This window comes from Pseudomonas sp. CFBP 8772 (genome assembly GCF_014841665.1).
Lineage (GTDB): Bacteria > Pseudomonadota > Gammaproteobacteria > Pseudomonadales > Pseudomonadaceae > Aquipseudomonas > Aquipseudomonas graminis_B.
This window is the reverse complement of the sequence record NZ_JACYUI010000005.1, coordinates 169,457-284,213: the sequence shown is the minus strand read 5'-3', so window position 1 is coordinate 284,213 and position 114,757 is coordinate 169,457. Positions and strand designations below refer to the sequence as shown.

General features: G+C 60.6%; 108 protein-coding genes, 1 other RNA gene and 2 pseudogenes (2 of these 111 cut by a window edge). 46 read left to right on the top strand and 65 right to left on the bottom strand.

Annotation, left to right across the window (positions count from 1 at the left end; translation table 11 throughout):
• Positions 1-81 carry the 5' end (the start) of a DUF481 domain-containing protein gene (locus IFT99_RS13295; RefSeq protein WP_065992174.1) on the bottom strand. 927 nt of this gene lie to the left of the window's left edge, so only the first 81 of its 1,008 coding nucleotides appear in the window; the start codon lies at positions 79-81; its stop codon lies beyond the left edge, outside the window.
• A 160-nt stretch (positions 82-241) separates the two neighbouring features.
• Here IFT99_RS13295 and IFT99_RS13290 point away from each other — a divergent pair, with 160 nt between their 5' ends.
• Positions 242-610, top strand: a complete 369-nt coding sequence (locus tag IFT99_RS13290) for an MGMT family protein (RefSeq protein ID WP_083233242.1) — start codon at positions 242-244, stop codon at positions 608-610.
• A gap of 42 nt (positions 611-652) precedes the next feature.
• Positions 653-2,209, top strand: a complete 1,557-nt coding sequence (locus IFT99_RS13285) for an AmpG family muropeptide MFS transporter (protein ID WP_192132763.1) — start codon at positions 653-655, stop codon at positions 2,207-2,209.
• Between the two features lie 257 nt (positions 2,210-2,466).
• Here the strand turns inward: IFT99_RS13285 and IFT99_RS13280 are convergent, their stop codons facing one another.
• Positions 2,467-3,315, bottom strand: a complete 849-nt coding sequence (locus IFT99_RS13280; RefSeq protein WP_065993168.1) for a mechanosensitive ion channel family protein — start codon at positions 3,313-3,315, stop codon at positions 2,467-2,469.
• A 150-nt stretch (positions 3,316-3,465) separates the two neighbouring features.
• Positions 3,466-3,951 carry a YajQ family cyclic di-GMP-binding protein gene (locus IFT99_RS13275; protein WP_065992166.1) on the bottom strand — a complete coding sequence of 162 codons (486 nt, stop codon included), beginning with the start codon at positions 3,949-3,951 and terminating at the stop codon, positions 3,466-3,468.
• A gap of 172 nt (positions 3,952-4,123) precedes the next feature.
• On the opposite strand from IFT99_RS13275, the gene IFT99_RS13270 reads away from it, so the two are divergent.
• From IFT99_RS13270 to IFT99_RS13260, 3 genes are all read left to right on the top strand, one after another.
• The gene (locus IFT99_RS13270; RefSeq protein WP_197985969.1) at positions 4,124-5,044 is read left to right on the top strand and encodes a putative 2-dehydropantoate 2-reductase; all 921 of its coding nucleotides are present in this window, start codon (positions 4,124-4,126) and stop codon (positions 5,042-5,044) included.
• A 62-nt stretch (positions 5,045-5,106) separates the two neighbouring features.
• On the top strand, positions 5,107-7,155 hold the full coding sequence (locus IFT99_RS13265; RefSeq protein ID WP_065992165.1) for a sensor histidine kinase: 2,049 nt from the start codon (positions 5,107-5,109) through the stop codon (positions 7,153-7,155).
• A 4-nt stretch (positions 7,156-7,159) separates the two neighbouring features.
• Positions 7,160-7,738 carry a cob(I)yrinic acid a,c-diamide adenosyltransferase gene (locus IFT99_RS13260; RefSeq protein ID WP_192132762.1) on the top strand — a complete coding sequence of 193 codons (579 nt, stop codon included), beginning with the start codon at positions 7,160-7,162 and terminating at the stop codon, positions 7,736-7,738.
• A gap of 251 nt (positions 7,739-7,989) precedes the next feature.
• On the opposite strand, the gene IFT99_RS13255 is transcribed toward IFT99_RS13260, so the two are convergent.
• The 4 genes from IFT99_RS13255 to secA form a co-directional block, all read right to left on the bottom strand.
• Entirely contained in the window at positions 7,990-8,934 is a 945-nt protein-coding gene (locus IFT99_RS13255; protein WP_192132761.1) for a Nudix family hydrolase, read from the bottom strand.
• Between the two features lie 2 nt (positions 8,935-8,936).
• Entirely contained in the window at positions 8,937-9,563 is a 627-nt protein-coding gene (locus IFT99_RS13250; RefSeq protein WP_065992163.1) for a glutathione S-transferase family protein, read from the bottom strand.
• A gap of 38 nt (positions 9,564-9,601) precedes the next feature.
• On the bottom strand, positions 9,602-10,819 hold the full coding sequence (gene argJ, locus IFT99_RS13245; protein WP_192132760.1) for a bifunctional glutamate N-acetyltransferase/amino-acid acetyltransferase ArgJ: 1,218 nt from the start codon (positions 10,817-10,819) through the stop codon (positions 9,602-9,604).
• A 135-nt stretch (positions 10,820-10,954) separates the two neighbouring features.
• Positions 10,955-13,705: a preprotein translocase subunit SecA gene (gene secA, locus IFT99_RS13240; RefSeq protein WP_192132759.1), complete on the bottom strand. Its 2,751-nt coding sequence runs from the start codon at positions 13,703-13,705 to the stop codon at positions 10,955-10,957.
• Positions 13,706-14,024: 319 nt separating this feature from the next.
• Between secA and IFT99_RS13235 the strand changes: the two genes are divergently transcribed.
• Positions 14,025-14,492: a DUF721 domain-containing protein gene (locus IFT99_RS13235; RefSeq protein WP_192132758.1), complete on the top strand. Its 468-nt coding sequence runs from the start codon at positions 14,025-14,027 to the stop codon at positions 14,490-14,492.
• A 501-nt stretch (positions 14,493-14,993) separates the two neighbouring features.
• Here the strand turns inward: IFT99_RS13235 and lpxC are convergent.
• From lpxC to rsmI, 18 genes are all read right to left on the bottom strand, one after another.
• Positions 14,994-15,905, bottom strand: coding sequence for a UDP-3-O-acyl-N-acetylglucosamine deacetylase (lpxC, locus tag IFT99_RS13230; protein ID WP_065992158.1), 912 nt, complete (start codon positions 15,903-15,905; stop codon positions 14,994-14,996).
• A 112-nt stretch (positions 15,906-16,017) separates the two neighbouring features.
• Entirely contained in the window at positions 16,018-17,208 is a 1,191-nt protein-coding gene (ftsZ, locus tag IFT99_RS13225) for a cell division protein FtsZ (protein ID WP_074884474.1), read from the bottom strand.
• Between the two features lie 63 nt (positions 17,209-17,271).
• Positions 17,272-18,531, bottom strand: coding sequence for a cell division protein FtsA (ftsA, locus tag IFT99_RS13220; RefSeq protein ID WP_037014678.1), 1,260 nt, complete (start codon positions 18,529-18,531; stop codon positions 17,272-17,274).
• 15 nt (positions 18,532-18,546) lie between these two features.
• Positions 18,547-19,419: a cell division protein FtsQ/DivIB gene (locus tag IFT99_RS13215; protein WP_192132757.1), complete on the bottom strand. Its 873-nt coding sequence runs from the start codon at positions 19,417-19,419 to the stop codon at positions 18,547-18,549.
• Positions 19,420-19,422: 3 nt separating this feature from the next.
• A complete protein-coding gene (locus tag IFT99_RS13210; RefSeq protein WP_192132755.1) occupies positions 19,423-20,382 on the bottom strand; it encodes a D-alanine--D-alanine ligase in 960 nt (319 codons plus the stop codon).
• The gene (gene murC, locus IFT99_RS13205) at positions 20,379-21,839 is read right to left on the bottom strand and encodes a UDP-N-acetylmuramate--L-alanine ligase (RefSeq protein ID WP_065992150.1); all 1,461 of its coding nucleotides are present in this window, start codon (positions 21,837-21,839) and stop codon (positions 20,379-20,381) included. Before murC ends, IFT99_RS13210 begins: the two co-directional genes overlap by 4 nt.
• Positions 21,832-22,905, bottom strand: a complete 1,074-nt coding sequence (gene murG, locus IFT99_RS13200; RefSeq protein WP_065992149.1) for an undecaprenyldiphospho-muramoylpentapeptide beta-N-acetylglucosaminyltransferase — start codon at positions 22,903-22,905, stop codon at positions 21,832-21,834. Before murG ends, murC begins: the two co-directional genes overlap by 8 nt.
• Positions 22,892-24,109, bottom strand: a complete 1,218-nt coding sequence (gene ftsW / locus IFT99_RS13195; RefSeq protein WP_065992148.1) for a putative lipid II flippase FtsW — start codon at positions 24,107-24,109, stop codon at positions 22,892-22,894. Before ftsW ends, murG begins: the two co-directional genes overlap by 14 nt.
• Positions 24,106-25,452 (bottom strand): UDP-N-acetylmuramoyl-L-alanine--D-glutamate ligase, encoded by a 1,347-nt coding sequence (murD, locus tag IFT99_RS13190; RefSeq protein WP_192132753.1) that lies wholly within the window; start codon positions 25,450-25,452, stop codon positions 24,106-24,108. The genes ftsW and murD overlap by 4 nt, the downstream gene beginning before the upstream one ends.
• Positions 25,453-25,457: 5 nt before the next feature.
• Positions 25,458-26,540 carry a phospho-N-acetylmuramoyl-pentapeptide-transferase gene (mraY, locus tag IFT99_RS13185; RefSeq protein WP_037014691.1) on the bottom strand — a complete coding sequence of 361 codons (1,083 nt, stop codon included), beginning with the start codon at positions 26,538-26,540 and terminating at the stop codon, positions 25,458-25,460.
• Positions 26,540-27,910 (bottom strand): UDP-N-acetylmuramoyl-tripeptide--D-alanyl-D-alanine ligase, encoded by a 1,371-nt coding sequence (locus IFT99_RS13180; RefSeq protein ID WP_192132751.1) that lies wholly within the window; start codon positions 27,908-27,910, stop codon positions 26,540-26,542. Before IFT99_RS13180 ends, mraY begins: the two co-directional genes overlap by 1 nt.
• Positions 27,903-29,366, bottom strand: coding sequence for a UDP-N-acetylmuramoyl-L-alanyl-D-glutamate--2,6-diaminopimelate ligase (locus IFT99_RS13175; RefSeq protein WP_192132749.1), 1,464 nt, complete (start codon positions 29,364-29,366; stop codon positions 27,903-27,905). The genes IFT99_RS13180 and IFT99_RS13175 overlap by 8 nt, the downstream gene beginning before the upstream one ends.
• Positions 29,366-31,111, bottom strand: coding sequence for a peptidoglycan D,D-transpeptidase FtsI family protein (locus IFT99_RS13170; protein WP_197985980.1), 1,746 nt, complete (start codon positions 31,109-31,111; stop codon positions 29,366-29,368). The genes IFT99_RS13175 and IFT99_RS13170 overlap by 1 nt, the downstream gene beginning before the upstream one ends.
• The gene (gene ftsL / locus IFT99_RS13165; protein WP_037014701.1) at positions 31,111-31,404 is read right to left on the bottom strand and encodes a cell division protein FtsL; all 294 of its coding nucleotides are present in this window, start codon (positions 31,402-31,404) and stop codon (positions 31,111-31,113) included. Before ftsL ends, IFT99_RS13170 begins: the two co-directional genes overlap by 1 nt.
• Complete coding sequence (rsmH, locus tag IFT99_RS13160) at positions 31,401-32,348, bottom strand: 16S rRNA (cytosine(1402)-N(4))-methyltransferase RsmH (protein WP_192132747.1); 948 nt, start codon at positions 32,346-32,348, stop codon at positions 31,401-31,403. Before rsmH ends, ftsL begins: the two co-directional genes overlap by 4 nt.
• Positions 32,345-32,800 (bottom strand): division/cell wall cluster transcriptional repressor MraZ, encoded by a 456-nt coding sequence (mraZ, locus tag IFT99_RS13155; RefSeq protein ID WP_037017349.1) that lies wholly within the window; start codon positions 32,798-32,800, stop codon positions 32,345-32,347. Before mraZ ends, rsmH begins: the two co-directional genes overlap by 4 nt.
• A 306-nt stretch (positions 32,801-33,106) precedes the next feature.
• An RNA gene (rnpB, locus tag IFT99_RS13150) (RNase P RNA component class A) lies at positions 33,107-33,464 on the bottom strand.
• A gap of 86 nt (positions 33,465-33,550) precedes the next feature.
• Positions 33,551-34,456, bottom strand: coding sequence for a 16S rRNA (cytidine(1402)-2'-O)-methyltransferase (rsmI, locus tag IFT99_RS13145; protein ID WP_192132745.1), 906 nt, complete (start codon positions 34,454-34,456; stop codon positions 33,551-33,553).
• 222 nt (positions 34,457-34,678) lie between these two features.
• On the opposite strand from rsmI, the gene IFT99_RS13140 reads away from it, so the two are divergent.
• The 4 genes from IFT99_RS13140 (at position 34,679) to IFT99_RS13125 (ending at position 38,299) form a co-directional block, all read left to right on the top strand.
• The gene (locus tag IFT99_RS13140; protein WP_192132743.1) at positions 34,679-36,493 is read left to right on the top strand and encodes a penicillin-binding protein activator; all 1,815 of its coding nucleotides are present in this window, start codon (positions 34,679-34,681) and stop codon (positions 36,491-36,493) included.
• Positions 36,490-36,864 carry a YraN family protein gene (locus IFT99_RS13135; RefSeq protein ID WP_192132741.1) on the top strand — a complete coding sequence of 125 codons (375 nt, stop codon included), beginning with the start codon at positions 36,490-36,492 and terminating at the stop codon, positions 36,862-36,864. The genes IFT99_RS13140 and IFT99_RS13135 overlap by 4 nt, the downstream gene beginning before the upstream one ends.
• Positions 36,865-37,130: 266 nt before the next feature.
• Positions 37,131-37,724: a phosphoheptose isomerase gene (locus IFT99_RS13130; protein WP_065992135.1), complete on the top strand. Its 594-nt coding sequence runs from the start codon at positions 37,131-37,133 to the stop codon at positions 37,722-37,724.
• On the top strand, positions 37,721-38,299 hold the full coding sequence (locus tag IFT99_RS13125) for a BON domain-containing protein (RefSeq protein ID WP_065992133.1): 579 nt from the start codon (positions 37,721-37,723) through the stop codon (positions 38,297-38,299). Before IFT99_RS13130 ends, IFT99_RS13125 begins: the two co-directional genes overlap by 4 nt.
• Positions 38,300-38,378: 79 nt before the next feature.
• On the opposite strand, the gene IFT99_RS13120 is transcribed toward IFT99_RS13125, so the two are convergent.
• The 7 genes from IFT99_RS13120 to rplM form a co-directional block, all read right to left on the bottom strand.
• Positions 38,379-38,792, bottom strand: coding sequence for a ClpXP protease specificity-enhancing factor (locus IFT99_RS13120; protein ID WP_065992131.1), 414 nt, complete (start codon positions 38,790-38,792; stop codon positions 38,379-38,381).
• 18 nt (positions 38,793-38,810) lie between these two features.
• Positions 38,811-39,428, bottom strand: coding sequence for a glutathione S-transferase N-terminal domain-containing protein (locus IFT99_RS13115; protein WP_065992129.1), 618 nt, complete (start codon positions 39,426-39,428; stop codon positions 38,811-38,813).
• 226 nt (positions 39,429-39,654) lie between these two features.
• Positions 39,655-40,431 carry a cytochrome c1 gene (locus IFT99_RS13110; protein ID WP_192132739.1) on the bottom strand — a complete coding sequence of 259 codons (777 nt, stop codon included), beginning with the start codon at positions 40,429-40,431 and terminating at the stop codon, positions 39,655-39,657.
• The gene (locus IFT99_RS13105) at positions 40,431-41,642 is read right to left on the bottom strand and encodes a cytochrome b (protein ID WP_192132737.1); all 1,212 of its coding nucleotides are present in this window, start codon (positions 41,640-41,642) and stop codon (positions 40,431-40,433) included. The genes IFT99_RS13110 and IFT99_RS13105 overlap by 1 nt, the downstream gene beginning before the upstream one ends.
• A complete protein-coding gene (petA, locus tag IFT99_RS13100) occupies positions 41,642-42,235 on the bottom strand; it encodes a ubiquinol-cytochrome c reductase iron-sulfur subunit (RefSeq protein WP_192132735.1) in 594 nt (197 codons plus the stop codon). The genes IFT99_RS13105 and petA overlap by 1 nt, the downstream gene beginning before the upstream one ends.
• A 136-nt stretch (positions 42,236-42,371) precedes the next feature.
• Positions 42,372-42,764 carry a 30S ribosomal protein S9 gene (gene rpsI, locus IFT99_RS13095; RefSeq protein ID WP_065992123.1) on the bottom strand — a complete coding sequence of 131 codons (393 nt, stop codon included), beginning with the start codon at positions 42,762-42,764 and terminating at the stop codon, positions 42,372-42,374.
• Positions 42,765-42,778: 14 nt separating this feature from the next.
• On the bottom strand, positions 42,779-43,207 hold the full coding sequence (gene rplM / locus IFT99_RS13090) for a 50S ribosomal protein L13 (protein ID WP_019693576.1): 429 nt from the start codon (positions 43,205-43,207) through the stop codon (positions 42,779-42,781).
• 240 nt (positions 43,208-43,447) lie between these two features.
• Here rplM and IFT99_RS13085 point away from each other — a divergent pair, with 240 nt between their 5' ends.
• Entirely contained in the window at positions 43,448-44,485 is a 1,038-nt protein-coding gene (locus IFT99_RS13085) for an NADP(H)-dependent aldo-keto reductase (protein WP_192132733.1), read from the top strand.
• Between the two features lie 204 nt (positions 44,486-44,689).
• On the opposite strand, the gene IFT99_RS13080 is transcribed toward IFT99_RS13085, so the two are convergent.
• A complete protein-coding gene (locus tag IFT99_RS13080) occupies positions 44,690-45,826 on the bottom strand; it encodes an acyl-CoA dehydrogenase family protein (RefSeq protein ID WP_065992116.1) in 1,137 nt (378 codons plus the stop codon).
• Positions 45,827-46,046: 220 nt separating this feature from the next.
• On the opposite strand from IFT99_RS13080, the gene IFT99_RS13075 reads away from it, so the two are divergent.
• Positions 46,047-46,967, top strand: coding sequence for a GlxA family transcriptional regulator (locus IFT99_RS13075; RefSeq protein WP_172612965.1), 921 nt, complete (start codon positions 46,047-46,049; stop codon positions 46,965-46,967).
• Positions 46,968-47,051: 84 nt separating this feature from the next.
• Here IFT99_RS13075 and zapE read toward each other — a convergent pair whose 3' ends face one another.
• The 3 genes from zapE to IFT99_RS13060 all read right to left on the bottom strand — a co-directional run bounded on the left by zapE (position 47,052) and on the right by IFT99_RS13060 (position 50,215).
• Positions 47,052-48,146: a cell division protein ZapE gene (gene zapE, locus IFT99_RS13070; protein ID WP_192132731.1), complete on the bottom strand. Its 1,095-nt coding sequence runs from the start codon at positions 48,144-48,146 to the stop codon at positions 47,052-47,054.
• Between the two features lie 61 nt (positions 48,147-48,207).
• The gene (locus IFT99_RS13065) at positions 48,208-49,557 is read right to left on the bottom strand and encodes a tryptophan--tRNA ligase (RefSeq protein WP_192132729.1); all 1,350 of its coding nucleotides are present in this window, start codon (positions 49,555-49,557) and stop codon (positions 48,208-48,210) included.
• Positions 49,558-49,585: 28 nt separating this feature from the next.
• Positions 49,586-50,215, bottom strand: coding sequence for an alpha/beta hydrolase (locus IFT99_RS13060; RefSeq protein WP_192132727.1), 630 nt, complete (start codon positions 50,213-50,215; stop codon positions 49,586-49,588).
• 145 nt (positions 50,216-50,360) lie between these two features.
• Here IFT99_RS13060 and IFT99_RS13055 point away from each other — a divergent pair.
• Positions 50,361-50,694 (top strand): annotated as a pseudogene (locus IFT99_RS13055) (YhcB family protein); the annotation flags it as partial.
• A gap of 196 nt (positions 50,695-50,890) precedes the next feature.
• Here the strand turns inward: IFT99_RS13055 and cysN are convergent.
• The 3 genes from cysN to IFT99_RS13040 form a co-directional block, all read right to left on the bottom strand.
• Positions 50,891-52,789 carry a sulfate adenylyltransferase subunit CysN gene (gene cysN, locus IFT99_RS13050; RefSeq protein WP_192132725.1) on the bottom strand — a complete coding sequence of 633 codons (1,899 nt, stop codon included), beginning with the start codon at positions 52,787-52,789 and terminating at the stop codon, positions 50,891-50,893.
• A 131-nt stretch (positions 52,790-52,920) separates the two neighbouring features.
• Positions 52,921-53,838: a sulfate adenylyltransferase subunit CysD gene (gene cysD / locus IFT99_RS13045; RefSeq protein ID WP_065992104.1), complete on the bottom strand. Its 918-nt coding sequence runs from the start codon at positions 53,836-53,838 to the stop codon at positions 52,921-52,923.
• Positions 53,839-53,984: 146 nt separating this feature from the next.
• Positions 53,985-54,743 carry a Nif3-like dinuclear metal center hexameric protein gene (locus IFT99_RS13040; protein WP_192132723.1) on the bottom strand — a complete coding sequence of 253 codons (759 nt, stop codon included), beginning with the start codon at positions 54,741-54,743 and terminating at the stop codon, positions 53,985-53,987.
• Between the two features lie 98 nt (positions 54,744-54,841).
• On the opposite strand from IFT99_RS13040, the gene algW reads away from it, so the two are divergent.
• On the top strand, positions 54,842-56,008 hold the full coding sequence (algW, locus tag IFT99_RS13035; protein ID WP_065992102.1) for a Do family serine endopeptidase AlgW: 1,167 nt from the start codon (positions 54,842-54,844) through the stop codon (positions 56,006-56,008).
• A gap of 26 nt (positions 56,009-56,034) precedes the next feature.
• Here the strand turns inward: algW and hisC are convergent, their stop codons facing one another.
• The 10 genes from hisC to IFT99_RS12985 all read right to left on the bottom strand — a co-directional run bounded on the left by hisC (position 56,035) and on the right by IFT99_RS12985 (position 64,067).
• The gene (gene hisC / locus IFT99_RS13030; protein ID WP_192132721.1) at positions 56,035-57,093 is read right to left on the bottom strand and encodes a histidinol-phosphate transaminase; all 1,059 of its coding nucleotides are present in this window, start codon (positions 57,091-57,093) and stop codon (positions 56,035-56,037) included.
• 2 nt (positions 57,094-57,095) lie between these two features.
• The gene (hisD, locus tag IFT99_RS13025) at positions 57,096-58,424 is read right to left on the bottom strand and encodes a histidinol dehydrogenase (RefSeq protein WP_192132719.1); all 1,329 of its coding nucleotides are present in this window, start codon (positions 58,422-58,424) and stop codon (positions 57,096-57,098) included.
• Positions 58,425-58,580: 156 nt separating this feature from the next.
• The gene (hisG, locus tag IFT99_RS13020; protein WP_065992096.1) at positions 58,581-59,216 is read right to left on the bottom strand and encodes an ATP phosphoribosyltransferase; all 636 of its coding nucleotides are present in this window, start codon (positions 59,214-59,216) and stop codon (positions 58,581-58,583) included.
• A gap of 164 nt (positions 59,217-59,380) precedes the next feature.
• A complete protein-coding gene (gene murA, locus IFT99_RS13015; RefSeq protein ID WP_065993161.1) occupies positions 59,381-60,646 on the bottom strand; it encodes a UDP-N-acetylglucosamine 1-carboxyvinyltransferase in 1,266 nt (421 codons plus the stop codon).
• Between the two features lie 23 nt (positions 60,647-60,669).
• The gene (locus IFT99_RS13010; protein WP_065992095.1) at positions 60,670-60,909 is read right to left on the bottom strand and encodes a BolA family protein; all 240 of its coding nucleotides are present in this window, start codon (positions 60,907-60,909) and stop codon (positions 60,670-60,672) included.
• Positions 60,910-61,023: 114 nt separating this feature from the next.
• Positions 61,024-61,329, bottom strand: a complete 306-nt coding sequence (locus IFT99_RS13005) for an STAS domain-containing protein (protein ID WP_065992094.1) — start codon at positions 61,327-61,329, stop codon at positions 61,024-61,026.
• Positions 61,326-61,982 carry an MlaC/ttg2D family ABC transporter substrate-binding protein gene (locus tag IFT99_RS13000; RefSeq protein WP_065992093.1) on the bottom strand — a complete coding sequence of 219 codons (657 nt, stop codon included), beginning with the start codon at positions 61,980-61,982 and terminating at the stop codon, positions 61,326-61,328. Before IFT99_RS13000 ends, IFT99_RS13005 begins: the two co-directional genes overlap by 4 nt.
• 11 nt (positions 61,983-61,993) lie before the next feature.
• A complete protein-coding gene (gene mlaD / locus IFT99_RS12995) occupies positions 61,994-62,461 on the bottom strand; it encodes an outer membrane lipid asymmetry maintenance protein MlaD (protein WP_065992091.1) in 468 nt (155 codons plus the stop codon).
• Complete coding sequence (mlaE, locus tag IFT99_RS12990; protein WP_192132717.1) at positions 62,461-63,258, bottom strand: lipid asymmetry maintenance ABC transporter permease subunit MlaE; 798 nt, start codon at positions 63,256-63,258, stop codon at positions 62,461-62,463. The genes mlaD and mlaE overlap by 1 nt, the downstream gene beginning before the upstream one ends.
• Positions 63,258-64,067: an ATP-binding cassette domain-containing protein gene (locus tag IFT99_RS12985; protein ID WP_065992087.1), complete on the bottom strand. Its 810-nt coding sequence runs from the start codon at positions 64,065-64,067 to the stop codon at positions 63,258-63,260. Before IFT99_RS12985 ends, mlaE begins: the two co-directional genes overlap by 1 nt.
• 308 nt (positions 64,068-64,375) lie before the next feature.
• Here IFT99_RS12985 and IFT99_RS12980 point away from each other — a divergent pair, with 308 nt between their 5' ends.
• From IFT99_RS12980 to IFT99_RS12930, 11 genes and pseudogenes are all read left to right on the top strand, one after another.
• Positions 64,376-65,350 (top strand): KpsF/GutQ family sugar-phosphate isomerase, encoded by a 975-nt coding sequence (locus tag IFT99_RS12980; RefSeq protein ID WP_192132715.1) that lies wholly within the window; start codon positions 64,376-64,378, stop codon positions 65,348-65,350.
• Positions 65,351-65,884, top strand: coding sequence for a 3-deoxy-manno-octulosonate-8-phosphatase KdsC (kdsC, locus tag IFT99_RS12975; protein WP_065992081.1), 534 nt, complete (start codon positions 65,351-65,353; stop codon positions 65,882-65,884).
• A 10-nt stretch (positions 65,885-65,894) separates the two neighbouring features.
• Positions 65,895-66,467 (top strand): LPS export ABC transporter periplasmic protein LptC, encoded by a 573-nt coding sequence (gene lptC / locus IFT99_RS12970; protein ID WP_192132713.1) that lies wholly within the window; start codon positions 65,895-65,897, stop codon positions 66,465-66,467.
• Complete coding sequence (gene lptA / locus IFT99_RS12965; protein ID WP_037014791.1) at positions 66,454-66,996, top strand: lipopolysaccharide transport periplasmic protein LptA; 543 nt, start codon at positions 66,454-66,456, stop codon at positions 66,994-66,996. The genes lptC and lptA overlap by 14 nt, the downstream gene beginning before the upstream one ends.
• A complete protein-coding gene (lptB, locus tag IFT99_RS12960) occupies positions 66,996-67,721 on the top strand; it encodes an LPS export ABC transporter ATP-binding protein (protein WP_065992079.1) in 726 nt (241 codons plus the stop codon). The genes lptA and lptB overlap by 1 nt, the downstream gene beginning before the upstream one ends.
• A gap of 189 nt (positions 67,722-67,910) precedes the next feature.
• Positions 67,911-69,404 (top strand): RNA polymerase factor sigma-54, encoded by a 1,494-nt coding sequence (locus IFT99_RS12955; protein WP_065992077.1) that lies wholly within the window; start codon positions 67,911-67,913, stop codon positions 69,402-69,404.
• Positions 69,405-69,480: 76 nt separating this feature from the next.
• Complete coding sequence (gene hpf, locus IFT99_RS12950) at positions 69,481-69,789, top strand: ribosome hibernation-promoting factor, HPF/YfiA family (protein ID WP_037014798.1); 309 nt, start codon at positions 69,481-69,483, stop codon at positions 69,787-69,789.
• A 12-nt stretch (positions 69,790-69,801) separates the two neighbouring features.
• Positions 69,802-70,266, top strand: a complete 465-nt coding sequence (ptsN, locus tag IFT99_RS12945) for a PTS IIA-like nitrogen regulatory protein PtsN (protein WP_065992075.1) — start codon at positions 69,802-69,804, stop codon at positions 70,264-70,266.
• A gap of 2 nt (positions 70,267-70,268) precedes the next feature.
• Positions 70,269-71,126, top strand: coding sequence for an RNase adapter RapZ (gene rapZ, locus IFT99_RS12940; protein WP_065992073.1), 858 nt, complete (start codon positions 70,269-70,271; stop codon positions 71,124-71,126).
• Positions 71,127-71,142: 16 nt separating this feature from the next.
• Complete coding sequence (locus tag IFT99_RS12935; protein WP_065992070.1) at positions 71,143-71,415, top strand: HPr family phosphocarrier protein; 273 nt, start codon at positions 71,143-71,145, stop codon at positions 71,413-71,415.
• Between the two features lie 103 nt (positions 71,416-71,518).
• Positions 71,519-72,990: pseudogene (locus IFT99_RS12930) on the top strand (diguanylate cyclase).
• A 42-nt stretch (positions 72,991-73,032) separates the two neighbouring features.
• Here IFT99_RS12930 and IFT99_RS12925 read toward each other — a convergent pair.
• Entirely contained in the window at positions 73,033-73,506 is a 474-nt protein-coding gene (locus tag IFT99_RS12925; RefSeq protein ID WP_192132711.1) for a PA2169 family four-helix-bundle protein, read from the bottom strand.
• Positions 73,507-73,738: 232 nt separating this feature from the next.
• Here IFT99_RS12925 and IFT99_RS12920 point away from each other — a divergent pair, with 232 nt between their 5' ends.
• Together IFT99_RS12920 and IFT99_RS12915 are read left to right on the top strand one after the other, a co-directional pair.
• Positions 73,739-74,002 (top strand): DUF3820 family protein, encoded by a 264-nt coding sequence (locus IFT99_RS12920; protein WP_192132709.1) that lies wholly within the window; start codon positions 73,739-73,741, stop codon positions 74,000-74,002.
• A gap of 28 nt (positions 74,003-74,030) precedes the next feature.
• Positions 74,031-75,236 (top strand): aminotransferase class V-fold PLP-dependent enzyme, encoded by a 1,206-nt coding sequence (locus IFT99_RS12915; RefSeq protein WP_192132708.1) that lies wholly within the window; start codon positions 74,031-74,033, stop codon positions 75,234-75,236.
• A 345-nt stretch (positions 75,237-75,581) separates the two neighbouring features.
• Here IFT99_RS12915 and IFT99_RS12910 read toward each other — a convergent pair whose 3' ends face one another.
• From IFT99_RS12910 to zwf, 3 genes are read right to left on the bottom strand one after another with little or no spacing between them, the layout of a single operon-like run.
• On the bottom strand, positions 75,582-76,256 hold the full coding sequence (locus IFT99_RS12910) for a bifunctional 4-hydroxy-2-oxoglutarate aldolase/2-dehydro-3-deoxy-phosphogluconate aldolase (protein ID WP_065992060.1): 675 nt from the start codon (positions 76,254-76,256) through the stop codon (positions 75,582-75,584).
• Between the two features lie 17 nt (positions 76,257-76,273).
• Positions 76,274-76,993: a 6-phosphogluconolactonase gene (pgl, locus tag IFT99_RS12905; RefSeq protein WP_192132706.1), complete on the bottom strand. Its 720-nt coding sequence runs from the start codon at positions 76,991-76,993 to the stop codon at positions 76,274-76,276.
• Positions 76,980-78,449, bottom strand: coding sequence for a glucose-6-phosphate dehydrogenase (gene zwf, locus IFT99_RS12900; RefSeq protein WP_192132704.1), 1,470 nt, complete (start codon positions 78,447-78,449; stop codon positions 76,980-76,982). Before zwf ends, pgl begins: the two co-directional genes overlap by 14 nt.
• 230 nt (positions 78,450-78,679) lie before the next feature.
• Here zwf and IFT99_RS12895 point away from each other — a divergent pair, with 230 nt between their 5' ends.
• On the top strand, positions 78,680-79,549 hold the full coding sequence (locus IFT99_RS12895; protein WP_065992054.1) for a MurR/RpiR family transcriptional regulator: 870 nt from the start codon (positions 78,680-78,682) through the stop codon (positions 79,547-79,549).
• Between the two features lie 40 nt (positions 79,550-79,589).
• On the opposite strand, the gene IFT99_RS12890 is transcribed toward IFT99_RS12895, so the two are convergent.
• From IFT99_RS12890 to edd, 10 genes are all read right to left on the bottom strand, one after another.
• On the bottom strand, positions 79,590-80,465 hold the full coding sequence (locus IFT99_RS12890; RefSeq protein ID WP_065992050.1) for an aldose epimerase family protein: 876 nt from the start codon (positions 80,463-80,465) through the stop codon (positions 79,590-79,592).
• Positions 80,466-80,633: 168 nt separating this feature from the next.
• Positions 80,634-81,989, bottom strand: coding sequence for a carbohydrate porin (locus IFT99_RS12885; RefSeq protein ID WP_065992048.1), 1,356 nt, complete (start codon positions 81,987-81,989; stop codon positions 80,634-80,636).
• Positions 81,990-82,126: 137 nt separating this feature from the next.
• Positions 82,127-83,290, bottom strand: a complete 1,164-nt coding sequence (locus tag IFT99_RS12880; RefSeq protein ID WP_192132702.1) for an ABC transporter ATP-binding protein — start codon at positions 83,288-83,290, stop codon at positions 82,127-82,129.
• A 2-nt stretch (positions 83,291-83,292) separates the two neighbouring features.
• Positions 83,293-84,138 (bottom strand): carbohydrate ABC transporter permease, encoded by an 846-nt coding sequence (locus IFT99_RS12875; RefSeq protein ID WP_192132700.1) that lies wholly within the window; start codon positions 84,136-84,138, stop codon positions 83,293-83,295.
• The gene (locus tag IFT99_RS12870; RefSeq protein WP_037014845.1) at positions 84,131-85,039 is read right to left on the bottom strand and encodes a carbohydrate ABC transporter permease; all 909 of its coding nucleotides are present in this window, start codon (positions 85,037-85,039) and stop codon (positions 84,131-84,133) included. Before IFT99_RS12870 ends, IFT99_RS12875 begins: the two co-directional genes overlap by 8 nt.
• A gap of 121 nt (positions 85,040-85,160) precedes the next feature.
• Positions 85,161-86,447 (bottom strand): ABC transporter substrate-binding protein, encoded by a 1,287-nt coding sequence (locus IFT99_RS12865; RefSeq protein ID WP_192132698.1) that lies wholly within the window; start codon positions 86,445-86,447, stop codon positions 85,161-85,163.
• Positions 86,448-86,585: 138 nt separating this feature from the next.
• On the bottom strand, positions 86,586-88,046 hold the full coding sequence (locus IFT99_RS12860; RefSeq protein ID WP_065993160.1) for an ATP-binding protein: 1,461 nt from the start codon (positions 88,044-88,046) through the stop codon (positions 86,586-86,588).
• 6 nt (positions 88,047-88,052) lie between these two features.
• Positions 88,053-88,790: a response regulator gene (locus IFT99_RS12855; RefSeq protein ID WP_065992040.1), complete on the bottom strand. Its 738-nt coding sequence runs from the start codon at positions 88,788-88,790 to the stop codon at positions 88,053-88,055.
• A 99-nt stretch (positions 88,791-88,889) separates the two neighbouring features.
• The gene (locus tag IFT99_RS12850) at positions 88,890-89,864 is read right to left on the bottom strand and encodes a glucokinase (RefSeq protein WP_192132696.1); all 975 of its coding nucleotides are present in this window, start codon (positions 89,862-89,864) and stop codon (positions 88,890-88,892) included.
• Positions 89,861-91,687, bottom strand: coding sequence for a phosphogluconate dehydratase (gene edd, locus IFT99_RS12845; protein ID WP_065992037.1), 1,827 nt, complete (start codon positions 91,685-91,687; stop codon positions 89,861-89,863). Before edd ends, IFT99_RS12850 begins: the two co-directional genes overlap by 4 nt.
• 234 nt (positions 91,688-91,921) lie before the next feature.
• On the opposite strand from edd, the gene gap reads away from it, so the two are divergent.
• From gap to IFT99_RS12775, 14 genes are all read left to right on the top strand, one after another.
• Positions 91,922-92,923, top strand: coding sequence for a type I glyceraldehyde-3-phosphate dehydrogenase (gene gap / locus IFT99_RS12840; RefSeq protein ID WP_065992035.1), 1,002 nt, complete (start codon positions 91,922-91,924; stop codon positions 92,921-92,923).
• Between the two features lie 220 nt (positions 92,924-93,143).
• Positions 93,144-93,659, top strand: a complete 516-nt coding sequence (locus tag IFT99_RS12835) for an RNA polymerase sigma factor (protein ID WP_065992034.1) — start codon at positions 93,144-93,146, stop codon at positions 93,657-93,659.
• Between the two features lie 137 nt (positions 93,660-93,796).
• Positions 93,797-93,982, top strand: a complete 186-nt coding sequence (locus tag IFT99_RS12830) for a FecR/PupR family sigma factor regulator (RefSeq protein WP_192132694.1) — start codon at positions 93,797-93,799, stop codon at positions 93,980-93,982.
• Positions 93,983-94,164: 182 nt separating this feature from the next.
• A complete protein-coding gene (locus IFT99_RS12825; RefSeq protein WP_192132692.1) occupies positions 94,165-96,504 on the top strand; it encodes a TonB-dependent hemoglobin/transferrin/lactoferrin family receptor in 2,340 nt (779 codons plus the stop codon).
• Positions 96,505-96,594: 90 nt separating this feature from the next.
• Positions 96,595-97,194, top strand: a complete 600-nt coding sequence (locus IFT99_RS12820) for a biliverdin-producing heme oxygenase (RefSeq protein WP_192132690.1) — start codon at positions 96,595-96,597, stop codon at positions 97,192-97,194.
• Between the two features lie 93 nt (positions 97,195-97,287).
• Entirely contained in the window at positions 97,288-97,692 is a 405-nt protein-coding gene (locus IFT99_RS12815; RefSeq protein WP_192132689.1) for a YbaN family protein, read from the top strand.
• Between the two features lie 184 nt (positions 97,693-97,876).
• Positions 97,877-98,227, top strand: coding sequence for a DUF5064 family protein (locus IFT99_RS12810; RefSeq protein ID WP_065992027.1), 351 nt, complete (start codon positions 97,877-97,879; stop codon positions 98,225-98,227).
• An 85-nt stretch (positions 98,228-98,312) separates the two neighbouring features.
• Entirely contained in the window at positions 98,313-99,821 is a 1,509-nt protein-coding gene (locus IFT99_RS12805) for a sigma-54-dependent transcriptional regulator (protein WP_192132687.1), read from the top strand.
• A 398-nt stretch (positions 99,822-100,219) separates the two neighbouring features.
• Positions 100,220-100,603, top strand: a complete 384-nt coding sequence (gene gcvH / locus IFT99_RS12800) for a glycine cleavage system protein GcvH (RefSeq protein ID WP_065992021.1) — start codon at positions 100,220-100,222, stop codon at positions 100,601-100,603.
• Positions 100,604-100,613: 10 nt separating this feature from the next.
• Positions 100,614-103,472, top strand: a complete 2,859-nt coding sequence (gene gcvP, locus IFT99_RS12795) for an aminomethyl-transferring glycine dehydrogenase (RefSeq protein WP_192132684.1) — start codon at positions 100,614-100,616, stop codon at positions 103,470-103,472.
• A 106-nt stretch (positions 103,473-103,578) separates the two neighbouring features.
• A complete protein-coding gene (locus tag IFT99_RS12790) occupies positions 103,579-104,955 on the top strand; it encodes an L-serine ammonia-lyase (RefSeq protein WP_192132683.1) in 1,377 nt (458 codons plus the stop codon).
• A 69-nt stretch (positions 104,956-105,024) separates the two neighbouring features.
• Complete coding sequence (gene gcvT, locus IFT99_RS12785; protein WP_192132681.1) at positions 105,025-106,146, top strand: glycine cleavage system aminomethyltransferase GcvT; 1,122 nt, start codon at positions 105,025-105,027, stop codon at positions 106,144-106,146.
• A 395-nt stretch (positions 106,147-106,541) separates the two neighbouring features.
• Positions 106,542-106,754 (top strand): cold-shock protein, encoded by a 213-nt coding sequence (locus tag IFT99_RS12780; RefSeq protein ID WP_003227496.1) that lies wholly within the window; start codon positions 106,542-106,544, stop codon positions 106,752-106,754.
• 96 nt (positions 106,755-106,850) lie between these two features.
• On the top strand, positions 106,851-107,339 hold the full coding sequence (locus IFT99_RS12775) for an RDD family protein (RefSeq protein ID WP_192132679.1): 489 nt from the start codon (positions 106,851-106,853) through the stop codon (positions 107,337-107,339).
• 62 nt (positions 107,340-107,401) lie between these two features.
• Here IFT99_RS12775 and lptG read toward each other — a convergent pair whose 3' ends face one another.
• Entirely contained in the window at positions 107,402-108,463 is a 1,062-nt protein-coding gene (lptG, locus tag IFT99_RS12770; protein ID WP_065992013.1) for an LPS export ABC transporter permease LptG, read from the bottom strand.
• Complete coding sequence (gene lptF / locus IFT99_RS12765) at positions 108,456-109,574, bottom strand: LPS export ABC transporter permease LptF (RefSeq protein WP_065992010.1); 1,119 nt, start codon at positions 109,572-109,574, stop codon at positions 108,456-108,458. The genes lptG and lptF overlap by 8 nt, the downstream gene beginning before the upstream one ends.
• Positions 109,575-109,879: 305 nt before the next feature.
• Between lptF and IFT99_RS12760 the strand changes: the two genes are divergently transcribed.
• The 4 genes from IFT99_RS12760 to IFT99_RS12745 form a co-directional block, all read left to right on the top strand.
• Positions 109,880-111,370 (top strand): leucyl aminopeptidase, encoded by a 1,491-nt coding sequence (locus tag IFT99_RS12760; RefSeq protein WP_065992008.1) that lies wholly within the window; start codon positions 109,880-109,882, stop codon positions 111,368-111,370.
• Positions 111,371-111,427: 57 nt separating this feature from the next.
• Positions 111,428-111,856 (top strand): DNA polymerase III subunit chi, encoded by a 429-nt coding sequence (locus IFT99_RS12755; protein WP_133772097.1) that lies wholly within the window; start codon positions 111,428-111,430, stop codon positions 111,854-111,856.
• Between the two features lie 7 nt (positions 111,857-111,863).
• Positions 111,864-112,304 carry a DNA polymerase III subunit chi gene (locus tag IFT99_RS12750; protein WP_192132677.1) on the top strand — a complete coding sequence of 147 codons (441 nt, stop codon included), beginning with the start codon at positions 111,864-111,866 and terminating at the stop codon, positions 112,302-112,304.
• Positions 112,305-112,480: 176 nt separating this feature from the next.
• Positions 112,481-114,757, top strand: partial view of a valine--tRNA ligase gene (locus tag IFT99_RS12745; RefSeq protein ID WP_192132675.1) — the 5' portion only. It continues 570 nt past the right edge of the window; only the first 2,277 of its 2,847 coding nucleotides appear in the window; the start codon lies at positions 112,481-112,483; its stop codon lies off the right edge, out of view.

Sequence of the window (114,757 nt, the reverse complement as noted above, 5' to 3'; positions counted from 1 at the left end):
GTTTTTCAACCAGACGGTGTCAGCGAGCAATGGGGTAGAAGCAGTGGCAACAGCAACGCACAACAGGGTTCTGGACAACATAAGCAACGACAAGGCTCTGGTTCGCGGAAAATCGGGCATTATCCGAATGGACAACGTCTTGGCAATCGGCGGACCGCCGACACAGGTATGACTGACCGTCTAAGGCTTCTATAGTTCCTTGTCGAAAATTCCCGTTCATCCCTTTTACAGGAACGAATGCGTGATCGAACAAACACCGGCGCACGACGACCCTACCGGTCTCTCGCCCGCAGAGGCACGGCGCACGGCGCTCTACCTCACCTTGCATCAAGTGCCGGAAGGCAAAGTGGTCAGTTACGGTCAGTTGGCGGAGCTGGCCGGTTTGGGACGAGCGGCACGCTTCGTCGGCAGGGCGTTGAGTCAGTTGCCGGACGGCAGCAGCCTGCCCTGGCACCGCGTGATCGCCGCCGGCGGGCGCATCAGCCTGGCGCCCGGAACGGTGTCGGGAGAGGAGCAACGCGCACGGCTGCGGGCCGAAGGCGTGACCATCCGTAACAATCGTGTGGATATGCAGCGTCATGGCTGGCGCCCGACAGAGCACAACGGTTAGAGTGCGCGCTTTGTTTACGTAACCTGAGGCAGATTCCAGCCCATGCCCCGCAAAACCTGGCGCGCCGCGCTCGCCGCATATGCCAGCCCCTCTACGTTTGTGCTCCTGTTGCTCGGCTTTGCCGCGGGCATGCCCTACATGTTGGTGTTCTCGACGCTGTCGGTCTGGCTCCGTGAAGCCGGCGTCGCGCGTGAAACCATTGGCTATGCCAGCCTGATCGGCCTGGCCTATGCCTTTAAGTGGGTCTGGTCGCCGTTGCTCGATCAATGGAGCCTGCCTTTGTTGGGCCGGCTCGGCCGACGTCGTTCGTGGCTGGTGCTTTCGCAGTCGCTGGTCACCCTGGGCCTGATCGGGATGGGGTTCTGTGATCCGCAGCAGCACCTCTCGTGGCTGATCGCGATTGCGGTGCTGGTCGCGTTTTCTTCCGCGACCCAAGACATCGCCATCGACGCCTACCGCCTCGAAATCGCCAGCGACAGCCAGCAAGCGACTCTTGCCGCCAGCTACATGGCCGGCTACCGCGTCGCCGCCCTCCTCGCCACCGCCGGCGCGCTGTACTTCGCCGAAGGCTTCGGTTCGACCGGCTTCGCCTACAAACACTCGGCCTGGGCCGGCACCTACGTACTGTTTGGCCTGCTTATGGTGCCGGCACTGATCACCAGCCTGATCATGCGTGAGCCATCGGTGCCGATCCGCACCCAGCTGTCGGCGGTGCGTTACGGCTTTGCTCATCAACTGGCCTCGGTGTTCGTGCTGATCATTCTGCTGGTTTCGGTGCCGGCGATGTTCACCCAGCTGTACAACACCGATTTCGCCAGCGTGCTGTTCCAGGGCACCACCTGGAAAGACCTGCTGATGGAAGACCGCGCCTTTCTGCGCGCGATTCTCTACACGCTGCTGACCGTGGCCTGCCTGTCGTCCATGGGCCGACGCGGCCTGGCGCCGGTGCTGACGCCGATCAACGACTTCATCCTGCGTTATCGCTGGCAGGCGTTTCTGCTGCTGGGGCTGATCGCCACGTATCGCATGTCCGACACGGTCATGGGCGTGATGGCGAACGTGTTCTACATCGACCAGGGCTTCACCAAGGATCAGATTGCCAGCGTCAGCAAGATTTTCGGGCTGGTGATGACCCTGGCCGGTGCGGCATTTGGCGGCCTGGCGATCGTGCGTTTCGGCATTCTGCCGATCCTCTTCATCGGCGGCGTGACCTCGGCAGCGACCAACCTGCTGTTCCTGATGCTGGCCGACATGGGCCCGAACCTGAAGATGCTGATCGTCACGATCTCGCTGGATAACTTCAGCTCGGGCCTCGCGACATCAGCGTTCGTGGCCTATCTGTCGAGCCTGACCAACCTCAAGTTTTCGGCCACTCAGTACGCGCTGCTCAGCTCGATCATGCTGCTGTTGCCGCGTCTGATCGGCGGCTATTCCGGGGTCATGGTGGAGAAGCTGGGGTATCACAACTTCTTCCTGGCGACCGCGCTGATGGGCGTGCCGACGCTGTTCATGATCGCCCTGCACTGGGCGCAGGAAGCACGCCGGGAAGCGCGGGAAGAAGCGGAAGAGCCGGCCAAGCCTGCGGATTCAATTCTGTAGGGCGCACCCGATTCTGTAGGAGCGTGGCTTGTCCCGCGATCTGGCGCGCAGCGGCAGTCAATACGGTGAGTGCGGTGCGTCAGCAACAAAGGCCGTCGCAAGGTTTACGACTGCTGCGCAGCCGATCGCGGGACAAGCCACGCTCCTACGCCCTTCGGGCAGAAACAGGCCTCAATCAGACAAAGGTGACGACGCCCACTCAACAAAAAGCCCCGCACTCTCACGAGTCGGGGCTTTTTGGTTTCTGCGATCGAGCGTTAGGCCTTCGTAGGCTGCTCGTCCTGCACCACACGAATCACCCGTTGCGGGAACGGGATGTCGATGTTGGCCGCGCGCAGGCGGTCGCGGATTTCAGCGTTGAAGCGGTTCGACACGTCACCGAAGTCACCGGTCTTGGTCCACACACGCAGGGACACGGTAATCGAGCTGTCGCCCAGTGCCGCGACCACCGCCTGTGGCGCCGGGTCCTGCAGGATGCGCGGGTCATCCGCCATGTCCATCAACACTTGCAGCGCCTGCTTGAGGTCGGCGTCGTAGTCGATGCCCACATCGAAGGTGATCTTGCGCGTCGGCTGACGGTTGGTGTTGGTGATGATGCCGTTGGACAGATTGCCGTTGGGCAGGATCACCGTCTTGTTGTCGCCGGTACGCAGCACAGTGTGGAAGATCTGAATCCCGTCCACGGTGCCGGATACACCCTGCGCTTCGATCCAGTCGCCAATGCGGAACGGACGGAACAGCAGAATCAACACGCCGCCGGCAAAGTTTGCCAGGCTGCCCTGCAACGCCAGGCCGATGGCCAGACCGGCCGCACCGATCGCGGCGACGAATGAGGTGGTTTCAACCCCGATCATCGAAGCCACGCTGACGATCAGCAGGATCTTCAGAATGATGTTGGTGATGCTGCTGATGAAACCCTGCAACGCCAGATCGACGTGGCGCAGCGCCAACAGTGCACCCACCCGGGAAGTCAGTCTATTGATCAGCCACCAGCCGACCAGCAGGACGACCACTGCCAGCAGCACCTTGCTGCCGTATTGCATGACCATCGGGATCCAGGCCTGAGACGCTTTCACCAGATGGTCTACCTGGCCGTTTAAATCCAAGTCCATCTATTTCTCCTCTGAGTCGCGCATGGAAGGCTGAAGCAACGGCGCCGAGTGGGCCCATTGTTTCAGCGAGACCTGCATTCGGACGCACAGGAACCCCTCGGGTTCCTGAGTCAACATGAAATCGCAGGGCAAATCGCGGGGTAATCAGTCGCGGAAGTTGTTGAATTGCAGCGGCATGCCGAACTCGTGGCCACGCAGCGCAGCGATCGCCTCTTGCAGGTCATCACGCTTCTTGCCGGTGACGCGCACTTGCTCGCCCTGAATCGCGGCCTGAACCTTGAGCTTGGCCTCCTTGATGTGAGCGACGATCTTCTTCGCCAGCTCCTTGTCGATGCCTTCCTTGAGCGTGGCTTCCTGCTTCATGACCTTGCCGGACGCGAAGGGATCTTTCAGTTCCAGGCATTGCACATCGATCTTGCGCTTGACCAGGGCCAGCTTGAGGATCTCGATCATGGCTTCAAGCTGAAAACCTTCTTCGGCCGTCATCTTGATCAGCAGGTCTTTTTCCGTGAACTCGAAGCTGCCCTTGCCTTTGAGGTCGTAGCGGCGGTCCAGCTCCTTGATAGCGTTGTCGACGGCATTCGTGACTTCGTGTTTATCCAGTTCGGACACTACGTCGAACGAGGGCATGTAGATTCTCCAATTGATACGGCGCGGCTCAACATGTGGATGGAGCACGCCTGACTTGACGGTATGAAAGCCCGGTCATTATAACGAGACTTTTCCCACGTTCATGTGAGCCTGCGATGTTGATTTCGTTTTCGCCGCGCACCGAGATCTTCGTCGTCGGGGGTCATTTCTTTTGAATTCCGTGTGCTGGCACGTTCTGGGCGCGGGCAGTCTGGGGAGTCTCTGGGCCACGCGACTGGCCCGGGCGGGTCTGCCGGTGCGGTTAATCTTGCGCGACGAGGCCCGACTGGCGGCCTACGACGCGCACGCCGGTCTGGCGCTTGACGAGAATGGCCAGCGTCAGACGTTTGCCATTGCGGCGCAGACGGTCAGCGCGGATGAACCGATCCGGCGTCTGTTGGTGGCGTGCAAGGCCTACGACGCTGAACGCGCCGTTGCAGCCGTCGCCCATCGCCTGACCGGTGCGGCTGATGTCTTGCTCCTGCAAAACGGTCTCGGCAGCCAGGACACCGTGGCCGCCATGATTCCTGAGGCACGCTGCATTTTTGTCTCCAGCACCGAAGGCGCCTACCGTGATGAAGACTGGAGCGTGGTATTTGCCGGACAGGGCTCCAACTGGCTGGGCGACACACCGCACGGCGCGGCGCCGGCCTGGCTGGAAGACCTCAAGCAGGCAGGCATCCCCCATCAATGGACCGCTGACATTGCCGAACGCCTCTGGCGCAAGCTCGCGCTCAATTGCGCGATCAACCCGCTCACCGTGTTGCATCAATGCCGCAACGGCGAGCTGCTGGCCCATGCAGAAGAAGTGACGGCGCTGTGTGCCGAGCTCGCCCGCGTGCTGCAACGCTGCGGTCAGCCCGGCGCGGCTGACGGTTTGCTGGAGCAAGTGCAACAGGTGATTGCCGCCACCGCCGGGAATTATTCCTCGATGTATCAGGATGTCGCCAATGCCCGTCGCACCGAGATCCGCTACCTGCTCGGGCATGTCTGCGCGACGGCGGACGCCCTCGATTGCCCGGCGCCGATGCTGAACCAGTTACGCCTGCGTCTGATCGAACACCTCAACGCCCGGGGCCTGCCCAGCGACTGACGGGTTTGCTCACGGGCGGAACAGCGCTAACCTGCCCGCTCCTCATTCCGGTGACCTGCCCCATGCCATTGCGCCAGCGCCTCGAAAACCTGCCGGTCGGTCAAAAGCTTCTGGCCGCCTTGCTGGTTTTGCTCACCACCGTGCTGGTGGTCGCCAACCTGACCTTCATCAGCGCCGCCTATTACATCTCCCAGGAAGCGATGGCGCCCCAGGCCTTGCAAACAATCGGTCGGCTGATCAGCAATCCCGGGCTTTCCGAGCAAGCCTTGTCCTCGACCTCTAACGCCCAGGCGCTGCTCAAGGAACTGAAAAACTACGGCCCATTACGGGCGGCAGCGGTGTACGACGGCAGCGGTACGCGTCTGGCGCAGATGCAGCAAGGCGACAAGCTGCGCATGCCCGACCACTACCGGGATCTGGAGAGCTGGCGCGTCACCGAGTTTCGCAACACTCAGGTCATCCCCATTCCCAAAGCGGGGCAAGCGCAGGGGCATCTGTTGCTGGTCGCCAGCAGTGAATTGCCGACGGCGTTCTACACCGGCACGCTGACCGCCAGCCTCGGCATCCTGATCTTCAGCATCCTGCTCTGGGCCGGCGTTGCCCGGCAGATTCGGCGCTTTATCACCGAACCGATCTACCAGCTGGAAGACCTGTCGCGGCGGGTCACCCGCGAGGAGAACTACGCGCTGCGGGCGACGCCCGGCAACAAAGACGAAATCGGTTCGCTGGCCGAGGCATTCAACACCATGCTCTCGCGCATGGAAGCCCGTGAGCAACAGCTCAGACGCGCCCGCGATGAATCCCAGGACGCCTACGATCAGGCGCAGGGGCTGGCGGAAGAAACCCGTCACACCAACCGCAAGCTTGAGCTTGAGGTTCAGGTGCGCAGCAAGATCGAGAAGAAGCTGACAGGGTTTCAGAATTACCTCAACAGCATCATCGACTCCATGCCGTCGGCGCTGATCGCCCTGGACGAGCAGCTGTATGTCACCCAGTGGAATCAGGAGGCCGGCGCTCTGTCCGGTACGCCGCTGGATGAGGCGCTCAACCAGCCGATTTACTCGGCCTTCCCGCCAATGCGGGCGTTTTTGCCGCAGATCAAACAGACCGTCGAACGACACACCGTCACCAAGATCGAGCGCGTCACCTGGGTCAAGGGCGAAGAGTCCCGCCATTACGCCCTCACCTTCTACCCCCTGACCGGCGATGCCGGGCGTGGCGCGGTGATCCGCATCGATGACATCACCCAGCGCCTGTCGCTGGAGGAAATGATGGTGCAGTCAGAGAAAATGCTTTCGGTGGGTGGTCTGGCCGCTGGCATGGCCCACGAGATCAACAACCCCCTCGGGGCGATCATGCACAACGTGCAGAACATCCGCCGTCGGTTGTCGCCCGATCTGCCGAAGAACCTGGAGCAGGCCGAGCAGGAAGGTATCCAGCTGGCGGCGGTGAACCAGTACCTGATCGCGCGCGAAGTGCCGCAGTTGCTCGACGGCATTCAGTCGGCCGGGGCGCGGGCGGCGAAGATCGTCAGCCATATGCTCAGCTTCAGCCGACGCAGCAACCGTCAGTTGGCGCCTTGTGATCTGCCGGCATTGATCGATCAGGCCGTAGAGATCGCCAGCAACGACTTCGACCTGACCATCGGTTTTGACTTCAAGGGCCAGAACATCATTCGCCAGTTCGACCCTGCTCTGGGCCCGGTGCCTGCGACGGCCAACGAACTGGAGCAAGTGCTGCTCAACCTGTTGAAGAACGCCGCTCAGGCCATTCACCAGCGCGACAACGCCAGCGAGCCGGGGCGCATCATCCTGCGTACCCGCCTGAACCCGCCGTGGGCGGAGATTCAGGTCGAGGACAACGGCATCGGCATGCCGGAAAGCGTGCGCAAGCGCACCTTTGAGCCGTTTTTCACCACCAAAGAAATCGGCCAGGGCACGGGCCTCGGGCTGTCGGTGTCGTATTTCATCATCACCAACAACCACAAGGGCCAGATGGAAGTGCATTCCACCCTCGGCCAAGGCACCTGTTTCACCTTGCGCCTGCCGCTGGTGGACAATTCGATAGATATGCCTGCACCACAGGTCATTGGTCAGAACGACCGGGAGTAGAGCCATGGGATTTCGCTTGTCGAAAATTTACACGCGCACGGGTGACACCGGCGAAACGGGCCTGGGCGATGGTCGCCGAGTGCCGAAGGATCATCCGCGGGTCGAGGCCATCGGGGAAGTCGACTCATTGAACAGCCAGGTGGGCGTATTGCTGGCCGGCCTTACGGCAGCAGTCGCGACTCATCCGGCGCTGCAGGAGGTCATCGACGTATTGGCGCCCTGTCAGCATCGGTTGTTCGACCTGGGTGGCGAGCTGGCGATGCCGGAATACAAGGCGCTGAATGCGGCGGAGATCGAGCGCCTGGAAACGGCCATCGATCACTGGAATGAAGAGCTGGGGCCGCTGGAGAATTTCATCTTGCCGGGCGGCTCTACGCTGATCGCCCAGGCCCACGTTTGCCGGAGCCTGGCGCGCACGGCGGAGCGGCGTTGTCAGCACCTCAACGCGGTCGAGCCACTGGCCGGCGTCGGGCTGGCGTACATCAATCGGCTGTCGGATCTGCTGTTTGTTGCGGCGCGGATCATTGCCCGACGTGAGGGCGTGGCAGAGATTTTGTGGGAGCCTGCGAAGAAACCGCAGTGATTTGGGAGACAGTGCTGCGGTGCTGAGGGGCTACTGTCCTGACGTGCTGCTGTCCTGATACACCGCAACTCAGCTGGCAAGCGCAAATCCTGTAGGAGTGAGCTTGCTCGCGAAGACTGCATTTCAACCATTAGAGATCTAATGGATTTACAAACCTCTTCGCGAGCAAGCTCACTCCCACAATGATCCCATTCGCCGCTGAATCTGCGGTGTAGCAACCTTAGATCTCGCGGCTCGGACTTCGACAGCTGTCAGCTTTGCGGCCAGAACGCGCGAATTCCGGCCACACCCTGCGCACCACATTCCCATGCTTGCTGGCGATCCGTCGGCCCTGCCCCGCCCAGCAGATAAACCGGCTTGCTGAAGCCCTCGATCAACTCGCGGGCCTTTTCCCAACCCAGCGGCTGGGCATCTGGATGGCTGTGGGTTGGCAGCACGGGCGAGAGCGTGACGAAATCCACGCCCATCTGCTCGGCCAGACTCAACTCTTCGACGTTGTGACACGAGGCCGCCAGCCAACGGTCTTCGGGAAACGGACGGCCCTTGCTGGCGTATTTGCGCAACTGTTCGCTGGTCAGGTGCCAGCCCGCTGCCGGAAAGTCACCGAGCCATTCGCGCGGTCCTTTGAGCATCAGCTGCGCCTTGCCCGCGCATAGCCCGACCGCGTCCACCGCCACGTCACGGTATTTCGGGTCGTACATGTTCGGCGCACGCAGTTGAACCAGCTTGATGCCGCCGGCCACTGCCGTGCGTATACCGCGCAACAGCTCCGGCGTGTCCAGATCGTCCGGGGTGATGAGGTACTCACCCGGCAAACGCGCAGCGGCCACGATCGGGCGATTCGCTGCCGGGAATTCATACTCGGCCAGCTCCCGCTGCGATACCCAGGCAAGCGGTTGCCCTTCAACACCGTGGGGCTCGCCGGTGAACGACGAGACTTCCCAGACATCCAGCAACACCTGCTTGTCCGGGTAGTCGTGCTTGATCTTGATCAGCGGACGCGCTGCAGTCACGACGATGCCCAGCTCTTCGTGCAGCTCGCGGGACAGCGCGGCTTCGACCGATTCATCAGGTTCGACCTTGCCGCCGGGAAACTCCCACAAGCCGCCTTGATGCTGTTTGTCGGCGCGTCGTGCGATGAGGATCTTGCCGTCGGTGCCACGGATCACCGCCGCGGCCACATGGATGCGTTTCACGTTCAACCTTCCTCCAGACCCGCCTGCTGCCAGCGCTTGAACTCAGGCCACTGATAAATCGTTTCGACGTAGGCTGCCGCGTCTGCGGGCAACTCGACGTGATAGGTACGAAAGCGCACGGCGACCGGTGCGAAGAACGCATCGACGATGCCCGGCGTGCCGAACAGGAAACCTTCACTCACACCCGACACCGCGCGGCATTCACGCCACAGCGCAACCATGCGGTCGATGTCTGCCTGAGCTTCGACCGAAATGACTTCCAGCGCCTCGTCCTGGCGCAAATCCATCGGCAAACGCGAGCGCAGTCCGACAAAGCCGCTGTGCATTTGCGCGCATGCCGACCGGGCCTGAGCACGGGCGGCGACGTCCGCCGGCCACAAACCTGCGTTCGGGAAGCGCTCTGCCAGGTACTCACAGATCGCCAATGAGTCGACGATGGTGCCGTGCTCGCACTTCAGCGCAGGGACTTTACCGGTCGGCGAGTGCTCAAGAATCAGGCGCGTGGTGTCGGCCTGATTCAGGCGAATCACCTGATCGGTGAACGCCTCGCCGGTCAGCGCAAGCGCCAGCCAGGGGCGCAACGACCAGGAGGAATAACGTTTGTCGCCGATGATCAGATGCAGGCTCATGTCTTGGCTCCATTGAAACCGGTGGACTCGCTCGTGACTCAGGTGCGGTATTCCGCGTTGATTTTCACGTATTCGTGCGACAGGTCGGTGGTCCAGATGGTCTCACTGCAATCGCCACGGCCCAGCTCGATGCGGATGGTGATTTCTTCCTGTGCCATCACCAGCGAGCCTTGCTCTTCAGTATAGGTGCTGGCGCGGGCGCCCTTGCTGGCGATGCAGACGTCACCCAGAAACACGTCGATCTTGCTCACGTCGAGGTTCGGCACGCCTGCGCGACCCACGGCCGCCAGGATGCGTCCCCAGTTCGGGTCCGACGCGAACAGCGCGGTTTTGATCAATGGCGAGTGGGCCACGGTGTAACCGACGTCCAGGCATTCCTGATGATTGCCGCCGCCGTTGACTTCGACGGTCACGAACTTCGTCGCGCCCTCGCCGTCACGGACGATGGCCTGAGCGACGTCCATGCAGACCTCGAAGACAGCTTTTTTCAGCGCTTCGAACAGTGAACCCTTGGCCTCGGTCACCGCGGGCAAATCAGCCTGCCCAGTGGCAATCAGCATGCAGCAGTCGTTGGTCGACGTGTCGCCATCGATGGTGATGCGGTTGAACGACTTGTTGGCGCCGTCGCGAATCAGGTCCTGCAGCACGTCCGGCGCCACCTTGGCGTCGGTGGCGATATAACCAAGCATGGTCGCCATGTTCGGACGAATCATGCCCGCGCCTTTGCTGATGCCGGTCACGGTGACGGTCACGCCATCCAGCACGAACTGACGGCTCGCACCCTTCGGCAGCGTGTCGGTGGTCATGATGCCGGTGGCCGCCGCAGCCCAGTTGTCGACGGACAAATCATCCAGCGCCGCCTGCAGCGCGCCTTCGATCTTCTCGACGGGCAATGGCTCGCCGATCACGCCGGTGGAAAACGGCAGCACCGCGCTGGCATCGACCCCGGTGATCTCTGCCAGCTTGGCGCAGGTGCGCTCGGCAGCGGCCAGACCCGGCGCGCCCGTACCGGCATTGGCGTTGCCGGTGTTGGTCAGCAAATAACGCACGGTGCCTTGCACGCGCTGCCTGGCGAGGATCACCGGTGCCGCGCAAAAGGCGTTCAGCGTGAACACGCCTGCGACGCTGGAGCCTTCGGCGCAGCGCATGACGACGATATCTTTGCGCCCCGGGCGCTTGATGCCGGCGGAAGCGATGCCGAGTTCGAAACCGGGAACCGGGTGCAGCGTCGGCAAAGGACCAAGACCAACAGCCATGAAGTGCGCTCCTTGAAAGACAGTCACGCCATGCGGCCTCGCCGACACGGCTCGATTGATTGAAAAACGCCGCGACGGCTAAGCCGGTCGCGGCGTGATGTTACAGGTCAGCTACAGCTCGTCGCGATGGGCGAATCAGCTGATCTGGCCGTGGCAGTGCTTGAATTTCTTGCCCGAACCACACCAGCACAATTCGTTGCGACCCAGCTTCTGGTCGTTGCGAACCGGTGACAGTGCAGCGGCAGCCGCTACCGCGACGTCCTCACCCTCTTCGGCGAGCAGGTCCGGCTGATCCAGACCCGGTGCTTCGGCGTGCTGGAACTGCATGCGCTGGGCCAGCTCCTCGGCTTCGCGGCGCAGGCGCGCCTCTTCCTCGGCCGGATCTTCGCGGCGAACCTGAACGTGGGACAGCACACGAATGGCGTCGCGCTTGATCGAATCGAGCAGCTCCTGGAACAGGGCAAACGACTCGCGCTTGTATTCCTGCTTCGGGTTCTTCTGAGCGTAACCGCGCAGGTGGATACCGTGACGCAGGTGATCCATGGTCGACAGGTGGTCTTTCCACAGGTCGTCCAGCACGCGCAGGAGAATCTGCTTCTCGAACGTGCGCAGCGCCTCGGCACTGGCCTGGTCTTCTTTCTCGTTGTAGGCGGCCAGAATGGCTTCCATCAACTTCGGACGCAGGGTGTCTTCGTTGAGGTGATCGTCTTCGTCGAGCCACTGCTGAACCGGCAGCTTCACGCCGAAATCGCTGCTCAGCGCGGCTTCCAGACCCGCGACATTCCACTGCTCGGGCAACGACTGCGGCGGGATGTGCGCGGTGATGGTGGCGTCGAGGACTTCTTCACGGAACTCGGCAATGGTGTCACCAATGTTGGTCGCAGCCAGCAGGCTGTTACGCATGTGGTAGATCACTTTGCGCTGTTCGTTGGAGACGTCGTCGAACTCGAGCAACTGCTTACGGATGTCGAAGTTGCGGCCTTCGACCTTGCGCTGCGCTTTCTCGATCGCGTTGGTCACCATGCGGTGCTCGATCGCTTCGCCGGACTGCATGCCCAGCGCTTTCATGAAGTTCTTCACCCGGTCAGAGGCGAAGATGCGCATCAGGCTGTCTTCCAGCGACAGGTAGAAGCGGCTCGAACCGGTGTCACCCTGACGACCCGCACGGCCACGCAGCTGATTGTCGATACGACGGGATTCGTGACGCTCCGAAGCGATCACGTGCAGACCACCCGCTTCAATCACCTGCTGATGGCGCTTCTGCCAGTCGGCCTTGATCTGCGCGATTTGCTCAGGGGTCGGGTCTTCCAGGCTGGCCACTTCAACTTCCCAGTTACCGCCCAGCAGAATGTCGGTACCGCGACCGGCCATGTTGGTGGCGATGGTCAGCGCGCCCGGACGACCGGCCTGGGCAATGATTTCAGCTTCTTTTTCGTGGAACTTGGCGTTCAGAACCTTGTGCTCGATGCCTTCCTGCACCAGCAGGCGGGACATGTGCTCGGAGGTTTCGATCGTCGCCGTACCCACCAGCACCGGGCGTTGCTCGGCCAGACAGGCCTTGATGTCGGTGATGATCGCCGCGTATTTCTCTTCGGCGGTCAGGTACACGAGGTCGTTGAAATCTTTACGCGCCAACGGCTTGTTCGGCGGAATGACCATCACGGCCAGGGCGTAGATCTGGTGGAATTCGAACGCTTCGGTGTCCGCGGTACCGGTCATGCCGGACAGCTTGTTGTAGAGACGGAAGTAGTTCTGGAAGGTGGTCGAGGCCAGGGTCTGGCTCTCGGCCTGGATATTCAGGCCTTCCTTCGCTTCGATGGCCTGGTGCAGGCCTTCGGACAGACGACGACCCGGCATGGTACGGCCGGTGTGTTCGTCGACCAGAAGAATCTGGCCGTCCTGAACGATGTACTCGACGTTGCGATGGAACAGCTTGTGGGCACGCAGACCGGCATAAACGTGGGTCAGCAGACCGAGGTTGTGCGCGGAATAGAGGCTCTCGCCTTCAGCCAGCAAGCCGACTTCCGTGAGCATCTCTTCGATGAACTGGTGACCGGACTCGTTCAGCTCGACCTGACGGGACTTCTCGTCGATGGAGAAGTGGCCCTGCTGGGTGACCTGGCCTTCCACTTCCTCGATGTGCTGCTCGAGCTTGGGGATCAGCTTGTTGATTTCGGTGTAGAGCTTGGAGCTGTCTTCGGCCTGACCGGAGATGATCAGCGGTGTACGGGCTTCATCGATAAGGATCGAGTCGACTTCGTCGATCACGGCGAAATTCAGTTCACGCTGGAATTTGTCTTCCAGGCTGAACGCCATGTTGTCGCGCAGGTAATCGAAACCGAATTCGTTGTTGGTGCCGTAGGTGATGTCGGAGGCGTAGGCGGCGCGCTTCTCTTCCGGCGGCTGGAAAGGTGTTACCACGCCTACGGTCAGACCGAGGAATTCATACAGTGGGCGCATCCAGTTGGCGTCACGACGGGCCAGGTAGTCGTTCACCGTGACCACGTGCACGCCTTTGCCGGACAGTGCGTTGAGGTAGACCGCGAGGGTCGCGACGAGGGTCTTGCCCTCACCGGTACGCATCTCGGCGATCATGCCTTCGTGCAGTGTCATGCCGCCGATCAGCTGTACGTCGAAGTGACGCATGCCCATGATGCGTTTACCCGCCTCGCGGCAGACCGCGAAGGCTTCGGGCAAGAGCTGGTCGAGGGTCTCACCTTTGGCTATGCGGGCCTTCAACTCGTCGGTCTTGGCGCGCAGCTGTTCGTCCGAGAGGGCGAGCATTTGCTCTTCGAAGCTGTTGACGACCTGGACCGTCTTGAGCATGCGCTTCACTTCGCGCTCGTTCTTGCTTCCGAAAAGTTTTTTTAACAAAGGTGCAAACATATCGAAAGGATCTTCCACACATAGGGATGGAGGGCGGCCCCGTGAGTCGCCCGAGCAGCCCTCATGGCCGCATGCGAACGAGCATTCTACCCGGAAATGGTGGTGAGGAAAGTGGCGTTATTCCACGATGCTGGCACAGCAATGTTACGGGGCAGAAGTACAATAGGGTCATTTCCCGTGACTTCAACCCATGCGGGTGAGAAGTTTTATTAATGTTTTTTCATGATCGTGCGGCGCATTTGCACCCTGAACGCCCGACGTAAAGGTGCTTCAACCGATTCTGCTAAGATCACGCCCTGGCAACACAAGGCACCTCATCATGGCATTTCGTCCCCTACCGGCTCGCGCACCGGCTGTTCTTCTGCGCGAAGCCCGGCCGCTCAAAGCCATCTTCAATCACGCCCAACGCCTCGCGCATTTGCAGCGCCTGCTGGAAAGCCAGCTGCAACCCGCCGCGCGCGAGCACTGCCACGTGGCCTCCTGGCGCGAAGGCACCCTGCTGCTCATCGTCACCGACGGCCACTGGGCCACCCGACTGCGCTATCAACAGAAGCGCTTGCAACGGCAACTGGTAGCGTTCAAGGAATTCGCCAACCTCACCAGGCTGCAACTGAAGGTACAGCCCGCGAGAACCCACCGGACCGAGATGGGGCATACACGCGATCTGTCGATTGCAGCGGCCGAAACCATCTCCGCAACGGCCGAAGGCATCACCGACCCGAAACTGCGTGCTGCCCTGGAGCGGCTGGCAGCGCATGCGACCCCGAAAGAGGCTGGGGAATCGTAAACTCGGAGAATGCCGGCGCTCGCACTGGCCCCTTCCCGGCTAAAGCCGGTCCTACATGAACACCGCGTGCGGTCAGTAGGGCCGACTCCACTGTAGGACCGGCTTCAGCCGGGAAGCCTTCGATCTGCTTTTGATCTTCATACACAAGAAGTCCAGACACCGCAGAACGCGACTTGGGTGCAGGCTGAACGCAGGTCTCGCGCAGTGGGCCGAGCCGCATGGATGCGGCGAGAGCGCCGTCAGGGCATGGATGCCCGTTCGGCGCGGGCCCACGGAGCGGGACCGGAGTGAAGGTATTCCGACGAAGGAGGAACCCAACCAGGAGCACGGCCTTTTTGGTTACTTTTTCGGCTGTCGGTGGAAAAAGTGACCCGCCGTAAGGGCGGAACCATAATTTCAGCAAACACAAAAAACGGATATGTACGCTCTCTAATAGACCAGCCACAAAAAAGGCCACCCGAAGGTGGCCTGAAAACAACAAAACTAGGAAGAAGAGACTGTTTACACCGCCGCAACGGGGCGCATGTAAGAGATCGGTGCGGTGCTGGCATCTTCGAAGGTCACAACTTCCCAAGCGTCTTCCTGAGCGATCAACGCACGAAGCAAACGATTGTTCAGACCGTGTCCCGACTTGAAGCCCTGATACTCGCCGATCAGACTGTTGCCCAACAGATACAGGTCACCGATGGCATCCAGAATCTTGTGCTTCACGAACTCGTCTTCATAACGAAGACCGTCCTCGTTCAACACGCCGTCCTTGTCCACGACGATCGCGTTTTCAACGCTGCCGCCCAGAGCCAGGTTGTGCTTACGCAGGTATTCGATGTCTTTCATGAAACCGAATGTCCGCGCACGGCTCACTTCTTTAACGAACGAAGTGCTGGAAAAATCCACACAAGCCGTTTGCGTACGGTTCTTCAGATAAGGGTGATCGAAGTCGATCTCGAACCCTACCTTGAACCCTTCAAACGGTAAGAACTTGGCGGACTTGCCGTCTTCTTCTACGCACACTTCTTTAAGTATGCGGATGAATTTCTTCGGTGCGTCCTGCTCTTCCAGGCCAGCCGATTGAATCAGGAATACGAAGGGACCTGCGCTGCCATCCATGATTGGAACTTCGGAGGCAGAAAGTTCAACGTAGGCGTTATCGATGCCAAGACCGGCCATGGCCGACAGCAAGTGCTCGACCGTATCGACCTTCACGTCGCCATTGAACAGCGTCGTGGAAAGCGTGGTGTCACCCACATTCAACGCGTGAGCGTTGATCTGGACCACCGGCTCAAGGTCGGTACGGAAAAACACAATGCCAGCGTTCACAGGTGCTGGTTTGAGGGTCAGGTAAACCTTCTCCCCCGAGTGCAGGCCGATACCTGTGGCACGGATAATATTTTTCAGGGTGCGTTGTTTAATCATGGCATTGGCCGCTTCAGCGCGTATCGCGAATTAGTATCAACAAAGGCTGGCGATGATAGCAGACCCCGCCTTTGCTGAACACCAATCACCCTTATACCCCTGATAGAACCCATTAATCAGCCTGACGACGCAGGAACGCTGGAATATCCAGGTAATCCAGATCGTCTTGCGGGTTCATCTTCGCGGCGGCTGTTGCGCCCGCGTGTGCCTGATTGCGCATCACGGTTGGACGGTCCAGATCGCGGTAGTTGACCGAAGGCAGCTCCTGGCGTGCGGCGTGTTGCTGCGCAGGTGCGGCTTGAGCGGTCTGCATGGTGTTGTCGATGACCTTCACAGGCTTCTCGATTTTTGCACCCAGGCCAGTGGCAACCACAGTCACGTGCAGCTCGTCGCGCATGTCCGGATCGATAACGGTACCGACCTTGACCATGGCGTGCTCGGAGGCGAACGCTTCGATGATGCTACCCACGTCGGAGTACTCACCCAGAGACAGGTCAGGACCGGCGGTGATGTTGACCAGAATGCCGCGAGCGCCTTGCAGGTTCACGTCTTCCAGCAACGGGTTGCGGATCGCCGCTTCGGTGGCTTCACGCGCACGGTTCGGACCGCTGGCGCAGCCAGTGCCCATCATCGCCATGCCCATTTCGGACATCACGGTGCGGACGTCGGCGAAGTCGACGTTGATCATGCCCGGACGCTTGATGATGTCGGAGATACCGCGAACGGCACCGGCCAGTACATCGTCAGCCTTGGCGAAAGCCGACAGCAGGCTGGCGTCTTTACCGAGGATGGTCAGCAGCTTCTCGTTGGGAATAGTGATCAACGAGTCGACGCTTTCGGACAGCGCGCGGATGCCTTCGTCGGCGATCTGCATGCGCTTGCGGCCTTCGAACGGGAACGGACGAGTGACGACCGCGACAGTAAGAATGCCCATTTCCTTGGCCACTTCAGCAATGATCGGCGCAGCACCGGTACCGGTACCGCCGCCCATGCCAGTGGTGATGAAGACCATGTTGGTGCCTTGCAGCACTTCAGCGATGCGCTCGCGGTCTTCCAGTGCAGCCTGACGGCCGACTTCAGGATTCGCACCTGCGCCCAGGCCTTTGGTCACGCCGGTACCCAATTGCAGAATGGTACGTGCGCCAATGTTTTTCAGGGCCTGAGCATCGGTGTTGGCGCAGATGAACTCGACGCCTTCGATGTTGCTCTTGACCATGTGATTGACTGCGTTGCCGCCGCCACCACCAACGCCGATAACTTTAATTACCGGGCTTTGTGGGATGTTGTCTACGAGCTCGAACATGTTCCCTCTCCTTCAGTTCTCTAGTTTTATGTCGCCTGTTGCCTGCCTACCACTTTTTGAATCTTAGAAATTCCCCTGAACCCAGCGTTTCAGACGCTCTAACACTGGGGCCTTCGGTTCATCGCTATAACTGCTACCGGAGCCGGAAAGGCCGGACAGCGAGATGCCGTCAGACTGCTTTTGCAGTCCGTACAGCAACAGGCCGACGCCGGTGGAGTAAATCGGGTTGCGAACAACGTCCGCGAGCCCTTTGACGCTGTGCGGCACGCCGAGGCGGACCGGCATGTGGAAGATCTCTTCGGCCAGTTCGACCGCGCCTTCCATTTTCGAGGTACCACCGGTCAGCACGATGCCGGCCGGGATCAAGTCTTCGTAGCCGCTGCGACGCAGTTCGGCCTGAATCAGGGTGAACAGCTCGTCATAGCGTGGCTCGACCACTTCGGCGAGGGCCTGACGGGACAGTTCACGGGGCGGACGGTCGCCGACGCTTGGCACTTTGATGGTTTCACCGGCGCCGGCCAGTTTGGCCAGGGCGCAGGCGTAACGGATCTTGATCTCTTCGGCGTACTGGGTCGGTGTACGCAGCGCCATGGCGATGTCGTTGGTGACCTGGTCGCCGGCAATCGGGATAACGGCGGTGTGACGGATCGCGCCTTCGGTGAAGATCGCGATATCGGTGGTGCCGCCGCCGATGTCCACCAGGCACACGCCCAGCTCTTTCTCGTCGTCGGTCAGCACCGAGTAGGCCGAGGCCAGTTGCTCGAGGATGATGTCGTCGACTTCAAGGCCACAGCGGCGCACGCATTTTTCGATGTTCTGCGCAGCATTCACCGCGCAGGTCACCACGTGAACCTTGGCTTCAAGACGCACGCCCGACATGCCCAGTGGCTCGCGAACGCCTTCCTGGTTATCGATGACGTAGTCCTGCGGCAGCGTGTGCAGCACGCGCTGGTCAGCCGGGATCGCCACGGCCTGGGCAGCGTCGAGCACGCGTTCAAGGTCGGCCGAGCTGACTTCGCGGTCGCGAATTGCCACGATGCCATGGGAGTTCAGGCTGCGGATGTGATTGCCCGCAACGCCGACGAACGCCGAGTGAATCCGGCAACCGGCCATCAGCTGCGCTTCTTCTACTGCGCGCTGGATCGATTGCACGGTGGACTCGATATTCACCACCACGCCCTTCTTCAGGCCGCGGGACGGGTGAGTGCCAATACCGACGATTTCCAGCGTGCCATCAGCCGCGACTTCGCCTACCAGCGCCACCACTTTGGAGGTGCCGATATCCAATCCGACGATCATTTTGCCGCTTTGCACGTTTGCCATGGGTCCTGCCTCTTATCAATTCTTCGCGACGGCGGGTTTGTCCGTCGTTGGCGCTGCTGCCTGTTCGCGCCAACCAACGGCCAGGCCGTTGTTGTAACGAAGGTCGACTCGCGCAATGTTCGTGATCTGGTCTTTCAGTGTCTTGTCGTAGATGGCGATAAAGCGGCGCATCTTCTCAAGCAGATTGCCTCGTCCCAGCAGCAGCTCCAGGCCTGGGCCTGCACTGCCTGCGCCGGTGGTCAGAAACCAGCTGCCTCGCTCACGCAGTTCCAGGCGAGCGATGGAGAACCCCAGCGGGCGCAACATCTGGCTCAGTACCTGGTACTGCTGCATCACCTGCTGTTGAGCCCGCTGTGGCCCGAACAACTGCGGAAGGTGTTCGTAATTGGCCAGTTCACGCGGGGTGAATGCCTGGCCCTGGTTGTTCAGCAGGGATTGATCGCCCCAGCGCGCAACCGGTAATTGTTCTTCCAGACGGATCACCACCTGATCCGGCCAGACGCGGCGGACCTCGGCGTGGGCGATCCACGGCATTTGCTCAAGCTCGGTGCGCATGCCGGCCAAATCGATGTTGAAGAAGCTGGTCGCCACGAACGGCGCGATCCGCTGCTGCACGGCTTGCTGACTGATGTAGCTCAAGTCGCCCTGCACGTTGATTCGCGAGATCGGCCGGTCGGCGTAAGGCAGCAGACGCTGGGCGGCTTCGTACGTACCAAAACCGAATACCACCAAGAGCACCGGCCACATCAGGCTGCGCAGGAAACCGAAGTTCGGTCGCGACATGCGCGACGACATGGGCTCCTTGGCCACCATGCGGCTGGCACCCCGCGGCACCGGCTTGTTGCGGCCGGTAGCGGATTGCTGATGACGAACCGTTGCGCCGTGCATGATTTACCCTCGCACCTGGACGCTGTCGGCCAGAATCGCTAACACCAACTGTTGGAAATCGAGCCCGGCCGCGCGCGCAGCCATGGGCACAAGGCTGTGGTCGGTCATGCCGGGAACGGTGTTCACTTCCAGCAGCCAGAATTTGCCATCGGCGTCCTGCATGACGTCGGTGCGCGCCCAGCCGGCAATGCCGACCGCTTCACACGCCCGCGCCGTGAGTGCCTTGAGTTCATCTTCTTTGGCTGCATCGAGGCCGCAAGGCATCCGGTACTGGGTATCGGAAGCCAGGTATTTGGCGTCGTAATCGTAAAAACTGTGGGGAGTACCCAGACCGATGGGAGGCAATACCTGCCCACGCAGAGAAGCGATGGTGAACTCCGGACCTTCAATCCATTGCTCGACCAACACTTGCGAATCGTAGGTACGGGCGGCGTTCCAGGCGGCGATCAATTCGTCGACGCCGGTCACCTTGGCCATACCGATACTGGAACCTTCATGGGCGGGTTTGACGATCAAAGGAAAGCCCAGTTCCGTTGCTGCAGAAATACAATCTGCCTCGCTGCTCAGCACGGCATGGCGGGGCGTCGGCAACCCGAGACTCTGCCAGACCTGCTTGGTGCGCAGCTTGTCCATCGCCAGCGCGGACGCGAGTACGCCGCTGCCGGTGTAGGGGATTTCCAGGCACTCCAGCAGACCCTGCATGGTGCCGTCTTCGCCACCGCGACCGTGCAGCACGATGAACGCGCGGTCGATCTTTTCGCTGACCAGCCGTTGCAGGAAATCCTCGCCCACGTCGATACCGAACGCGTCGACGCCTGCGCTTTGCAGGGCTTCAAGCACCGCATTGCCGGATTTCAGGGAAACCTCCCGCTCCTCGCTCTTGCCGCCGAACAGCACGGCGACGCGGCCGAAGCGTTTCGGCTCCAGCGTCGAGAACAGGGCAGACTGCAGGGCGGCTGTCATTTCAGCTTACCTTCGGTTGAGGCCACGATGGCGCCGGTAAACAGCGGGCTTTTCAGCAATTGCGGTGCGAGCCCGGCGATGTCGCCAGCGCCCTGGCACAGCAGAATGTCGCCGGCGCGCAGCAGCGGTTTGACCAGCGGAGCCAGTTCGACACCACGCTCGATGTAGATCGGATCAAGCTGACCGCGCTGGCGAATACTGTGGGCCATCTGACGGCTGTCGGCGCCCGGGATCGGTTCTTCGCCGGCGGGATAGACTTCCATCAGCAGCAGCACGTTGGCGTCGTTGAGGACCTGCACGAAATCGTCGTACAGATCGCGGGTGCGGCTGTACCGGTGCGGTTGGTAAACCATGACCAGACGGCGATCGGGCCAGCCGCCGCGCACAGCTTTGATGACGGCAGCAACTTCGGTCGGGTGGTGGCCGTAATCGTCGACCAGCATCACACTGCCGCCTTCGACCGGCAGCTCACCGTAGACCTGAAAACGTCGACCCACGCCCTGGAAGCCCGAAAGCCCCTGCACGATGGCCTCATCGGTAATGCCTTCGTCGGTGGCGATAGCAATGGTCGCCAGCGAATTGAGCACGTTGTGATTGCCCGGCATGTTCACCGACACATCAAGGGGCTCACGGTCGCGACGCAGCACGGTGAAGTACGTTTGCATGCCTTCCTGACGCACGTTAATCGCGCGTACGTCGGCCGCTTCGTTGAAACCATAAGTCATGGTCGGACGCTTGACCGACGGCAGAATGTCGCGCACCACCGGATCATCGATGCACACCACTGCCAGCCCGTAGAACGGCAGGTTGTGCAGGAACTCAACGAAGGTTTTCTTTAACTTGTTGAAGTCACCTTCGTAGGTCGCCATGTGATCGGCGTCGATATTCGTGACCACAGCCACCATGGGCTGAAGGTGCAGGAAACTCGCGTCGCTCTCGTCGGCTTCGGCGATCAGGTAACGGCTCGTACCCAACTGTGCGTTGGTGCCGGCGGCATTCAGGCGACCGCCAATGACGAACGTCGGATCAAGGCCCCCGGCTGCGAATACCGAAGCGATCAGGCTGGTGGTCGTGGTTTTGCCGTGTGTACCGGCGACAGCGATGCCGTGGCGATAGCGCATCAACTCGGCCAGCATTTCAGCCCGTGGCACGACTGGAATACGACGCTCAAGGGCGGTCGCCACTTCCGGGTTGGACGTGTTCACAGCGCTGGAGACGACCAGCACATCAGCGGGTGCAGCGTTTTCTGCCCGGTGGCCGATGAAAATCTGCGCACCGAAGGATTCCAGACGCTCGGTCACTGCCGAGGTCTTGAGGTCCGAACCCGACACGTCGTAACCCAGGTTCAGCAACACTTCAGCGATACCGCACATCCCCACGCCGCCGATGCCCACGAAGTGGATACGACGGATGCGGCGCATTTCCGGCTGGGGCATGGCGCGTTGATTCTCAACCATGGGCCACCTCCAGGCAGATATCGACGACGGTGTTGGTGGCGTCAGGCTTGGCCAGTTGGCGAGCCGTGACGGCCATGCGGTTCAATTGTTCGGGTTGCATCAAAACCTCTTTCAGGCGAGCGGCCATCTCGGCGGCGCCAGTTGTCGCTTGCGGCATGACGAAGGCAGCGCCCTCGCGAGCCAGATATTCGGCATTGCGCGACTGGTGATCGTCGATCGCGTGGGGCAAAGGCACCAGCAATGACGGCAGTCCGGCAGCAGCCAGTTCACTGACGGTCAACGCACCTGCGCGACAGACCACCAGATCCGCCCAGCCATAGGCTTGGGCCATGTCTTTGATGAACGGGGCGACCTGCGCCTCGACACCGGCGGCGCGGTAACGCTCGGCGGTCACTTCATCGTGATGCTTGCCGGCCTGATGAAACACTTCAGGGCGGATGTCGGCAGGCACTTGCGCCAGAGCTTCCGGCAGCAATTTGTTCAGCGGCTCGGCGCCCAGGCTTCCGCCCAGCACCAGCAAACGAGGCCGGCGACCGATCAGCGTCTGGCGCGGCGTCTCGAAAAACAGCTCGGCGCGCACCGGGTTACCGGTGGTACGGCGCTTGGCCGATGCGGCGAAGGTCTGCGGGAACGCTTCACAGACCCGCGCGGCGAAGGACGCCAGGCTGCGATTGGCCGTGCCCGCCACCGCGTTCTGCTCATGAATGATCAGCGGCACGCCAGCCAGCTTCGCCGCCAGACCGCCTGGGCCTGTCACGTAGCCACCGAAGCCGACGACGCAGACCGGCTTCAACTCACCCACCACCTTGCGCGCCTGCAACAACGCTTTGATCAACATGAACGGCGCCTTCAGCAGCGACAGCCGACCCTTGCCACGCAAACCCGTGACGTTGATCAGGTGCAGCTTCAAGCCTGCTGCGGGCACCAGCTCGTTCTCGATGCCGCGCGGCGTTCCCAGCCAATGCACGGTGTAACCGCGGGCCTGGAACTCACGGGCGCACGCCAGCGCCGGGAAAACGTGTCCGCCGGTGCCGCCTGCCATGATCAACACGTTACCGGCGGCCATGGGTCGGCTCCTCGGCAAAGTCGCTCTCCTGGAACTCGGCTTCTTCACTGCCCATGTTGTTGCGCGATTCCCATTCGATGCGCAGCAACAGCCCCAGACTCGCGCAGCAGATGATCAACGAACTGCCGCCGTAGCTGAGGAATGGCAGGGTCAGACCCTTGGTCGGCAGCAAACCGACGTTCACGCCGATGTTGATCAGGAACTGACCAATCCACAGGAAGGCCAGGCCGTAGGCGGTGTACGCGGCGAAGAACTGCTTGGCGCGCTCGGCCCACATGCCGATGTACATGGCGCGGATACTGACGAACACGAACAGCCCGACCGTAGCCAGTGAACCCACGACGCCCAGCTCTTCGGCCAGTACCGAGAACACGAAGTCGGTGTGGGCTTCCGGCAGGTAGAACTGCTTCTGAACACTGTTGCCAAGGCCGACGCCGAACCATTCGCCGCGACCGAAGGCGATCAACGCCTGGGTCAGCTGGTAGCCGGAACCGAATTGATCGGACCACGGGTCGGTGAAGGTAATCAGACGCGCCATCCGGTACGGCTGGGCCTGAACCAGAACGAACACTGCGGCAACCGCCAGGGCCACCATCAAACTGAAACGGAACAGGCCAACGCCGCCGAGGAACAGCATCGCTGCCGCCGCGCCCATCATCACGACCGTGGCGCCAAAGTCCGGCTCCATCAGCAGCAGGCCAGCCATCGGCAGCAAGACGATGAACGGCTTGAAGAAGCCCATCCAGCTCTCACGCACTTCCTGCTGGCGACGAATCAGGTAACCGGCCAGGAAAATCACCACGAATACCTTGGCGATTTCCGACGGCTGCACGTTGAACATGCCGAAGCCGATCCAACGCATCGAACCGTTCACCTCACGCCCGATGCCGGGCACGATCACCGCGATCAGCAGGCCGAATGCACCGATCAGCATCAGCCAGCCGAGACGCTGCCAAGTGGCGACGGGGACCATCATGGTCGCGACGCAAGCGACGAGGCCGAGCACCAGATAGATCAGGTGACGGGTCATCATGTACAGCGCGTTGCCCGACTGAACGGCGGCCACTTCCGACGACGCGGAAGTGATCATCACCAGGCCCAGGCCCAGCAACGCGAGGCAACCGGCGAGCATCGGGAAATCGACGTCAACGCCACGGCCGCTGATGATCGGCGACGGGTACGGCTTGATCACGCCAAAAATCATGACAAGTCCCCCACGGCCCGGGCGAACAGTTGTCCGCGCTCTTCGAAATTCTTGAACATGTCCAGGCTTGCGCAAGCAGGCGACAGCAATACGGCGTCCCCTTCCTGCGCGATATCAGCAGCACGTTGCACGGCTTCTTCCAATGTAGTGACGCGTACCAGAGGCACCGATTCGCCGAAGGTCGCGGCGAGCAAATCCGCATCGCGGCCCAGCAGGACAACGGCGCGGCAATGGGCGGCAACCGGGGCTTTCAACGGAGTGAAATCCGCGCCCTTGCCGTCGCCGCCGGCAATCAGCACCAGCTTGCCGTCGATGTCGGCGCCCAAGCCTTCGATCGCTGCCAGTGCAGCACCGACGTTGGTCGCTTTGGAGTCGTCGTAGTAATTCACGCCGTTGAGCTCACGCAGCCACTGGCAGCGATGAACCAGACCGGCAAATGTCTTGAGGCTGGCAAGCATGGCGTCAAACGGCAGACCCACCGCATGACCCAGCGCCAGTGCGGCCAGGGCGTTGGCCTGATTGTGGCCGCCACGGATTTTCAGCTCGCGGACCGGCATCAGGTTGTCGAACTGGAAGGCCAGATACTTCTCGCCGTTCTCTTCGCGCAAGCCGAAACCGTTTCTGTCGGGCTGGTTCAAACCAAAGGTCCAGCACGGCACGCCTTCGCCGATCAACGGGCGGGTCAGCGCGTCCTGACGATTGACCACCACCTGCCGCGCGCCACGGAAAATCCGGTGCTTGGCCAAGTGATAAGCCGGCAGCCCGGCGTAGCGATCCATGTGGTCTTCGCTAATGTTCAGCACGGTCGCCACTTCGGCGCCGAGTTGATCGGTGGTTTCCAGCTGGAAGCTCGACAGTTCCATCACATACAGCTCGACGTCGTCGCTGAGCAGGTCCAGCGCCGGCGTGCCGAGATTGCCGCCGACCGCGACACGCTTGCCCGCTGCCGCAGCCATCTCGCCCACCAGCGTGGTGACCGTGCTTTTCGCGTTCGATCCGCTGATGGCCACGATAGGCGCCTTGGCGTTGCGGGCAAACAGCTCGATATCGCCGGACAACTTCACGCCGCGCATGGCCGCTTGCTGCAGCGCCGGGGTCGCCAACGCCAGGCCAGGGCTGACATACAGCTCGTCGGCGCGGCACAGGAATTCAACGTCCAGCTCACCACAGCGCACGTCGACCTGCGGGTAGTCACGGCGCAAGGTCGCGAGTTCTGGCGGATGCTCCCGCGTATCGGCGACAGCAAACGACACACCCCGGTTCGCCAGGAAGCGAACCAGGGACATGCCGCTCTTGCCGAGGCCGACAACGATGCGGAAGTGGTCAGAAGCGATCAGTGACACTCGTTCTACCTCAGTTTCAACGTGGCAAGGCCGACCAACACCAGAATCACGGTGATGATCCAGAAACGGACGATCACGCGCGGCTCGGGCCAGCCCTTGAGTTCAAAGTGGTGATGGATGGGCGCCATGCGGAAAACGCGGCGGCCGGTCAATTTAAACGATGCGACCTGAATGACGACTGACAGGGTCTCCATTACGAAGACGCCGCCCATGATGAACAGGACGATTTCCTGACGGACGATCACCGCGATGGTGCCCAGTGCCGCGCCCAATGCCAGTGCACCGACGTCGCCCATGAACACTTGAGCCGGATAGGTGTTGAACCAGAGGAAGCCCAGGCCCGCACCGATCAGCGCGCCACAGAACACAATCAGCTCGCCCGCGCCCGGCACATAAGGGATCAGCAGGTATTCCGCGAACTTCACGTTACCCGACAGGTAGCAGAAGATCCCCAGCGCGCCGCCGACCATCACGGTTGGCATGATCGCCAGGCCGTCCAGGCCATCGGTCAGGTTCACGGCGTTGCTGGAGCCGACGATCACGAAGTAGGTCAGCACGACGAAGCCGATGCCCAGCGGGATGCTGAAGTCTTTGAGCATCGGAATCAGCAGCGTGGTTTCAACAGGCGATTGCGCCGTCATATAAAGGAAGATCGCCGCGCCCAGGCCGAACACCGACTGCCAGAAGTATTTCCAGCGGCTCGGAAGACCGCGCGAGTTCTTTTCGATCACCTTGCGGTAGTCGTCGACCCAGCCGATGGCGCCAAACAGCAAAGTGACGATCAGCACGACCCACACGTAGCGGTTGCTCAGGTCGGCCCACAACAAAGTCGCGATGCCGATTGCAGACAGAATCAGCGCGCCACCCATGGTCGGCGTGCCGGACTTGGAGAGGTGCGATTGGGGTCCGTCGTTGCGCACGGATTGACCGATCTGCTTGCTCTGCAGGGCGCGGATCATCCACGGGCCCAGGCACAGGGAAAGTGACAATGCAGTGAGCACGCCAAGGATCCCGCGCAGGGTCAGGTACTGAAAGACCGCAAAGCCTTTGTAGAACTGTTGCAGATACTCGGCCAGCAGCAGCAGCATTAATGTTTCTCCAGGCGTGTTCCGCATAAGGCCGCCACGACGTTTTCCATCGCAGCGCTGCGTGAACCTTTAATCAAAATGGTGGTGTTTTTATCGTGCTCGGCGCCGAGCGCTTCGATCAGCTCGGCCTGAGTTTCAAAATGGCGGGCATCCTGCCCGAAAGCCTTGACCGCATGGGCCATCAACGGACCGACGGCATACAGCGCGTCGACCTTGCCGACTGCGTATGCGCCGACGTGGCGATGGCCCTGCTCCGCCCAGGCGCCCAGCTCGCCGATATCGCCCAGCACCAGCACCTTGCGGCCCGGGAACCCGGTGAGAATGTCGGTCGCGGCCGCCACGGACGTGGGGTTGGCGTTGTAGGTGTCATCAATGACGCGCATGCCGTTCGGCGCAAGTTGCGCCACAGTGCGACCCTTGACCGGCTGCACGTCGTTGAGCCCGGCCACGATGCCCGCGAGCGAAACGCCCAGCGCATGGGCGGCAGCAGCGGCGGCCAATGCGTTGGCCACGTTGTGCGTGCCCAGCAGATTCAATTGCACCGGCGCGGCACCGTTCGGGGTGTTCAGCGTGAACGCCGGGCAACCACGGGCATCAATGCCCAGGTCGCTGGCGTAGAAATCAGCGCGGCTGTTTTTGAGCGCGAAGCTCAAGACGTTGCGTGCGCCGGCGCGGGCCACCCAGAGATCGAATGCCTTGTCGTCGAGGTTCAATACCGCGATACCGCGAGCGTCCAGGCCTTCGATGATCTCGCCCTTGGCTTCGACGATCTTTTCCGGACCGCCGAACTCGCCCACGTGGGCAGTCCCGGCGTTGGTCAGGACACAGACGTGGGGCTTGGTCAGGCTGACGGTGAAAGCGATCTCGCCCACGCGGGACGCGCCCAGTTCAATCACAGCGGCATCGAATTCCGGCGCCAGCTCAAGCAGCGTCAACGGGACGCCCAATTCGTTGTTCAGATTGCCGCGCGTCGCAAGCACAGGACCGCGCGTGCGCAGAATGCTCGCGAGCATTTCTTTCACAGTGGTCTTGCCGCTGGAACCGGTGATCGCAGCGACCGGCTTGTCCATAAACGCATTGCGGTTCAGCGCGCCCAGTTGCGCCAGGGCTTTGCGGGTGTCGGTGACGATCAACTGCGGCAACGAACTGCCCGGGATCTCGCGCTCAACCAATGCGCCGACTGCGCCTTTGGCGGCGACTTGATCAAGGTAGTCGTGACCGTCAAACCGCGGGCCGGTCAGCGCCACGAACAACTGGCCGGGCGTGATCCCGCGGCTGTCGATGCTGATACCGGAGAAACTGCAATCATGGCCCACACGACGCGCGTCGAGCGGCACGAGCAATTCGCTGAACGAGAGCGGCTTAAGCATGTGCGGCCTCCCAGGCGTCGAGCGCTTTGGTGGCTTCTTCCAGATCGGAAAACGGCTGACGCTGTCCGTTGATTTCCTGGTAATCCTCGTGGCCCTTGCCGGCCAGCACGATCACATCGGCAGCGGACGCCTGGGCGATGATCTGCGCGATGGCCTGACCGCGCCCGGCAACGAAATCGACTGCTTTCGCCGAGACGAACCCGGCACGGATGTCATCGAAAATATGGGCCGGGTCTTCGCTGCGCGGGTTGTCGTCGGTGACCAGCACTTTGTCGGCCAGACGCTCGACCACTTCGGCCATCAGCGGACGCTTGCCACGATCGCGATCGCCGCCGCAGCCGAACAGGCAGGTCAGTTGACCTTTTGCGTGGGGGCGCAAAGCGGCAAGCACTTTTTCCAGCGCATCAGGGGTGTGGGCGTAATCGACCACCAACAGTGGACGCGAGCCACCGCCCAGACGCTGCATCCGGCCGGCAGGGCCTTCCAGCGTTGGCAGCACCTTCAAGATGTCGTCCAGCGGATAATCGAGACCCATCAACGCGCCGACTGCGGCCAGCACATTGCTCAGGTTGAAACGGCCCAGCAAGCTGCTGCGCAAGACATGACTGCCCTGGGGCGTCAGCAAGGTCGCGCGTACGCCGTCGTCATCGAAATGCGCATCGCGGCAGAACAGATAAGCGCTGCTGTCTTCCTGGCTGTAAGTGATCAGACGCGACGCATGGGGCGCAGCCGCAAGCTCGCGCCCAAAGGCGTCGTCGAGATTGACCACACGGCAACGCAGGTCATTCCAGGCGAACAGCTTGGCCTTGGCGGCCGCGTAGGCTTCCATGGTGCCGTGGTAATCGAGATGGTCACGGGACAGATTGGTCATCACCGCCACGTCGAACGCCAGCGCGGTCACCCGGCCCTGATCCAGCCCATGGGACGAGACTTCCATGGCAACCGCTTTGGCCCCGGCCCTTTTCAGGTCATAGAGGGTCGATTGCACGGAGATCGGATCCGGCGTGGTGTGAATGCCGCTTTTCAGCTCGCTATAGAAGCCGGTGCCCAGCGTGCCGATGATGCCGCAGTGCTGCCCGAGGGTATCCAGCGCCTGCGCCACCAACTGAGTCACGCTGGTTTTGCCGTTGGTGCCGGTCACGCCGATCAGGTTCAGGTTGCGGCTCGGGTCGCCATAAAAGCGCCCGGCGAGGTCGGACAACTGTGCCGCCAGACCCTTGACCGGCATCATCGGGATGTCGGTGATCGGCAGCACCTTGGCGCCTTCGGCTTCATAAGCGATGGCCGCCGCGCCGTGTGCAATGGCGTCGGTGATGTGCTCACGGCCGTCGACCTTGAGGCCCGGAATCGCCAGAAAAAGATCGCCCGGACGCACTTTGCGGCTGTCCAGGGTCAGTTCGCGAATCAGCAGATCGCGGTTGCACTGGGCAAACAGTTTGCTCAAATTCAAAGACATCAGCCACGCCCTCCCTTGACTGGAGCGACAGCGGGCACAGCGTTAGCTTGTTGCTCAGGCGGAACCGGCGCGAGGTTGTCCGGACGCACGTTCATCAAGCGCAACGTGCCCGACATCACCTTGCTGAATACAGGCGCGGAAACCAGACCGCCGAAGTAACCGCCCTTGCTCGGCTCATCGATGACCACAACGACCGCGTAACGCGGGTTGCTCATCGGGCCGAAGCCGGCGAACAGCGAACGGTAGGAGTTTTCGGCGTAACCCTTGGTGCCCACGGACGTCTTCCGCGCGGTACCGGACTTGCCTGCCACGTGATACGACGGAACGCGCGCACGGTAAACGCCGCGCGGGTCTTCGATCACTTGCTGCAACATGCCCTGCACGGTCTTGGCCGTCGCTTCCGGAATGGCCTGAACCGACTCGGCTGGATTATCAGTTTTGAGAATGGTCAGCGGCACAATCTTGCCGTTGTTGGCCAGTGCCGCGTAGGCGTGCACCAACTGCAGCGCCGTCACCGAAAGGCCATAACCGTACGAAAGCGTTGCGGTTTCAGCCTTGCGCCACTCGCGGTAGTTCGGCAAGTTGCCGACGCGCTCGCCCGGGAAGCCGAGGCCGGTGTATTGGCCCAGGCCCACGCGCTGCATGGCATGGAAAATCGCTTCGCCACCGACGTCGAACGCCACCTTGCTCATGCCGACGTTACTGGAGTTGATCAGAATACCGGTCAGGTCGAGGATCGGGCCTTCGGTTTTGGTCACGTCACGGATGGTGTACTTACCGATCTGCAACGTACCCGGATACACCTCGACCTTGTCGCTCGGTTTCCAGCGGCCGCTTTCCAGCGCAGCAGTCATGGAGATCGGCTTCATGGTCGAACCGGGCTCGAACACGTCGATGATCGCGCGGTTACGCATCGCAGCGGGCACCATGGTGCGACGGTTGTTCGGGTTGTAGGTCGGCTGATTGACCATCGCCAGTACTTCGCCGGTTTTCACGTCCATGATCACCAGGCTGCCGGCCTTGGCGTCGTTTTCCTGAATGGCGTTACGCAGCTCGCGGGTTGCCAGGTATTGCAGGCGCAGATCAATAGACAAAGCCAAGGTCTTGCCGGCCTTGGCGTTTTTCTTCACTTGCAGGTCTTTGATCATCCTCCCGCGCCGGTCCTTGATGACCTGCCGCTTGCCGGGGACACCCGCCAGCCAGTCTTCATAGGCCAGCTCTACGCCTTCACGGCCGTGATCATCGAGGTCGGTAAAGCCGACCATGTGCGCGGTGACATCGCCCGCCGGGTAGAAACGGCGGAATTCTTCCTTGCCGTAAACACCCGGGACTTTCAGATCGAGTACCGACTGACCCTGCTCCGGGGTCAGGCCACGGACCAGATAGATGAATTCTTTGCTCGCCTGCTCATTGAGGCGATCCGTCAGCGCCTTGGGATCCTGCCCCAACGCTTGTGCAAGCTGGACCCACTTGGTCTTGTCGGCCTGCATTTCGGACGGGTTGGCCCAAATGGTGGTGACCGGCGTACTGACAGCAAGGGGCTCACCGTTGCGGTCAGTGATCAAACCACGGTGGGCAGGAATTGAAACGGTACGCAGGCTGCGCGCATCACCCTGTTCGATAAGGAAGCGGTGGTCGATGACTTGCAGGTCGACGATGCGGTAGCAGATCGCGATGACCATGACCGACAGCAGGCCGACCACGACACGGAACCGCCACGGGTAAAGCGCCCCTTCGAGTTTCATCATGGCGACACCATCCGGATATCGGCGGCGTTCGGAATGCGCATTTTCAGCTGATCGGTGGCCAGGGCCTCGATACGGCTGTGGGCAGTCCAGGTGCTTTGCTCAAGAATCAGACGACCCCACTCGGCCTGCGCCTTGTCGCGCACGCTGAGTTCACCGTACAGGGAGTTGAGCAGCTGACGGTTCCAGTGCGCGCTGTACGCCACACCGATGGCCGACACCAGCACAGCGATAAACAGCATCAGCATGAAGAAGCTGCCGCCCGGCAGGGGCTTGAAGAAACCGCGGCTCATCGGAGTTTCTCCGCGATGCGCATGACGGCGCTGCGCGAACGCGGATTGGCGCGGGTTTCATCGTCGGACGCGAACTGCGCCTTGCCGACCAGCTTGATACGTGGCTCGAACGCCTGATGACGGATCGGCAGGTTGCGCGGCAGGTTGTCGGCTTCGCCCTTGACCAGCTTGCGCATGAACAATTTGACGATGCGGTCTTCCAGCGAGTGGAAGCTGATAACCACCAGACGGCCGCCCACTTCAAGGGCTTCCAGCGCAGCATCAAGCCCTGCTTCCAGATCGCCCAGTTCGTTGTTGACGTGGATGCGCAGGCCCTGGAACGCACGGGTCGCAGGGTTCTTGCCCTTTTCCCACGCCGGGTTGGCGACTTTCAGCACTTCGGCCAGATCGCCAGTGCGCTCGAACGGTTGCGTCTCGCGACGGGCCACGACGGCACCTGCCATGCGGCGGGAAAAACGTTCTTCGCCGTATTCTTTGAAAACGCGGGCGATTTCTTCGGCGGGCGCCGTATTGACGAACTCGGCTGCGCTGACGCCGCGGGACGGGTCCATGCGCATGTCGAGGGGGCCATCGTTCATGAAGCTGAAGCCGCGCTCAGGGTCGTCCAGTTGTGGCGACGACACACCGAGATCCAGAAGGATGCCGCTGACCTTGCCCGCCAACCCGCGTGCTTGAGCTTCGGCGCCCAGCTCGGCAAAGCTGCGCTGCACAATGACAAAGCGGCCGTCTTCGGCCGCCAGCGTTTGCCCGGTGGCAATCGCCTGGGGATCTTTATCGAATCCGAGAAGCCGCCCCTCCGGCCCCAGGTTCTGCAATATGAGGCGGCTATGTCCGCCGCGCCCAAAGGTGCCATCCAGATAGCAGCCATCGGCGCGCACCGCGAGAGCCTCGACGGCTTCTTCGAGCAGTACGGTGATGTGGGTAAAGCCGCTATTCGTAGTCACAGAATCAAATCACGCAGTTCATCAGGCATAGCGCCCGGTTTTTGAATGGCCGCAAGGTCCGCATCAGCAAGTGCGTTCCAGGCGTCCTCATCCCACAGTTGAAACTTGTTGAGCTGGCCTACCAGCATCACTCGCTTATCGAGCTTGGCGTATTCACGCAAACGTGGAGGCACCAGGAAACGCCCGCTGCCGTCCAGCTCCAGATCCACCGCGTTCCCGATCAACAGCCGCTGCAGACGACGGTTTTCTTCACGGAAGGTGGCGAGCTCACGCAGCTTGGCCTCGATCAGCTCCCACTCGGGAAGCGGATAGATGCACAAGCACGGGTCGACGGTATCGATGGTGACGATCAGTTGCCCTGCGCTACGCGAATCCAACTCGTCACGGTACCGGCTCGGCATAGCGAGACGGCCCTTTGCGTCGAGATTGATTGCGTTTGCACCACGGAACACGGCGCGATCTCCAAATATTATCTTTTCGAGCCTAAAAAACCCACTTCACGCCACTTTCCGCCACTCGCGCACACTATAGGAATGCGCCCACCACACCGTCAAGGCGACTTCACGAGGAAAACCCTTATAGGACGGATATTTAGGAGCACTTACGAAGGAGATGTGGCGGATTTCGGATCGGTCCTACGGATATTTCCTAGGACGAACAAACGGATGGCGTTCGAAGTTAAAGTGATTTGTGAGGTTTAAGATTTTTTTGGTATTACCGGAGGGGATAAATCGTACAAACGAGGGGGAGAAAAGGAGGTGGAGAGTCGATCTGTAAGCCGGGTTCTGTCGAGGACAGTCATTCCTCTACGATGGCCATCACTGGACATCTTTAGCAACCTACCCGGTTCCAGCGCGGGCCACGCCTTGGAACCCTATTTGGTCTTGCTCCGAGTGGGGTTTACCTAGCCACGAACTGTTGCCAGCCGTGCGGTGCGCTCTTACCGCACCTTTTCACCCTTACCGGCACCGAAGTGCTTAGGCGGTTATTTTCTGTGGCACTTTCCGTAGGCTCGCGCCCCCCAGGCGTTACCTGGCACTCCGCCCTATGGAGCCCGGACTTTCCTCCCCCCTTCATTGCAGAACAATGAAAGGCAGCGACTGTCCAATCGACTCTCCGCCGCCAAGGTTAATGGGAGGACGGCTCAAGAACAAGCTTTAATCGGCTCTCGCGCCATTTGCAGCGCTGCCCGCGACATCCCGTCACACGCTTTTCTGTTTATCCAGCGCCACCTGATAAAGCAGGTTTTTGCGTACGCCGGTGATCTCTGCTGCCAGCGCAGCTGCACGCTTGAGCGGCATTTCCGCCAGTAGCAGATCCAGCACCCGCCGCGCTTCGGCGCCAATCACATCCTCGCCTTCGGGTTCGCTCCAACCTGCCACCAGCACAACGCACTCGCCCCGTTGCTGATTACTGTCGCCCTCAACGAAGGCACGCAGTTCGGACAGCGGCAGTCCTTTGAGGGTTTCGAACGTTTTCGTCAACTCTCGCCCGAGCAAGGCGGGACGGTCCGGACCGAAGATTTCCTCCATGTCCTGAAGGCATTCGAGAATGCGATGGGGCGCTTCATAGAAGATCAGCGTGCGCGGTTCTTCTTTGACGAGTTCCAGCCGCGCTTTGCGACCCACGGACTTGGCGGGCAAGAAGCCTTCGAAGATAAAGCGGTCTGACGGCAACCCTGCCGCAGACAACGCCGCGATCAAGGCGCAGGCGCCCGGGACCGGGATCACTTGAATACCGGCTGCCCGGGCCTGACGCACCAGATGGTAGCCAGGATCGGAAATCAGTGGCGTGCCGGCATCGGAAATCAACGCAACGTTATCGCCCGCCAGCAGACGCGTAACAAAGCGGCTGCCCTCCTCGCGCTCGTTGTGCTCATGACAGGCCGCCAACGGCGTCGGAATGCCAAAGTGCTGCATCAGCCGTAACGAGTGCCGGGTATCTTCTGCGGCAATCAGCGAAACATCGCGCAGCACCTTTAAGGCACGGGCGCTCATGTCATCCAGGTTGCCGATCGGCGTGGCCACCACATAAAGCGCGCCTGTAGTGGAATTCGAAACACCCGGAGCAGTCAAAGCGCACACCTCATGTTGTGTAAAAGCCTGCATTGTACAGGCTGCGGCGCACAAAACAGGACGCCGCACCCCGTGAGACCTGAAAACGCAGTTCGAGTGCCAGCATCAGGGCAGCGACCCCGCGAAAGACGTTTCAGCTTGGCTGACACGCCCGGAGACGACCCATATCGCCGCTTTAACGCCTTCAACGTCGCGCCCCGGCCAGTGCTTGGGTACACTTCCACGCTAATTTGCTCGAGTATCAGGAACATACACATGATCGCTTGCCTGCGGCTGTTCTCTGCCCTCTGCCTGGCTGCCCTTCTGGCTGCCTGTGCCGGTTCGCCCTCCTCCAGCCTTGGCGAATTGCCTCGCTCCCCCGATGCCAGCATCGAACAACTGCTCGAACAAGCCGCTGCGGCGAAGTCGCCGGATCAGGCAGCGTTGCTGAAACTGACGGCGGCCGATCTGGCAGCGCGCCAGAACAACCCGAGCCGCGCCGCGAGCATCCTTGAGCAGGTGCAGATGGACCAGCTCAAAACCGACAAACAAATCTACGCCAACACTCTGTCTGCCGAACTGGCACTGGGTCGCAGCCAGCCGAAAGCCGCGCTGACCGCCCTCAACCACCCGAGCATGCAGCATCTGGGCGAAATGCCGGTTGACCTGCAAACCCGCGCTCACACCGTTCGCGCCCGGGCTTTTGAGGCAGATGGTCAGACCCTCGCCGCCGCGAGTGAGCGCGTGTTCATGGGCCCGCTGCTGCAAGGCGACGCACTGAACGCGAACAACGACGCCATCTGGACGCTGGTTGCCGCGCTGCCACCCGAGCAGCTGCAAAGCTCGGCCAACGATGACATGGGCGGCTGGCTGAGCCTGGCCCGCGCGGTCAAAGGTGCCGGCACGCTGGAGCAGCAACAGGCGGCCATCGACAACTGGAAAGCGCAGAACCCTCAGCACCCGGCGGCACGTCAGTTGCCGACTGCCCTCGCGCAATTGCGTGACCTGAAGAGCCAGCCGTTGACCAAAATTGCGTTGCTGCTGCCGCAAGACGGTCCGCTCGCTTCGGTATCCCGCGCGCTGCGTGACGGCTTCATGGCCGCGAACTATCAAGCTCAACAGGCCGGCGAGAAGCCACCTGCGATCGAAGTGTTCGACAGTTCCCGCGTGACGTCGATGGACGCCTTCTACGCACAAGCCAAAGCGGCCGGCGTGCAACTGGTGGTCGGTCCGCTGGAGAAGCCACTGGTTAAACAGCTGAGCGCTCGCCCTCAATTGCCGATCACCACGCTGGCGCTGAACTACAGCGATTCCGGTACCCAGGGCCCTGCCGAGCTGTACCAGTTCGGTCTGGCGGCTGAAGACGAAGCTCGTGAAGTGGCGCGCCGCGCCTGGGCCGATGGAAAGCGCAGTGCGGTGGCCATGGTGCCCAAGGGCGAATGGGGTGATCGCGTGTTGGAGGCCTTCCGTCAAAGCTGGCAAGCCAAGGGCGGCACCCTGTTGGGTGCTGAACGCATTGATCAGCCGGTCGCACTCGCTCAACAGGTTGCCGATCTGTTCCAGCTGCGCAGCAGCGAAGGCCGTGCCCAGCGCGTCCAAAGCGCCACTGGCACGCAGATGGCTGCCCAGCCCTCCCGTCGCCAGGACGTAGACTTCATGTTCCTCGCCGCGACGCCTCAACAGGCGCAGCAGATCAAGCCGACCATGGTCTTCCAGTACGCTGGTGATGTTCCGGTCTACGCCACTTCGCACCTGTTCACCAACAGCGGCGACCCGGCGATGTACAACGACCTGAACGGCGTGCGCTTCTGCGAAACCCCGTGGTTGCTGAACGCTAACGACCCGCTGCGCCAGCAAGTGACCGCTCAATGGCCACAAGCCTCCGGCAGCCTTGGCCGTCTCTACGCCATGGGCATCGACGCGTATCGTTTGGCGCCACGACTGACTCAGCTGAAAACCCTTCCTGACAGCCGCATCGATGGCCTGTCCGGCAGCCTGGCGATCGGTCAGGGCCAGCGCATCGAGCGCCAGCTGCCGTGGGCAGAGTTCGTAGACGGCAAGGTCCAGCGCCTGCCGGACACCGCGCCTTGACCTCAGGCACCACCCGTCAAACAGCAGGGCGCGAGGCCGAAGCCTACGCCCTGCGTCACCTGCAACAGCATGGATTGCAGCTGATTACCCGCAACTGGTCATGCAAACGCGGCGAGCTTGATCTGGTCATGCTCGACGGCGATACAGTAGTATTCGTCGAAGTTCGGTATCGTCGCCACGCCGGTTGGGGTGGCGCACTGGAAAGCGTCGATTTTCGCAAGCAGGAAAAGCTCAAGCTGGCGGCTCAATCCTTTCTGCAAAGCGAGGTGCGCTGGGCCGATTCGCCGTGTCGCTTTGACGTTGTCGCGATCAATGGCGACCCCGGCACGTCGCCTCCGCTTAACTGGCTGACGAACGCTTTCGATTGCTGAAAACGCGATGATTCCGTCGGATTGCAGCGTAAGATCGGCCGCCTTCCCTTTCGTAGGACCGGCTTTAGCTTTGTAGGACCGGCTTTAGCTTTGTAGGACCGGCTTTAGCCGGGAAGCTTCTGGTATTGCGCTTTATCCCTTACCACCCAACGAACCACACTGGCTCTTTTTGCTCTTTGCTTTGCGGGCTGCACAGTTTTGTGCCGGGACGCCGATGACTTATCGGATGCCGCCCCGACCAGCCGCCCCTATTAAGGTTTTCATAGATGGACATGCAATCCCGAATCCGCCAGCTTTTTCAGGCCAGCATCGACACCAAGCAACAGGCGATGGATGTGGTTGCCCCCCACATCGAGCAAGCCAGCCAAGTGATGGTCAACGCCCTGCTCAACGAGGGCAAGATGCTCGCCTGCGGCAACGGCGGTTCGGCGGGTGATGCTCAGCACTTTTCCTCGGAGCTGCTCAACCGTTTCGAGCGCGAGCGACCGAGCCTGCCCGCTATCGCGCTGACCACCGACACCTCCACCATCACCTCGATTGCCAACGACTACAGCTACAACGAAATCTTCTCCAAACAGATTCGTGCGCTGGGTCAGCCGGGCGATGTGCTGCTGGCGATTTCCACCAGCGGCAATTCGGCGAACATTATTCAGGCCATCCAGGCCGCACATGATCGTGAAATGATTGTCGTAGCCTTGACCGGTCGCGATGGCGGCGACGTCGCGTCGCTGCTGTTGCCGGAGGACGTTGAAATCCGCGTCCCGGCAAAAGTCACCGCACGTATTCAGGAAGTCCACCTGCTGGCGATCCACTGCCTTTGCGACTTGATCGACAGCCAACTGTTCGGGAGTGAAGAATGATATCCAAACGTCTTAGCCTGCTGGCCCTGACGCTCTGCCTGGGCATCAGCGGATGCAGCTCGGTGATCAACGCCAGCCGTGAAGCGCCGATCGATGACGATCGCGGTACACGCACCTTCGGCAGCAAGATCGACGACTCGCTGATCGAGACCAAGGTCTCGGTGAACATCGCCAAGGCCAACCCTGATCTGGACAACGCCTCGCACATCGTCGTGACCAGCTTCAACGGCATCGTCCTGCTGGCCGGCCAGACACCGCGCGCCGACCTCAAGCAACTGGCCGAGCAAACCGCCAGCCAGGTGCAGAAGGTCAAGAAGGTCAACAACGAGCTACAGGTCACCGGCCCGTCCTCAATGCTGGCGCGCAGCAATGACGCCTGGCTGACCAGCAAGATCAAAACCGAAATGCTCACCGACAGCGCCATCCCTGGCTCGCGCATCAAGGTCGTGACTGAAAACGGCATCGTCTACCTGCTGGGCCTGCTGACCCAGGCAGAAGCCACCCGCGCCACCAACCTGGTGCAAGGCGTCGGCGGCGTACAGAAGATCGTGAAGCTGTTTGAGTACATCGACTGACGGTGTGGCAAGCGCCAATCAGCACTTACAAAAAAAGGCGATCCCTCGGGATCGCCTTTTTCGTTACTGCAGGCGCAACTTACTTGACCACTTTCAGACTCGGCCGGCCCGTAGGGCGTGGCGGCTCGTCGTTCGGTGGCGGCATGTCGTCTTCGACATCCAGATCTTCGTCTTCGTCCACAGCAGGCTCCAGGTCGAAGACCATGCCCTGGCCGTTTTCGCGGGCGTAAATGCCCATGATGGCGGCAATCGGCACGTACAGGCTGTGGGGAACGCCGCCGAAACGGCCTTCAAAACTCACCGCGTCGTTGTCCATGTGCAGATGGCGCACGGCGCTCGGTGAAATGTTCAGGACGATCTGCCCGTCATTGGCAAAGCCTTGCGGGACTTGCACCGCTGGATACTCGGCGTTGACGAGTACGTGCGGTGTGCAATCGTTATCCACGATCCACTCATACAGCGCGCGGATCAGATAAGGGCGACTGGAGTTCATCAAACGGCTCCTAAGGCCTTAGCGCATGTCGCGTTCGGCACCAGACAGACTTGCCTGAAATGCCTCACGCGCAAATTGGCGCTCCATATAGTCAAGCAGCGGCTTGGCGGGCCGCGGCAATTCGATACCCAGAATCGGCAGGCGCCAGAGTATGGGCAATAGACAGCAGTCGACCAGACTTTGCTCGTCGCTCAGGAAAAAAGGCTTGTCCGCGAACAACGGCGACACGCCGGTCAGACTTTCGCGCAGTTCCTTGCGCGCCTGAACACGTGCAGCTTCTTTGCTGCGCGGGTCCAGAATCAGATCCACCAGACCGCACCAGTCGCGCTGAATCCGGTGGATCAGCAAGCGGCTGTTGGCACGCGCCACCGGATAGACCGGGAGCAGCGGCGGATGGGGATAACGTTCGTCCAGGTATTCCATCACCACCGTCGACTCGTACAACGCCAGGTCGCGATCGACCAGGGTTGGCACGCTGCCGTACGGATTCACCTCGATCAATTTGGGCGGATGACGGCCCTCGACAACTTCAATGATCTCGGCGCTGACACCTTTCTCGGCGAGCACAATGCGCACGCGATGGGAATAGTGGTCGGCGGGGTCGGAGTAACAGGCCAACCGATTGGTCACGCCCATGGCGGTCCTCCTCGCTTGTAGATATTCAAAAAGCAGAAATACGGATGCGCCGCGAGGGCGCTTTCGGCGACGTCCACGATGATCGGGTGTTCAACGCGGGCGACAAGATAGCTCATTTACTCAAGGTAGATTCTGCAATCTTCAGCCCGCCACTATACCTGCTCTTCCCTCATTACCTGAAACAGCTCAGCCGCAAGCGGCGCAGACCCGCGAATCAGACGTCCGCTCAGTGGATGTCTTTCCAGAATTCGCGCTTGAGCAGGTAGGCCAGGATGAACAACACGGCGAGGTAAAGCAGCACGAAGGTGCCGATGCGCTGGTGCTGGAGCTTGTCTGGGTTGGCTGAGTAAGCGAGGAAGGTCACGAGGTTCTTGACCTTCACGTTGAACTGTTCTTCGGTCAGCGTGCCGGTGTTGGGCATGATCATCAGTTGATCGCAGGCTTGATCGGTCAACGGCGAGCCAGCAGGCCCATCGCTTTTTTTGTCGCCTTCGCCACGCGGTACCTGCTGGCAGCCGAGCCTCTGACGCCCCTGAAGCCCTTCCAGCACGTTGGGCATGGCCACGTCGGGGAGAACGCTGTTGTTCACGCCCCAGGGCCGCGTCGGGTCCTCGTAGAATGATCGCAGGTAGCCGTAGAGCCAGTCAGTTCCGCGTACCCGCGCCACAAGGGTCAGATCGGGCGGTGCTGCACCGAACCAGGTTTTCGCATCCGCCGGCTGCATGCCGATGGTCATGTGATCGCCGATCTTCGCTCCGGCAGGCGCCAGCTTTTCCAGCATCAGCTCGTGGGAAATGCCCAAATCGTCCGCGACGCGTTCATAGCGCTGGAAACTGGCGCTGTGGCAACCCATGCAGTAATTGACGAACGTCTGCGCGCCATCCTGCAGGGCCCCCTTGTCGGACACGTCGATATCGACGCTTTCCAGTTCCGCGCCATGCTCACCGGCAAACGACAACGCCGGCAACAGGGCAATGAGCAAGACCAGGCACAGCGTTTTCATCAACCGGTCACCCTGTCCGGCACCGGCTTCGTCCGCTCCATCCGCGTGTAGAACGGCATCAGGATGAAGTACGCGAAATACAGGAAGGTGCAGGCCTGCGACAGCACTGCCCGCCCGGGGCTCGGCGGCAGAACGCCCAGCACCCCGAGCGTCCCGAAGGACGCGCAAAACAGCAGCAGCCAGAGGCGGCTCAGCCAGCCCTTGTAGCGCATCGATTTGACCGGACTGCGGTCAAGCCACGGCAGCACGAACAGCAAGGCGATGGCTGCGCCCATGGCCATGACGCCGAGGAGCTTGTCCGGGATGGCGCGCAAGATGGCGTAGAACGGCGTGAAGTACCAGACCGGCGCAATGTGCTCCGGGGTCTTGAGTGGGTTCGCTAGCTCGAAGTTGGCCTTCTCGAGAAAGTAGCCGCCCATCTCCGGGAAGAAAAATACCACCGAGCAGAAGATCAACAAAAACACCACGACGCCGAGCAGATCCTTGACCGTGTAGTACGGGTGGAAAGGAATGCCGTCCAGGGGGTTGCCGTTCTCGTCCTTGTACTTTTTGATGTCGATGCCATCGGGGTTGTTCGAGCCCACTTCACGCAGCGCCAGAATATGCAGCACCACAAGCCCGACGATCACGATCGGCAAGGCCACGACGTGCAGCGCGAAGAAGCGATTGAGTGTGATGCCTGAAACGAGGTAATCGCCACGAATCCACTCAGCGAGGTCGCCCCCGATGAGGGGAATCGCGCCGAACAGCGAAATGATCACCTGAGCGCCCCAGTATGACATCTGCCCCCACGGCAGCAGGTAGCCGGTAAACGCTTCCGCCATCAGCGCCAGATAAATCAGCATGCCGAAAACCCAGACCAACTCCCGCGGCTTCTGATACGAGCCGTACAGCAGCCCGCGAAACATGTGCAGGTAGATGACGATGAAGAACGCCGATGCGCCAGTCGAGTGCAGCAGTCGCAGGATTGAGCCGTATGCGACGTCACGCATGATGTACTCGATCGAGGCGAAGGCCCCCTCAGCCGTGGGCGTGTAACTCATCGTCAGCCAGATGCCCGTGAGGATCTGGTTGACCAGCACCAGCAACGCCAGCGAGCCGAAGAAATAGAAGAAGTTGAGGTTCTTGGGTACGTAATACTTGCTGAGGTGGTTCTCCCACATCGAAGTCGCGGGAAAGCGCGCATTGATCCAGTCCATGAGCCTGCTCATCACGCTTTCTCCTGATCCACACCAATGACGATGATTGAGTCCGACTCGTAGGAATGCGGGGGCACTGGCAGATTCAGCGGTGCAGGCTGCGCCTTGTAGACGCGTCCGGCAAGGTCGTACCTGGAGCCGTGACAAGGGCAGAAATATCCGCCGACCCAATCTTTGCCCAGGTCGACCGGGGCGACTTCGGGCCGAAACGTAGGCGAGCAGCCGAGATGGGTACAGATGCCGATCAACAGCAGGATGTCAGGCCGGATTGAACGGACAACCGGATCGACATAGGCAGGCTGGATGGAATCCTGTGAATCAGGGTCGGACAGCTCGCCGATAAGCTTGCTCAGACTGTACAGGATCTCGGGCGTGCGACGGACAATGAACACCGGCTGACCGCGCCATTGAGCGATCATCTGCTGGCCCGGCTCGATCTTGCTGATGTTGACTTTGACAGGCGCTCCCGCCGCCCTGGCTTTGGCACTGGGGAACCATGAACCCACAAATGGCACGGCGGCGCCGACCGCTCCAACTGCGCCTACCACAGACGTGGCTGTCACGAGGAAGCGACGCCGGGCCGTGTTTACACCGTCATTGCCCATTGCGCCCTCTCCCGTCAGCATCCGAGATCTCCTTGATCAGGCCCTCGAAATCAATAAACGACAGCCATAAAAGACAGCCATAAAAAAACGCCCAGCTTCGTATAGAAACTGAGCGTTCTTTTTGAACGGAAGCGAATTAACGCTTCGAGTACTGCGGACGCTTACGCGCTTTACGCAGACCGACTTTCTTACGTTCAACTTCGCGAGCATCGCGAGTGACGAAGCCTGCTTTGCGCAGAGCGCCGCGCAGGGTTTCGTCGTATTGCATCAGAGCGCGGGTGATACCGTGGCGGATTGCGCCAGCTTGACCACTCACACCACCGCCGATGACAGTGACGTAGATGTCGAATTTCTCGACAGTCTGAGTCAGTTCCAGCGGCTGACGAACTACCATGCGGGCAGTTTCGCGACCGAAGAACGAGTCCAGGGAACGGTTGTTGATGGAGATGTTACCGGTACCCGGACGCAGGAAAACGCGAGCGGTTGCGGTCTTGCGACGGCCAGTGCCGTAATTTTGAGTCGCCGACATAATGAACTATTCCGTTAAAACTTCAGTTCTTGGGGCTGCTGAGCAGTATGAGGGTGTGCAGCGCCCGCATAGACTTTCAGCTTACGATACATGTCGCGACCCAGCGGGTTCTTAGGCAGCATGCCTTTGACCGCGGTCTCGATCACGCGCTCAGGAGCTTTGGCGATCAGCTTTTCAAAGTTGATCGACTTGATCCCGCCCGGGAAACCGGAGTGAGAGTAGTAGATCTTGTCGGTGGTCTTGGCACCGGTCACACGGATCTGCTCGGCATTGATCACGACGATGTAGTCGCCAGTGTCAACGTGCGGAGTGTATTCCGGCTTGTGCTTGCCACGCAGACGGCTCGCGATTTCAGTGGCCAGACGACCCAGGGTCTGACCAGCAGCGTCGACGACGAACCAGTCGCGCTTTACTGTTTCCGGTTTAGCGGTAAAAGTTTTCATTCTTTATAGCCTCAAAGGCCGCCCTGAAAAATAGACGGCGGAGCATACTCATTAGTACGGTCTTTGACAAGTCAAAGGCCGCCGGGCACGAACGCTATAGGGGGCTCGGGTCAGCGCGTTCGATCGCAGCGGTTTCTTTTGTCGCCGGGCATCACTCCAGCGACAAAGAGGAGCGGAATTATGCAGATTGCGAAAAAAATTTCAACCTGCTTTTATGGCTCTTTTAAACAGGAGAGCCAAATGGACTACCGCCAACTGGGCAGAACCGACCTCAATGTCAGCGCAATCTGCCTCGGCACCATGACCTGGGGCGAGCAGAACAGCCAGTCCGAGGCCTTCGCGCAGATCGAACGGGCCAAGGCCGCCGGCATCAATTTCATCGACACCGCCGAGATGTATCCGGTCCCGCCGAAGAAAGAAACCTACGCCAGCACCGAGACCATCATCGGCAACTGGTTCAAGCAGAGCGGCGACCGCGCTGACTGGATCCTCGCCAGCAAGATCGCCGGTCCCGGCAACGGCATCGACTACATCCGTGACGGTCAGCTGAAATTCAACCGCGATCACATCGTCGCGGCGCTGGATGCCAGCCTCAAACGCCTGCAGACCGATTACCTCGATCTGTATCAACTGCACTGGCCTGAGCGCAGCACCAACTTCTTCGGCAAGCTGGGTTATAACCACAGTGAGGAGCAGTTCACCCCGCTGCTGGAAGTGCTCGAAGCGCTGGACGAGCAGGTCAAGGCCGGCAAGATCCGCCACGTCGGTCTGTCAAACGAAACGCCGTGGGGCACCATGAAGTTTCTTGCTGAGTCCGACGCCCATGGCCTGACGCGCCCGGTGTCCATTCAGAACCCCTACAACCTGCTCAACCGCAGCTTCGAGGTGGGTCTGGCGGAAGTGGCGATTCGCGAGCAGTGCGGCCTGCTGGCCTATTCCCCTATGGCGTTTGGCATGTTGTCCGGCAAATACGCCGACGGCGCCCGCCCTGCCAAGGGCCGCCTGAGCCTGTACAGCCGCTTCACGCGCTACTTCAATCCGCAATCGGAAGCGGCCTGCGCGCGCTACGTTGCGCTGGCGCGTGAGCACGGTCTTGATCCCGCGCAAATGGCACTGGCGTTCGTGACCAGCCGCAGCTTCGTGACCAGCAACATCATCGGTGCAACGACGCTGGAGCAGCTGGAAAGCAACCTGGCCAGCGCGGAACTTGTGCTGTCGGATGAAGTGCTGGCGGGCATTGAAGCGATTCACAAGGATCAGCCGAATCCTGCGCCGTGATCGGTGATTGCCTGATAGCTGATTGACTTGTGGGAGCGACCGGAGTGGCGCTCCCCCTTGCTCGCGAAAGGGCCGATACATCCGCTGCTTTCCAACAGCTGGTATACCGTCTTCGTGAGCAAGCTCACTCCCACAGGGGCCGTATGCGCTGTGAGACCGAGTAGGGTCTGAAAGCCGAAGGTTCTCTCAGGATCAGTCCCGACTTCACAGCGACCGGGCAATGATCTCTTTCATGATTTCGTTGGTCCCGGCATAAATCCGCTGCACCCGCGCATCGGCCCACGCCCGGGCGATCGGGTATTCCCACATGAAGCCGTAGCCGCCATGCAGCTGCACGCATTCGTCCAGCACCTTGCATTGCAGGTCAGTTGACCAGTATTTCGCCATGGCCGCCGTGGGCACATCCAGCTTCCCTTCCAGGTGCAACTCCAGGCACCGATCAATGAACGTACGACCAATCTGAACTTCAGTGGCGATTTCGGCCAGTTTGAAGCGGGTGTTCTGAAAATCGATGATGGCCTTGCCAAACGCCTTGCGCTCCCGCGTGTAGTCGAGCGTCCATTGCAAGGCCGCTTCGGCGGAGGCAATGGCGCCGATGGCGACCGTCAGGCGCTCCTGCGGGAGCTCCTGCATCAAATACGCGAAACCCATCCCGGCCTGACCCAGCAGGTTCTCCTTGGGCACTCTCACGTCCTGGAAGAACAATTCCGACGTGTCCTGCGCCTTCATGCCGACCTTTTCCAATCGCTTGCCCTTCGCAAAACCGGGCGTGCCCGCCTCCACGACAAACAGGCTGGTGCCCTTCGCGCCTGCACCGGGATCAGTCTTCGCGACGACAATCACCAGATCAGCGAGAAACCCGTTGGTGATGAAGGTTTTCGAACCATTGATGATGTACTCGTCGCCATCCAGCACTGCGGTGGTCTTGACCCCTTGCAGGTCGGACCCCGCGCCCGGTTCGGTCATCGCGATGGCGGTCACCAGCTCCCCCGACACCAGCTTGGGCAAATATTGGAGCTTCAGCGCCTCACTTCCGTAGTGGAGGATGTACGGCGCGACGATATCCGAATGCAGAGAGAACCCGATACCGGTCAGGCCGAGGCGAGAGATTTCCTCGATCACCACCGTGGTGTAGAGGAAGTCCGCGCCCATGCCGCCGTACTCTTCCGGCAGGTGCGAACACAACATGCCCTGCTCCCCCGCCCGGTTCCACAGCGTACGGTCGATGTGGCCCTGCTTCTCCCACTGGGCATGAAACGGCACCGCGTGCTGTTCGAAGAACTTGCGGACGCTGTTACGGAACAGTTCGTGTTCTGAGCTGAAGAGTGTTCTGGCGAGCATGGCTGCACCTGGCGCGAAGGATTGTCGGACAAAACTTCAGCAGAGCGTAGGCGCAGCCGGTTGACGGCGACACTGGACACATCCGACAAAAAATAAGACGATCACGCCGTTGCTTGACCACTTTCCCATATAAGAACAAAAGACTATGTCTATCCAACCCAACACGCCATTGCGGCGTGTCAGCATTCTTGCGATTGATGGCATTTTTGCGTCCACGCTCATGCAAGCCAAAGACTTCTTTCACCTCGCCAGCCTGCGCTACGGCAAGCAGTTGGGACAGGGCTTCAAGCCGGCCTTCGAAACCCGACTGGTCAGCCCGGACGGAAAGGAAGTTCGCAGTTTCAGCGACGTCGTGATCCCCGTAGACGGTGTGCTTGAACACAGCGACATCATCATCCTTCCTGCTTTCGTCGAAGACTTCGACACCCTGCGCGAGCGCTATCCGCAAATCCTGCCGTGGCTGCGCGAGCAACATGCGCGCGGCGCTGTGCTCTGCGGTGAGGCCAGCGGTGTGTTCTGGCTTGGGGATGCGGGGCTGCTCGACGGCAAGGAGGCGACCACCTACTGGCGGTTTTTCAACGAGTTCGCCGAGCGTTTTCCGAACGTGCTGCTGAATCAGGAAAAGCACCTCACCGACGCCGATAACCTGTATTGCGCAGGCGGCACGATCTCAGCGTGTGATCTTTATATCTACCTGATCGAGCGCTTCTGCGGCGCCCATGTTGCGCAGACCGTCGCCCGCGACATTCTCTACGAAGTGCAACGCAGCTACGCACCGGGACGGATTGGTTTTGGTGGGCAAAAGCTGCATCAGGACGTGATCATCCTGCAGATCCAGCACTGGCTCGAAGAACACTTCGCCGACAAATTCCGTTTCGAGGATGTAGCCCGCGAGCACGGCATGAGCATCCGCAACTTCATGCGCCGCTTCCAGACCGCAACGGGCGACAAGCCGCTGCATTACCTGCAACGCCTGCGCATCGAAACCGCGAAGGGCTTGCTGTCAGGCTCACGCAAGAGCATCAAGACCATCAGCTACGAAGTGGGCTACGACGACGCCAGCTTCTTCGCACGGCTGTTCCGTCAACACACCGACCTGTCGCCGAATCAGTACCGCCAGCAGTTCCAGCAGGCGGCCTGACAGCAGCTTCATGCGGCAAGCTTCAAGCTGCAAGTGAGCGATATCTCCTCTTGCAGCTTTCCGCTTGAAGCTTGCAGCTCCCGCCTAGGGCTTATGCGCCCGCGACAGAAATTCGTGGGACTGCATTTCCAGCAATCGGCTGAGCGTGCGCTGGAACTCAAAGTTCAGGCGACCGCCGGTGTACAGGTCTTTCAATTCGACTTCCGCCGAGATGATCAACTTGACGTTGCGGTCGTAGAACTCGTCGACCATGTTGATGAACCGACGCGCGATGTCGTCCGTGGTCACGCTCATCTGCTCCACGCCGCTGAGCAGCACCGCATGGAAGATCTTGCCGAGTTCGATGTAGTCGTTCTGGCTACGCGGGCCATCGCACAGCTCACGGAAGTCGAACCACGCCACGTCGTCGCAGGTACGGATCGCCTTGATCTGCCGATTCTCGATGATCAGCACATCGTTCTCGATGGCCTTGGTGCATTCCGGGGTCAACGCACGGAAGCTCTTGCGCAGGCTCTCCTCTGCCGCTTCGTTCAGCGGGAAGTGGAACAGCTCCGCTTGCTCAAGATGGCGCAGGCGATAGTCGACGCCGCTGTCCACGTTGACGATCTCGGTGTTCTGCTTGATCAGCGCAATCGCGGGCAGGAAGCGCGCACGCTGCAAACCGTCCTTGTACAGGCCGTCGGGAACGATGTTCGACGTCGCGACCAGGGTCACGCCGTTCTTGAACAGCTCTTCCATCAGCGTGCCGAGGATCATCGCGTCGGTGATGTCCGATACGAAGAATTCGTCGAAACAGATCACCCGCGCTTCCTCGGAAAACTGCTTGGCGATCAGGGTCAGCGGATTCTTCTCGCCCTTGAGGTTTTTCATTTCCTCGTGCACACGCTTCATGAAGCGGTGGAAGTGCGTGCGCGTCTTGTCTTCAAACGGAAGCGCTTCGAAGAAGGTGTCGACCAGGTAGGTCTTGCCCCGGCCCACACCGCCCCAGAAATACAGCCCCTTCACAATCGGGGTTTCTTTCTTGCCGAACAGCTTGCCCAGCAATCCCGGCTTGCGGTCATGGGCGGCGACCAGATCGTCGTACAGACGCTGCAGATGGCGCACAGCATTCTCTTGCGCGGCGTCGTGGAAAAAGTCCGGACGCTTCAGGTCAGCTTGGTATCGTTCTAGAGGGGTCATAGTCGCTTGCAAGGGAGCAAAAACGGGCCGTCACTGTAGCGACGGCCCATTGGAATGGCAATTAATCCTGTTGTGGCGCGAGCGCCAGTTTCAGGCTCTCGATCGCGGCGTCACGGGCGGCGGCATCGGCGAACGCCGGGCTGTCGGCGACACAGGTGTCACTCAGCCACAAGGTGAAGGCATCGCCTTCGGGCCGAATGTCCAGCTCACCGCCCTGCTGCAGCTGTTTGGTCACGGCGCCGGCCGCCTTGCCGTCTGCGAAGTGGCGCGACAGCAGCAGTTGCTCGCCATCGGCCGCCAGCAACCGGAAACGGAAACTGCCGTCGTCTTCACGGAAACTGACGAAGCGCGGGCCTTTGCCGGCCTTCTTCTTGGTCGACGTGACGGTTTGCGCGGCGGTGCGGAATGAACGCAGGCCGACCGCTTCACGCAGTTCGCCCAGAAACGGCGTGGCCACACGACGGGCCTTCTCGGCGCCCGCTTGCAGGATGTCTTCCAGGTCGGCGGGGCGCTCGATCAGGCGATGGTAATGCTCGCGGGCTTCGCCCAACTCCGCGTCCAGCAACTGGAACAGGCGTTGCTTGGCGTCGCCCCAACCCAACCCCTGCAACAGGTCGGTGCGGAACTCGTCGCCTTGCTCTTTACTGGCGAATGCCTGGTACAGCGTGAACAGGTGCGACGTGTCCGGATCCTTGGCTTCGCCTGGCAGACGCGAGTCAGTGACGATGCGCGAGATCGCGTCCTTCATGTCTTTGGCGCTGGTGAACAGCGGGACGGTGTTGTCGTAGCTCTTCGACATCTTGCGACCGTCCAGGCCAGGCAGCGTCGCGACGCTTTCTTCGATAAGCGCTTCCGGCATTACAAAGAACTCTTTGCCGTTACCGAACAGGTGATTGAAGCGCTGACCGATGTCGCGCGCCATCTCGACGTGCTGGATCTGATCGCGGCCGACAGGCACTTGATGGGCGTTGAACATCAGGATGTCAGCGGCCATCAGCACGGGATAGCTGAACAGGCCCATGGTAATACCGGCGTCCGGGTCTTCGCCGGCTTCGACGTTCTTGTCCACCGACGCCTTGTAGGCATGGGCGCGGTTGAGCAGGCCCTTGCCGGCCACGCAGGTGAGCAGCCAGGTCAGTTCGGGGATTTCCGGAATGTCGGACTGGCGATAGAACGTCACGCGCTCGACGTCCAGCCCTGCCGCGAGCCAGGTCGCGGCGATTTCCAGACGCGAGCGCTGAATGCGCAGCGGGTCATCGCATTTGATCAGCGCGTGGTAGTCAGCCAGAAAGTAGAAAGAGTCGGCATCGCTTTGGCGGCTGGCAACGATGGCCGGGCGGATGGCGCCGGCGTAGTTGCCCAGGTGCGGTGTGCCGGTGGTGGTGATACCGGTCAGGATACGAGTGGTCATGGCTAGTCGCTTATTTTGGGTGCTGCGATCAATTCGAAAGGCGCGGCAGAATCAGATCCTTGAGATCGGTCAGCTTGCCGTGAAAAAAGTGCCCGCATTCTGCCACTTTCAGCAGCTCATGGGGGCGCTGAAGCGTGTCAGACCACGCGTACACACGTTGTGGGTCAACGACTTCATCGGTGTCCGGTTGAATAAGCGTCAGCAGACCCTTCTGCGGCAATGCTTCCACACTGGCGATGCGCATCACGGCTGGTGCGACCATGAACAGATGCTTCAGGGTTTCGCCCTTGGCCTCAAGACGCCCGCCCAGGGTAGCCGCCACGAAACCGCCGAAGGAAAATCCGAACAACGTCATGGGCAGGTCGGGATGTTTGTCGCGCAGCCAGTTCGCCGCCGCCTGTGCGTCGTCGACTTCGCCCTCCCCCATGTCCGAGCTGCCGGCGCTCGCGCCAACGCCACGATAGTTGAAGCGCAGGGTGATAAGACCGGCATCGCGCGCGGTGCGCTGCAGGGTCGAAATCACTTTATTGAGCATGGTGCCGCCCTGAACCGGGTTAGGATGGCATATCAGGGCGATGCCTCTGGCCTCGTCCAGATCGAGGTACAACGCTTCAAGTTGGCCCGCCGGGCCGTCGATGAATACAGGGGTCTCACGCATGAGCAAGAATGAACTCCGTGACCTTCAATTGGGTCGACTCGTCTAGCTGATTGTCTGTGGCTGGCAGGCTGGCGACACGTCGCCGCTATACAGCGCAGGTTCGAGCCGTTAACGTAAAGCAAAGCCGTTTATAGAGGAAGGACTCGTGGATTACTCGCTCTTAGTTTGGTTGCTGCCGACCATCGCCCTGGTGGTTGGTGTGATCATCGGTTTCTTCGTGGCGCGCGCGCTGCCCAATGCCGTGCCTAACGGGACTCAGCGCCAGCTGGATGACGTTCAGGAGCGTTTCGATACGTATCAGAACGAGGTGATCACTCACTTCAACAGCACCGCCAATCTGGTGCAGAAGCTGTCACAAAGCTACCACGATGTTCAGGAGCATCTGGCCGAAGGCGCCAACCGCCTGGCCACCGACGACATCACCCGTCAACGCCTGCTGGCCGCGCTGCACCCGGACGCGCTCCATCCACACCGCGATCNCCCAAGTCGCCTGACTCCCCCGGCATGCTGGATGAGCATTACGGTTTGAAAAAATAACGCGACTCGAAACACCAAAAGCCCGCCGTTGCTAACCAACGGCGGGCTTTTTTGTGGGCAGTCGGTTGGCGGCGACGGGTAATGGAGGGAAACAAAAAACCCGCCATCATCGGCGGGTTTTTGTACAGCGAACAGCGTTTAGATCGCGCCGCGAGCTCGCAGCAGATCCAGCACTTGCTTGACGCTTTCTTCGACATTCAGCGACTGCGTGTCGATGACCAGGTCGGCGTCCAGCGGGACGTCATACGGGAAGGATTCACCCGGGATGTTGTCCTTGTCGGCAGCGTAGAGCCCTTGCGGGTCACGCTCGCGGCAGACTTGAGGCGACGCCTGTACGTACACGGTGATCAGTCGATCATCGCCGATCAGGGCCTTGGCATTCTGCCGACCGCCGGCGTCCGGCGCGACGAACGCCGCGAGGGTCAGCAGGCCGGCTTCGTTGAACTGACGCGCAACGTGGGCGGCACGACGCCAGTTCTCGGTGCGGCCGGCGCGATCCTGCGGCAAGCCCTTGTTGAGGTCGTGACGCAGGTTCTGGCCATCAAGGACGAACACCGCACGGCCCATGTCGAAAAGCTTGCGCTCCACGGCATACGCCAGCGTGCTCTTGCCTGCACCCGACAAACCGCTGAACAGCACGGTGGCCGGCTTCTGGCCGAAGCGCTGAGCGCGCTCTTCTGTCGAAACATGGGCCAGCGCGCCGTGAGGACTCCCGCCGCCCGCAACCACCGGTTTGGCGATGATCATGCCGGCCGCCACGGTGCCGTTGGTCAAACGGTCGATGACGATGAACGCGCCCGTGGTGCGGTTGCTGTCGTAGCCGTCGAGGGCAATCGGTGCGTCCAGTGCGATCTTCACGCGGCCGATTTCATTCAGCTGCAGCGAACTGGCCGGGCCTTCTTCCAGCGTGTTCACGTCAACACGATGGGTGATGCTGGCAATCGAACCCGGCACGTAGGACGTGGCGCGTTTGATGTCGTATTTCTTGCCCGGCAGCATCGGCTCTTCGGCCATCCACACCAGCATGGCGTCGAAGGCGTCGGCCACCTGTGGGACATTGTCGGCATGCACCAGAAGGTCGCCACGGGAGATGTCGATTTCGTCTTCCATGGTCAGCGTCACCGCCTGACCCGGGCCCGCATGCTCCAGCTCACCTTCGAAGGTGACGATGGATTTCACGCGGCTGCTCTTGCCGGACGGCAGCACAACCACTTCGTCGCCCTTGTGCACGATGCCGCTCGCCAGGGTGCCGGCGAAACCGCGGAAGTTCAGGTTCGGACGGTTGACGTATTGCACCGGAAAACGCAGGTCAGTGAAATTGCGGTCGTTGGCGATCTCGACGGTTTCAAGAATCTCCATCAGCGACTTGCCGGTGTACCACGGCGAACGCTCGCTCCGGTTGACTACGTTGTCGCCCTTGAGGGCCGACATCGGCACGAATTCCATGGTGGTCGGCTTCAGCGCAATGCGATCGGCGAACGCCAGGTAATCGGCCTTGATCTGCTCGAAGATGGTCTCGTCGAAGCCATTGAGGTCCATCTTGTTGATGGCGACCACAATGTGCTTGATGCCCAGCAACGAGGCGATGTAGCTGTGGCGCTTGGTCTGGGTCTGCACGCCGTAGCGGGCGTCCACCAGAATGATCGCCAGGTCACAGGTGGAGGCACCGGTGGCCATGTTGCGGGTGTACTGCTCATGGCCGGGGGTGTCGGCGATGATGAACTTGCGCTTGGCAGTGGAGAAGTAGCGGTAGGCGACATCGATGGTGATGCCCTGCTCGCGCTCGGCCTGCAGCCCGTCGACCAGCAGCGCCAGATCGACCTCATCGCCGGTGGTGCCGGATTTCTTCGAATCGCGGGTGATGGCTTCCAGGTGATCTTCGTAGATCATCTTGGAATCGTGCAGCAGACGCCCGATCAACGTGCTCTTGCCGTCGTCGACGTTGCCACAGGTCAGGAAACGCAGCATTTCCTTGCGTTCATGCTGGCCCAGATAGGCGAGGATGTCCTCGCTGATCAATTCAGATTGATGGCTCATTGGGTTCAAGCTCCAAGCTGTAAGCTTCAAGCGGCAAGCTCGTCGGCATACAGCTAGTCAAAATTCTTCCGGTTCAAGTGAGCTTCAGCGTTTCGGCTTGAAGCTTCCAACTTGCTGCTTGCAGCTTGCAGCTAGAAGTAGCCTTGGCGTTTCTTTTCTTCCATCGAGCCTGCGCCATCGTGGTCGATGACCCGGCCCTGGCGCTCGGAAGTTCGCGTCAGGAGCATTTCCTGAATGATGTCGGTGAGGCTGGTGGCCTCGGACTCGACAGCGCCCGTCAACGGGTAGTCGCCCAGTGTGCGGAAGCGGACCTTCTTCTTGACGATGCGCTTCTTGTCCTCGTCGGACAGGTGATTACGCAGGCGGTCGTCGTCGATCATGATCCAGGTGCCGTTCATCTCGATGACTTCGCGCTCGGCGGCGAAATACAGCGGGACGATCGGAATGCCTTCGAGGTAGATGTACTGCCAGATGTCCAGCTCGGTCCAGTTGGAAAGCGGGAACACGCGGATCGACTCGCCTTTGTTGACGTTGCCGTTGTACACGTTCCACAGCTCGGGACGCTGGTTTTTCGGGTCCCAGCGGTGCTTGGTGTCGCGGAAGGAATACACGCGCTCTTTGGCGCGGGATTTCTCTTCGTCACGGCGGGCACCGCCGAACGCGGCATCAAAGCCGTGCTTGTCCAGAGCCTGCTTGAGGCCTTGGGTTTTCATGATATCGGTGTGCTTCGAGCTGCCGTGGGTCAGCGGGTTGATACCCTGCGCGACGCCGTCCGGGTTCACGTGCACGATCAGATCCAGGCCCATCTCCTCGACCATCTTGTCGCGGAAGCGGTACATCTCCTGGAATTTCCAGCGTGTGTCGACGTGCATCACCGGGAACGGCAGCTTGCCCGGAAAGAAGGCCTTGCGCGCCAGATGCAGCATCACGGCAGAGTCTTTACCGACGGAGTACAGCATCACCGGGTTATCGAACTCGGCAGCGACCTCGCGGATAATGTGGATGCTTTCCGCCTCCAGCTGTTTCAGATGCGTCAGTTTGTCGACCATGGTTACTCACGGATAACGTACGTGTGTGGAGAGCCTGCGGGCTCTATCGAGCGAGGCACTTTATCATGGCGCCTGCTTCTATTCAGCGGCGGGGATAGATCGAAACGATCTATCCATATAGCTCAGGCTTTGGACCTCAGGACGGTTTAGATCGGGTTCGGACAATCGATAAACAGATGTTCAAGGGCAAAGCGCCGCGCCAGATAATCGCCCAGGGCCTGCACACCATACCGCTCCGTGGCGTGATGGCCGGCGGCGATGAAGCTGATACCGTTTTCCCGGGCGCTGTGAAAGGTCTGCTCGGACGCCTCCCCGCTCAAATACAGGTCCACGCCGGCCAGAACGGCCTGATCGATGTAGCCCTGCCCGCCTCCGGTGCACCAGCCGACCCGACGGATCATCCCTTCACCCTCGATCAGCAGCGGCTCGCGCCCCAATGCAGTCTGCACGCGGTGGGCGAAATCCCGTGGCGTGATCGCCTCGCTGAGTGAGCCGACCAGCCCGACGATGCGTGGATTGTCCGGGTCCAGCGGGCCTTCGACGGTGATCTCCAGTTGCTGGGCCAACTGAATGTTGTTGCCCACGTCGGCGTGAAGGTCGAGGGGCAAGTGATAGGACAGCAGGCTGATGTCGTGCTTGAGCAGCGTTTTCAGCCGACGCTGTTTCATGCCGGTGATGCAGGGATTCTCGCCTTTCCAGAAATAGCCGTGATGCACCAGCACCAGATCGGCATTGGCCTCCACCGCCGCGTCCAGCAGCGCCTGACTCGCGGTGACGCCGGAGACGATTCGCCTGACCTGCGGCCGACCCTCGACCTGCAGGCCGTTCGGGCAATAATCCTGAATCCGCGCGCTACCGAGATAGAGGTCCGCTTCTTCCACCAGGGTGCTCAGGGCAACGGCCATAAAACTCTCCTAAATATGCAGTCCAGACCGTGTCGGTCCTCGTATAATGCCGGCCATTATGGCGCAGCTAGGCGCTTCTACCTTCAGGACTCCGCTCAATGTTCAAAGCGCTGCGTTTTCTCGGCTGGCCCTTGCTCGCTGGTGTGCTTATCGCTTTATTGATAATCCAGCGCTATCCCCAGTGGGTCGGGCTTCCAAGCCAGGACGTGAACCTGCAACAAGCGCCCCAGCAGACCTTTGTGCAACAGGGCCCGGTATCGTACGCGGACGCCGTCAGCAACGCCGCCCCCGCCGTGGCGAATCTGTACACGACCAAGATGGTCAACAACAGCAATAAACCCAACCATCCGCTGTTCGACGACCCGCAGTTTCGTCGTTTCTTCGGCGACAACCTGCCTAAACAAAAGCGCATGCAGTCGAGCCTGGGATCGGCCGTAATCATGAGTCCGGAAGGCTATCTGCTGACCAACAACCACGTCACCTCCGGTGCAGACCAGATTGTCGTGGCGCTCAAGGACGGCCGCGAGACGATCGCCAAAGTCGTCGGCAGCGATCCGGAAACCGACCTTGCGGTCCTGAAGATCGACCTCAAGAACCTGCCGTCCATTACCCTCGGCCGTTCCGATGCCATCCGCATCGGCGACGTTGCGTTGGCCATCGGTAACCCGTTCGGCGTGGGCCAGACCGTGACCATGGGCATCATCAGTGCCACCGGGCGCAATCAGCTGGGCCTCAACACCTACGAAGATTTCATTCAGACCGACGCCGCGATCAACCCCGGCAACTCGGGCGGCGCACTGGTGGACGCCAATGGCAACCTGACCGGGATCAACACGGCGATCTTCTCCAAGTCCGGTGGCTCCCAAGGCATCGGTTTTGCGATTCCGACCAAGCTGGCTCTGGAGGTGATGAAGTCGATCATTGAGCACGGTCAGGTGATTCGCGGCTGGTTGGGTATTGAGGTACAGCCGCTGACGGAGGAACTGTCGGAATCCTTTGGCCTTAAGGACCGCCCAGGGATCGTGGTCGCCGGGATTTTCCGCGATGGGCCGGCGCAGAAGGCCGGATTACAGCTGGGTGATGTGATTTTGAGCATCAACGGCGAGCCGGCGGGCGACGGGCGCCGCTCCATGAATCAGGTGGCGCGCACCAAGCCGAGCGACAAGATCGCCATTGAGGTCATGCGCAACGGCAAGGAACTGAAGCTGAGCGCCGAGGTGGGCGTGCGTCCACCGCAGACAACGGCGCCTGCGGCGGAGGATTGATCGGTTGCGATGAAGCAGCCGTCAACTTAGCTCGACAAGTCCCCCAAGGCATCCACCAGCGCCTGATTCTGTTCAGGCGTGCCGATGGTGATGCGCAGGAATTGCGCGATGCGCGCCTGTTTGAAGTGGCGCACGATCACGCCCTGCTCCCGCACCTTTGCCGCCAGACCCGCTGCGTCATGCTGAGGGTGGCGGGCAAAGATGAAATTCGCGGCCGATGGCAGCACCTCAAAACCTTTGGCTTCCAACTGCTCGACGAGCGCTTCACGGCTGGCGATCACGCGCTGGCAGGTGCTCTCGAAATACGCGCGATCCTCGAAGGCCGCTGCTGCGCCGACAATGGCCATACGGTCCAGGGGATACGAGTTGAAGCTGTTCTTGACCCGTTCCAGCGCCTCGATGAGGTCCGGATGCCCCACTGCGAGGCCCACCCGCAGCCCAGCGAGGGAGCGCGATTTGGACAGTGTCTGAGTGACCAGCAGGTTCGGATAGCGATCCACCAGGCTGATCGCGGTGTCGCCGCCGAAGTCGACGTACGCCTCGTCGACGATCACCACTGAATCCGGGCTGTTCTTGAGGATCTGCTCGACGGCATCGAGGGCCAACAGGCAGCCGGTGGGTGCGTTCGGGTTCGGGAAAATGATGCCGCCATTGGAACGCGCGTAATCTTCGGCACGAATCTGAAACTGTTCGTCAAGCGGCACGGCTTCGTAGTCGACGCCATACAGGCCGCAGTACACCGGATAGAAGCTGTAGCTGATGTCCGGGAACAGCAACGGTTTGGCCTGTCGGAAGAACGCGTTATAGGCGTGGGCGAGCACCTCGTCCGAACCGTTGCCGAGGAACACCCGACTGGCGTCGACGCCGTAATAACGCGCCACCGCGTGCTTCAGCAGATCGCTGTTGGGATCGGGATACAGACGCAGTTCATCACTGACCGCCGCACGCATGGCATCGATCGCCTTGGGCGACGGGCCATAGGGGTTTTCGTTGGTGTTGAGCTTCACCAGTTTGGTCAGCTTGGGCTGCTCGCCCGGCACATAAGGCACCAGGTCGTTGACGAAGGGACTCCAGAATTTGCTCATGCTCAGTTGCCCTCTTGTTCGGTGTCGACGATGCGATACTCGGCGCTGCGGGCGTGGGCGGTCAACGACTCGCCGCGTGCCAGCACCGAAGCCGTTTTGCCCAGTTCGGACGCGCCCTGCTCCGAGCAGAAAATGATCGATGAGCGTTTCTGAAAATCGTACACGCCCAGCGGCGACGAGAACCGTGCGGTGCCCGAAGTGGGCAACACGTGGTTGGGACCGGCGCAGTAGTCGCCCAGCGCTTCGGAGGTGTGGCGGCCCATGAAGATCGCGCCGGCGTGGCGGATCTGCGGCAGCCAGGCCTGTGGATCAGCCACTGACAACTCCAGGTGCTCCGGCGCAATCCGGTTGGCGACCTCAATGGCCTGAGTCATGTCGGCCACTTTGATCAAGGCGCCGCGGCCATTGATCGAGGTCTGAATGATTTCCGCGCGCTCCATCGTCGGCATCAGTTTGGCGATGCTGGCCGCGACCCGGTCAAGGAATTCGGCATCCGGGCTGACCAGAATCGCCTGGGCGTCCTCGTCGTGCTCGGCCTGGGAGAACAGGTCCATGGCAATCCAGTCCGGATCGGTCTGGCCGTCGCACACCACCAAGATCTCCGACGGGCCGGCGATCATGTCGATGCCCACCTGACCGAAGACGTGGCGCTTGGCGGTGGCCACATAGATGTTGCCCGGGCCGACGACCTTGTCCACCTGCGGCACGCTTTCAGTGCCATAGGCCAGTGCCGCAACCGCCTGCGCGCCACCGATGGTGAACACGCGATCGACGCCGGCGATGCAGGCCGCCCCCAGTACCAGCTCGTTGAGCTCACCGCGCGGGGTCGGCACGACCATGACCACTTCGCCCACGCCAGCAACTTTGGCCGGAATGGCGTTCATCAACACTGAAGACGGGTAAGAGGCTTTACCGCCCGGCACGTACAGGCCGGCGCGGTCCAGCGGGGTGACCTTCTGGCCCAGCACGGTGCCGTCGGCCTCGGTGTAGCTCCAGGAGTCCTGCTTCTGCCGCTCGTGGTAACTGCGCACGCGGTCGGCCGCTTTTTCGAGGGCCTGGCGCTGGGCGGGCGTGATGCGGGTCAGTGCCAGCTCAAGACGCTCGCGCGGCAGAATCAAGTCCGCCATCGACGCCACGTCCAGCCCGTCGAAGCGGCGGGTGTATTCCACCAACGCCGCATCGCCGCGCTCGCGCACGTTCTTGATGATGTCCAGCACACGCTCATTGACCGAGTCGTCAGACACACTTTCCCAGCTCAGCAAATGATCCAGATGACGGGCGAAGTCCGGATCGGCAGCGTTGAGTCGGCGAATAGCGTTGGGAGTGGTCATAGCGTGGGCCTCAATGATGGCGATTTCTCAGGTGGCGATTTCAGTTGCAAGGATAGGCAGATGCCTAAGCTAGCAAGCCATCCGCGCGGGCACCTGAGAAATTTGGCTATGACACGGATAGCTGGGCGTGATCCTGTTGAGGGTCACGCGATTCAGTCAACCGCGGTGTCGCGACTCCACGGCTGTGCGCAGGGTGTCGATCAACGACTGGATACGGGCGTGCTGCATTTTCATGGATGCCTTGTTCACCACCAGACGGGAGCTGATGTGGGCAATCATGTCCTGGGGTTCGAGGCCGTTGGCACGCAGCGTGTTGCCGGTGTCGACGACGTCGATGATCTTGTCGGCCAGGCCCACGAGCGGCGCGAGTTCCATGGAGCCGTACAGCTTGATGATATCGACCTGACGGCCCTGTTCGGCATAATAGCGCTTGGCAACATTGACGAACTTGGTCGCCACACGCAGCCGACCCTTGGGTTCGACGGCGCCGACTGCACCTGCAGTCATCAGCTTGCACTGGGCGATTTGCAGGTCGAGGGGCTCATAAAGCCCCTGACCGCCGTATTCCATCAACACGTCCTTGCCCGCGACGCCGAGATCCGCAGCGCCATGCTCGACATAGGTCGGCACGTCGGTGGCGCGCACGATCAGCAAGCGCACGTCGGCCTGGGTCGTGGGGATGATCAGCTTGCGGCTCTTGTCCGGATTCTCGGTCGGCACGATGCCCGCCGCAGCGAGCAGCGGCAAAGTGTCGTCGAGGATACGGCCCTTGGACAGTGCGATGGTCAACATGGGAAACGTCAGTCCTTATCAGCAGCGCGTGCCGGGTCGCAACTGGCGCCCGACAACCTCCGGCTCAAAAAGCCGAAGTGAAACGAATCAGAAAGTCTTGGCCCTTGGGCCAGACACGTCGCCCGAGTAGATCAAATCGACCCGGGCAAACGCGCAGCAGCTGACTAGCCCGGAACGCGACGGATCTTCGCGCCCAGCATCTGCAGTTTTTCTTCGATGCACTCGTAACCACGGTCGATGTGGTAGATGCGGTCGATCAGCGTGTCGCCTTCGGCAACCAGCGCCGAAATGACCAGGCTCGCCGAGGCACGCAGGTCGGTCGCCATCACGGGCGCGCCCTTGAGCTTGGTGCAACCGGTGACGATTGCGGTGTTGCCTTCGACCTGAATCTGCGCGCCCATGCGGTGCATTTCATACACGTGCATGAAACGATTTTCGAAGATGGTCTCGATGACCGTCCCGGTACCCTCGGCAATGGCATTCAGCGAGATGAACTGCGCCTGCATGTCGGTCGGAAACGCCGGGTACGGCGCAGTGCGCACGTTGACCGCTTTCGGACGTTTGCCGTGCATGTTCAGCTCGATCCAGTTGCTGCCCGTGGTGATCTCGGCACCGGCTTCACGCAGCTTCTCGAGAACCGCTTCGAGAATCGTCGGATCGGTGTCCTTGAGTTTCACACGGCCGCCGGTTGCCGCCGCCGCCACCAGATAGGTGCCGGTTTCGATACGGTCGGGCATCACGCGATAGGTCGCCGAACCGAGACGTTTAACGCCATCGATGGTGATGGTGTCGGTGCCGGCGCCAGAGACTTTACCGCCCATGGCGTTGATGAAGTTCGCCAGGTCGACGACTTCAGGTTCACGCGCGGCGTTTTGCAGGACGCTGCGGCCGTTGGCCAGTGCAGCGGCCATCATGATGTTCTCGGTACCGGTGACGCTGACGGTGTCGAAGAAGAAGTGCGCGCCACGCAGGCCGCCTTCCGGCGCCTTGGCCTTGATGTAACCGCCTTCGACGTCGATGATCGCGCCCATGGCTTCAAGACCACGGATATGCAGATCGACAGGACGCGAACCGATGGCGCAACCGCCAGGCAGTGCCACTTCGGCTTCACCGAATCGGGCAACCATCGGACCCAGCACGAGGATCGACGCACGCATGGTTTTCACCAGTTCGTACGGAGCGACCAGGGTCTTGATGGTGCGCGGATCGATTTCGACGCTGAGCTTCTCGTCGATGATCGGCTCGATCCCCATGCGACCGAACAGCTCGATCATGGTGGTGATGTCGTGCAGGTGCGGCAGGTTGGCGACGGTCACAGGACCATCAGCCAGCAGCGTGGCTGCGAGAATCGGCAGAGCGGAGTTTTTCGCCCCGGAGATGCGGATTTCGCCATCAAGACGAATGCCGCCAGTAATAATCAGTTTATCCATTGGAATCTCGACGCCGTTTTGGCTCAGGTGCGCTCGGCCCATGCAGCGCGGCTGAAAAATTTCATGGTGACCGCGTGGATGCTGCCATCGGCGATCCATGGGTTCAAATGCGTGTAGATCTGCTGCTGGCGCTTGACCGGGCTCAGTGCGGCCAGTTCGTCGCTGATCACGTTCAGCTGGAAATTACAGCCTTCGCCTTCAACTTCGACCTGGATATCTGGCAACTTAGCTTCCAGGAAGCTTTTAACTTCTACGGCCTGCATGCTTAACCTCTATCGGCGCCCTACGCGCGCGGGTCGGCCATCATACAAAAAAGCCCTCTCGTTGCGAACCCTACTTTGCAAGGGGCGGACGAGGGGCTTGATCGATGAAAGCAATTAATGGTGCTGCAACAGCTCGGTGAGCTCAGAGACTTTGGCGATTTCCTGCATGTCTTCTGGCAACGCCCGGACGGTGAGTAACTTGCCCGCCGCCTGAGCATCGCGCATGAATGCGAGGAGCAATGAAAGGCCGACACTGCTGGATTTTTCCACGCCGGAGCAGTCCAGCGTCAAAGCCGCTTCGGTGCTGGCCTTAATGAGCGCCGCGCCCTGCTCGCGCAAGGCGGGCCCGGTCCGATAGTCGACCACGCCGGAGAGCATCAGCTCTCCGCCGCCAGCGGCAGTAACGGACGCTTGACTCATTTGACGACCTTGTCGCTGGAGGCTTCCGAGGTCTCTTTGGCCTTGGCGACTTCGCCAGCCCAACCGTCGATGGTTTTGTCCAGGTTGTTACCGTTGCGCTGCATGGCGTCAGCGAACTGATCGCGGAACAGCTTGCCGATGTTGATGCCGTTGATGATCACGTTACGCACTTTCCACTCACCGCCGATTTTAACGAGGGTGTAGGAAACAGGGTAAACCGCGCCGTTGTTGCCCTTGACCGACATGTCAACGGAAGTGCGATCAGCACCTTCCTGCTTGGCAGGAGAAACAGTGATGCCCTGGTTGTTGTACTCAAGCAGTGCGTTGCCATAGAACTGGATCAGACTGCGCTTGAAGTTTTCCTGGAACCGCTGCATCTGCGCCGGGGTGGCGTTGCGCGAATACTTCACGGTCATGATGCTTTTGGAAATGCCATCGGCGTCGATGACCGGGCCGACGATGCCATTGAGTGCATCGTAGAACGCTTGTGGATTGGACTTGTAGGTTTCCTTGTTGGCGGACAGGTCAGCCAGCAATTGCTTGGTGGTGCGATCAACCAGGTCGTGGGCGGAAGCATCGGACGCCGCTGCATTAGCAAACAATGGCAGGGCGGCCAGCAGCACCAGAAGGCCACGGCGCAGAATCGAGATCATGAAAAAACTCCTCATTTGGCGTCTTTGCCCACTGAATTGAGCAGGAATTTACCGATCAGGTCTTCGAGTACCAACGAGGACTGGGTGTCATGGATGGTGCCGCCGTCTTTCAACAGCTGGTCATCACCACCGACACTGATGCCGATGTATTTTTCACCCAGCAGGCCCGCGGTCAGAATGGAAGCGGTGGAATCCGAAGGCAGGTTATTGACCCGTTTGTTCACTTCCATCGTCACACGACCGGTGAAGGTATCGTGATCCAGATCGATTGCAGTGACCTTGCCAATGTTCACACCGGCCATGGTCACTTTCGCTCTGACAGTCAAACCGGCGATATTGTCGAAATTTGCGTAAAGTTTATAAGTGTCGGTGTTGGCGCTGGCACTCAGACCGCTGACGCGCAGGGCGAGCAGGAGCAAAGCCAGGATACCGGCCAGCAGAAACAGGCCTACACCGGTTTCGAGGGTGCGGTTTTGCATCAGAAGTCTCCAAACATCAAGGCGGTCATAATAAAGTCCAGGCCCAGTACGGCCAATGACGCGTAGACCACGGTCTTGGTCGTGGCGCGACTGATCCCTTCGGACGTCGGCTCGCAGTCATAGCCCTGAAACACGGCAATCCAGGTGACGACAAAAGCGAACACGACGCTCTTGATGACACCGTTGAGTACATCATCGGTAAACGAAACGCTGTTCTGCATGTTGGCCCAGAAGGAGCCTTCGTAAACGCCCAGCCAGTCGACCGCCACCCACGAACCACCCCAGATGCCAACCACGCTGAAGATCAGCGCCAGCACCGGCAGCGAGATGAAGCCTGCCCAGAGACGCGGCGCGACGATGTATTTGAGAGGGTCAACGCCAATCATCTCGAGGCTGGAAAGCTGCTCGGTGGATTTCATGTTGCCGATTTCAGCGGTGAGCGCAGAGCCTGCACGACCGGCGAACAATAGAGCGGTAACGACCGGACCGAGTTCACGCAGCAGCGTCAGGGCAACCATCTGCCCCACCGCCTGCTCGGAGCCGTACTTGGCGAGAATGCTGAAGCCTTGCAGCGCCAGCACCATGCCGATGAACACGCCGGACACGACAATAATGGCCAGAGACATGACGCCTACCGAGTGCAGCTGACGCAGCAGCAGCTGAAAGCCGCCGCCGATTCCGCCACGCCCGAGCAACGCATGAACCAGAAAAATCCCTGAACGACCCAGCACTGCAACTATATCGATCGCCGAACGCCCCATCAGGCGTACGCGATCCATTAAAGACTTTCTGCGCATCAGCGCTTCCCCAAAAGATCGTCGCGATAATCCGGTGCCGGATAATGGAAAGGCACCGGCCCGTCGGGATCGCCCGTCATGAACTGACGTATACGAGGGTTATCCGACTCCATCAGTTCCTGCGGTGTGCCCTGCCCCAGCACCTGACCGTCACCGACGACATAGAGATAGTCGGCGATGCTCGCGGTCTCGGCGAGGTCGTGGGACACCACGATACTGGTGATACCCAGCGCGTCATTCAGCAGCCTGATCAGCCGTACCAGCACGCCCATGGCGATAGGGTCCTGGCCTACGAAGGGTTCGTCGTACATGAGGATCTGGGGATCCAGCGCGATGGCACGCGCCAGCGCAACACGACGCTTCATGCCACCCGACAGCTCGTCGGGCATCAGATCAACGGCCCCACGAAGCCCGACCGCCTGCAGCTTCAGCAGGACGATGTCGCGGATCATGTCTTCAGGCAGTTTGGTGTGAACCCGCAGCGGAAACGCCACGTTTTCGAAAACGTCGAGGTCGGTGAACAGTGCGCCGCTCTGAAAGAGCACGCCCATCTGCTTGCGCGCGTCGAAAAGATCGCTGCGCGAAAGCTTGGGCAGATTCTGGCCATTGACCCAGACTTCGCCAGCGCTGGGACGCAGTTGTGCTCCCATCAATCGCAGCAGGGTGGTTTTACCACTGCCGGACGGCCCCATGATGCCGGTGACTTTGCCCCGGGGGATGCTGATGTCCACATTATTGAAGATGCTGCGCGCACCGCGCTTGAAGGAAACGCCCTTCAGCTCGACCGCGTAGGCGTTATCGGCACTCATCTAAACTCCTTGCGATGCAACCTGTCTCTCAGATGCCGCGTTCTTGACGAACGACACACTTTTGGAGGGGCCGAACAAGCGGCGGACTATACCACCGCTCTCGCACGCCGCCCAAGCTTCAACGTGTCAAGTCGCAAACAAAGAAGGGTATTAAGGACGGTGTGGAATTTTCGTACCCATCGCCAGCCTTTATCACGCAGTTGCTGAAGGACGTGTCCTTTCATTAAACAAACAGCAACGATGAAGCGTGAGGCTTTTGAACATTGCCGCTATAATCCCCGGCTTTTGACCAAGCGACCCCTTCCGATATGTCCAATGCGCGCAATCTGATTGAATCGGCACAGAGCACCATCCGCCTTGAAATAGAAGCCGTGGAAGGTCTGCTTGCGCATATCAATGCCGATTTCATCAGCGCATGCGACATGATCCTGGGCAGTCAGGGCCGCGTGGTCGTGGTCGGCATGGGCAAGTCGGGCCATATCGGCAAGAAGATCGCCGCGACCCTCGCCAGCACCGGCACTCCCTCGTTTTTCGTGCACCCGGCCGAGGCCAGCCACGGCGACATGGGCATGATCACCAGCGCCGACATCATTCTGGCCCTGTCCAACTCGGGCACGACGGCCGAGATCGTCACGTTGCTGCCGCTGATCAAGCGTCTGGGCATCAAGATGATCAGCCTTACTGGCAACCCGGACTCAACGCTGGCCAAAGCCGCCGACGTCAACCTTAGTGCGCGGGTCGAAAAAGAAGCCTGCCCGCTGAATCTGGCGCCCACCTCCTCCACCACGGCGGCGCTGGTCATGGGCGACGCCCTGGCCGTTGCACTGCTGGACGCCAGAGGCTTCACCGCCGAAGACTTCGCCTTCTCCCACCCGGGCGGTGCGCTGGGTCGTCGGCTGCTGTTGAAGGTCGAGCATGTGATGCACACTGGCGCCAACCTGCCGCAGGTTGCGCGGGGCACGCCGCTTCGCGATTCGCTGATGGAAATGACCCGCAAGGGGCTGGGCATGACCGCCATCCTCGAGAGCGACGGACGCCTTGCCGGTATCTTCACGGACGGTGACTTGCGTCGCACACTGGATCGCCCGATCGACATACGCCTGGCCACCATTGATGAAGTGATGACCGTCCATGGCAAGACTGTACGGCCGGAAATGCTCGCGGCCGAAGCTTTGAAAATCATGGAAGACAACAAGATCGGCGCACTTATTGTGGTCGACGAGAACAACCGCCCGGTTGGCGCGTTCAACCTTCAAGACCTGCTTCGCGCAGGCGTCATGTAAATGAGCGCCGATATGAATGACCTGATGCAACGCGGCAAGAACATCAAACTGGCGATCTTCGACGTCGATGGCGTACTCACCGATGGGCGCCTGTATTTCCTCGAAGACGGCAGCGAGTTCAAGACGTTCAACACCCTCGACGGCCAGGGCATCAAGATGCTCATCAACTCGGGCGTGACCACTGCCATCATCAGCGGGCGCAAGACCCCGGTGGTTGAGCGGCGAGCGAAGAACCTCGGCATCGCGCACCTTTATCAGGGCCGCGAAGACAAACTCGTGGTCCTCGACGAGCTTTTGCAGCAACTGAATCTAAGCTACGAGCAGGTCGCGTATCTGGGTGACGATCTGCCTGATCTGCCGGTCATTCGCCGGGTCGGCCTGGGCATGGCCGTTGCCAATGCTGCCAGCTTTGTCCGCGAGCATGCCGATGGCATTACCCAGGCACGTGGCGGCGAAGGCGCTGCCCGCGAATTCTGCGAGTTGATCTTGAAGGCTCAGGGCAACCTCGAAGCGGCTCATGCCGCCTACCTATAGAAGTGCATTTATGCTGAGCAAAAAGTTTCGTTCGTTTCTGCTGTTCGGTGTGCTGGCATTGCTGCTGGCAGCGGTCGGCTACTGGAACATCAGTCCGGAAAGCTTCCTCGATCAACCCAAGGCTGCCGTGGATGAAAGCGCTGTCGATTACTACGCGACCAACGCCCACAGCATTCAGTACCTGCCCGACGGAACCATGCAGTACGACATGACCGCCGACAAGGTCGAGCACTTGAAAGCCACCGACGTCACCCTGATGACCACGCCGGTGCTGCAGATGTATCGAGGTTCGACCTTCCCGTGGCACGTACAGAGCGTTCGCGCCGAAGTGTCGCCGGGGGGTGATCACGTCGAGCTGATCGACTCGGTGCGCATCAACCGCACCGATGAAAAGAACCGCACCACCATCATCACCAGCAGCCGCATGACTGTATTCCCGCAGAAGCAATATGCGGAGACTGCCCAACCCGTTAGAATCGACGGCCTTGGCGGTGTAACGACCGGCAAGGGTATGAAAGCGTATCTGAAAGAAAGCAGGATGAACCTGCTATCCAACGTAAGAGGACAGTATGAGGCTCGTTAAAACCCTTCCTTTTTTGCTCGGCCTGGGCGCAGCACTGGGAAGCGCGAGCGCCTGGTCTCTGCCGACGGATCGCGATCAACCCATCCACATCCAGTCGGATGACGCGCAACTGGACGACAAGCAAGGCATCGCCACTTACAAGGGCAATGTCATCATCACCCAGGGCACGATGAAGATCACCGGCAACACCGTGACCATCACCCGGACACCGCAAGGCGACGTGGACGTGTTCACGTCCGTGGGCAACCTGGCCTATTACGAGCAGAAGCCATCGGTGGACAAACCGATCGTTCAGGCTTGGGGCGTCACCATCCAGTACTTCGCGGCTCAGAACCGCATCGTGCTGATCGACAAGGCCAAAGTAGTCAACGACGGCAACACGTCCGAAGGCGAGAAAATCGTCTATGACACCGTCAAGCAGGTCGTGAACGCCGGTCGTGCCAATGGCACCAAGGTCACCGCCCCACGCCCTCGTATCGACATGGTCATCCAGCCGAAAAAGAAAACCGACCAGCAGAAGGCCCAGTAATGGCAACGCTGAAAGCCCAACATCTGGCTAAGGCCTATAAAAGCCGCCAGGTCGTACGTGACGTCAGCCTGTCCATCGAGAGCGGCCAGATCGTCGGCCTGCTCGGCCCCAACGGCGCCGGCAAGACCACCTGCTTCTACATGATCGTCGGCCTGGTTCAGGCGGATCAGGGTCGCGTCCTGATCGACGACCAGGACGTCAGCCACCAGCCGATGCACGGCCGCGCACGCGCCGGTATTGGCTACCTGCCACAGGAAGCGTCGATCTTCCGCAAGCTCTCCGTCTCGGACAACATCATGGCGATTCTGGAGACCCGCAAGGAGCTCGATCGCACTGCCCGTCGCAAGGAGCTGGAAAGCCTGCTTCAGGAATTCCACATCACCCACATTCGCGACAACCTGGGCATGAGCCTGTCGGGCGGTGAACGTCGCCGCGTGGAAATCGCACGCGCCCTCGCCACTTCGCCGAAATTCATTCTGCTCGACGAACCTTTTGCCGGTGTTGACCCTATTTCCGTAGGCGACATCAAGCAGATCATTCACCACCTCAAGGCCAAAGGGATCGGCGTGCTGATCACCGACCACAACGTGCGTGAAACGCTGGATATCTGCGAAACCGCCTACATCGTCAACGATGGGCAGCTAATTGCCGAAGGCGACGCCGAATCCATCCTGGCCAACCAATTGGTCAAGGAAGTGTATCTGGGTCACGAGTTCCGCCTGTAACCGCAGTGATGACACGAGGTTGTGCGGTACGCCGCAACGCGCCCTATCGCCGACCTCGTTTTTTAATTGTCATCACACTCTAGGCAAACCCTCCAGCTTCAGGCATATAATTTGCTTAAGTTGGCGCCCTCGGCGCCCTGGTAGTAAATGGCGCGCAGTGCGCCGGCGAATAAGGTGTTAAGCCCTGCCATGAAACCTTCGCTAGTCTTGAGAATGGGCCAGCAGCTGACGATGACGCCTCAGCTGCAACAGGCAATCCGCTTGCTTCAGTTGTCGACGCTGGATCTCCAACAGGAGATTCAGGAGGCGCTGGAGTCGAACCCGATGCTGGAACGGCAGGAGGAAGGCGACGATTTCGACAACGCCGACCCCTTGGCGGATAACGTAGAGCAAAAGCCCAACGCTGATGTTCAGGAACCCACCTACCAGGAATCGGCGCCTACCGTCGACAATCTGGATGAGGGCGACTGGAACGAGCGCATCCCCAACGAGTTGCCTGTCGACACCGCGTGGGAAGACGTCTATCAGACCAGCGCCAGCAGCCTGCCCAGCAATGACGATGACGAGTGGGATTTCACCACCCGCACCTCCGTTGGCGAAAGCCTGCAAAGCCACCTGCTCTGGCAGCTCAACCTCGCGCCGATGTCGGACACCGATCGCCTGATCGCCGTGACGCTGATCGACTGCATCAACAACCAGGGCTACCTCGACGAAACACTGGAAGAATTGCTCGACGCTTTCGATCCTGAGCTCGATATCGAGCTGGACGAAATCGAAGCCGTTCTGCACCGCATCCAGCAGTTCGAGCCTGCGGGCATCGGCGCTCGCAACCTGAGCGAATGCCTGCTGCTGCAGCTCCGTCAGTTGCCGGCCAAAACCAGGTGGCTGGCGGAAGCGCAGAAGCTGGTCAGCGACTACATCGATCTGTTGGGCAGCCGCGACTACGCGCAGCTGATGCGCCGCATGAAGCTCAAGGAAGACGACCTGCGGCAGGTCATTGAACTGGTCCAGAGCCTCAACCCGCGCCCCGGCTCGCAGATCGAGTCCAGTGAAGCCGAATACGTTGTGCCTGACGTCATCGTGCGCAAGGACAACGAGCGCTGGCTGGTGGAGCTGAACCAGGAATCCGTGCCGCGCCTGCGGGTCAATCCGCAGTACGCGGGGTTCGTGCGTCGTGCCGATACCAGCGCCGACAATACGTTCATGCGCAATCAGCTGCAGGAAGCGCGCTGGTTCATCAAGAGCCTGCAAAGCCGTAACGAGACGCTGATGAAGGTGGCGACGCAAATCGTTGAACACCAGCGCGGCTTCCTCGAGTACGGCGACGAGGCCATGAAGCCGCTGGTTCTGCATGACATCGCTGAGGCCGTCGGCATGCACGAATCGACGATTTCCCGGGTCACCACGCAGAAATTCATGCACACCCCACGCGGGATCTACGAACTCAAATATTTCTTTTCCAGCCACGTCAGCACCTCGGAAGGCGGCGAATGCTCGTCCACGGCGATTCGCGCGATCATCAAAAAACTGGTCGCTGCGGAAAATCAGAAAAAGCCGTTGAGTGACAGCAAGATCGCTGGTTTACTGGAAGCACAAGGCATTCAAGTGGCCCGTCGCACAGTCGCCAAGTACCGTGAATCCCTTGGGATCTCGCCGTCCAGCGAACGCAAGCGACTGATGTAAAGGTCACACGTCAAAGTGTTCCAGTGGCAGGCATTACGCCTGCCTCTTAATGCACTGGCAACGAAGGAGAAGCTGTATGCAAGTCAACATCAGTGGACACCAGCTGGAAGTGACCGAACCTCTGCGTACCTACATCGGCGAGAAGCTCGCCCGACTGGAACGCCACTTTGACAAGATCACGAATGTGCAGGTCACGATGGAGGTCGAGAAGCTCAAGCAGAAGATCGAAGCCACCTTGCACGTTCCTGGCGCTGAAGTGGTTGCCAACGCCGAACACGACGACATGTACGCAGCCATTGACCTGCTTGCCGACAAGCTTGACCGCCAACTCAAAAAACATAAGGAAAAACAGCAAAGTCTGCTGCAAGGCGCGACTGCTCGCTGACACTCCCCACTCATGATCCGACTTGAAAATATTCTGACCCCTGGCCGTTCACTCGTGAACGTGCCAGGCGGCAGCAAAAAAGCCGTACTCCAAAACATCGCCAGCATGATCGGCAAGCAAGTGCCCGATCTTGATGAACAGGTGGTGTTTGAAAGCCTTATTGCCCGTGAAAAACTCGGCTCCACCGGTTTCGGTAATGGCATCGCCATTCCCCACTGCCGCCTGAAGGGCTGTACAACGCCTGTCAGCGCTGTGCTGCATCTCGAGAAACCCATCGATTTCGACGCCATCGACGGCGCGCCGGTTGACCTGCTGTTTGTGCTGCTGGTCCCGGAAGCGGCCACCGATGCTCACCTGGAACTGCTGCGCCAGATCGCCAGCATGCTCGACCGTGACGATGTGCGTAAGCGCCTGCGCGCCGCCAAAACCGACGAAGAGCTTTACAGCGTCGTGCTCGACGTCCAGAACGGTCACTGATCATGCGCATGATCATCGTCAGCGGCCGCTCCGGCTCCGGCAAGAGCACGGCCCTCGACGTCCTTGAAGACAGCGGTTTCTACTGCGTCGACAATTTGCCCGCCGGCCTGCTCCCGGAGCTGGCCGAGCGCGCACTGATCAACACCGAATTGGCCGAGCCTTTACTGGCGGTCTCGATTGACGCGCGCAACCTGCCCAGTCACCTGACCCGATTCCCACGCATGCTCGCCGAGGTACGCGCCCGCCACATCCAGTGCGACGTGCTGTTCCTCGATGCAGATGAACCTACCCTGCTCAAGCGTTTTTCCGAGACCCGTCGCCGTCATCCGTTGAGCACGGCAACGCGCTCGCTGGCCGAAGCCATTCGTGACGAGAAGACCCTGCTCGGCCCGATCATCGATCTGGCTGATCTGACGGTCGACACTACGCACCTGAATCTCTATCAGCTGCGCGACATTCTCAAATTGCGCCTGCTGAACAAACCCGAACCGGGCACTGCCTTCCTCATCGAATCCTTCGGCTTCAAGCGTGGCATGCCCGTGGACGCCGACCTGGTGTTCGACGTGCGCTGCCTGCCCAACCCGTACTGGAAACCCGAACTGCGCGAGCAGTCGGGCCTCGACAAGCCGGTTGCCGAGTACCTCGCAGCACAACCCGACGTCGAAGAAATGTTCCAGGACATCTTCTCGTATCTCAATAAGTGGTTGCCGCGCTTTGCCGCCAGCAATCGCGCCTACGTCACTATTGCCATTGGCTGCACCGGCGGACACCACCGCTCCGTCTACCTGACCGAACGTCTGGGTCAGGTCCTGCAGCAATCGCTCAAGAATGTTCAGGTCCGCCACCGCGACCTAAGCTGAAAGGACCTCCATCGCGATGCCCGCTCTAGAAATCACCATCATCAACAAGCTGGGTCTGCACGCCCGGGCCGCCGCCAAGTTCGTGGGTGTTGCCGGCAAGTACCCGTGTCAGATCAGGGTCGGCCGCACCCCGGAAACCATGGTCGATGGCAAAAGCATCATGGCCGTCATGATGCTGGCTGCCGGTAAGGGCACCCTGATCCATCTGGCCACCGAAGGTGAAGAAGCCGATGCGGCGCTGGCGGGGCTGGTGGAACTGATCAACAACAAGTTTGACGAAGGCGAATAAGCCCTACCGCCGCACGACGCCTCCATTTCCCCGTCAGAGATGATCGATGCCACTGACAGCCAAGCCTCCATTCTCACGAGGGATCAGATCCGGTTCCGAGAAGATGCTGATGCTGGGCAGCGCCGTGGCGGTGGCCGCCATACTCGCCATCGTGACCTGGTTGTTGTTTCGGGAGCTGGGGACGGCCAACGAAGCCGCTGTGCGCTCGGCAAACAATGTGGTGCAGTTGATCGACGCTGACGTGCAGCGCAATGCCGAGCTGTATGACACCTCCCTATTGGGCCTGATCGCGGCCTGGCGACGGCCCGATGTCATGACGATCTCTCCGGAATTGCGCCAGCTGGTGCTCTTCGACCGGGCCACGGCGGCGCCCTTCAAGGGCGATGTGGTGCTGCTGGATGACACCGGGCGCATCGTCGCCGACTCCACCTCGCTGACGCCTCGGCTGGACAACTTCTCAGACCGGCCAGGCTTTCAGAAACACCGGGACAGCGGCTCGCTGGCGCTGGTGGTCGACGGGCCCTTCCTGTCGCGCTGGGGCTTCAAGGACCTGTGCATCAGTTTCAGTCGCCGTCTCCCCTCCGACAACGGCCAGTTCGTCGGCATTGCCAGTGCATCAATGCGCCTGTCGTACTTCGATCAACTGTTTCGCACGCTGGACATCGGTCCCACCAGCACCGTCAACCTGCTCAGTGCGGATGGCGTGATGCTCGCCCGGCAACCCGACGACAACAACCGGACCTTCATCGGCCAGAACTTCAGCATGCGGCCCAACTTCAAACGCATTCTGAGGGAGGTCAACGGCAGCTTTGCGGCGATATCCGAACTCGACGGTGCTCAGCGGCTTTACACCTTCTCACGGGTGGGTGACTTGCCATTGATCGTCGTGGTCGCTCAATCCCGGGACGACGTCTACGCGCTGTGGAAACGCAACGCGCTGCTGGTGGCAAGCGCGACCGGTTTGCTGTGCCTCGGGATCCTCTCGCTGTCCTGGCTGTTGGGCCGCCAACTGCGCCTGCGCCAGAACGCGAGCGTGAACTGGCCGGGCTGGCGTCCACAGATGGGCTGACCGGCCTGGCAAACCGGCGCAGGCTGGATCAGGTGCTCAAGCAGGAATGGGCGCGGGGCATGCGTTCGGAAAGGCCTTTGGCACTCCTGATGATTGATGTGGATCACTTCAAGGCCTTCAACGATCGACACGGGCATCATGGTGGCGACGTCGCATTACGCAGCGTTGCCCAGACCCTGACCGCCAGCATCCGCAGGCCGGGTGACCTCGCCGCGCGCTATGGCGGTGAGGAGTTCATGGTGGTGCTCCCGGAAACCGACAAGGCAGGTGCCTGTGTGATCGCGGAAAAGCTGCGTCTGGCGATAGAAGCACTTCCGCTTTTTGCCGAGGACACAGTGCCCATCACCGTCAGCATCGGCGTGGCCACGCACCTGCCGGCGACCCACGATCTGCCCGAGCCGCTGTTTCACGCCGCGGACCGGGCCCTGTACCGGGCCAAGAAACTAGGCAGGAACCGCGTGGAATTCGAACCCTATGTAGCGCCCTCTGCCGAATCGCAGGCATAAAAAAACGCCAGACTGGCTGGCGTTTTTCGACGTTACCGCGAATTACTTGTTGGCAGCACGAACGGTGTCACGCAGGGCTTTAACCTTGTCGTGGTTCGCTTGCACGCCCTGCAGCTGACGCTGGATCAGGGTAGTGACGTTAACTGGCAAGTTCTTCTCGGTAGCTTCCTGGGCAGCCTTTTTGTAAGCCTTCAGCGCGTGGTCTTCACCGCTTTCGACTTCGTTCAGGACCGCTTCGTCGTTCTTGCCGCTCAACGCGCTTTTCAGGTTGACCCACAGGCGGTGTGCGCCGCCAGCGATGCTGGAGGAATCTTCTGGATCGCCGCCCAGTGCACGTACTTCAGCTTGAAGCTCGGCAACCGACGTCTTGCAGCCAGAAGAACGGGAGAGCAGGTAGGCCTTGATTTCCGGGTTCTTGGCGTCTTCAGCAGCAGTGTGAAAACCTTTCTCACCGTCAATGCTGGTCTCGATCAAGTCATTCAGGATAGAGATGGCTTCTTTGTTGATATCCGACATTTTGCGGTTCCTTTTTGGCAGGTTTATCAAAGGTCTGGTTAACGAAACACTCGATAGAAGGAATATTGCACTGTGCGTGCCAGATTTTGCCGATAATAAATAGTGTTATTTTTCAATAGCTTATGAATATCAAGGGACAGTTCATCCGCGCTTTCTGCATGATCTGTGTGTTTGCGTAGTTGCAGAATGCACGTATCGTCTGAGTTCACTCGAACGGATAAGCGGCTTTTGGATGAACCCGGAAAGACTCAAACTGTTGGTGACTCGCGAAATGCCGTTCGGCAAGTATCAGGGGAGACTGCTGGCGGACCTGCCGGGCGATTACCTGAACTGGTTTGCTCGAAAGGGTTTCCCGGCAGGGGAGTTGGGCAGCCTGCTGGCACTGATGCACGAGATTGATCACAACGGCCTGTCGGCGCTGCTGGATCCTCTGCGCACCCGCCCTCGCGAACCGCTGCGCCCGGGCCCGTCGAAAACACCCATACGCTTCAACTAAACATCCATTGATAAAAGCGAGCCGCCGGATGAACAGCACTGCATGCGCAATAACGGAATGGGCGGATGAACAGGCTCGGGACGAAGCGTTCTGGCAGCAGGTCGCGGCGCAGTTCGACGTCGAACCGGGGCCGGTGAATTTCGAATACGGCTATTTCGGCCGCATGACCCGCGCAGCACTCAAGGATTACGAGCAGAACCTGGCGTACGTCAATCGCAGCAACTCGGTCTACGTGCGGCAGAAGTTCGATACCGAAGACAGCGAGATCATCCGCGCCGACCTCGCCGATCTGCTGAACGTGCCGGCCCGCGAAGTGGCCCTCACCCGCTCCGCGTCGGAGTCGGTGCAAGCGCTGATTCGCAACTACAACGGCCTTGTGGCAGGCGACCAGGTCCTGGTCAGCGACCTGGATTACAACAGCGTCCAGACCGGCATGCGCTGGCTGGCGAAGAACCGTGGCGTTGAGGTGATCGAAGTCACTCACCAGCATCCCGCGAGCCACGAAGGGCTGCTGCAGACCTACCGCGAGGCGTTTGCTGCACACCCACGGCTCAAACTGGTGGCGCTGACGTACGTCACCCACCGAACCGGGCTGGTGATGCCGGTGAAGGCCATCGCCGAGCTGGCCAAGGCCCACGGCATCGAAGTCATTCTGGATGGCGCTCATGCCTTGGGCCTGCTGGATTTCGAGCTTGCTGACCTTGGCGTGTCGTTCGCCGGCTTCAACCTGCAGAAATGGATAGGCGCGCCGCTGAGCCTGGGCTTTATTTACGTGAAGCAGGAACGCCTGAGCGCCATCGACCCCGACATGGCAGACGAGCGCTACGGTGCGGACGACATCCTCGGGCGCGTGCCTTACGGGACGCCAAACATCCCCGCCCTGATGACCCTGCCCAAAGTGTTCGCAGAGCATCGCGCCATGGGGGGCGCACCGGCCAAGGGTGCACGTTTGGCGTATCTGCGAGACCTGTGGGTCACTCAGGCGCTCAGTATCGAAGGCATCGAGGTGCTGACGCCGGACGACCCGCGACTGTATTGCGGGATCACGTCATTTCGGTTCAGCCGTCACGCAGATCAGGAACTCATGGTCAAGCGCCTGCTCGATGAGCACGGCATTTTTGCAGTAACGCGGGAAGGCTCGGCCTGCGGGACGTGCATTCGCATCACGCCGGGATTTACCACATCGGCAAAGGACGTTGAACAGCTGGTCGCGGCACTTCGCGCATTGGCGTGAGCCCTGCTCTATAGGCTGCACCGGGATCAACGCCCCTGACAGGATCGTGGAAAAAAGACGGCGCCTTCATGACGAAGGCGCCGTAAATCCATCGAGAAACGAACTACAAAGGAGCGGCAAAGATAAGCGCTCCCGCCGCTGCCTGTGCGGTACATATGTATTGCGTGTAAACGACGCAAAAAAAAACGGCGTTCCCGACCAAGGAACACCGTAAAAAAGCCATGCAACAACGACTTCTGCAGCAACGCCCCGCGGGACGCTATAAACGGATCATGCTCAGCAGTAGACCAGCCCCCAGTTGAACGGGGGCTGTCCAAACGTGCGCCTGAACCGGCGAATCCAGACTCAGTCGAACAACGCGATGGCTTCGGCAGTGGCGTCGGTAATCCGCTGCCAGTCGCCGTTCTTCACCCACGCGTTATCGATCATCCAGGTGCCGCCGACGCACATCACGTTGGGCAGCGCCATGTAGTTTTTCAGGTTGGCCGCACTGACACCGCCGGTGGGGCAGAAACGCACTTCCGGGAATGGACCGCCCAGTGCCTTGATTGCACCGACACCGCCACTGATTTCCGCCGGAAACAGCTTGAAGCGACGATAACCCAGCGCGTAACCGATCATGATTTCCGAAGCGCTGCTGATGCCTGGCAGCAGCGGCAATTCGCTCAGTGCGGCAGCTTCCAGCAGATCCTGAGTGCTGCCCGGGGTGACGATGAACTGTGAACCCGCCTCCTCCGCCGCCTTGAGCATGTGGCGGTCGAGAATGGTGCCGGCGCCAACGCTCAGCTCAGGCCGCGCATCACGCAGCATGCGGATGGCTTTGAGGCCGAATTCCGAGCGCAGGGTGATTTCCAGCGCGTTCAGGCCACCCGCGGCCAGGGCATCGGCCAGCGGCAGGACATCCTGTTCGCGGGCGATGGTAATGACCGGCAGAATCTTTGCTTTCGCGCAGAGTGCGTCGATCTGGGCAATCTTGCTCGCCATGCTATTCAACGGCTGTTTCACTTGGGTATTTTCCATGGCGGCTGATCCTTTGCTTATGGGCACCAGTAGATCTCTAGGGACGGGTTGAGGAACGCGCGTACCGGCATTTCGGCAAGGTCATCGCCTGCCAGTGCCGCGCGCAATGTGTCGAGTTTGGCCTGACCGGAGACGGACAGGATGGTGGTCGCTGCGCACGCCAGCACCGGACGCGTCAGGGTCAGGCGCTGATGAGGAACGGTCGGTGCGAGCATTGGCAGGCAACGACGGTCGCTGTTGAGGTCCAGCGCTTCCTTCAGATGCGGGCTGTCGGGGAACAGCGACGCGGTATGCCCGTCGTCACCCATGCCCAGAATCAGCACGTCGATCTTCGGCAGCGCCTTGAGCGCCTCGTCCGTTGCAGCTGCGGCCTCATCCACTGTGGTGGTCGCACGGTACAGGCTGAAGAACCCCGCCTCGGCCGCCGGGCCCTGAAGCAGAAAACGCTTGAGCAGGCCTTCGTTGCTGTCGGCGTGCTCGGTCGGCACCCAGCGCTCGTCAGCCAGACTCACGCAGACTTTCGACCACTCGAGCGGCTTCTGCGCCAGCGCCTTGAAGAACGCCACCGGGCTTTTGCCGCCCGACACCACCAACGTGGCCGTGCCGTGGGGGTTGCTGGAAATCGCAGCCGTCAGCCGCTCGGCCACCTGATCAGCCAGCGCGTTCGCCAGCACTTCGGGGCTATCGAATTCGTGGGCTTTCAGGCCCGCCGGAAATTCAAGTTCACATATCGCCATACCAGGACCTCCCGTCACGCGTAATAAGAGCAATGGAGCTCATCGGCCCCCAGGAACCGGCCGGGTAAGGCTTGGGCGCATCGCCCGCCTTTTTCCAGCCAGCGATCAACTGGTCGCACCATTGCCAGGCGTATTCGATTTCGTCTTTGCGCACAAACAGGTTCTGATTGCCACGCATGACCTCCAGCAACAACCGCTCGTAGGCGTCCGGCACACGGGCGCTGCGGTAGGCGTCGGAGAAGCTCAGCTGCAAAGGGTTGCTGCGCAGCTGCATGCCTTTGTCCAGGCCCTGATCCTTGGTCATCACTTGCAGCGAGATGCCTTCATCGGGCTGCAGGCGGATGATCAGTCGGTTGCTGATCTGCAAGCGCTGCTCCGGCGCAAAGATGTAATGCGGCGGCTCTTTGAAGTGGATCACGATCTGCGACAGCTTCTGCGGCATGCGTTTGCCGGTCCGCAAATAGAACGGCACGCCCGACCAACGCCAGTTACGGATGTCGGCACGAATGGCGACGAACGTCTCAGTGTCACTCTGGGTGTTGGAGTTTTCTTCCTCCAGATAACCCGGTACCGGCTTGCCGTCGCTGTAACCGGCGATGTATTGACCGCGCACCACCTGGGTGGCCAGACGCTCCGGCGTGAACGGCGCCAGTGCCTTGAGCACTTTCACCTTCTCGTCACGGATGCTGTCGGCCGACAGGTCGCTGGGCGGGTCCATCGCGATCAGGCACAGCAGCTGCAGCAGGTGATTCTGGATCATGTCGCGCAGTTGACCGGCCTGGTCGAAATAGCCCCAACGCCCTTCGATGCCGACCTTCTCTGCCACGGTGATTTCCACATGGGAGATGTGGTTCTGGTTCCACTGCGTCTCGAACAGGCTGTTGGCAAAACGCAGGGCAATGAGGTTCTGCACCGTGTCCTTGCCCAGGTAATGGTCGATCCGGTAGATGCGGGTTTCAGGCAGGAACTTGGCAACGGCGTCATTGACGCGACGGGACGACGCGAGGTCATGGCCGATGGGTTTTTCCAGCACCGCCCGGGTGCGATCGGTAAGGCCGACCAGCGCGAGGTTTTCGCAGATGGCGCCGTAGACCGACGCCGGCGTCGCGAAGTAGGCAATCATGGTCGGCGTGTCGCCCACGGCTTCGGCGAGCGCGACGTAATCTTCGCCCTTGAGGAAGTCCACGTGCAGGTAACTCAGGCGGGCCTGAAAACGCTCCACGTGCTCAGTCTCAAGCTGCGCCTCGGGGACGAAGCGACGCAGGCTTTTATCAATGTAGGCCAGGTGCTCCTCAGGAGTTCCCGGCTCACGGGCCAACGCAATAATTCGGGTCTCGGCATGCAGCAGTCCAGCTCGATCAAGCTGGTACAACGCAGGAAACAGTTTGCGTACCGCCAGGTCACCCAAGGCGCCAAACAACGCAAAAGTGCACGGTTCAACCGTAATCGAGAGCATAATGTTGGTTCTTTTATCAAGTTAAGCTACAAATACCTTTTTTAAAGGCGTTACTCAAGGCCGAATGTAGTAATAACCACAACATTCCCACTGGAACCACATTAGAGTGGTGATCACCACAGGCCCTCAGTACGATAGGCCACCTTTGCGACAGGCTAAAGGCCCAATTCCCACTCTTCAAATAAAGGCCTGTTCACCCGCCTGTCGACGTTTCATCAGAAGGACAAACAATGGACCGCGTACGCAATCTTCTGGAGCAGATCCAGAGTCGTCTGGAAGAGCTGAACAAGGCCGAGCGCAAGGTCGCCGAGGCGATTCTGAGCAATCCGCAGCAGGCCACCCGGTTCAGCATCGCTGCGCTGGCCCAGGCCGCCAAGGTCAGTGAGCCGACGGTCAACCGCTTCTGCCGCTCATTCGATGTCAGCGGCTACCCGGAGCTGAAACTGCAACTGGCCCAGAGCCTGGCCAGCGGCGCCGCCTACGTCAGCCGCGCGGTGGAAGCCGATGACAACCCGGAGGCCTACACCCGCAAGATTTTCGGCAGTGCCATCGCGTCCCTCGACAGCGTGTGCCAGGTGCTTGACCCCAACCTGATCAGCAAAGCGGTCGACTTGTTGATTCAGGCGCGGCAGATTCACTTCTTCGGCCTCGGGGCTTCGGCGCCGGTGGCACTGGACGCGCAGCATAAATTCTTCCGTTTCAATCTCGCCGTTACGGCCCACGCCGACGTGCTGGTGCAGCGCATGCTGGCCTCGGTGGCCCACACCGGCGAGCTGTTCGTGATCATTTCCTACACCGGACGCACCCGCGAGCTGGTGGAAGTGGCGCGCATCGCCCGTGAAAATGGCGCGTCGGTGCTGGGACTGACCGCTGCCGACTCGCCACTGGCAAAAGCCAGCACGCTGAGCCTGAACATTCCGCTGCCGGAAGACACCGACATCTATATGCCGATGACCTCGCGGATCGTCCAGCTGACGGTGCTGGATGTGCTGGCGACCGGCATGACCCTGCGTCGGGGCGTCGATTTCCAGCCGCACCTGCGCAAGATCAAGGAAAGCCTGAACGCGAGCCGTTATCCGGCGGACGATGAATTGAACTGATCGACAGACGGGACCCTGTCAAGGCAGGCGTCGGAACAGGTCAGTGAACCAGACTGGCCTGCAGGCTCAAACTGGCGTGCTGCCCGGGGGCCAGGCTCAGGCAATCATCCACACCTGACGCCGCCTCGACCCGCAAAAAACCCATGGCTTCATCGCCACCCACGCCCAGCAACGGTCGGTTGCCCGGGTGCCAGACCACCGTGCTGTCGCTGTCGCCGGTGTCGATGTTCAAACGCCGCTGCCAGGCGTCGTCCTGCAACTCAAGCATGCCGGCGTGCTCGAACACCCGCTGACAACTGCCCTGTACCCGCAGCTCGCCCCGCTGCTCGCAGGCGCTGCGGCTGAGTTCGTCATAGCCGTGGGCACCGTCGAGCCCACGCAATGCGACGTCCGCCACATCGCTGATGCGCCAGTAGGCGTGCAAGCCATGGCCGAAGTGACAAGGCTCGCTGTCGTCGTGCCGCGTTTCAAGGCGCAGGTCCATCGCCTGGCCGAGCTCGGCGTAGAGATCCGCCTGCCAGTCCCACAGCTTGAGTTGCCAGCGCAATGTCACGCCCGCCTCGTGCTCGTGGCTTTCGACCAGCTTCCAGTCAAGCAGCCGACCCCAGCCATTGGCCGGCCAGCCGCTCTCGCCGGGATGACGCCCGACCCAAGGCCAACTGACCGGCACGCCGCCGCGGATCGCGCCGACCAGAGGCCAGTGCGCGGCGCACCACAGCCAGGGTCTCTGCCCGGCAGGTTCGAAATGCAACAGCTGAGCGCCCTGCCGGCTGAACACGGCCTGGCACTGCGCATGATTGATCACCAGCACATCACGCTGTTGGTAGCGTTCCCACTGAAAGGTCGGTTGCGGTCGCACCGAGGTGAAGAAACGCTGGAGAGGATGCTCGGTTGAGCCGGGATCCCTGAAGGGCATCGTTGTAGCGCTCCAGATAGCGGTCACTCGTCACGCGAGAAAAAATGCTCCGAATGCGGAGCCATTGCTGCGGAATAAATAGCGGAAAAAAAACGGGCAGCCAGGCTGCCCGTAAAGCACACACGACCCTTGATCGTTTGTGGAGCGCGGAGGAGCGTCCGCTTTAAGTTAGAACTTCGATTGAATCTTGATGCCGGCAACCAGTGCGTTCTGGACGTCGTCCACACCGCCCGGGCTCTTCACGTACTGCAGGTTGGGACGCACGGTCAGCCAGTCGGTGACGTGCACACCGTAGTAGATTTCCGAGTTGTATTCGGTCTTCTGGATCGGCAGGTAGCCTGGGTTGTCGTAGTCTTCGATACCGTTGACGGCGTTGACCAGACGACGGTTGTCCTGGGCATCATCGTTGACGTGGATACGCGCGACGCCGATACCGATGTCATCCTTCGGACGTGCATCGAACGGGCCTTTGTAGACGAAGCCGACCTGCTGGTAGTTGTCGACGAAGTTGGTGGCTTTGTCATGCACAGTCGCGTTGGCGAAAATGCTCAGACCACGGGATGCGTCGCCGTTGTGAGCGGTCAGCTGTTGCTGAGCCACGACCCACCAGCCGTGCTTGTCTTTGTGGGACTTGAAGTCACCGCCAGCGATTGCCTGAGGCTGACCGTTCTCGTTCTCGTAGAGATCGTCGGCGCTCGGGTTGCTCACGTAGTAGCCCAGACGGTATTCGCCGGGCAGCGAGTTGACGTTTGGCGACCACACCACTTCAACCGGTACGACGGTGCCTTTCGAGCCGCTGCCGCTGAGTTTGAAGCTGTTGCCGGTTTCGAGGTACGAAGGGTTCTGCTCGTAGACGCCGATCTGGGCGAACAACTCAGGCGTGATGTTGTACTTCACGCGTGCAGCCCACTGGCTGACAGGCCAGTTGTACCAGGTGTTGACGTAGTTACCGACCTGCGAGCCGCAGAACGAAAGGTTCTGGAAGTCGCAAGGGAAGCTGTTGAAGTCTTCGCCTTCGCCGAAACGGCCGACCTTGATGTCGAGCTTGCCGTCGAAGTACTTCTGCTTGACCCACATCTGGGTCAGACGCCAGGTCTGGCCACGGCCCCAGACTTCCTGGGAGGAGCTGAGCGTGCCGGCACGCGGATCACCGATACGATCGTTGGAGATGTTGTTGCCACTACGCTCGGTGATCGCAAGCTTGAACTCTGCGTCGTGCCAGCCGAGGATTTTTTGCAGGTCCATCTGAACGCCAAACGCAAACTGATCGCTGTAGCGGCCCGTCCGGTCGTCGTTATAACCACCGTTGAGGTTGGAGGCGGCTTCGCCCACGTACTCGATCGGGAAGTCGTAACCCTTGTCGTACAGCTCTTGACGCAGACCACCCCAATCACCGGTCATGTGCTCGCTGGCTTTGAAGGGCTCCATTGCAAACGCCGTTCCGGAAACCGTCAACGCGCTCAGGACAGACAACCCACCGATCAGCTGAAACTGGTTAAGCGACTTGTTACGTACCTTTTTCATCCCTTGGATCCTCGTTTTATTGTTATTAGCTTTTGAACAGCGTTGTAACCACGTACATCGTGTGCATGACGGGTTTTGTACAGCAGACATCCACCCGTCACAGGTGCTCGTTTGTGCAGTGCTCCTGCACGTCGGGATCAGCTGCGGTTGAGCCGCGTGACATTTCCCATGCTCTCCACCGACTGACTCGGTGCCAGCACGCCCAGGCGCTCGCCGGTTTTCGCGTCGAACAGCAGAACCTTCGCCGGATCGAACTGCAGCGTCAAGGTCTCGCCCACAGCAGGTGCAATATCCGGCGCCAGACGGCAGCAGACCTTGCTCTCGTTGAGGGTAACGAATACCAGCGTATCCGGGCCAGTGGGCTCGGTCACCTGGACTTCAGCGCGAATCGTCGGCAGAAGACCTGCAGCATCACCGGACGCTAGCACGATCTGCTCGGGACGCAGGCCCAGAATCACCTCACGGTCCTCGAGACCGGCGTCGTTCATGCTCATCGGTAGCTCGCAGCGGGCCTGACCGCTGTCCAGCAGTGCGACGAGGCGACCGTCCTTGCGCTGCAGGCGCAGCGGGATGAAGTTCATTGGCGGCGAGCCGATGAAGCTCGCCACGAACAGGTTGGCCGGATCGTTGTAGATCTGCTTCGGCGTGCCGAACTGCTGAATGATGCCGTCCTTCATGACCGCCACTTTGTCGCCCAGGGTCATTGCTTCGATCTGGTCGTGGGTCACGTAAACCGTAGTGGTCTTAAGGCGCTGGTGCATCAGCTTCATTTCGGTCCGCATCTCGACGCGCAGTTTGGCGTCGAGGTTGGAGAGCGGCTCATCGAACAGGTAGATTTTGGGACGACGGGCCAGCGCCCGGCCCATGGCCACGCGTTGTTGCTGACCACCGGACAGTTGCCCCGGCTTGCGGTTGAGCAGGTGTTCGATCTGCAGCAGCTTGGCAACCCGCGCCACTTCCGCATCGATGTCAGCCTGAGGCATCTTGCGAATCTTCAGCCCGAATTCGATGTTCTCGCGCACGCTCATGGTCGGGTACAGGGCGTAGGACTGGAACACCATCGCGATGTCGCGATCCTTCGGGCTCATGCCGCTGACGTCCTGATCACCAATCATGATCGCGCCGCCGGTAATGTTTTCCAGCCCGGCGATGCAGTTCATCAGGGTCGACTTACCGCAGCCCGAAGGGCCGACCAGAATCAGGAACTCGCCTTCTTTGATGGAGAGTTCGATGTTCTTCAGGGTGTCCGGCAGACCGGCCCCGTAAGTCTTGTTTACATTGCGTAGTTCAAGCGTTGCCATGATTACCCCTTGACTGCGCCGGCCGTCAGCCCGCGCACGAAATACTTGCCTGCGACCACGTAGACCAGCAGGGTCGGCAGCCCGGCGATCATCGCCGCCGCCATATCAACGTTGTATTCCTTGGCGCCCGTACTGGTATTGACCAGGTTGTTCAGCGCGACCGTGATCGGCTGCGAATCACCACTGGAGAACACCACACCGAACAGGAAGTCGTTCCAGATCTGAGTGAATTGCCAGATCAGGCAGACCATGATGATCGGCGTCGACATCGGCAGAATGATCCGACGGAAGATGGTGAAGAAGCCGGCACCGTCAAGACGTGCAGCCTTCACCAGTGCTTCTGGGATGCTGACGTAGTAATTGCGGAAGAACAGTGTGGTGAACGCCAGACCGTAGACAACGTGAATGAACACCAGCCCCGTCGTGGTATTGGCCAGGCCCATCTTGCCAAGGGTGAAAGACGCAGGCAGCAGGACGGTCTGAAACGGCAGGAAGCAGCCGAACAGCAGCAGGCCGAAGAACAACTGCGAACCGCGGAAGCGCCACATCGACAGCACGTAGCCGTTCAGCGCACCAATGGTGGTGGAAATCAGCACCGCGGGAACGGTGATCAGGAACGAGTTCCAGAAATAACCTTTTACCGTCGCCCAGGCTTTGATCCAGCCGATTGCGGTGACTTCGGTCGGCCAGCTGAGCAGGTTGCCGCTACCGATATCCTCCGGCGATTTGAAGCTGGTCAACAGCATGACCACCAGCGGCACCAGATAAAGCAATACGGCAACGATCAGCACCGCATAAATGGCGACGCGGCTCAGGCTGAGGGCGGGCTTATTGGCGAGACTAGTCATTGCGCTTGGCCCTCAGCTCGGAATACAGATAAGGCACAAGGATGGCGAGAATCGCGCCCAGCATCAGAATCGCGCTGGCCGAACCCATGCCCATCTGGCCACGGCTGAAGGTGAACGAGTACATGAACATTGCCGGCAGGTCGGATGAATAGCCCGGGCCACCGGCCGTCATGGCAGCGACCAGGTCGAAGCTCTTGATGGCGATGTGCGCCAGAATCATGACCGCACTGAAGAACACCGGACGCAGGCTTGGCAGCACGACCTTCCAGTAGATTTTCGGCATGCTCGCACCGTCGATCTGCGCGGCGCGGATGATCGACTGGTCGACGCCGCGAAGGCCCGCCAGGAACATCGCCATGATGAAGCCCGACGCCTGCCACACGGCAGCGATCACCAGGCAGTACACAACACGGTCCGGATCGATCAGCCAGTCCAGGCGAAAGCCTTCCCAGCCCCAGTCACGCAACAGTTTGTCCAGGCCCATGCCTGGGTTGAGCAGCCATTTCCAGGCCGTACCGGTGACGATCATCGAGAGCGCCATCGGGTACAGATAAATGGTGCGGATAAAGCCTTCGCGGCGGATGCGCTGGTCCAGAAAGACCGCCAGCAGCACGCCCACCACCATGCTGATGCCGATGAACATGCCACCGAACACCGCGAGGTTTTTGCTCGCTACCCACCAGCGGTCGTTGTCGAACAACCGCGCGTATTGCGCCAGACCCACGAATTTGTAGGTCGGCAGGAAAGTCGAGTTGGTGAACGACAGAACGAACGTCCACAGGATATAGCCGTAGAAGCCCACCAGTACGATGAACATGCTGGGCGCCAGCACCAGTTTGGGTAGCCAGCGCTGCAGTGCATCAAACGGCGAGGCTTTGCTGAACACAGCAACAGAACTCATGGTGAAAATCCAATAAAAAATGAAAGCGGCCGCAAGTCGCAAGCCTCAAGCTGCAAGTCAGAAGCCAATCATGGATCAGCTTGAGACTTGCAGCTTGCCGCTAGTCGCTAGTCGCTGGCCTTTATTTGGCAGACTTGATCGCAGCGCCCAGCTTCTTCGCCGCGTCGGCCGGATCGGCTTTCGGGTCGTTGATGAAGTTGGTCACGACGTCAAAGAAGGCACCCTGAACGGCCAGCGTAGTGGCCATGTTGTGCGCCATGCTTGGCTGCAGGCCGCCGGTTTTGGCGTCAGCCAGGAAGTCCTTGGCAGCGGTCTGGGCGCACGAGTCGAAACCGTACTTGCCCATGTCAGCCAGCATGTCGTTGCGAACAGGGATCGAGCCTTTGTTGATGCTGAAGACTTTCTGGAAGTTTTCACCCAACACGACCTTGGCGATGTCCTGCTGACCGGCAGCAGTGCCCGCGTCTTTCTGCTTGAACACAGCCAGGGAGTCGATGTTGTAGGTGAACGCCTTGTCGGTGCCCGGGAACGCTACGCACTCGTAGTCCTTGCCGGCGACTTTCTTGGCGGCGGTCCATTCACTCTTGGCCCAGTCACCCATGATCTGCATGCCGGCCTTGCCGTTGATGACTTTGGCGGCTTCCAGGTTCCAGTCCTGGCCTTTGCCGTCGGCATCCATGTAGGTCGCGACTTTCTTCAGCTCAGTCAGCGACTTGACCATTTCAGGGCCCGTCAGCGCAGCGTTGTCGAGATCGACCAGTGCCTTCTTGTAACCATCGGCGCCCATGACGGACAGAACGACGGCTTCAAAAACAGTGCTGTCCTGCCAAGGCTGGCCACCGTGGGCCAGAGGGATGAAGCCGGCCGCTTTGAGCTTGTCGCCCGCTGCGTAGAATTCTTCGAGGGTGGTAGGGGCTTTTTCGATACCGGCTTTCTTGAAGATTTCCGGGTTGATCCACAGCCAGTTGACGCGGTGGATGTTCACCGGCACGGCCACGTAATCACCGTCGTACTTCACGGTATCGGAGACTTTCTTGTCCAGCAGGCTGTCCCATTTCTCCTCTTTGGAGACGGTTTTCAGCACGTCGGTATCAAGCAGGCCAGTGGAGGCCCATTCCTGAATGTCCGGGCCTTTGATCTGGGCAACGCCAGGCGGGTTGCCAGCAACGGCGCGGCTTTTGAGCACGGTCATTGCGGTTGCACCACCGCCGCCTGCGACAGCGCCGTCTTTCCAGGTGAAACCGTCTTTTTCAACTTGCGCGCGGAGCACATCAACAGCGGCTTTTTCGCCACCGGACGTCCACCAGTGCACCACTTCAACCGTGCCTTTGGCATCAGCCGCCATGGCGCTCAGAGGGAACAAGGAGGCGAGGGAAATAAGTGCAGCGAGACGGGAAATCGAATTCATATCTGACCTTTCTTGTTGTTATGCATGTGCAAGTCGTGGCGCTTGCGCTGCGTGGATTCTAACCAAGGGCCCGGAGCGGACGGTAACGAAGGGATGCGCGAATGTCACAAGGCTGTGACATTCAACAAAGGGACTGGATTACTCAACGCCACGCGGCAGATAGAGCGTCACCCGCAGGCCGCCCTCGCGCATGTTCTGTAACGTCACTTCGCCGCCGTGACTATGGGCGATATTGCGGGCGATGCCGAGCCCCAAGCCGTAGCCCTGTTGGTGTTTGCCGGCCAGCCGGAAGTGCGGTTCAAAGACCTGTTCCATTCGCTGCTCCGGCACACCCGGCCCCTCGTCTTCGACATGCAGGATGAACGCGTCAGCGTCGTCTTCAACGGACAGGTGCGCACGGTCGCCGTATTTGATGGCGTTATCGATGAGGTTGCCCATGCAGCGGCGCAGTGCCAGGGGCTTGCCGTAGTACATCGACATCGCCTTGCCCTGCAACGTGACCCGGCCCGCGCCGTCAGGGGCAAGATAGGGCTCGATCAGGCAATCCAGCGCGTGGTTGAGGTCGACCGGCTCGATGTTCTCGTGAATGTCGGTGTCCTTCACGCACTGCAATGCGCCTTTGACCAGCAGCTCCAGTTCATCCAGATCCCGGGTGAATTTGGCCTGCATCTGCTCGTCTTCGAGCAGCTCGACGCGCAGTCTCAAGCGAGTGATCGGGGTGCGCAGGTCGTGGGAAATTGCACTGAATAATTGGCCGCGCTCGGTCAGGTAACGGCTGATGCGATCGCGCATGGTATTGAACGCGCGGGTCACTTCCACCACTTCACTGCCGCCGCCCTCCACCACCGGTTCGACGTCGGCCCCCAACGACAGATCCCGCGCAGCATGGGCCAGACGCTTGAGCGGGCCGCTCTGCCAGTGCACCAGCAGGCCGATGAAGACCAGCAGAAAGAGACTGGTCAGCGCGATGAACCAAACTTGCTGCGAGGGCAGACCTTCCGACTCGAGCATGGTGTAGGGCTCGGGCAGCAGCGAGGCGATGTACAGCCATTCGCCGGGCGACAGTTCGATCTGCGTGACCAGCACGGGCGGGTTCACCGGTTCGAGGGTCAGCGCGTAATGGGCCCACGAGCGTGGCAGCTCATCGAGCCTCAAGCCGCTGTTGAAAATACGCAGGTCTTCGGGACGCACAAAGCGCACGAGGATGTCTGGGTCGGCGCCGAGGTTCTGCCGCAGCACCTGACCGACCACATCGATAACCGCCGTCTTGCGCGCAGTAGGCTCAAGCACCTGCATTTCCAGCGGACGATCATTGAGCGATACGAAGAACCGCGTGCCGCCCATGCTGCGCAACTGATCGAGCACCAGCGGCCGAAACGCGACAGGCAACGAGCGAAAGTAGCTGACGCTTGCCGCCATGGAGAAACCCAGACTGCGGGCACTGGTGACCAGCCCTTCCATCTGCGTGGCGCGCAGTTGCGAGAGCCAGATCAGGCTGGACAGGGTTTGCGCCAGCAAAACGGCGAGCAAGGTCAGCAACAACATGCGCCCAAGCAGCGAGCGCGGCACCGGCAGGCGGCGCTTCTTGTCGGTCACCATCAAGGACTAGTAGCCGTTGCCGGCTTGCGGCAGCACATTGGCTGCCAGCAGGTAACCGCTGCCTCGTACGGTGCGGATCAATCGCGGTGCCTTGCCGGTGTCGCGCAAGCGCTGACGCAGACGACTCACCGCCATGTCGACGATGCGCTCCAGCGGCATCAGCTCACGGCCACGGGTGGCGTTGCCGATGGTGTCGCGATCAAGGATCTGCTGGGGGTTGTCGAGAAACAGCTTGAGCAGCGCGAAATCGGCGCCCGACAAAATCACCTCTTCGCCGTCGTTGTGGAACAGCCGGTGACTGACCATGTCCAGCCGCCATTCATCGAACACCAGCACTTCACCGCCGCTGCGCTCCTGGCCGAACTGGGCACGACGCAACAGGGCCTTGATCCGGGCCTGAAGTTCACGGGGGCTGAAGGGTTTGGCCATGTAGTCATCGGCGCCGAGTTCCAGACCGATGACGCGGTCGGCTTCGTCGGAGCTGGCGGTGAGCATGATGATGGGAATATGCGGCTGACGCGGATGTTGCCTGACCCAGCGACACAGGCTGAAGCCGTCTTCGTCGGGAAGCATGACGTCAAGGATCAGCAGGTCGCTGGCCTCTGCGTTAAATGCCTGTCGAAACTCGGCCCCATCGCCAACCGTGCGCACCTGAAAACCGGAACGGCTCAGGTAGGCTTGCAGCAACTCGCAAATCTCCTGGTCATCGTCGACCACCAGAATCGATTTACTGACAGCGTTCACATGGTCGTCCTTGTGAGCAATGGTTGGGTATGGCTGCTTCAAGCTTCAAGCTTCAAACTCAAAGCGGCCAGCGTGACGTGCGCGGTCTTTGCTTGCCGCTTATAGCTTGCCGCTAGCGCTCGCCGCATATTGATCCAGCGCCACGCCTGCGCCCATCAGGCCGGGATATTCGGCCGTGACCAGCCAGACCGGCACGTCCTTGAAATAATCCTTCATCAAGCCCTTCTCGGCGAACGCCTTGTTGAAGCCGCTCTGCATGAAGAAGTCGACGAACCGCGGGATTACGCCCCCGGCAATATACACGCCGCCGCGTCCGCCGACAGTCAGTACGTTGTTGCCGGCCACGCGACCGAGGAACACGCAGAACTGCTCAAGCACCGCGCTGGCGACCGGATCGCCCTTGAGCGCCGCCGCGGTAATGGCCGCAGGCGACTTGAGTTCAGGCTCGATTTCGTCCAGTCCGCAGCTGACTTGATACAGCAGCAACAGCCCGGCGCCACTCAGAATCGTCTCGGCACTGACGTGCTCATGGGTCGCCATCAACCGCATCCACAGCAGGGCTTCGCGGGGCGTGCCGATCGGCAGATCGACGTGACCGCCCTCGCCCGGCACCGCAGTCCAACGCGCTTCGCCGCTGCGGATCAAGGTGCCGACGCCGAGTCCGGTGCCAGGCCCGATCACCACCCGCGCACCCCGAGGATCGCCCTTGCCATGACGCACGGTCAGGTACTCGTCGTCCTTCAGGCGGGTCATGCCCAGGGCCATGGCAGTGAAGTCGTTGACCAGGATCAGGTGGTCGATCTTCAGCTCGGCGCAGAACGCCTGCCGATTGATCTTCCAATGACTATTGGTGAAGTGGAAATCGTCGCCGGTCACCGGCCCGGCCACGGCCAGGCAAAGGGAGGTGACATCACCGCACTGCAATTCCAGGTCCTGCAGATAGACCAGCAAGGCCTTTTCAGGACTGGCGTAATCGACCGTCGCGAACACCCGGATCGAATGCAACTGCTCGTCTTCCCAAATGGCAAACCGCGCATTTGTGCCGCCGATATCACCCACCATCGCCAATGTCACTTGAGCGTCTCCAGATTCGAAGTAAAGGCGCTGGCGCCCTTCTCTGCCGAGCTGAAGGCCATGCGCATGAAACCAAACAGTTCGCGCCCGCTGCCCACGTTATGGGACAAGCGACCGACTGCCGGCTCTCTGGCGGCCAATTCTGCCGGTTCGACCAGAACTTGCAACGTTCCTTTCACGCCATCGACACGAATGAGATCCCCATCACGCACCAACGCCAGCGGGCCGCCGTCAGAAGCTTCCGGGCAAACGTGAATCGCAGCGGGGATTTTCCCGGACGCGCCGGACATGCGCCCGTCCGTAATCAGCGCCACTTTGAAGCCACGGTCCTGCAGCACGCCCAGAAACGGCGTCATCTTGTGCAGTTCAGGCATACCGTTGGAACGCGGCCCCTGGAAGCGCATGACCGCGACAAAATCGCACTCCAGTTCGCCGGCCTTGAAGGCGTCGGCGAGGTCCTGCTGGTCTTCGAATACTTTGGCGGGGGCCTCGACGATCTGGTGCTCCAGGGCAACGGCGGAGACTTTCATCACGCCACGGCCAATATTGCCTTCCATGACCCGCAGACCGCCCTCGGCCGAAAACGGACGCGCGATCGGGCGCAGGACGTTTTCGTCCAGGCTTTCGACCGGGCCATCGCGCCACACCAGCTTGCCTTCTTCCAGGAAGGGCTCCTGGATGTAGCGACGCAGGCCACGGCCCATGACCGTGTTGACGTCTTCGTGCATCAGGCCCGCGTCGAGCAGCTCGCGGATCAGGAACGACATGCCGCCGGCGGCCTGGAAGTGATTGATATCGGCTTTGCCGTTCGGGTAGACGTGGGACAGGGTCGGCACGACTTCCGACAGATCGGCCATGTCCTGCCAGGTCAGCTGAATGCCCGCGCACTGGGCAATGGCCGGCATGTGCAGCGTGTGGTTGGTAGAACCGCCCGTCGCGTGCAGGGCAACAATCGAGTTGACCAGCGAACGTTCGTCCACAATCTCTCCGAGTGGGATGAAGTCGCCGCTTTGTTTGGTCAGACGCGTGACCTGGAACGCCGCCTCGCGTGTCAGGGCATCGCGTAGCGGTGTGTAAGGATTGACGAAAGAGGCGCCCGGAAGATGCAGACCCATGACTTCCATAATCAACTGGTTGGTGTTCGCCGTGCCGTAGAACGTGCAGGTACCCGGGCCGTGGTAGGACTTCATCTCCGAGTCCAGCAGCTCTTCGCGGGTCGCCTTGCCTTCGGCGTAGCGCTGACGCACGTCGGCTTTTTCCTTGTTGGAGATGCCCGACACCATCGGCCCGCCCGGCACAAAAATCGTCGGCAGGTGACCGAAACGCAGCGAGCCCATCAGCAAGCCCGGAACGATCTTGTCGCAGATGCCCAGCATCAGTGCGCCGTCGAACATGTTGTGGGACAACGCCACCGCCGTTGCCATCGCAATGACTTCTCGGCTGGCGATACTCAGTTCCATGCCCGGCTCGCCCTGGGTGACGCCATCACACATAGCCGGAACGCCACCGGCAAACTGCCCCACCGAGCCGATTTCACGCAGCGCTTTTTTAATCTGTTCGGGGAAGTGTTCGTACGGCTGATGCGCCGAGAGCATGTCGTTGTAGGAGGAGACAATGGCGATGTTGGCCGCATTCATCATGCGCAGGCTGTTCTTGTCTTCGGGACCACATGCCGCAACGCCGTGGGCGAAGTTGGCACATTGCAGCTTGCCGCGCATCGGCCCGTCGCTCGCCGCACCCCGGATCAATTGCAGATAGCGTTGACGGGTTTCACGGCTGCGAGCAATCAGCCGTTCGGTTACCTCAAGGACGCGGGGATGCATGTCATGGACTCCAGGCTAGCGGATGGGGTCACCCGTTCAGGCGCTTTCACCAGGCTGCGATCAAATCCGGGCTCGGTCGGGAGCGGCGGCAAACACTTGATTTTGAGCCAGTTGTGACGGCCAGACGGGTTTCTATTTGTAGATAAAACAAAATACTGCCACTAAAAGGGGTTGTTTTCTATTTTTATGAGAATAATCTTGTAATTCCAACAACAAATTCTTGAGGACGGGTGTATGACTCTCCGCATCGCAATTAATGGCTTTGGCCGAATCGGCCGCAACGTCCTACGCGCACTTTATACCCAAGGCTACCGCCAGGACCTGCAAGTCGTCGCCATCAATGACTTGGGCGACAGCGAGATCAACGCCCACCTGCTGAAATTCGACACTGTGCACGGGCCGTTCGACGGCACCGTCGAACACGACCAGGAAAGCCTGACCGTCAACGGTGACCGAATTGCGGTCAGCGCCATCCGCAACCCGGCCGAGCTGCCGTGGAAATCCCTGAACATCGACGTGGTGTTCGAATGCACCGGTCTGTTCACCGACCGCACCAAGGCCGCCGCGCATATCACCGCCGGCGCCAAAAAAGTCATTATCTCGGCTCCGGCCAAAGGCGCCGATGCGACGATCGTCTACGGCGTCAACCATGACGTGCTGCGCCAGTCCCATCAGGTCATCTCCAACGCCTCCTGCACCACCAACTGCCTGGCGCCGGTTGCCCAGGTGCTGAACCGTGAGCTGGGCATCGAGAGCGGTCTGATGACCACCATCCATGCTTACACCAACGACCAGAACCTGATCGACGTCTACCACACCGACCCGTACCGCGCGCGTTCGGCGACGCAGTCGATGATCCCGAGCAAGACGGGCGCTGCAGAAGCGGTCGGTCTGGTGCTGCCGGAATTGGCGGGCAAGCTGACCGGCATGGCCGTGCGTGTGCCGGTGATCAACGTGTCGCTGGTCGACCTGACCATTCAGCTCAAGCGCGATGCGACGGCCGAAGAGGTCAACGCGATCATGAAAGAAGCGGCGCAGCATTCGAAAATCCTCGGTTACAACACCCTGCCGCTGGTTTCCCACGACTTCAATCACAACCCGCTGTCGTCCATCTTCGATGCGAACCACACCAAAGTCAGCGGTCGCCTGCTGAAGGTGCTGGCGTGGTACGACAACGAATGGGGCTTCTCCAACCGCATGCTGGATAACTGCCTGGCGTTGATGAACGCCGAGTAAGTAACGGGATCTCCCTATGTAGGAGCGAGCTTGCTCGCGAAGTCGGAATCCAATCCGCTGGAGAGTCAGCGGATTTACCCAGCTCTTCGCGATCAACTCCCTCCCTCAGTCATGACTACCGTCCCCGGACAACGCCCTTACAAACTGTGCAAATCCCTGCCTTGACCTGACCTCTAGATGATAAGCATTATCATCTGCTGAATTCTGGTCGGGTGCCCCCGTGACTCAGTCGCATTTCAATACTGTCTTTCTCGCCCGGCGAACCATGCTGCTGCGAACGCTTCAGCGTATGGTCCGCAGCCACAGCACCGCCGAAGACCTGCTTCAGGAAACCTACCTGCGTGTCACCCGCGCGCTCTCCGAGCGAGCCATCGAGCACCTCGAACCCTTCCTCTTCCAGACCGCGCGTAATCTGGCGCTGGATCATCTGCGCGCCAGACGCATTCATGCGCGGACCATCGTCGATGATGCGCCGATCAGCGATATCCATGATGTCGTCGCCCCCGACGCCGCGCTGGAGGATGCCGCCCACGCCAACCGGTTGCTTGAAAGCCTCAGCGCGAGCCTGGAAACCCTGACGCCGCGGCAGCAGAAAATCTTCACCCTCAGCCGGCTCCACGGCGCGAGCTATCTGGAGATCGCCAAACAGCTGGGGGTGTCCACCAGCACCGTGCAAAAAGAACTGAAGCTGATCATGACGGTCTGCTTGAGTGTGGCCGCGCGTCTGGATCACTGAGCTTCGCCCGTCAGAATCGTCAGCTGGTGCTACAGAGTGACGCTACACTGCCGCCCAAACCGTGGACCCGAGGACGCTGCTTGACGGACGCCCAATCACCCCGCCGCGCTCAAGCCGATGCGGCACGCGCCGAGACGATGGATCAAGCCCTGACCTGGCTGATCGAACTGGACATTGCCGATGCCGAAACGCATGGGCGCTTTCTGGAATGGCTCGACGCCGATCCTTCCCACCACGAAATATTCGCCAGCGCCGAGGCCGTGTGGCATTCGCAACCGGTGTTCGATGCCGCAGCGCTGCTGGCCGCGCGGAAAAAAACATAGCGCCGGGTGATGTGCTGGCAAAGCAGCATGCAGTTGCTCAATACCTGATGCTCTGGCACTCACCCTAATTATTTTTACGCGATAGCCGCGACCCGTACGTCTAGTCATAGCCAATGCAACTGATTCCTATTTGAATCATCTCGCAACAACTATGACGACCCGCATGACAGGGAGCGCTATCCATGCTGTCCAGTTTCAACCCCGCACCGCCCGCCTCGCCCAGAGCCACACACGACGTCGGGCTTTCGCTGCTGACCATCGCCATTTTCGCCGCAAGCCTGCACAGCCCCACCATCGCTGCCGCCGAGCAGGATCATGCCCTGGAACTGGAGCAGATTACGGTCAGTGCCACGCGTCAGGCGCAGTCGGTGGATTCGGTGCCCGGAACGGTGACGGTGCAGGACCGCACGGCACTGGATCGGCGCAACGTCAACAGCATTCGCGATCTGGTACGCGACGAGCCCGGTGTCTCCGTGGGCGGAGCCGGCCAGCGGGCGGGCACCAGCGGCTATAACATCCGCGGCATCGACGGCGACCGCATCCTGACCCAGGTGGATGGCGTGGAAGTGCCGGACAATTTCTTCCAGGGCCCTTTCGCCAACACCCATCGCAATTATGTTGATCCGGAGATCATCAAGCGCGTCGAAATCCTGCGCGGACCTGCGTCGGCGTTGTATGGGAGCAGCGCCATTGGCGGCGCCGTGAGCTATTACACCCTCAATCCCGAGGACATCATCAAGCCGGGCAAGGATGTCGGCGCCCGCCTGAAGACCGGCTACAGTTCGGCGGACAACAGTTGGCTGAATTCGTCTACGGTTGCCGGCCGCGCGGGGGATGTCGACGGTTTGCTGCACGTCAGTCAGCGCAACGGCCACGAGACCGAGTCCTACGGTGAGCATGCCGGCACGGGGCTTTCACGCACGAAGGCGAACCCGGAAGACGCCCGCGCCACCAATGTGCTCGCCAAGCTGGGCTGGAACTACGGCGACAATGATCGTCTGGCGTTCACTTACGAGAAGTACAAGGACGACACCCATACCAATCAGAAAAGTGTGGTGGGCGGTCCTTTCATACCGGGCGTCGGTGCGTCAGGAATGTACCGAAGCCGCGAGGGCAACGACGTCATCACCCGAGAGCGCTTCGGACTGGAAAACACGTTCGCGCTGTACAGCGTGCTGGCCGACAACGCCAAGTGGAGCTTGAACTACCAGATTGCCAAGACCGATCAGAATACCTTCGAGCGTTACGTGCCCGGCAGTCGTGACGTCTGGCGCAGCCGCGACACCCATTACAAGGAACGCCAATGGATCCTCGACACACAGCTGGATAAGGCGTTCGACATCGGCGACACCCAGCACCTGCTGACCTACGGCACGACCCTCAAGCAACAGAAGATAACAGGGCTTCGGACAGGATCAGCCACCTGTGCGTCGGTCGTCGGAACCTGCCGCACCCTCGGTGCAGTCAGTGCCAGCGCGAACGACATCGTGGCACCCACCAACGACTTCCCGAACCCGACGATCACCTCCTACGCGCTGTTCGCCCAGGATCAGATCAAATGGGGCGACTGGACCTTCATGCCCGGCGCCCGCTACGACTACACCACGCTCGAACCAGACGCCACAGATTCATTCCTCAAAAGCGTCAACCTGAAAAGCAAGAGCGAGTTCGACGACAGCACGAAAAAATGGCATCGCCTGTTACCCAAGCTGGGGCTGACGTATGCGTTCAACGACGCCTACACCTGGTACGGCCAGTACGCCGAGGGTTTCCGCACACCAAGCGCCAAGGCGTTGTATGGCCGGTTCGAGAACACCCGGGGCAATTACGTCGTGGAGCCCAATCCCGACTTGAAACCGGAGACGAGCAAGAGCTACGAAACCGGCCTGCGAGGTCACTTCGACGAAGGCACGTTTGATGTTGCTGCGTTCTACAACACATACCGCGACTTCATTAATGAGGACGCGGTGATTCCAGCCAACTCCACCACCACGACCTTCCAGTCCAACAACATCAAGCACGCCACGATCAAGGGCGTCGAGCTCAAGGGTCGTCTGAACCTGGACAGCTTCGGCGCACCCGAAGGCCTCTACACCCGAGGCTCGCTGGCCTATCTATACGGCCGCAACAATGACAACGGCCAACCCATCAACAGCATCAACCCGCTGACCGGCGTATTCGGGCTGGGTTATGACCACAACACCTACGGCGGCTTGCTGAACTGGACCCTGGTCAAGCGCAAAACGCGGGTCGACACCCGCAGCTACTACGCGCCGGATGGCGCCACCCGGTTCAAGACGCCGGGCTTCGGTCTCGTTGATCTGACGGGTTATTACAAAGTCACCAATGACGTCACGGTCAGCGGCGGCCTGTACAACGTCGCGGACAAAAAATACTGGCTGTGGGACGACGTGCGCGGCTACGACAACGTCGGCGACGCAGGCGCCACCGCCCCCGCCAACCTCGACCGCCTGACTCAGCCAGGACGCAATTTCGCCGTCAACGTGGTGTGGGACATCTGACCGATCCCCGTTGCGGGAGCGTGATTTTTTACGCGCCTGCGACGTTCGTTCGTTTTGTTATCAAGCGCCTCATTTAACAAGGAAGACCCCATGACCGATAACTCGCTTCGTCGTTCGCAACGACTGAACCAGATCACCCATGCCCCCCATGAACAACTGGACAAGGCGGTGAAAGCCAACGCGCCGTTCGAAACACTGGCCAGTTACAGCCGATTCCTCAGCGCGCAGTACCTTTTTCAGGAAGAGCTGAAAACGCTGTACACGCACCCACAGTTGGTCGCGCTGATTGCCGACCTGCCCGATCGATGCCGCGCCGAACAGGCCAAGGCTGATTTGCTTGATCTTCAGGCTGGCATCCCCGGCCCTGTCGCCGGCGCCGTCGAGGAGCCCAGCCTTGCCGAGGCACTGGGCTGGCTGTTCGTCTCGGAGGGTTCGAAGCTGGGTGCTGCGTTTCTGATCAAACGCGCCGTGGCCCTGGACCTCAGCGAGACCTTCGGCGCCCGCCATCTGGGAGAACCGTCGGGCGGTCGCGCCGAAGGCTGGAAGCGCTTTATCCGGGTCATTGACGATCTGCCGTTCAACGCTGAGCAGGAGCGCGCGATAGACCGCGGAGCAGTGGCGGCCTTCGAGCGTTTCAATGTGCTGCTGCAACACGCGTACGCTCCAGCGTCTGAAGCGGAACCCGCCTGACGCCGGGCCTTTTGCGCCCGGCACTGATAAGCTGAGCGCCTTTGCGGGACGTGAAAATCCCGCAACACCTGCTCACTCTGCATTACCGAGACCATGACCAGTACACCACCCGGCAGCAAACTGTCCCGCATCCTGTTTGGCATTCTCGCCTACGTGAGCCTGACGATCGGCATCATCGCGATTTTCATTCCGGGCCTGCCCACCACCGAATTCATTTTGCTGGCGGCATGGGCGGCGACGCGTAGCTCGCCGCGCCTGAGCGCGTGGCTCGAGAATCATCGGGTGTTCGGACCGATGCTGAGCAACTGGCGAAACGGCAAAATGATCGCGCGCAGGGCCAAGATCAGCGCCACGGTCACCATGCTGATTTGCGCGGTGATGATGCTGGTAGTACTGAAACATAATTGGTGGATCTATTTCGCGGTGGCCGGCATGGTGCTGGTCAATCTGTGGATCTGGTCACGGCCTGAGCCTTCGCGGGTTCACCCGGAGAAGTGAGGTGTAGGACTGGCTTTAGCCGGGAAGAGGCCGGTTTGAACACCCTCTATTCTGAGGTGTGACGTCTGACGCATTCCCGGCTGAAGCCGGTCCCACCAACAGCACTCGGTATATGAACCTGAACCCGAGGCGGTCCCATGGGTCTGTCCCTCTAGGTCCAATCACTTTCCCAGGAGCCACCGCCATGTTCGAGCCAGGTCATCTGCACATCGTCCACCCCGCTCTGCAACCACACGACGTCGGCTACGACCTTCATATCCGCTACGAGGTCAGCCAGACTGATTCGGGGCCGGGCATGCAGTTCAGGCTGGAAGGTGACATCAGTGGCCAGAGTGTCAACGAAACCTTTGAGCTGCCGAAGGACAAGGCGTACAACTTCGCCAGCGAAGCTTCCCGCAGACTTGAGAAGCATGGGCTGCCGAGAACCACCGACCTGCACGCGATGCACGGCGAGTACGACCAGATGTTCGAAGACATCCGTCACAAGCTCGACATGAAATCCGGCGACTCGGTTAAGCCAGAGCATCTGGAATAGCCCGCCCGCTTTCACGGTCTCGGGATGGGCAATGAGATTACTGGCATAATTGCCCCCCTCACTCCCGCGAACCCTTTCCCTCCCCATGCGCATTCACGTCACGTTCATTGACCGCGTCGGCATCACCCAGGAAGTGCTGGCCATCCTCGGCGCGCGCAACCTGAACCTCGATGCCGTGGAAATGGTACCGCCCAACGTCTATATCGATGCACCGACGCTGAGCCATGACGTGCTTGAAGAACTCAAGGACCGGCTGTTTCGCGTGCGCGGTGTCGAAGCGATCACGGTGGTCGACATCCTCCCCGGCCAGCGCCGTCATCTGCAACTTGACGCCTTGCTGGCAGCGATGACCGACCCGGTGCTTGCCCTCGACAGCGCCGGCCATGTGCTGCTGGCAAACCCCGCACTGGTTGCGTTGTATGGCCGGGAGCCGGCGGGCGAATCGATTGGCGAGCTGTTTTCCGATGCGGGTCTGCAATCGGCGCTGCTGGAAAACGGCTTTCGTCTGCCGCTGCGGGAAGTCACGCTCAACGGCGAAGCGCTGCTGCTGGACGCTACCCCCATCACCGACGCGGGCGCGCTGCTGACCCTGTACCTGCCCAGCCGGATTGGCGAACGCCTGTCGGCACTGCACCACGATCACGCTGAAGGTTTCGACGCGCTGCTGGGGGATTCCGCGCCGATCCGCACCCTCAAGGCGAGGGCGCAACGGGTCGCTGCACTGGATGCGCCGCTGCTGATTCAGGGTGAAACCGGGACGGGCAAGGAGCTGGTGGCGCGGGCCTGTCATGCAGTGAGCGCGCGCAACGGGGCGCCTTTTCTTGCGCTGAACTGCGCGGCGTTGCCGGAGAACCTCGCTGAGAGTGAACTGTTCGGCTATGCCCCCGGCGCCTTTACCGGTGCCCAGCGCGGCGGCAAACCCGGCCTGATGGAGCTCGCCAACAAAGGCACGGTGTTCCTCGATGAGATTGGCGAAATGTCGCCGTACCTGCAGGCCAAATTGCTGCGCTTCCTCAATGACGGCAGCTTTCGGCGGGTCGGCGGCGACAAGGAAGTGCAGGTCAACGTGCGTATCCTCAGCGCAACCCACCGTGACCTGGAGAAAATGGTCGCCGAGGGCACCTTCCGCGAAGACCTGTTCTATCGCCTGAATGTGCTCAATCTGGACGTACCGCCGTTGCGTGAACGGGGTCAGGACATCCTGATGCTGGCACGCTATTTCATGGAGCAGGCCTGCACGCAGATTCAGCGACCGGTCTGCCGACTTGCGCCAACCACGTACCCAGCCCTGCTTGGCAATCGCTGGCCGGGCAACGTTCGTCAGTTGCAGAACGTGATCTTCCGCGCTGCCGCCATCTGTGACAGCTCGCTGGTCGACATCGGCGACCTGGACATCGCCGGTACGTCGGTGGCGAGGGGCCGTGATGGCGAAGTCGAAAGCCTCGAAGGGGCGGTCGAGGATTTCGAAAAGTCGCTGCTGGAAAAGCTCTACAGCCAGTATCCCTCGACGCGCCAATTGGCCGCGCGGCTGCAGACGTCACACACCGCAATCGCCCATCGGCTGCGCAAGTACGGGATCCCGGGCAAAAGCTAAAGAGCCCAAAGATGTTGGGAGTGAGCTTGCTCACGAAAGCGATATGTCAGCCGCTGGAGATTTAGCGCGTGAACGGGCCTCTTCGCGAGCAAGCTCGCTCCCACAAATCCGCGTACGTCCATAACATCCAAGGCATCACTACCGTAACGATACCGCAACACTGTATTGAAAACATTCCACAGCGCAGACTCAGCGTCCTATAACGCCGCTGCGGCGGAATCCCGCTCTTGCCTCAAAGCTCCGTATCGATTTCGTTCCAGCAAGTGTCGAATTCCAAGCCACTTGAACCGCCACCGCCCAACGTTTACGCGCCCTTCTCGACCTTGGCCGCAAACTTGCTATGCACTCCTCCCATCACGCCCGGGCATAACGGGCGATTTACCATCTGGGGAGATTCCATGAGCGAGTTGCGTTTTACCGAAGACCACGAGTGGCTGCGCGCCGAAACTGACGGCAGCGTCACGGTCGGTATCACCGCCTTTGCGCAGGACGCACTGGGTGACGTGGTTTTCGTGCAACTGCCGGAGCTGCAGTCCTACGACAAGGGCGCGGAAGCGGCCACCGTCGAATCGGTCAAAGCCGCCAGCGGCGTGTACATGCCCCTCGATGGCGAAGTCGTCGAAACCAATCCCGCGCTGGACGCCAACCCTGAACTGGTCAACGAAGACCCGCTCGGCCAAGGCTGGTTCTTTCGCTTTATTCCTTCCAATCCCGATGCTGTCGGCCAACTGCTGACCCAAGACGCCTATGATCGTCTGATCAAAGCCAACGCCGAAGCCTGAGGAGCGCGCAATGACTGACCGTATTGAATTGAGCACCGCCAACGAGTTCATCGCCCGCCACATCGGCCCGCGTGCCGCTGATGAAAAAGCCATGCTCACCACCCTGGGCTATGACTCCCTCGACGCGCTGACCGCCAGCGTCATCCCTGAATCCATCAAGGGCACCAGCGTTCTCGGCTTGTCCGCCGGGCAAAGCGAAGCCGACGCGCTCGCCGACATCAAAGCCATCGCCGGCAAGAACCAGCTGTTCAAAACCTACATCGGCCAGGGTTACTACAACACCCATACCCCGGCGCCGATCCTGCGCAACCTGCTGGAAAACCCGGCCTGGTACACGGCTTACACACCGTATCAGCCAGAAATTTCCCAAGGCCGTCTGGAGTCACTGCTGAACTTCCAGACTCTTATCAGCGACCTGACCGGCCTGCCGATCGCCAACGCCTCGCTGCTCGACGAAGCCACTGCCGCTGCCGAAGCCATGACCTTCTGCAAACGCCTGAGCAAGAACAAGAGCAGCAACAAGTTTTTCGCCTCCGCCCATTGCCACCCGCAAACCCTCGACGTGCTGCAAACCCGCGCCGAGCCGCTGGGCATTGAAGTGGTCGTTGCGGACGAAGCTCAACTGACCGACGTCAGCGAGTTCTTCGGCGCGCTGCTGCAATACCCTGCCAGCAACGGCGACGTCTTCGACTACCGCGAACTGGTCGAGCGCTTCCACACCGCCAACGCCCTGGTCGCCGTGGCCGCCGACCTGCTGGCCCTGACCCTGCTCACCCCACCGGGCGAGTTTGGCGCTGACGTGGCCATCGGTAGCGCGCAACGCTTCGGCGTGCCGCTGGGTTTCGGGGGGCCGCACGCGGCCTACTTCTCCACCCGAGACGCCTACAAGCGCGACATGCCCGGCCGACTGGTGGGTGTGTCCATCGACCGCTTCGGCAAGACCGCCCTGCGTCTGGCCATGCAAACCCGCGAGCAACACATCCGTCGCGAGAAGGCCACCAGCAACATCTGCACCGCGCAGGTGCTGCTCGCCAACATCGCCAGCATGTACGCCGTCTACCACGGCCCGCGCGGCCTGACCCGCATCGCCAACCGTGTGCATCACCTGACCGCGATTTTTGCCGAGGGCTTGAATCAGCTGGGCTTGAAGGCCGAGCAGTCGTTCTTCTTCGACAGCATCACCCTGAACACCGGCGCCAAAACGGCCGACCTGCACGCCAAGGCCCGCGCACACGAAATCAACCTGCGTGAAGTAGACGCCGAGCGCCTGGGCGTTTCCCTGGACGAAACCACGAAGCAAGCCGACGTCGAAGTGCTGTGGTCTCTCTTCGCTGCCGAAGGCCAGGCCCTGCCTGACTTCGCCGCGCTGGCGGACAGCGTGGAAGCGCGCCTGCCTGCCGAGCTGAAGCGCCAGTCGGCGATCCTCAGCCATCCGGTGTTCAACCGCTACCACTCCGAAACCGAGCTGATGCGCTACCTGCGTCGCCTGGCGGACAAGGACCTGGCACTGGACCGCACGATGATCCCGCTGGGCTCGTGCACCATGAAACTCAACGCCGCCAGCGAAATGATTCCGGTGACCTGGGCCGAGTTCGGCAACCTGCACCCGTTCGCCCCGGCCGAGCAGAGCGCCGGTTATCAGCAACTGACCGATGAACTGGAAGCGATGCTCTGCGCTGCCACCGGCTATGACGCGATCTCCCTGCAGCCGAACGCTGGCTCCCAGGGCGAGTACGCCGGTCTGCTGGCGATCCGTGCTTACCACCAGAGCCGTGGCGACGAGCGTCGCGACATCTGCCTGATTCCATCATCGGCCCACGGCACCAACCCGGCGACCGCCAACATGGCCGGGATGCGCGTGGTCGTGACCGCTTGCGACGCCCGCGGCAACGTCGACATCGAAGACCTGCGCGCCAAGGCCATCGAGCACCGCGAGCACCTCGCTGCACTGATGATCACCTACCCGTCGACCCACGGCGTGTTCGAAGAAGGCATCCGCGAAATCTGCGGCATCGTGCATGACAACGGCGGCCAGGTGTACATCGACGGCGCGAACATGAACGCCATGGTCGGCCTGTGCGCACCGGGCAAGTTTGGCGGTGACGTGTCCCACCTCAATCTGCACAAAACCTTCTGCATCCCCCACGGTGGCGGCGGCCCGGGCGTTGGCCCGATCGGCGTGAAATCCCATCTGGCGGCGTTCATGCCAGGTCACGCCCGAATGGACCGCAAGCAAGGCGCGGTCTGCGCGGCGCCGTTCGGCAGCGCGAGCATCTTGCCGATCACCTGGATGTACATCCGCATGATGGGCGGTGAAGGCCTCAAGCGCGCCTCGCAACTGGCGATCCTGAATGCCAACTACATTTCCCGTCGCCTGGAAGAGCACTACCCCGTGCTGTACACCGGCAGCAACGGCCTGGTCGCCCATGAATGCATTCTCGACCTGCGCCCGCTGAAGGAAACCAGCGGCATCAGCGTGGATGACGTCGCCAAGCGCCTGATCGACTTCGGCTTCCACGCCCCGACCATGTCTTTCCCGGTCGCGGGCACGTTGATGATCGAGCCGACCGAGAGCGAGTCGAAGGAAGAGCTGGATCGCTTCTGCGACGCGATGATCAAGATCCGCGAAGAAATCCGCGCCGTCGAAAGCGGCGTGCTGGACAAGGACGACAACCCCCTGAAAAACGCGCCCCACACCGCCGCTGAACTGGTGGGCGAATGGAGCCATCCGTACAGCCGCGAGCAGGCCGTGTACCCGGTGGCGTCGTTGATCGAAGGCAAATACTGGCCACCGGTGGGCCGTGTCGACAACGTGTTCGGCGACCGCAACCTGGTCTGCTCCTGCCCGTCGATCGAAGACTACGCTTAACCAAGCCACGAGCTTCAAGCCGCAAGCTACAAGTGAAAGCCGCTCAGCTTTTACCTGCGGCTTGTAGCTTGCTGCTTGTTACTGCTTCACTTCCCGGAACCCCATCATGTCGCTGAGCGTATTTGACCTGTTCAAGATCGGCATTGGTCCCTCCAGCTCCCACACGGTGGGCCCAATGCGGGCGGCGGCGCGGTTTGCCGAAGGCTTGCAGCGCGATGGCCTGCTGGAAACCATCATCTGCGTCAAAGTCGAGCTTTACGGCTCACTGGGTGCTACCGGCAAAGGCCACGGCAGCGACAAGGCTGTGTTGCTGGGCCTGGAAGGTGAGCACCCGGACACCGTCGACACCGAAACCGTCGCGGCTCGCCTGCAGCAGATCCGCAGCACTGAACGCCTGAAACTGCTCGGCCGGCACAGCATCGAATTCATCGAAAAGCATCACCTGGCGATGATTCGCAAACCCTTGGCCTTCCACCCCAACGGCATGATTTTCCGTGCCTTCGATGCCTCCGGCCTACAGGTGCGCAGCCGCGAGTACTACTCCGTCGGCGGAGGGTTCGTGGTCGATGAGCAAGCCGCTGGCGCAGACCGCATCGTGGAAGACCAGACGCAGCTGCTATATCCCTTCAAAACCGCACGGGATCTGATGGCGCACTGCACCGCGAGCGGCCTTTCGATCAGCCAGGTCATGCTGGCCAACGAAGCCGCGTGGCGCCCCGAGGCCGAAACCCGTCAGGGCCTGCTGCACATCTGGCAGGTCATGCAGGACTGCGTCGAAGCGGGTTGCCGCAACGAAGGCATCTTGCCGGGCGGCCTGAAGGTCAAGCGGCGTGCGGCAGCACTGCATCGTCAACTGTGCAAAAACCCGGAAGCCGCGCTGCGTGATGCCTTGTCGGTGCTCGACTGGGTCAATCTGTACGCGCTGGCGGTCAACGAAGAAAACGCTAACGGCGGCCGTGTGGTGACCGCGCCCACCAACGGTGCAGCCGGGATTATCCCGGCGGCGCTGCATTACTACATGCGCTTCATCACCGGGGCCAACGAAGACGGCGTCGTGCGTTTCCTGCTCACGGCGGCGGCGATCGGCATTCTCTACAAAGAGAACGCGTCGATCTCCGGCGCCGAAGTCGGTTGTCAGGGCGAAGTCGGCGTGGCCTGCTCCATGGCCGCCGGCGCACTGTGCGAAGTCTTGGGCGGCAACGTTCAACAAGTGGAAAACGCCGCTGAAATCGGCATGGAGCACAATCTCGGCCTGACCTGCGACCCCATCGGCGGCCTGGTTCAAGTGCCGTGCATCGAGCGCAATGCAATGGGTTCGGTGAAGGCCATCAACGCAGTGCGCATGGCCTTGCGCGGCGACGGCCAGCATTTTGTCTCGCTGGATAAAGTGATCCGCACCATGCGCCAGACCGGCGCCGACATGAAAAGCAAATACAAGGAAACAGCCCGTGGCGGGCTGGCCGTGAACATCATCGAGTGCTGACATCAGCCCCCATTCATAGGGTTCCCTGCCCTTCGCGGGTACCCCGGAACCGCTTTCAAGGAGTGACCCATGACCACCGAATTGCTGAAGACCCCGCTTAACGCCCTGCACCGTGAACTCGGCGCGAAGATGGTTGAATTCGCCGGCTACGACATGCCTGTTCAGTACCCCGCCGGCGTCATGAAAGAACACCTGCACACCCGAGATCAGGCCGGCTTGTTTGACGTTTCGCACATGGGTCAGATCCTCTTGAGCGGCGCGAACGCAGCGAAGGCGCTGGAAACCCTGGTGCCGGTGGACATCATCGACCTGCCGGTCGGCATGCAGCGCTACGCCATGTTCACCAACGAAAACGGCGGCATTCTCGACGACTTGATGGTCGCCAATCTGGGTAACGATCAGCTCATGCTGGTGGTTAACGCCGCCTGCAAGAACCAAGACCTGGCGCACCTGCAGCAGCACATTGGCAGCCAGTGCGATATCACGCCGCTGTTCGACGAACGTGCATTGCTCGCGCTGCAAGGTCCGCAGGCCGTTACCGCACTGGCGCGGCTGGCCCCGGACGTCGCGAAAATGACCTTCATGCAGTACACCTCGACCAAGATCGACGGCATTGACTGCTACGTCAGCCGCTCGGGCTACACCGGTGAAGACGGTTACGAGATTTCGGTACCGGCGGACCACGCAGAATCCCTGGCGCGTCGTCTGCTCGCGGAGCCGGAAGTGGCGCCGATTGGCCTGGGCGCGCGGGACTCGCTGCGACTGGAGGCCGGCCTTTGCCTCTACGGCCACGACATGAATACCGAAACCACGCCGATCGAAGCCAGCCTGCTGTGGGCGATGTCCAAGGTGCGTCGCGCCGACGGTGCGCGTGCCGGCGGTTTCCCCGGTGCCGACTCGATCTTCGCCCAGCACCAAAGCGGTGCGGCGCACAAACGTGTAGGCCTGTTGCCACAAGAGCGTACGCCGGTGCGTGAAGGCGCTGAAATCGTCGACGCCGAGGGGACGACCATCGGGACGGTCTGCAGCGGCGGCTTTGGCCCGACCCTGAGCGCGCCGTTGGCAATGGGTTATGTCGACGCCCGTTTCACCGCGCTGGAAACACCTGTCTGGGCAATCGTCCGCGGCAAGAAAGTCCCCATGCAGGTGACGAAAATGCCTTTCGTTCCGGCACGTTACTTCCGCGGCTAAGTAACATCGTCAAAAAATGCGGCACCGCAACAGTGCATTAAACTGTGCGGATGCCGCAGTCCGGCGCCAGCGTTAAGTGCATTAAAACTGTCAAAATATTGAACTTCGACAACCCTCTAAACATTAAAAACTATCGATCTTGCGAACGTGGTTAATGTTTTTAAAAAACCCGAAAACCCCTATGAATACTGGCCCAAACGGGGCTTGTTTTTTCGCCGAGAGTTAGCGTAGAGTTTCTCGACTGTGTTTGCATGGGTCGCTGGGATCGTGACCCGGGCAGTAGCGCCAAAAGCAATGCTACATCCCGTTCTACGTTTCTTCTTCCTGCAACCAGCCCCAGTACTCTTTCGTGTGAAAGAGACTGTCATTAATTTAATGCTTCAAGGAATAAGAAAATGTCTACACGTCAGAGCGGCACCGTTAAGTGGTTTAACGATGAAAAGGGTTTCGGTTTTATCACCCCTGAAAGCGGTCCGGATCTGTTCGTCCACTTCCGCGCTATTCAAGGCAACGGCTTCAAAAGCCTGAAAGAAGGCCAGAAAGTGACGTTCGTCGCGGTGCAGGGCCAAAAAGGCATGCAGGCTGACGAAGTACAAGCCGAGGCCTGATCAGCCGACGCAAAGAGCCCCTGATGGCCAACATCAGGGGCTTTTTTGTGCCTGCGATTCCGTAAACTGCCCGCCTCCGATTAAACGAGCGCCGCCATGATCCGACACGTTTTACGCCCCCAGGGCGAATTTCCTCCCGTGGGATTGGGCCGGCGCATGGCTGCGATCAGCTACGACGCACTGCTGTGTGTGGCACTGATGATAGTCACCGCCTTTCTCTACAAACTGGTCTGGATGGGGATTGTCGGCGAAACCAGACTGCGCCAGCTCTCCGAGTCGGGCGCGCTCGACGCCGACCCGTTGCTGTCCTCGATTCTGCTGATCACGCTGTTCGGCTTCTTTGCCCATTTCTGGACACGCGCGGGCCAAACCCTCGGCATGCAGGTCTGGGGAATACGCGTGCAGAACGCCGACGGAACGGCCATCGGCCTGTGGCAGGCGCTGCTGCGCTTCATCGTCGCCATCGCATCGTGGCTGTGCGTCGGGCTAGGCTTCTTCTGGAGCCTGTTCGACAAACAGAAACGCTGCTGGCATGACCTGTATTCCGAGACGCAATTGGTGCGAGTGCCCAGAATCAGAAAATGAACCTCGGTAAGCCGCCCACAAAAAAGCCGACCCTGGGGTCGGCTTTTCATACTCAGCAGGTATCAGCCCGCGCGACGCAGCAACCAGATGCCCGCCAGGGCGCACACACCCGCCGGCACCAGCACAGCAAAGAGTGGCGAGAAACCGAACACGAGGCTCGACGGGCCCAGCAGATCCTGAGCGATGCGGAAGGTGAAGCCCACCAGCACGCCCGTGAACACACGCTGCCCCAGCGTCACCGAGCGCAACGGCCCGAAGATGAAGGAGATCGCCATCAGCACCAGCGCCACCGTCACAAGCGGCTGAAGAATCTTGGTGTAGAACGCCAGCCAGTAACGACCGTTGTTCAGCCCCTGATCGGCGAGATAACGCGCATAGCCGTAAAGCCCGGTCATCGACAGCGATTCAGGCGGCAGCACCACCGTGCTCAGCAGCTGCGGGCTCAACGCAACGTTCCAGCGTTCTTCAGGGGCGGTGACCACTTCGGTGCGACCGTCGTGGAAGACCGTCGTGGTGACGTCTTTCAGCAACCAGTAATCGGTCTTGAAGTTGGCCTGCTTGGCGAAGCTCGACGTCAGCATGTGGCGCTGGTCGTCGAAATGGTAACGGGTGACGCCATACAAAAGGCCGTTCGGCTGCACCGTGTTGATGTGGATGAACTCCTCACCCTGACGGTGCCACAGGCCGTGCCTGGCGCTCTGCGCGTCGCCGGTGCCTTGGGCCAGCGAACGTGCGGCCTGGGCCGAGGCTTCGGTCACCGGCGCGACGTATTCGCCGATCAACAACCCGGCCACCATCAACACCAGCATGGGCTTCATGACCGCCCAGACGATACGGCCGATGGACACACCGGCGGCCCGCATGATGGTCAGTTCGCTGCTGCTGGCCAGTGCGCCGAGACCGATCAGGCAACCGATCAGCGCGGCCATCGGCAGCATGTCGTAGAGCCGGCGCGGCGCGGTCATCAACACGAAACTGCCAGCGTCCCAGAAGGTGTAGGTGTCGCTGATGTCAGCCATCTCGTCGATGAAGGCAAACAGCGAGGCCAGCCCGAGGATGATCCCCAGTACCGCAAGGATCGCCATGAACACGCTTTTGCCGATGTAGCGATCGAGCTTAACCATGAGCCACCCCCGACACGCTGCGGCGACTCGCAAGCTTCAGGCGCAGAGGCTCCCAGTAGAGCAAGGCCAGTCCGATGGAGAGGAACAGTGCATGCACCCACCACAGGCCGAGCCCCATCGGGATCTTGCCCTTCTCCAGCGCACCGCGCGCAGCAATCAGGATGGTGAGATAAGCCATATAAAGAAGAATCGCCGGAAGAAGCTTGAGGAAGCGGCCCTGACGCGGGTTGACCCGGGCCAGCGGCACCGCCATCAGCGTCACGATGAACACCAGAATCGGCAGCGAAACCCGCCATTGCAGCTCGGCACGGTTGCGCAGGCTGTCTTCGCCGGTCAGCAGTTCGCTGGTGGAGATGGCGTCGCGGTCGGTGACCTCATCGCTGATGTCCGGCTTGGGCAGCAAGGCGCCGTAGGTGTCGTATTTGATGGCGCGGTAATCGGCCTGACCGGGGTTGCCGTCGTAGCGATAGCCATTGTCCAGAATCAGGTAGCGCGTGCCATCGGGCTTGATTTCCTGCCGGCCTTTTTCCGCCACCAGCACGGTGATGCCGTGGTCTTTCTTCTCGTCGAGTTTCTTTTCAGAGATGAACACGCCGCCCAGGTTGATGCGGTCGTCGCTCATGGTTTCGGTGTAGGTCACGCGGCTGCCGTCACGCAGCAGCTGGAAGCGACCCGGCACGAGCGTGTCGAATTCGGTCATCGCGTCCTGCTTGTTGATCAGCAGCTGGAACTGGGTCGCGCCCTGGGGGGCGAGGCTGAAGCTGAGCCAGGCCACCAGCAGTGACACCAGCGCAGCCGGCGCCAGGGTGATCAGCAACAGACGTTGCTGGCTCATGCCGGTGGCGGCCAGTACGGTCATTTCGCTTTCGAGGTACAACCGGCCGTACGCCAGAAGAATCCCCAGGAATAACCCCAGCGGGAGGATCAGCTGCAGGAAGCCCGGCAGACGGAAACCCATGATCAGAAACAGCACACCCGGATCGAGTGCACCCGATGCAGCCTGGGCCAGGTATTTGATGAAGCGGCCACTCATGATGATTACCAGCAGCACAGCACTGACAGCGCTCAGGGTAACCAGCACTTCTCGGGACAGGTAACGGAAGACAATCAAACCAGACACTCCAGGGTTGTCACGCTAAGGCGGCATGACAATGAAATGGATCAGCCATGATGCGCGCGACGGCGAACCACCAAAAAAATATGCGGCATTATCCTGTGATTGGGTGTGTCTGTCACTGCGCGCGCGGGATACTTCTGTAACCGGCACACCGGCGCACCCGGACGGGGTTGTCATCCATTGGCTCGCAGGGTCAAACTGCGGGCCTTGCCGCAGGCATGCCGGTGTAAATACCTCTGCGCCGCTGCCGAGCCGTGTGCTCAAGTGCGATAACTCACAGTTTATTCGGGGACCCCGACATGGAATTGGTTGTTAAAAGCGTCAGTGCAGAAACCTTGAAGACCGCCACACTGGTGGTCGCCGTCGGTGAAGGCCGCACGCTGAGCGACACCGCAAGCACCCTCGACACCCTGAGCGGCGGCGCCATCAGCGCTGTCCTCAAACGCGGCGACCTGTCGGGCAAGATCGGCCAGAGCCTGTTGCTGCACAGCCTGCCCAACCTGAAAGCTGAACGCGTACTGCTGGTCGGTTCGGGTAAAGAGCCGGAATTGAACGATCGCCAGTTCCGCAAAATCATCAGCGGCGCGCTCGGCACCCTGAAAAGCCTGGGTGGCGTTGATGCCGGCTTCGACCTTGACCAGCTGAACGTCAAGAATCGCGATGTTTATGGCAAGAACCGCCTGCTGGTCGAAACCCTGGCCGATGGCGAATACGTCTTCGATCGCTTCAAGAGCCAGAAAGTCGATCCTCGCGCCCTGAAAAAAATCACCCTGCTGACCGCCAAAGCCAACGTCGCCGACGTTGAACGTGCGGCCAAACACGCACAGGCCATCGCTGCCGGCATGGCGGTGACCCGCGACCTGGGCAACATGCCGCCGAACATCTGCCACCCGACCTATCTGGGCGAGCAGGCCAAGGCGATGGGCAAAGCCAACAAGGGCCTCAAGGTCGAGATCTTCGATGAAAAAGACATCGAAAAGCTGGGCATGGGCTCGTTCCTGGCGGTCGGTCAAGGCAGCGCTCAGCCGCCACGCCTGATCGTCATGCAGTACTCCAACGGCAAGAAAAGCGAAAAGCCTTTCGTGCTCGTCGGCAAGGGCATCACCTTTGACACCGGCGGGATCAGCCTCAAGCCGGGCCTGGGCATGGACGAAATGAAGTTCGACATGTGCGGCGCGGCGAGCGTGTTCGGCACGTTGAACGCCGTGCTCGAACTGCAACTGCCGATCAACCTGGTGTGCATCGTCGCGGCAGCTGAAAACATGCCGAGCGGCAACGCAACCCGCCCGGGTGACATCGTCAAGACCATGAGCGGCCAGACCGTCGAGATCCTCAACACCGACGCCGAAGGCCGTCTGGTGCTGTGCGACGCGCTGACCTACGCCGAACGCTTCAAGCCACAGGCCGTTATCGACATCGCCACGCTGACCGGTGCTTGCGTCGTCGCGCTGGGCGGTCACACCTCGGGCTTGCTGGGCAACAGCGACGCCTTGATCAGCCAAGTGCTGGAAGCCGGCAAACGCGCCGACGACCGTGCCTGGCAGCTGCCGTTGTTCGATGAGTACCAGGAGCAGCTGGACAGCCCGTTTGCCGACATCGCCAACATCGGCGGCCCGAAGGCCGGCACCATCACCGCGGCCTGCTTCCTCTCGCGCTTCGCCAAAGCCTATGAGTGGGCGCACCTGGACATCGCCGGCACGGCATGGCTGAGCGGCGGCAAGGACAAGGGCGCAACGGGCCGTCCGGTTCCGCTGCTGACCCAATACCTGATCGACCGCGCCGGCGTTTAAGCCGCTGCCAACGCGCTGGCCTCCCCGGTCGGCGCGTTCAGCGTTCTGGAATCACCCATGACCCAAGTCGATTTCTACATTCTGCCGAGTGCCGACCCTGTCGCGCGCCTGGACTTCGCCTGCAAACTCACCGACAAGGCCTGGCGCCTCGGCCATCGGGTGTACCTGCATTGCAGCGATGCCGGGCAACGCGAGGAGCTGGACGCCCGACTGTGGCGCTTCCGGGGCGAAGCGTTCGTGCCCCATGGCTCGGTCGAAGACGATCAGGACGCTCCGGTGGCGCTGGGTATCGGCAGCGACCCCGGCCAACATCAGGATCTGCTGGTCAATCTTGACCTGCGCATCCCGGAATTCTTCAAACGATTCGCGCGTGTCGCCGAGATCGTTGTCGAGGATCCAGCCATCCGCCTCGCGGCACGCGAGAGTTTTCGCTTCTACCGCGAACAGGGCTATCCTCTGCAAGATCACCGGCTGCAGCGTCTTTGAGCACACGATGGATAATTCAAAACACCTGAAAGATTCAGCGCACCTGCTGGATGACCTCGAATCGATTCGCCAGCTGTTGGGTGATGATCCGGCCCAGCCTCCCCTGCTGACCGAGTCCGTGCACAACGACGAGCAGATCCCGCTGCTGTTTGACGTGGTCACCGGCCAGGTCGTGACGCTCGATGAGCACGAAGCCAACCTGAATGACATTCCCCTGCTCACGCCCGAGCCCGTCGCGGCGGTTACACCTGCCGCACCTGCGGCCAACGCTTCGAGCGCCAAGGCGCCGAACGCTGACGCGCTGCTGCACCTGGATGGGGAGCTGCGTGCCGCTGCGCAGTTGATCATGCAAGACGTGATCGACGACTTCGCCCCGCACATCGAGAACGAAATCAAACGCCGTCTGGATGCGCGGATGGAAAGGCTGCTGAGTCAATACAACAGCTGAACCCGTGTTTCTTTCCCGACCCGGGATCGCGGGCAAGCGCAGTCCTACAGGTGCCCGCGACGATTCCGGGCATCACCGCTCGTAGCACCCGACCTAGCGCTTGTAGCTTGACGCCGCCTTGAAAAGCTATACTCGTCGGCTTTTCCGACTCAAAGCAGATCAGGTTCCCGCCTCGCATGGACAAGACCTACCAGCCGCACGCCATCGAAACTTCCTGGTACCAGACCTGGGAGTCCGAAAACTATTTCGCTCCGCAAGGCGCGGGCGACTCGTACACCATCATGATTCCGCCGCCGAACGTCACCGGCAGCCTGCACATGGGCCACGGTTTCAATAACGCGATCATGGACGCCCTGATCCGCTTCCGCCGCATGCAGGGTCGCAACACCCTGTGGCAGCCGGGCACCGACCACGCCGGTATCGCCACGCAGATGCTGGTGGAGCGCCAACTCGAAGCCTTGGGTCAGAGCCGTCACGATCTGGGTCGCGACAAATTTCTCGAAAAAGTCTGGGAATGGAAGGATCAGTCCGGTGGCAACATCAGCCGCCAGATCCGTCGCCTGGGCTCGTCGGTCGACTGGAGCCGCGAGCGCTTCACGATGGACGACGGCTTGTCCGAAGCCGTTAAGGAAGCCTTCGTGCGCCTGCACGAAGACGGCCTGATCTACCGTGGCAAGCGGCTGGTCAACTGGGACACCAAGCTGCACACCGCAATCTCCGACCTCGAAGTGGAAAACCACGACGAGAAAGGCCACCTGTGGAACCTGCGCTACCCGTTGGCCGATGGCGCGAAGACCGCTGAAGGTCTGGACTATCTGATCGTCGCGACGACCCGCCCGGAAACCATGCTCGGTGATGCGGCCGTTGCCGTGAACCCGAACGATGAGCGCTACAAGGCGCTGATCGGCCAGTTCGTTGAGCTGCCGCTGGTAGGCCGTCGCATCCCGATCATCGCGGACGACTATTGCGACCCTGAGTTCGGCACCGGCTGCGTGAAGATCACCCCGGCCCACGACTTCAACGACTACGACGTCGGCAAGCGACACAACCTGCCGCTGCTGAACATCTTCGACAAGAACGCTGCCGTTCTGCCCGCTGCCCAGGTATTCAACCTCGACGGCACGCTGAACGACACCGTCGATGGCACCCTCCCCGCCGAATACGCCGGCCTCGACCGCTTCGAAGCGCGCAAGCAGATCGTGGCTGCGTTCGACGCCGCCGGCCTTTTGGTCAGCGTCGACGACCACGCCTTGAAAGTACCGAAGGGCGACCGCTCCGGGACCATCATCGAGCCGTGGCTGACGGATCAGTGGTACGTGTCGACCAAGCCGCTGGCCGAACCTGCCATCGCCGCCGTTGAAGATGGCCGCATCGCCTTCGTGCCCAAGCAATACGAAAATATGTACTTCTCTTGGATGCGCGACATCCAGGACTGGTGCATCAGCCGTCAGCTCTGGTGGGGCCACCGCATTCCGGCCTGGTACGACGAGTCCGGCAAGGTCTATGTCGGCCGCGACGAAGCCGAAGTCCGCGCCAAGCACAACCTCGGTCCTGATGTTGCCCTGCAGCAGGACAACGACGTGCTCGACACTTGGTTCAGTTCCGGCCTGTGGACGTTCTCCACCCTGGGCTGGCCGGAGCAGACCGATTTCCTGAAAACCTTCCACCCGACCGACGTGCTGGTTACCGGTTTCGACATCATTTTCTTCTGGGTCGCCCGGATGATCATGCTCACCATGCACCTGGTGAAGAATGAAGACGGCACGGCGCAGGTGCCGTTCAAGACCGTGTACGTTCACGGTCTGGTGCGAGATGGCCAAGGCCAGAAGATGTCCAAGTCCAAGGGCAACGTCCTTGATCCCCTGGACATCATCGACGGCATCGAGCTTGAAGCCCTGGTGCAGAAACGCACCTCCGGCATGATGCAGCCCAAGCTGGCCAAGAAGATCGAGAAGCAGACCCGCGACGAATTCGCCGACGGCATCGCCAGCTACGGCACCGATGCCCTGCGCTTCACCTTCTGCTCGCTGGCTTCCACGGGCCGTGACATCAAGTTCGACATGGGCCGCGTCGAAGGCTATCGCAACTTCTGCAACAAAATCTGGAACGCCGCGCGCTACGTCCTCGACAAGGGCGAGGACTGCGGTCAGAACGACGAGGCGTTCGAGCTCTCGCTGCCGGATCGCTGGATCATCTCGCAGCTGCAACGCACTGAAGCCGAAGTAACCCGCCAGCTGGATCAGTTCCGTTTCGACCTCGCGGCGCAGGCGCTGTACGAGTTCATCTGGAACCAGTATTGCGACTGGTACCTGGAGCTGTCCAAGCCGGTTCTGTGGGACGAGACGGCGCCGATCGAGCGTCAGCGCGGCACCCGTCGCACGTTGGTGCGCGTGCTGGAAGTCGCACTGCGTCTGGCGCATCCGTTCATGCCCTTCATCACCGAAGAAATCTGG

Excerpts from the sequence above, each read along its gene's own strand:
- IFT99_RS13285 (WP_192132763.1), top strand. The coding sequence starts at position 653 with ATGCCCCGCAAAACCTGGCGCGCCGCGCTCGCCGCATATGCCAGCCCC.
- IFT99_RS13275 (WP_065992166.1), bottom strand. The coding sequence starts at position 3,951 with ATGCCCTCGTTCGACGTAGTGTCCGAACTGGATAAACACGAAGTCACG.
- IFT99_RS13265 (WP_065992165.1), top strand. The coding sequence starts at position 5,107 with ATGCCATTGCGCCAGCGCCTCGAAAACCTGCCGGTCGGTCAAAAGCTT.
- IFT99_RS13260 (WP_192132762.1), top strand. The coding sequence starts at position 7,160 with ATGGGATTTCGCTTGTCGAAAATTTACACGCGCACGGGTGACACCGGC.
- IFT99_RS13250 (WP_065992163.1), bottom strand. The coding sequence starts at position 9,563 with ATGAGCCTGCATCTGATCATCGGCGACAAACGTTATTCCTCCTGGTCG.
- argJ (WP_192132760.1), bottom strand. The coding sequence starts at position 10,819 with ATGGCTGTTGGTCTTGGTCCTTTGCCGACGCTGCACCCGGTTCCCGGT.
- secA (WP_192132759.1), bottom strand. The coding sequence starts at position 13,705 with ATGTTTGCACCTTTGTTAAAAAAACTTTTCGGAAGCAAGAACGAGCGC.
- IFT99_RS13235 (WP_192132758.1), top strand. The coding sequence starts at position 14,025 with ATGGCATTTCGTCCCCTACCGGCTCGCGCACCGGCTGTTCTTCTGCGC.
- lpxC (WP_065992158.1), bottom strand. The coding sequence starts at position 15,905 with ATGATTAAACAACGCACCCTGAAAAATATTATCCGTGCCACAGGTATC.
- ftsZ (WP_074884474.1), bottom strand. The coding sequence starts at position 17,208 with ATGTTCGAGCTCGTAGACAACATCCCACAAAGCCCGGTAATTAAAGTT.
- ftsA (WP_037014678.1), bottom strand. The coding sequence starts at position 18,531 with ATGGCAAACGTGCAAAGCGGCAAAATGATCGTCGGATTGGATATCGGC.
- IFT99_RS13215 (WP_192132757.1), bottom strand. The coding sequence starts at position 19,419 with ATGCACGGCGCAACGGTTCGTCATCAGCAATCCGCTACCGGCCGCAAC.
- IFT99_RS13210 (WP_192132755.1), bottom strand. The coding sequence starts at position 20,382 with ATGACAGCCGCCCTGCAGTCTGCCCTGTTCTCGACGCTGGAGCCGAAA.
- murC (WP_065992150.1), bottom strand. The coding sequence starts at position 21,839 with ATGGTTGAGAATCAACGCGCCATGCCCCAGCCGGAAATGCGCCGCATC.
- murG (WP_065992149.1), bottom strand. The coding sequence starts at position 22,905 with ATGGCCGCCGGTAACGTGTTGATCATGGCAGGCGGCACCGGCGGACAC.
- ftsW (WP_065992148.1), bottom strand. The coding sequence starts at position 24,109 with ATGATTTTTGGCGTGATCAAGCCGTACCCGTCGCCGATCATCAGCGGC.
- mraY (WP_037014691.1), bottom strand. The coding sequence starts at position 26,540 with ATGCTGCTGCTGCTGGCCGAGTATCTGCAACAGTTCTACAAAGGCTTT.
- IFT99_RS13180 (WP_192132751.1), bottom strand. The coding sequence starts at position 27,910 with ATGCTTAAGCCGCTCTCGTTCAGCGAATTGCTCGTGCCGCTCGACGCG.
- IFT99_RS13175 (WP_192132749.1), bottom strand. The coding sequence starts at position 29,366 with ATGTCTTTGAATTTGAGCAAACTGTTTGCCCAGTGCAACCGCGATCTG.
- IFT99_RS13170 (WP_197985980.1), bottom strand. The coding sequence starts at position 31,111 with ATGAAACTCGAAGGGGCGCTTTACCCGTGGCGGTTCCGTGTCGTGGTC.
- ftsL (WP_037014701.1), bottom strand. The coding sequence starts at position 31,404 with ATGAGCCGCGGTTTCTTCAAGCCCCTGCCGGGCGGCAGCTTCTTCATG.
- rsmI (WP_192132745.1), bottom strand. The coding sequence starts at position 34,456 with ATGCAGGCTTTTACACAACATGAGGTGTGCGCTTTGACTGCTCCGGGT.
- IFT99_RS13140 (WP_192132743.1), top strand. The coding sequence starts at position 34,679 with ATGATCGCTTGCCTGCGGCTGTTCTCTGCCCTCTGCCTGGCTGCCCTT.
- IFT99_RS13130 (WP_065992135.1), top strand. The coding sequence starts at position 37,131 with ATGGACATGCAATCCCGAATCCGCCAGCTTTTTCAGGCCAGCATCGAC.
- IFT99_RS13125 (WP_065992133.1), top strand. The coding sequence starts at position 37,721 with ATGATATCCAAACGTCTTAGCCTGCTGGCCCTGACGCTCTGCCTGGGC.
- IFT99_RS13120 (WP_065992131.1), bottom strand. The coding sequence starts at position 38,792 with ATGAACTCCAGTCGCCCTTATCTGATCCGCGCGCTGTATGAGTGGATC.
- IFT99_RS13115 (WP_065992129.1), bottom strand. The coding sequence starts at position 39,428 with ATGGGCGTGACCAATCGGTTGGCCTGTTACTCCGACCCCGCCGACCAC.
- IFT99_RS13110 (WP_192132739.1), bottom strand. The coding sequence starts at position 40,431 with ATGAAAACGCTGTGCCTGGTCTTGCTCATTGCCCTGTTGCCGGCGTTG.
- IFT99_RS13105 (WP_192132737.1), bottom strand. The coding sequence starts at position 41,642 with ATGAGCAGGCTCATGGACTGGATCAATGCGCGCTTTCCCGCGACTTCG.
- petA (WP_192132735.1), bottom strand. The coding sequence starts at position 42,235 with ATGGGCAATGACGGTGTAAACACGGCCCGGCGTCGCTTCCTCGTGACA.
- rpsI (WP_065992123.1), bottom strand. The coding sequence starts at position 42,764 with ATGTCGGCGACTCAAAATTACGGCACTGGCCGTCGCAAGACCGCAACC.
- rplM (WP_019693576.1), bottom strand. The coding sequence starts at position 43,207 with ATGAAAACTTTTACCGCTAAACCGGAAACAGTAAAGCGCGACTGGTTC.
- IFT99_RS13085 (WP_192132733.1), top strand. The coding sequence starts at position 43,448 with ATGGACTACCGCCAACTGGGCAGAACCGACCTCAATGTCAGCGCAATC.
- IFT99_RS13080 (WP_065992116.1), bottom strand. The coding sequence starts at position 45,826 with ATGCTCGCCAGAACACTCTTCAGCTCAGAACACGAACTGTTCCGTAAC.
- IFT99_RS13075 (WP_172612965.1), top strand. The coding sequence starts at position 46,047 with ATGCAAGCCAAAGACTTCTTTCACCTCGCCAGCCTGCGCTACGGCAAG.
- zapE (WP_192132731.1), bottom strand. The coding sequence starts at position 48,146 with ATGACCCCTCTAGAACGATACCAAGCTGACCTGAAGCGTCCGGACTTT.
- IFT99_RS13065 (WP_192132729.1), bottom strand. The coding sequence starts at position 49,557 with ATGACCACTCGTATCCTGACCGGTATCACCACCACCGGCACACCGCAC.
- IFT99_RS13060 (WP_192132727.1), bottom strand. The coding sequence starts at position 50,215 with ATGCGTGAGACCCCTGTATTCATCGACGGCCCGGCGGGCCAACTTGAA.
- cysN (WP_192132725.1), bottom strand. The coding sequence starts at position 52,789 with ATGAGCCATCAATCTGAATTGATCAGCGAGGACATCCTCGCCTATCTG.
- cysD (WP_065992104.1), bottom strand. The coding sequence starts at position 53,838 with ATGGTCGACAAACTGACGCATCTGAAACAGCTGGAGGCGGAAAGCATC.
- IFT99_RS13040 (WP_192132723.1), bottom strand. The coding sequence starts at position 54,743 with ATGGCCGTTGCCCTGAGCACCCTGGTGGAAGAAGCGGACCTCTATCTC.
- algW (WP_065992102.1), top strand. The coding sequence starts at position 54,842 with ATGTTCAAAGCGCTGCGTTTTCTCGGCTGGCCCTTGCTCGCTGGTGTG.
- hisC (WP_192132721.1), bottom strand. The coding sequence starts at position 57,093 with ATGAGCAAATTCTGGAGTCCCTTCGTCAACGACCTGGTGCCTTATGTG.
- hisD (WP_192132719.1), bottom strand. The coding sequence starts at position 58,424 with ATGACCACTCCCAACGCTATTCGCCGACTCAACGCTGCCGATCCGGAC.
- hisG (WP_065992096.1), bottom strand. The coding sequence starts at position 59,216 with ATGTTGACCATCGCACTGTCCAAGGGCCGTATCCTCGACGACACTTTG.
- murA (WP_065993161.1), bottom strand. The coding sequence starts at position 60,646 with ATGGATAAACTGATTATTACTGGCGGCATTCGTCTTGATGGCGAAATC.
- IFT99_RS13010 (WP_065992095.1), bottom strand. The coding sequence starts at position 60,909 with ATGCAGGCCGTAGAAGTTAAAAGCTTCCTGGAAGCTAAGTTGCCAGAT.
- IFT99_RS13005 (WP_065992094.1), bottom strand. The coding sequence starts at position 61,329 with ATGAGTCAAGCGTCCGTTACTGCCGCTGGCGGCGGAGAGCTGATGCTC.
- IFT99_RS13000 (WP_065992093.1), bottom strand. The coding sequence starts at position 61,982 with ATGATCTCGATTCTGCGCCGTGGCCTTCTGGTGCTGCTGGCCGCCCTG.
- mlaD (WP_065992091.1), bottom strand. The coding sequence starts at position 62,461 with ATGCAAAACCGCACCCTCGAAACCGGTGTAGGCCTGTTTCTGCTGGCC.
- mlaE (WP_192132717.1), bottom strand. The coding sequence starts at position 63,258 with ATGCGCAGAAAGTCTTTAATGGATCGCGTACGCCTGATGGGGCGTTCG.
- IFT99_RS12985 (WP_065992087.1), bottom strand. The coding sequence starts at position 64,067 with ATGAGTGCCGATAACGCCTACGCGGTCGAGCTGAAGGGCGTTTCCTTC.
- IFT99_RS12980 (WP_192132715.1), top strand. The coding sequence starts at position 64,376 with ATGTCCAATGCGCGCAATCTGATTGAATCGGCACAGAGCACCATCCGC.
- kdsC (WP_065992081.1), top strand. The coding sequence starts at position 65,351 with ATGAGCGCCGATATGAATGACCTGATGCAACGCGGCAAGAACATCAAA.
- lptC (WP_192132713.1), top strand. The coding sequence starts at position 65,895 with ATGCTGAGCAAAAAGTTTCGTTCGTTTCTGCTGTTCGGTGTGCTGGCA.
- lptA (WP_037014791.1), top strand. The coding sequence starts at position 66,454 with ATGAGGCTCGTTAAAACCCTTCCTTTTTTGCTCGGCCTGGGCGCAGCA.
- lptB (WP_065992079.1), top strand. The coding sequence starts at position 66,996 with ATGGCAACGCTGAAAGCCCAACATCTGGCTAAGGCCTATAAAAGCCGC.
- IFT99_RS12955 (WP_065992077.1), top strand. The coding sequence starts at position 67,911 with ATGAAACCTTCGCTAGTCTTGAGAATGGGCCAGCAGCTGACGATGACG.
- hpf (WP_037014798.1), top strand. The coding sequence starts at position 69,481 with ATGCAAGTCAACATCAGTGGACACCAGCTGGAAGTGACCGAACCTCTG.
- ptsN (WP_065992075.1), top strand. The coding sequence starts at position 69,802 with ATGATCCGACTTGAAAATATTCTGACCCCTGGCCGTTCACTCGTGAAC.
- rapZ (WP_065992073.1), top strand. The coding sequence starts at position 70,269 with ATGCGCATGATCATCGTCAGCGGCCGCTCCGGCTCCGGCAAGAGCACG.
- IFT99_RS12935 (WP_065992070.1), top strand. The coding sequence starts at position 71,143 with ATGCCCGCTCTAGAAATCACCATCATCAACAAGCTGGGTCTGCACGCC.
- IFT99_RS12925 (WP_192132711.1), bottom strand. The coding sequence starts at position 73,506 with ATGTCGGATATCAACAAAGAAGCCATCTCTATCCTGAATGACTTGATC.
- IFT99_RS12920 (WP_192132709.1), top strand. The coding sequence starts at position 73,739 with ATGAACCCGGAAAGACTCAAACTGTTGGTGACTCGCGAAATGCCGTTC.
- IFT99_RS12915 (WP_192132708.1), top strand. The coding sequence starts at position 74,031 with ATGAACAGCACTGCATGCGCAATAACGGAATGGGCGGATGAACAGGCT.
- IFT99_RS12910 (WP_065992060.1), bottom strand. The coding sequence starts at position 76,256 with ATGGAAAATACCCAAGTGAAACAGCCGTTGAATAGCATGGCGAGCAAG.
- pgl (WP_192132706.1), bottom strand. The coding sequence starts at position 76,993 with ATGGCGATATGTGAACTTGAATTTCCGGCGGGCCTGAAAGCCCACGAA.
- zwf (WP_192132704.1), bottom strand. The coding sequence starts at position 78,449 with ATGCTCTCGATTACGGTTGAACCGTGCACTTTTGCGTTGTTTGGCGCC.
- IFT99_RS12895 (WP_065992054.1), top strand. The coding sequence starts at position 78,680 with ATGGACCGCGTACGCAATCTTCTGGAGCAGATCCAGAGTCGTCTGGAA.
- IFT99_RS12890 (WP_065992050.1), bottom strand. The coding sequence starts at position 80,465 with ATGCCCTTCAGGGATCCCGGCTCAACCGAGCATCCTCTCCAGCGTTTC.
- IFT99_RS12885 (WP_065992048.1), bottom strand. The coding sequence starts at position 81,989 with ATGAAAAAGGTACGTAACAAGTCGCTTAACCAGTTTCAGCTGATCGGT.
- IFT99_RS12880 (WP_192132702.1), bottom strand. The coding sequence starts at position 83,290 with ATGGCAACGCTTGAACTACGCAATGTAAACAAGACTTACGGGGCCGGT.
- IFT99_RS12875 (WP_192132700.1), bottom strand. The coding sequence starts at position 84,138 with ATGACTAGTCTCGCCAATAAGCCCGCCCTCAGCCTGAGCCGCGTCGCC.
- IFT99_RS12870 (WP_037014845.1), bottom strand. The coding sequence starts at position 85,039 with ATGAGTTCTGTTGCTGTGTTCAGCAAAGCCTCGCCGTTTGATGCACTG.
- IFT99_RS12865 (WP_192132698.1), bottom strand. The coding sequence starts at position 86,447 with ATGAATTCGATTTCCCGTCTCGCTGCACTTATTTCCCTCGCCTCCTTG.
- IFT99_RS12860 (WP_065993160.1), bottom strand. The coding sequence starts at position 88,046 with ATGGTGACCGACAAGAAGCGCCGCCTGCCGGTGCCGCGCTCGCTGCTT.
- edd (WP_065992037.1), bottom strand. The coding sequence starts at position 91,687 with ATGCATCCCCGCGTCCTTGAGGTAACCGAACGGCTGATTGCTCGCAGC.
- gap (WP_065992035.1), top strand. The coding sequence starts at position 91,922 with ATGACTCTCCGCATCGCAATTAATGGCTTTGGCCGAATCGGCCGCAAC.
- IFT99_RS12830 (WP_192132694.1), top strand. The coding sequence starts at position 93,797 with ATGGATCAAGCCCTGACCTGGCTGATCGAACTGGACATTGCCGATGCC.
- IFT99_RS12825 (WP_192132692.1), top strand. The coding sequence starts at position 94,165 with ATGCTGTCCAGTTTCAACCCCGCACCGCCCGCCTCGCCCAGAGCCACA.
- IFT99_RS12820 (WP_192132690.1), top strand. The coding sequence starts at position 96,595 with ATGACCGATAACTCGCTTCGTCGTTCGCAACGACTGAACCAGATCACC.
- IFT99_RS12815 (WP_192132689.1), top strand. The coding sequence starts at position 97,288 with ATGACCAGTACACCACCCGGCAGCAAACTGTCCCGCATCCTGTTTGGC.
- IFT99_RS12810 (WP_065992027.1), top strand. The coding sequence starts at position 97,877 with ATGTTCGAGCCAGGTCATCTGCACATCGTCCACCCCGCTCTGCAACCA.
- IFT99_RS12805 (WP_192132687.1), top strand. The coding sequence starts at position 98,313 with ATGCGCATTCACGTCACGTTCATTGACCGCGTCGGCATCACCCAGGAA.
- gcvH (WP_065992021.1), top strand. The coding sequence starts at position 100,220 with ATGAGCGAGTTGCGTTTTACCGAAGACCACGAGTGGCTGCGCGCCGAA.
- gcvP (WP_192132684.1), top strand. The coding sequence starts at position 100,614 with ATGACTGACCGTATTGAATTGAGCACCGCCAACGAGTTCATCGCCCGC.
- IFT99_RS12790 (WP_192132683.1), top strand. The coding sequence starts at position 103,579 with ATGTCGCTGAGCGTATTTGACCTGTTCAAGATCGGCATTGGTCCCTCC.
- gcvT (WP_192132681.1), top strand. The coding sequence starts at position 105,025 with ATGACCACCGAATTGCTGAAGACCCCGCTTAACGCCCTGCACCGTGAA.
- IFT99_RS12780 (WP_003227496.1), top strand. The coding sequence starts at position 106,542 with ATGTCTACACGTCAGAGCGGCACCGTTAAGTGGTTTAACGATGAAAAG.
- IFT99_RS12775 (WP_192132679.1), top strand. The coding sequence starts at position 106,851 with ATGATCCGACACGTTTTACGCCCCCAGGGCGAATTTCCTCCCGTGGGA.
- lptG (WP_065992013.1), bottom strand. The coding sequence starts at position 108,463 with ATGGTTAAGCTCGATCGCTACATCGGCAAAAGCGTGTTCATGGCGATC.
- IFT99_RS12760 (WP_065992008.1), top strand. The coding sequence starts at position 109,880 with ATGGAATTGGTTGTTAAAAGCGTCAGTGCAGAAACCTTGAAGACCGCC.
- IFT99_RS12755 (WP_133772097.1), top strand. The coding sequence starts at position 111,428 with ATGACCCAAGTCGATTTCTACATTCTGCCGAGTGCCGACCCTGTCGCG.
- IFT99_RS12750 (WP_192132677.1), top strand. The coding sequence starts at position 111,864 with ATGGATAATTCAAAACACCTGAAAGATTCAGCGCACCTGCTGGATGAC.